Consider the following 115343-nt stretch of genomic DNA (forward strand, 5'->3'; position numbering starts at 1 on the left):
GTGCGCGGCGAGAGCTGTGGCACGACTCGTGACGGGGCCCCGCCCGGAGCGCTGTTTCAAGCGTTAGGACGCCTCGGCTTCGCCGTCGGGTCGCCTCGCCTGCGGCATCGGGCTTGAGGAGCGCGGGGCGCTGGGGTGCGGGGGCCGCTTGGCGCAGGGGGTGTGCCGGTGGTCGTCTGTGCCCCGAATGAGGGGTGGGGGTTGGTCCTGGTCGTGGGAAAGTTGCTCCGATCGAGCGAGTAAAGGGTGTAACACTGCGAGATGGCTATACCCCCGTTGGGGCGAATGCCGTCGCGCATTGGGACGGTGTGGTTTGCTGGCGGTAGGCTTCCGCACCGTTGCTCGCCGAGCAGGTCAGGTGGATCGATTGCCGAGCCAGGACGACGCGAGATCGTTGCGCCCGCTGGGACGTGACGAGCTGGCGCGCGACTGGGCGGTCAAGGTCAACGGGACTGCGTACGTGCCGTTGTCGGCTGCTCGGTTGACCGCGGAGTTGCGCGAGCTGCTCGATGTGGTGGCTGAGGCTGTTGCCCAGGATCCTGGTGCTGCCTCCCAGGTTGGGGTGCGCCTGGTCGAGTTGCACTGCGTTGGTGCGGAGAGCTTGCGGAAGTCGGTTGAGATTCTTGCGCGTTTTGTAGCGCAGGAAGGGGCTGACGCTGAGCGAGCCGCGTTGGTCATCGGGATGGTGTCGGCGGCGTACACCGGGGCTATTCAGGCGTTTGTGCTGGAACAGCAGGAGAGCGTCAGCCAGGCTTTGTTGAGGGCGAACCGGGCTGTTCAGCTGGACTTGCAGGCCAGCGAGGAGCGGTTCGAGGACATTTTCGCTCACTCGTCCACGGGCATTGCGATGGTGAGCCTTGGTGGAGAGTTGGAGCGGGCCAACGAGGCGTTCTGCAACATCCTGCGGCGTGAGGATGTTGCCGGGATGACGCTCACCGATTTGATTGCGCCTGCGGATTTGCCGCTCATCACTGACGCGCTGGCGAGTCTGGAGCACGGGCGGATGCGGCGGGTCGAGGAACGGCCTCGGTTGATCGACCGGGATGGTGAGCACTTCCGGGTGTTGCTCGCGGCGACCGTGCAGAAGGACGCTGAGGACAACCCCAAGCACTTTGTCGTGATGATTGATGACGACAGCCAGCTCACGTTGCTCGGTGGGCGGTTGCAGTACCAGTCGTTGCATGATGCGTTGACCGGATTGCCGAATCGGCAGTACCTCACCACGCGGCTGGAATCGTTGTTGCACAGCGACATTGAGCACGGCGTGACGTTGTACCACCTCGATTTGGACGCGTTCGCGGTGATCACGGACGGGCTGGGGCGCGAGGTCGGCGACAAGGTGCTGAAGCTCGTTGCCGAGCGGTTGTCGACGGTGTTCGCGAGTGAGAAGGCCATGGTCGCCCGGCTCGAGGGTGACGAGTTCGCGGTGTTGATCGAGAACGGGCCGGAGACTCCGGACGTGGACACGACGATCCGGACCATCGAGCGCGAGCTGGCTGAGCCGGTTTACTTCGACGGGCACGGGGTTGCGGTGTCCGCGTCGATCGGGGTGTTGCCCCGGCTGCATCCTGGTGGCAGTCCGGCGGAGGTTTTACGGGCGTCGGACATGACGTTGCGGCGGGCCAAGCGCAGTGGTCCTCGGCAGTGGGGGTTGCACGACGCCACGCTGGACAAGCGGGAGCAGGAGGAGTTCGCGCTCGCCGCGGTGATGCCGGGTGCTTGGGAGAGCGGCGAGATCGAGGTCGTGTTCAACCCCGTCATGCGGCTCGACGGGGTGGCGCGGGTGTGCGTCGAGGCCGAGTTGAACTGGCGGCATCGGGATGTCGGGCTGATCGCGCACGAGAAGTGCGTGTCGATGGCCGAGCACACCGGGTTGATGTTGCCGCTCGGTGAGTGGATGTTGCGCACGGCTGCCGAGACCGCGTGCCGGCACGACGAGATGCTCGCGGTGTGTCTGACCGAGAGCATGGCCAACAGTCCGGACCTGATCCGGGACGTGCGGCGGGTGCTGGCGGACACCGGGTTGCAGGCGGAGAGGCTGTTGCTGGGCTTCCCGGTGCACGTGCTCGCGTCCGAGGACAGCGAGGCGGCCGACAACCTCGATCTGTTGTCCGACATGGGTGTGCACATCGGCGCGCGGGACTTCAAGGGGTCCACCGCGGAGATCGAGCTGGTTCGCGCGATGGGTGTCAAGGCCGTGCGGGTCAAGGGGCGCGCTCAGAAGCCGGACCAGCTGGTGTCGCACGTGCTCAGCGACCTCGTCGTGTTCGTGCACGAGGCCGGCGGTCTCGTGGTGATCGACGCGATCGAGGACGCTGAGCAGCGGGAGTGGTGGAGTGAGCTGGGCGCCGACGCGGGTGTCGGGCCGGTGTTCTGCCGGGAGCCGACTACTGCGTGGCCCGACGTGGACTGAGGTGCACGAGGATCAGCGCGAAGCCCGCGATGGTCACCATGCGCAGGGCGGCGGTGATGCCGTTCCAGTCCTTCGACTGCCACATGGCGAACCACTCGCCGCCGACGGTGATGAACCCGCCGAGGAACAGCGCCACGATCATCAGCAGACCGGCGGACGCGAACTTGCGCGCGCTGTCCTCCCGGTCGCGGATGTAGGCGATGGTGCCGGCGGTCAGCAGGACCGCGGAGATCGCCTCCCACAGGATGATCGCGACGTAGACGATCGTGACGATCGCGGGACTGGTGATGGCCCGCCACTTCAGGCCCTGTCCGAACGTGGTGTCCATGGCGAGCACGTGCTGCACGAACGCTTCGTTCGTGCCGTAGTCCGTGACGTTGCCGAGCACCACGAGAAGCATGTTGAGAGCGATGAAACCAACGGTCACCGCGACGACCGCGCGCAAGCTGCCGACCCGAGCAAGAAGACGCATGGAGCGGACAGTAATCGATGGGGTGCTGCCGGTAGGCGCGGTTGGGCGGACTCCCACGGGCTGAGCCTGGTCAGCAGGGGTTCTTGAACGTCACCTGGGGCAGCCGGGCCTGCCACAGCTCCTCGGTGAGCGCTCCGCGGCTGGTCGTGCAGATGCGCTCGGCCTCGTGTGCGACGTCGAGGTCCCACAGGCGCAGCACGCCGTCACTCGCGCCGACCATCAGCGCGCGGCTGTTCGGTCGGAAGTGGACGAACGGCTCGGCCCCGGAGGCGAGCGCCATCGGCTGGCCCAGTGCGGTCGCCTCGGCGGGATTGCCGATGTCCCACAGGCGGAACGTCTTGTCCGAGCTGCCGCTCGCGAGCATCTTCCCGTCCTGCGTCACCGAGAGCGAGCTGACCTGCTGGGTCTGCCCGGTGAGCACGCTGAGCGCCACCGGCTTCTCCCGGTCGCGCACGTCGAAGATCCGGATCGCCTTGTCGGTCCCTCCGGTGATCAACGTGCGACCGTCCGGGGTGTAGACGACGCGCTGCACGGGCTCGTGGTGGTCCTCCACCGGCTTGCCCAGCAGCCGTGGTTTCGCGACGTCGGTCATGTCCCACAGCCGGAACGTGCGGTCGCTGCTGGCCGTCACCATGGTCTTGCCGTCCGGGCTGAACGTCACGTCGTTGATGTACCCGTCGTGTCCCGTCAACGGATCGCCGAGCTGGACCGGGTGCGCGGGATCGCTGACGTTCCACAGCCGCACCGACTTGTCGTCGTTGCCGGTCACCATGGTCCTGCCGTCGGGCGAGAACGCGAGCGGGTTGGTGAACCGGGTGGGGATCATGATCGGTGGTCCGAACGGCACGATGTGCGCGGGATCGCTGGTGTTCCACAGCCGCACCGTCCCCTCGCCGGAGGCGGTGCCGAGCACCTTGTCGTCCTGCGTGAGCTTCGCCTTGACGCCTGACCGGTCCGGGCCGACCTGCACCGATCCGACGGGCTTGAGAGCGAACGGATCCGTGCTGTCCCACAGCTGCACCGTCTTGCCGCCGTTGCCGCTCACGAGCAGCTTGCCGTCCGCGCTGAACGCGGGAGGCCCCACGTTCGTGGGGGCGATCGGCACCATGTTCGGCGGCAACGACCACAGCCGCACCGAGTTCTCGCCCGCCCCGGTCGCGAGGCTGCGACCGTCCGGGCTGAAGCCGACCGCGAACACGCCGCCGCTGGGTGCCGCGAGCGGTTTGCCGATCTGGTTCGCGTTGGGCGGGTCGGTGACGTTCCACAACCGGGCGGTGGCGTCCGACGCGCCGCTCGCCAGCACATGGCCGTCAGGGCTGAACTTGACCGACCACACGCCGCCGGTGTGGCCGATGAGCGCGTCCCCGACCGGATTCTGCGTGGCCGGGTCCCACAGCCGCACGGTGTTGTCGTCGCTGCCGGACGCCAGGAGTTTGCCGTCGGGGCTGAACGTCACCGAGTGCACGCCGTTGGTGTGGCCGGTCAGCGGCTTGCCGATCATGGTTCTGGTCGCGACGTCCCAGAGCCGGATGTTCTGGTCGTCGCCGGACGTGGCGAGCGTCCTGCCGTCAGGGGTGAAGGCGAGGGTCCTGACCGCCGCGGTGGCGCCCCGCAGCGGTTCGCCGAGCGGTTGCGGGTTCGCGGGATCGCTGACGTTCCACAGCCGTGCGGTCTTGTCCTCGTTCGCCGCCGCGAGCGTCTTGCCGTCGGGGCTGAACTCCAGCAGGTAACTGGTGCCGTTGCCGGTCTGGACGGTCTTGAGGTGCTTCGGGTTCACCCGGTCGGTGATGTCCCAGAGCCTGATCGTCTTGTCGTTGCCGGTGGTGGCGAGCACCTTGTCGTCCGGGGAGAACACCGCGGAGGTGAGCCAGTCGGTGTGGCCGGTGATCACCGCGAGCGGCTTCGGGTTCGAGCGGTCCCGCACGTCCCACAGGCGTGCGGTGCGGTCGTAGCTGGCGGTCGCGAGGACCGTGCCGTCCTTGGTGAACGACGTCAGGTACACCGCGCCGGTGTGCCCCTTCAGCGGCACGGCCAGCGGTGTCTGCTGGGTCGCGATCAGTTTGGACGCCACGTCCTGGTCGTCGGGCCGCGTCCGGTGCGCGGCGAGCAGCATCTGGGCGGCCAGCGACGGGTCGGTCTCGGTGATCCGGTCCGCCTCGGCCACGACCTGGCGGAACACCGCGTCGTTGCGCTGCCGCACGGCGATCACCGCGGCACTGACCGCGATCAGCGCGAACACCACCACGAGCGAGACGGCGCCGCGGCGCAGCCAGACGCTCTTGCGGTGCTGGTGTTCGGAGGCCTGCACGAACTCCTTCGCGAGCGTGGTGACCTGCTGCTGTCGCGCGCCTTCCAGCCGTGCGCCGCGGTAGAGCAGCGACGAGTCGCGTTCGCTCGAGGCCCACGTCGCCGCGTCCTCCTCCAGCCGCTGCCGGGCGAGGTTGCCCGCGCGGTCCTCATCGATCCAGCTGCGCAGCCGGGGCCAGGCGTGCAGCAACGCCTCGTGGGTGATCTCGACGCTGCCGGCGTCGACCGTGATCAGCCGGGCGCGGGTGAGGACCTCGAGCGCGCGTTCGGTGGCGGGCAGGTTCGTGCTCGCTTCGAGCAGGCTGTGGCGACTGGACCTTCGGCGGGTGTCCTGGGTGTCGTCGCCGACCCGGACCAGGCGCAGGAGCAGTTGTTTCGCGGCGGCGCGCGCCGGTTCGTCGAGGTCGGACCAGGCACGTTCGGCCGTGGTGGCGACGGCGCCCTGGATGCCGCCGGCCGCCCGGTAGCCGGTGATCGTGAGGCGGCCAGCCTGCCTGCGTTGCCACGTGACCAGCAGTGCGTGGCTGAGCAACGGGAGCGCGCCCGCGTCGTAGGCGTCCTTGCCGCGGCGGTTCTGCGCGCCGAGGTCGCGCAGCAGGAGGTCGACCAGGCCGGGTTCGAGCTGCAGGCCCGCGGCCTTGGCCGGGTTCGTCACCGCGTCGCGCACCTCGGCCGCCGACATCGCGCCGAGCACCATCTGCCTGTTCTGCAACGCCTCGGCGAGTTCGGGGAAGTCGAGGCAGCGCGCGTAGAAGTCGGCCCGCACACCCAGCACGACCGCGGTCTTCTCCGCCGCCGCGTGCAGCGCCTGCACGAAGACCCGCAGCCGGTTCTCGTCGCCGCCGAGCGTGAACGCCTCCTCGAACTGGTCGACGACCACCACCCGGCTGCCGACCGCGATCTGCACCTCGTGCGCGAACTCGGTCAGCACGTCGGAGTCGACCGCCGACTCCAGCGTGAGGATCAGGTCAGGCACCTGGAGCGCGAACTCCTTCAGCGGATCCGTGCCGGGGGAAATGACGATGGCGTCTTTGCTGAGGCGGGGCAGGACGCCCGCTTTCATCAAACTCGACTTGCCGGCACCGGACGCGCCGACCAGCATTGTGATGCCGTTTTCGGTCAATCGGGCGAGCAGGGCGTTCGTCGCTTTTTCCCGGCCGAAGAACCAATTCGTGTCCTGCGGCCCGAACGCGCTCAGGCCCATGTACGGACAGACCGCGCCCTCTTCCTGAGGGGGTGTGTCCGTGTCGGTGACCGGGCTGGCGAGGGCCTCCTCCCAGAGCACGCGCCAGCCGTCCAGGTCGTACAGGCCGTCGATCGCGGGCTGGGGCTTGCGCTTGCGGGCCTCACCGACGAGGACCTCGAGGACCGCGCTCAACCCGCTGAACTTCGCGGGCACGTTCCGGCCGCGCCGCCAGTCGCTGACGCGTTGGGCGGGGACGCGGACCGGTCTGCCCTGTTCGTCCGTTCGGCGGGCACGGGTGACCGACTCCGTGACCCTCTTCAGAGGAGGGTCGCCTGCCTCCGCGTAGAGCAGCGCGAAGCGCTCCGCGAAGACGCCACGGGGTCCCAAGCGGCCTCCACCTCATCCGGACCGGAAAACGTGGACCACCCGTCTGAGCTGCGGCGCACGCACCGGAGAGGCGGTCTGGGACCCACCCTAACGAGGTGGTCTGACAACCTCGACCCCACGTCCTTCACAAGACCGGGAGACCGTCACAGTGGCAGTGACCGACTGGGGTAGAACTTCCACGGCTGAGGAGTGCTGGGGGTCTCCTCAGCCGTGGCCCATCGGCTCTCCCCTCAGCGAATGGCAAGGGGCGGCCTGTTAGCAGATCAGGCGGCCTGCCAGAGCGCATCCGCTTCTGGTTGCTTGGGCTGAACCCGGTTGGGATCCGGCAGGTAGGACTCGGTCGGCAGCGTCACGTAGGTGATGCTCTCCGGTTTCAACGCGGTGAGTTTGCCCGCGAGGTCCGCCAATTTCGCTATCGACCCGAGTTCGGTGTCCGTGACGATGGACTTCGTCAGGACGTCGGCGAGTTCGAGTGTTTTCTGCGGGCTGGCGAGCCAGTTCTCGTTCGCGAGTTTTTCGCTCAGCGCCCGCATGAACAGCTGCTGGTTCTTGATTCGGTTGAGGTCGCTGCCGTCACCGATGCTGTAGCGCGTGCGCACGAATGCGAGCGCCTGCGTTCCGTCGAGCTTCGTCGGCCCCGCCGGCACGTGCAGCCCGCTCTTGTCGTCGTCGATCGCCTCGGGCATCGTGACGTCGATGCCGCCGAGCCGGTCGATGACGTCGCGGAAGCCGTTGAAGTCGATCTGCACGAAGTGGTCGATCCTGATGCCGCTCATCTGCTCGACCGTCGCCACCGTGCACGCCGCGCCGCCGGTGGAGAAGGCGCTGTTGAACATGGCGATGGCCGCGGGCGGGTTGGTCCCGCACTGAGGCCTCGGAACCATCGTGTCGCGCGGGATGCTGACCACCCGCGCCTGGTCGCCGCTCGCGTTGAGCTGCACGACCATGGCGGTGTCGGACCGGCCGTCGTCCTTGCCGATCAGGAGGATGTTGAACGGGCGGCCAGGCGTCGACGGAGGCCTGGGGTGGGTGATCTCCTCGGCGAGATCGACGGTCTTGAGATTGCTCTCAAGCTTCCAGTAGGAGCCCCCGGCCACGACGCCCGCCGTGATGACCACGGCGGCCCCCGAGACCGCGAGCCATCGTTTCAAGTGGACGTTCATACCTCTGACGGTCCCGGTCGTTTGTCCGGATCCCGTCGGGGGTTTGTCAGGGTTGTGTCACAGCGCGCCTCAGCTGGTCGAGGAAGACGCCGTTCTGCGCCGTGACGGCGTACTTGGCCTTCGCGCGTTCGGTGGCGATGTCCCGGTCGAACGGACTGCCTTCCGCCAGGAACCGCAGGTCGGCGACCAGCGCGCCACGCGTGTACCGGCCGGTGAGCTCGATCGCGAACCGGTCCTCGTGGTAGGTCGCCAGTTCGGGCTGGAGCAGGATCGCCGCCGCGAGCGGGTCGTGCGGCACGAACCCGGGCTTGCCCAGGTAGCTCTCGTAGAAGTCCGCGTAGAACCCGAGGAACTGCCGCGCGTAGTTGTCGTGTGGGAGCGCTTCCAACCACTCGCCCGGCGCGTGGTTCGCCATCGTGACGTCGAGGCCGACGATGGTCAGGTCCTCGAAGCCGGCGCCGAGCACGAGGTCCGCGGCCTCCGGGTCGTGCCAGAAGTTGGCCTCGGCGTACGAGGTGATGTTGCCGGGCACGTTGAGCGCGCCGCCCATCACCACGACCTTGCCGAGCAGCAGCGGCAGCCGTGGCTCGATCTGCAACGCCAGCGCGACGTTGGTGAGCGGGCCGATGGCCAGCAGGTTCAGCTCTCCGGGGTGCGCCCTGGCCAGGCGGGCGATCTGCTCGGCCGCGCTCTCGTCGGTGCAGGTCGTCGTGGGGACGTCGCCGGCGAACCCGCCCAGCCCGTCCTCGCCGTGCACGTTCTCCGCGGTCATGAGGGGCTGTGCCAGCGGTTTCGCGGCGCCCATGGCCACCGGCGCCTTGATGCCCAGGCGCTCGGTGAGCCGGAGGGCGTTGGCGGTGGCCTGCTCGACCGGCACGTTGCCGTGCACCGTGCCGATGGCGACTATTTCGGTGTCCTGCTGCGCGCGCAGGTAGTACAAAGCAAGGGCATCATCGATGCCTGGGTCCGCGTCGACGATGATCCGCATGTGTCCGATCATGCCATTGGGGGATGACATGACAGTCCGGCTCGCAGTCGTTTCAGACGCTGCCGCGGTGGCCGCCGTGCACGTGCGGACCTGGCAGGCCGCGTATCGGGGCCTGGTCCCGGATTCCGTGCTGGACAACCTCTCGGTGGAAGAGCGCACGTCGATGTGGGAACGCAGCATCCCGCACGGCGGAGTGTGGGTGGGTGTCGTCGACGATGCCGTCGTCGGATTCGCGGCCGCCGGCCCGTCTCGTGAGCCTGATGCCGATCACCAGCTGTACGCGATCTACGTGCTGCCCTCCGCGTGGGGCACCCCGGTGGGTTTCGAGCTGGCTGAGGCTGCTGTCGGAGAGTCGCCGGACGTGATCGTCTGGGTGTTCGACGAGAACCCTCGGGCCCGGCGTTTCTACGAACGGTTCGGCTTCCGCGCCGACGGCCTCTCGAAGACGGAGACCATCGGCGGGGCCACGTTGAACGAGATCCGCTATCGCCGGGTCACGACCGCTGAACGGTGATCTCGTAGACGCGGTGGTGCGCGTTGAGCACCCCGATCGGCGCGCCGAAGGCCCGGAAATCAGGAAACCCCTGTTCACTAAAGTCAATGACCGTTGGGGCACAGCTCCCTGAACCACCTACCATCGAGTCACCCAACGTCAGGTGGGGAGCTGCCATGGTGTTCCGCCGCAACCTGGAGTCACGCGAAGCCGAGATCGCCCGCGAGGTGTTCGGCGACGCCTTGGACATCAGCGCCCTCCGCTTGGCAGAAGGCGGCCTGCTGGGCAGCTTCGGCGTGGCCCGCACGTTGCCGAGGCTGGTCACCTTCCCCAAAGGAGTCCTGACCGAGCCACAACACCAGGCGCGCTACGAGCGCTGGCTGGTTCACGAACTGACCCACGCCTACCAGTACCAGCACGGCCGCAGCGTCCTCAGCCTGCTGCCCACCGCGATGGCCGGTTTCTTCGTCAAGGGCCTCTACGACTACGGCGGCGCGGAAGGTCTGCGCGGGAAGACGTTCGCCGACTTCAACACCGAGCAGCAGGCGAACATCGTGGCCGATTACTACTACCTGAGCACCTACGAGCCGCACCGCGACCTGTCGGCCTACGAGCCGTACATCAACCACGTGCGGTCAGGCGCCTGACACCGCACCGCGCCTTGAGCTGAAAGGCGCGGTGCGGCCGGTCTGGGTCAGCTGAGCAGATAGGTCATGGACCTGGCCATCACCTCGTTGCGGATCGCGACGTCGCTGATGCCCTCGAAGCCGAACCCGAAGTACAGGGTGTCGGCGGTCTTCACCACGGCGCCCTCCGGGAATCCGGCGGCGGTGGTGCGGACGAAGTTGTTGCCGTTCGGCGCACTGCCCGGAGGCGGACCCGTGACGGCCCAACCGTCCATACCGGACTCGAACGACGTCGAGCCCTCGCCGGTCGTCACGACGACGTCGTCGACGAACACGCCGAGACCCTGCGCGGACCAGTCGCTCGCGTAGGCGATGGACACCTCGACCTGGGTGCCCACGTAGGCGGACAGGTCGACGTTCCACTGCTGCCAGCCACCGGAGCCCGCGGACGCCGCGTTCCAGGCGCCGGTCGTGCCGGTGGGCGAGCAGGTGCCGTCGGCGTTGAGGGTCTGGTAGTGGTCAAGCTGCGGGTGCAGGTCCCGCCAGCCCTCCGGGCAGCTCTGCCCGGTGCTGGGCGTCGTGTGGCCGTTGATGTCGGGCAGCGTCGTCCAGTTGTCGCCACCCGCGGTGCGGGCCTCGACGAACAGGTGGTCCCACTCGGGTTCGGTGTCGTAGGACGTCCAGAACGACAGCTGGGCACCACTTGTGGGGACGCTGATCGTGCGCGTCAGCCGCTTGTACGACACGTCACTGATCTGCGAGTACATGTACATCTCGCCGGAGTGCGGTGCGAACGGCCCGCCCGGACGGTCCCACGCCGCGGAGACGTTGCTGGCGAACTGCGGATACTGGTCGACCGGGAGCAGGCCACTCGTCGTCAGGAAGGACGCGGTGTGGTCCTGGTTCTGCGCGCTGTCGAGGCCGTTCAGCCCCCACGCGAGCCCGGTGTGAGGATCCGCGACGCCCTTGACGTCGAAGGTGTCGCCGTTCTCGTCCTGACCGGCACCCTCGTTGATGATCGACGCGCCGAACCAGTACTCGATGACGTCGTTCACGTTGTCGCCAGACCCCGCGAGCGGACGACACCGCAGCGCGGCGTCGGGCAGCGTGCTGCATTGCGCGTTCTCGAACGGGTCGTAGAGCTGCGTGCCGTGCCCGGACGCGTACTGGTGTCCCGCGTACTTGCCGGTGTAGAGCACCTTTCCGCCCTCGTTGAGGTAGTCGCGGACCTCGAACAGCTCGGTCTGCGCCAGGCTGGACGCGTTGCCGGGGCCCCAGCCAGGTTCCCGGGTGATGACGTCGTCGCCGGTGTACCAGATGACGGCCCGGTAGTGGCTGAGCACGCCGAGCGCATCGGGTGCCTTGCGGCCGTTGGCGTCGACGTCGTAAACGTCGTGGCCCAGGCCTGCCGCGGTGAGGGCGTCCGTGTAGTAGGACAGGTACTTCGGTGCCGTCACGCCAGGCATCGCGGGCGAAGCGCCGGTGTAATCCTCAGCGGCGAGGACGAGCACGTCGTCGCCCGTCTCGGAAACGGCGCGGTAGGTGAACGAACCGCTTGTCTGGCCGCCACCCTCGAACCACACCTTGACCTGGTCACCGGGACTCGTCCCGCTCACAACACCGCGGACGACGTGGTAGTAGTTCGCGTTGCCGGCGCCATAACGTTCGCCGCCGGTCCACTCGCTCGTCGGTGCGCTCTGCACCGGCCCGTTGCCGATCTGCCACTTCGCGGTGACGGCGCCGAGCGACTTCTTGGCCAGCACCCGGACTTCCTGCGGATCGCCGTACGACACGTCGAACGTGAAGTCCAACATGGACAGTGGCGTGTTCTCCACGTCGGCGTCGGCCTGGTCGAGGTAGAACGGCTGGACACCGATGCCGACCGCGGACTTCGGGTTGGCCGGGTCGACCGCGGACTGCGCGAGCGACATCGAGAACGGCAGCGTCTTCTGGAACTCAGCCTCGACGAGCGCCTCGTCGTCGGGGAAGACGAACCCGCAACCGTCACACCCTTCGCTGAGCTCGGGCGTGAACGACACGGTCCCGTTGCGAGCGTCGGCGTAGTCGGTGGTCTCCCCGTTCGTCACGTACAGCTCGTCGGAGCTGATGCCGGGGTCGAACCCGGCGATCGCGGGCTTGGCGTCAGTGCCGGCCAGCGCGACGTAGATCGGATTGTCGGCCTCGGGTGATCCGGTCTGCCACCCCTGCGGGTAGAGGATCCACTCACCGGCGGAGTGCCAGTTGGACTGGAACTTCGGCTTGATCCGGTCCAGCAACCCCTGCATCGCCTTGGTCTCCGGCTCGGAAGCCTTCGACGGCCCGCGATAGGTGTCGCTCGCCGCCGTGCTCGACGAACCTTCGTTGTCGTAGTTGAAGTGCTCGTCGAAGTTGCGGTTGGGGTCGACACCATCGCCAACGGTGATCACGCCGTTGCCGTCGTTGTCGCGCAGGTTCTTGCGCCACAAGCGCTCCGCGTCGAACGAGTACTCGTAGCCATCCGGGTTGGCGACGAGCACGAACCACAACTCCGTGCTCTTGAGGAGATCCTTGATCTGCTGATCGCCGGCCTTGAACCGGTTCACGAAGTGGTACAACAACCGCCGGTTCACCTCGGTGCTGATCCACTCCCGAGCGTGCTGCGTGGACGAGTAAAGGACCGCAGGCCTGCTCCCGTCCACCTGACCGTTGGCCCCCTGCGTCACCTTGACCGCGATGAGCTCACGTCCCTGCCCGGTCTTGCCGAGCACCTCGAGCTTGACGAGGTTGCGATTCTCCCGCGCCAACGCATAAAGCTGGTCGCGAATCCCACCAACCTCGTCGAAGGACCGCCAGACGCTGAACCCGTCCACAGCCTGCTCAGCAGCGAGCTGCCGGGCACTCTTGCCGTCCTTGTTCTTCTTGAGCTTCGCGTCGACCCCACGCTTCGCGAGCTCCTTCTGCTGGCTGGCAGCGAGCACCAGCTCCACCTCGACCTCGTCACCGACCGCCCGGCCGGCCGTGACGTCATAGCCTTGCCGGGAAAGCTCACCGGCCTGTTCCCCAGTCACCTGGGCGACGTAAACGTCCATCGGATCGTCGCCCGGCACAGCCGCGGCGGGCGACACCACCACCCCGCCGAGGACGAGCACCAACGCGGACAGAACTTTCGCGGACCGCTTCATTGCGTTCCTCCGGCACGTGCGTGGTCGACGCAAAGACCCGCCGACGCTACGCCGATCAGCCGTTACAGCGACAGGCCTTTCGGCCCTACTCGTTGCCCTGAAAGGACTTGCGCGCTGTAGCCAATTGGACGCACTGCGTAGCCGGCCGATCTTGTCGGTGCCGCTCGCCACACTGGAACCGCCCCAGAGGGCGACCCCACGTACCGCGGCGTCCCAGGAGGGCGACCCGTACTGGGCACGCCCGCTCAGGCCCCGGCAAGCCGACAATCTTGATCACCCGCGCCTCAGTCCGGCTGTACCCGTCTGGCTTCTCGGAGGCTCCCGTGAGGGGGAGCGACGGCGAACAAGCGCGACTGGCGGCGGTGCCGAAATAGATCAAGCCTTGACCGCGTAGTCGCAGGTCAAGGCTTGATTTCACCCGGCGAAAGGTGGTGCCCCAGGCAGGATTCGAACCTGCGACACACGGTTTAGGAAACCGATGCTCTATCCCCTGAGCTACTAGGGCTGGCGACAGCAGTCTACCGGGGTGCCGCCACCGAGTTGACCAGTGCCCCCGGCTAGGGAGGAGCCGGGTGTCGCTCACGCTCGGTGAGGGGCCGGCGGAGACGACTGCGGCCGTTGGAGGGAAGTGAGGCAGGCCACCTTCTGCCGGGCACAAACGTCAGGTACGCAGGGCGTGTGAGCAGACCTTGGCCCGACTTCCGTCCTGGACCGCTTGGCGCCCTCAAGGCTTGGTGGCGGCGGCGGGTGCCGCGGCGTGCCGACGACATCACGTTCGTGCCGCCGGTCAGCAGCCATCAGCACGAGTTCGAGACGCCGTTGCCCAGTGCGGTGTACGGGTTGGACTTTCAGGTGAAGCTGGTTGTTGTGTGGCGGCTTGATCTGGCTACGGGGCTTCGGCACAACTCGCCCAAGAATGCTGCTGTGCACCATGTGTTGCAGCGGGCGAAGGAGATCAGCGGCAAGGCGATGTTGGTGCACCACGCGGCTTTGCAGGTGCAGTTGGGGGATGAGCTCGCCACTGAGCGGCAGGTGCCTGGGACGCATGTGTGGGCTCGGGCTGAGCAGGTGAAGATCAGCACTGACGAGGGCGATCTTGAGATGGCTCGTAAGCACATCGAGCTGTTGAGGAACTCCACGTTCAAGTTGGCTGAGCGGGATGTTGAGCGGGCCGAGATCCGGTACCTGCGGGACGAGGTGTTGACGGACGTCGGCACGGCCACGATCTGGTGGTTGCAGCGCAACGGGTATCAGGTTGAGGAGGCCGTCAGGTTGTCGGCTCACCTGGCTGAGCTGGTGCAGATCGCGCAGCTCGAGCCGACGCGGCATTGGGCCGAGTCGCTGGTCAGCAGTGTTGAGCGGGCCCTGCCTGAGCTCGAGGATCAGCATCGGAAGGACTTGCGGCAGCACCTGGCCAAGGCGTTGAGCGTGTACGGGGGGTCGCGGGTGGCTGCCGAGTTCGCTGATCAGGTCGGGTTGCCTGCGGGCGAACAGCACACGAACGGGCACGTCTAGGCTGGTTCGGGTGTTGACCGAACTTCGCAGTGCCGCGGTGGTTGCCGGGTTGCGGGCGCTGGCCCGGCTCACGCCTTATGCCGAGGCGGAGCTCCTTGGGCTCCGTAAGATCATCAAGCCTGGGGACGTCTGCGTCGACGTCGGTGCGGCTTTGGGGTTGTACACGGTCACGATGTCCAGACTTGTTGGTCCACAAGGGACTGTGCACAGCGTGGAGCCGTTGGTGTTCGCGCATCCGGCGTTGTCGTATGCGCTGCGGCCTCGGGAGGGGCGCAACATCCAGCGGCACTCGGTGGCGTTGGGGAACAGCCAGGGGCGCGAGGTCATGAGCGTGCCGGTGCGGCACGGGAGTCCTGTCACCGGGCGGTCGTTCCTGACGGTGGGGGCCAAGGGGCTGGGGTCCAACGAGGAGTTCGACCAGCACCTGGACGTGTTGGTCAAGACGGACACGCTCGACCACTTCGTCGAGGAGCACGGGATCGGCAAGCTCGACTTCGTCAAGGCGGATGTCGAGGGTGCCGAGCTGCGGGTGCTCGAGGGTGCCGCGGGGACCATCGAGCGGCTCAAGCCGGCGTTCCTGCTGGAGATCGAGGAACGGCACGTCGAACGGTTCGGGTACCACGCGAAGGACGTCGCGGAGTTCCTCACCGAGCGCGGGTACCGGATGAGCACCTGGCACGGGAGCGAGTGGGTGCCGACGCACAACATCGGCGACGAGACGCGGAACTACCTGTTCAGGGCCTGAAAAAGTAGAGGACGCCGACCCCTGGGGGTGGATCGGCGTCCTCATCTCGAAGGCCTACGAAACGTAGACCTCAAGCTCGTACAGGGAGTATCCGTACTGACCGGCCCGTTGGGTACCCGTCATTCGGAGGTATCTCGCGTCCTGTGGCGTGAACGCTACGACATCATCGCCGCCATCGCCACCACTTGTGGAGAAAACGTTCCGCCAGTTCGTGCCGTCATTGGAAACCTCGATGCGGTAGCCCTTGCCGAAGGCCGATTCCCAACGCAACACAGCGCGACCGATCCGTTGCACTGAGCCAAGGTCCACCTGGATCCATTGGTTGTCGTTCCAGTCGCTGGCCCAGCGCGACAACGGGTTGCCGTCGAGCACGTTGGACGGCGGGAGGTTGTTCCAGCCCGTTTCGTGGGACGACGCGGAAGCGGCTCCACCGGCTGCCAGGTTGGTGATGTTCTGGCTGCGGCGGGACGGGAACTGCACGACCTGCTGGTAGGTCGGGCGGTTCTGCCAGTGGATCTTGTCCTGGGTGACGCCGCCCATGGCGCGGTGGATGATCGTGTCCGCGCACCACTGGTCGCCTGCCGCGCAGTCCGCGTCACCGGGGTAGACCTGGTTGGCGGGCTTGGCGACGGCCGCGGTCAGGGAGTCGACCAGTGCGGTTCGGCAGCCTGTCAACGTGCCGCCGCCGCAGTAGGTCTGCGGGAAGGCGCCCTGGACGGGGTCGTCCAGGACCTTGCGCAGGTCCTTGTCCACGTAGCCCCACCAGCCGTACTGGAACGAGGAACCCTTGTGCGGTGCGGCGCCGTGGGCGTCGGACGGGGCCTCGTCGACCTGGATGGCGCCGACGATGGCGTTGTACAGCTCGGAACCCAGCGAGGACTGGAACTGGGCCTGCACCAGCAGCGGCCACCAGGCATCCAGAACTCGAATGGCCTCGGCGTGGGCGTAGGTCTTGCTGCCCTTCGCGGTCTCCTTGCGCAGCGAACCGGAACGCTGCCAGTCCTTCAGCTTCTGCACGACCGGAGCCAGGGCCGGGTCGACCGCGGAAGACTCGACGACGCGCAGCAGTTCGGGCAGCACCTGCTCGGCGCGCAGGTCGGCCACCGCGGCCTCGGCCATCGCCTTGGTCAACGACGCACGCGTGACCTTCTGGCCGGACGAGATCAGCGCCCGGACCCGGCCGTCGAGCAGGTCACCGCGGTGCACGGCGCTGTGGCCGAAGCCGCCGAACGTGAAGTCGCGGGCCTGCTTGTTGTTCCAGGAGATGTAGTAGTCCTGGTTGATGGAGTTCGGGTGCCCGGCGAACGGCATGTAGGAGGCGACGTTCTCGTTGCCGTCCCAGCCGACCCACTCGTACTCGGCCCGGCCCCACGTCGGCAGGTTCGGATCCACAGTGGACCGGCGCACCGGGTTCAGGCCCGAGTTGTAGTACGCCGTGTCACGGGAGTCCGCGTAGAACCAGTTGAACGCGTACCCGATCTTGCTCGCCGCGCGCTGGAAGTCGGACGCCGAACGGATAGCCCCCGGGTCGTTGAGCTCCTGGAACCCGATGATCGAGTCGACCTCGTGCATGTACGTCGAACGCAAGGTCGTGTACGCCACGACCTTGCCGCCAACGGTCGCACGGCTCGTCACCAGGCCGTACTTCGTTCGCCACATCACCAACGTGTAGGAGCCGGCGGGCGTGCCGTCGGCAACCGTCGGCTTCCAGGCGTTCTTGCGCTCCAGGCGTTCCATCGGCAGGCACTGGCCGTGGAACAGGTAGGACGAAGAGGCCTTCGTGGGAGCGGAACCGTCCGGGTTGCACAGCTCGACGGCGTACGTGTCGACGATGTCCTGGCCAGAGGAGGTCGCGCTCCACGAGTAGTCGACGCCACGGCCGAGCTGCACGTACATCGAGACACCCGCGAACGAGACACCGCGCGAACGGACGCCTGGCCCGTTCAGCTCCTGCAGCATCAGCAGCTGCGGTGCGAAGTAACCGGTCTGCGGACCCCACACGGCGATCGGGTTCCCGCTGTCCGTGTGCGCACCGGACACCGCCAGCGCGTTGGACATGCCGTGCTTCTTGTTCAGCAGATCAGCAGGTAGGACACCATCGGCGAAGATCCCGCGAGCCTTGGCGACGTCGTCCGGAGCCGGCACGGAGACAGCGGCTCCCGTGCCGCCCACCTCGTCGTAGTTCATGCGCTCCGGCGTGATGCTGCCGGCGTCCGGCAGGGCCACGCCCTGGGGCGAAGCGGGAGAGGCGCCGTACGGGAACGACTGTCCGTTGTGGAGGGTCAGGACGGCCTCGGGGTCGTTCTGCGCCCGGAACGCCTTCCACACCTGCTCGCCGACGGTGGCGCCGTACTTGTTCTGCGCCGCCAGCTTCACCAGGGCGGACTGCACCTCGCCGCCACCGCCCGCGCCGAACAGGCCGCCGACGACGGAGGCGATCGCCACCATGTCGGTCGCCTTGAACGGCTGGATGTCGTTCCAGTTCGTGATCGCGTCCGCGTGCCCGGTCAGCACGTACTCACCGGGGAAGTTGCGCGCGCCGACGGACTGCGTGATGTAGGCGTTGATCCCGCTGATGTAGTCGTTGACGTCGGCCACCGCCTGCCGCCCGCGCTCACCGCCGTTCGCCGCCGCGGTCTCGATCTGCTTCTGCAGGTCCGCCTCGGTGTACGGGATCTGGTTGTAGAAGCTCTGCTCCAGCACCCGGTTCGAGGGCGAGCCGCCGGCGAACCCGGACAGCTGCCCGCGGCCGAGGTGGCGGAACAGGTCCATCAACCACAACCGGTCCTGACCGGCCGCGAAACCGGCGCCGAACATCGTGCCGGACCGCGTGGTGCCGGTGATGTGAGGCATGCCGATCTTCTTGTCGCGCACGATCGTCACGTCGGCGCGCGGCTTGATCGTGCTCTCGACCTGGTCGGACGGCACCCCGAACGACGCGTCGTTGAAGAAGTTCGTGAGCTGGTCGTTCGTCAGGCCGCTGTAGCCGTTGACCAGGGCGTCGTACTTGCCGAGCTGGTCGGCGGAGTGCGCGGGCCTGGTGCCGAACGCCTTGTGGGTCAGGATCTCGGCGAGCGTCGCGTTGCCGTTGTTGCCGGGCGGCACGATGTCGCCGCACTGCCCGAGGCAGTAGTCGTCGGCGGCGAACGCGGCGGCGCGCGGTTCCTCGGCTTGGGCTGACGGGACGAGAACGAGGGAGGCGGTGACGGCGGCGATGGCCAGCAGGGACGTCACCGGATTGGCTCTCCGCATGGCGCGAAGCTCCTCTCCGTGCAGGGCAGGGCTGTTGTGACGCACGTTACTTTCCGGTAGGGCTATTGCGAAAGACCTTCGCGTTTACAGGTTGGTCACGGCGGGCTGTATCGATTCCGAAGCGGGCTGACCGATTTCCGGCGTTGTATCCGTGTTTCTGGTACGACATTCCACTGAGTGGGATTTTCGTGTTTGGTCACTCAGCGTTCTGATGACACCGCTCAGTCCCTGGTGGCATGCCTACGCAGCGAAGTCATCGCGCAATTCCGGTAACTGTGAACGCGGCTCCCGTTCTCGAAAATCCGTTACCACATGATGAGATAACTGAGAATTAACGTGACCTTCGGCGTGCGTACGCGAAGATCACGAACATGAGGGAGCACGGAACGCCAATGCGGGAGGCGTCGTGATCAAGGTTCTGCTGGCCGACGACGAGGACCTCGTCCGTTCAGGCCTTCGCATGATCCTGAGCAGCGTCGGGGACATCGAAGTCGTCGCGGAATGCGATGACGGACACCTGGTGGCCGACCTGGCCCGCCAGCACCGTCCTCACGTGGTCCTGCTCGACATCCGGATGCGCACGTCTGACGGTCTGGTGGCACTGCGGAGATTGCGTTCCATGCCGGACGCACCGCGGGTCTGCATTCTGACGACGTTCGACGTCGACGAATACGTTTCCGAAGCTCTGCGTCTGGGTGCGTCGGGCTTCCTTCTCAAGGACACCGAACCAGAACAGCTAGTCAAAGCGGTGCGTGACCTCGCGCGCGGGGGCGCTGTTCTCGACCCAGGTGTGGCGGCACGGGTTCTTGCGGCCGTCGCGGACGGCGAGCGCATGGCCGAACCGGCGCGCAGGCTGCTCCAGAGCCTGTCCGAACGCGAGCGCGAGGTGCTCGTGCTGATCGGCCAGGGCATGTCCAACGCGGAGATCGGCGGCACCCTGCACCTGTCGGAGGCGACGGTGAAGGGCTACGTCTCGTCCGTGCTCGGCAAGATCGGCGCGGTCAACCGCGTGCAGGCCGCGCTGGTGGCCTATCGCGGTGGCCTGATCGCCTAAAACCCCACAAGGCCAGTAGAGCCCGAGAACATCAGTTCCCCGAGACGATCTCGGGGACCTCGTCGACCGACGGTTCGACCTCGACCCTGTTCCGGCCGTGCCGCTTGGCGCGGTACAGCGCCATGTCCGCGGCCGCGAACAGCTGGTCCAGCTTGGCCGGTCCCGCCGCGACCCCGATGCTGACGGTGGGCCGGCGGACCGCGCCGAGCACCATCGTCCAGTCGTGGCCGTCGACGGCCGCGCGGATCCGCTCGGCCACGTTCGGGCCGACGTCCATGTTCGGCCCGGTGTCCCCGAGCAGCACCACGAACTCGTCACCGGCCCAGCGCGCCACCAGGTCGTCCGACCGGCACTCGCGCCGCAGCAGCGCCGCGATCTCGCGCAACGCCGCGTCGCCGGTCGCGTGCCCGGCGTCGTCGTTGACGTTCTTGAACCAGTCCACGTCGACCAGCACCAGCCACGGCACCCTGCCGCGCGCCGCCGTCGACTCCAGCAACGCCGCGGCCGCGCGTTCCAGCCCGAGCCGGTTCGCCAGGCCCGTCAACGGGTCGCGCGCGGCGGCTTCCTGCGCCGCGACCGCGAGTCGTTGCGCCTGCACGGCCACCCGGCGCTGTTCCAACGCCTGGCCGAGGCCTTCCTGCAACGTTTCCCGTGCCGTTCGCGACGCCGTCATCGACCTGCGCAACGCCTCGGCCTCGCCCACCGCGTCACCCAGCGCGTGGCAGATGTCCGCCAGCTCCGTGGAGAACCGCAGCAGCAGCGAGATGTCGTTGATGCGTTCGGCGTGTGTCACCGCACGGGACGCGAACGTGCGCGCCTCGTCGAGATCGTCCTGCTCGCGGCGCACCACGGCGAGAACCCAGTTCCCGACCGAGATGCCCCACATGTCCGTGGCGTCCGACGCGAGTCGCAACGTCTCCTGGCCGGTCTCCTCGGCCTTCTCCAACTGCCCGACACCGGCCAGCGAACGGCCCAGGGCGCCCATCAGCGCCCGGCGCATGACCTCGTCCTTGGCCAGCGAGAGGCCCTCGTCGAGGTACGCCAGCGCTTCCTCGAAGATCGCCGGCGCGGCCGCGGGCGGCCCGGAGCAGGCGCGGAAGTTCAACGACCCGCCGAGGCGCTGCAGGCAGTGGGCCAACGTGTCGGTGTTGCCCGCACGGCGCGCGACCTGAACCGACAGCCGCAGCATGTCCAGCGCGGCCCGACGGTTGCCGATGCCCTCCATCAGATAGCCGAGCGAGCCCATCGTCTGGGCCACGGCCGGGCTGTCCGAGCGGTCGGCGTCGAGGTCCGTCCACCCCTCCGCCGCCAATTCCAGGGCGAGCGGAATACGGCCGAGGCGCCAGGCCATCACTGCCCGGTTGACCAGCACCGCTGACCGAACCCAGCGGTCGGCGCCGGGGGACACCTTGGTGACCACCTCGTCGAAAAGACTGTTCGCCTCCGGCAAGCGGCCAGCGTTGAGCAACGCGCGGACCTCTCGGTCCAACCGCGGAATCTGGCCCGCTACCAGCGGATCGCGCTGCTCCACTCGTTCATCGACTCCGTTCCGACTCGCCGAGCGGCCAGCACAGGCTACCGGGCCGGTTGCGTGCACATGTGGCGCAGTGCCTGGGCTCGATCGACGATCATTCCGTAGCGCAGCTTCTTGTCAACGGGGTCGTTGTGCGCGTTCCCCGCCGTCACCTGCACCCCGTGCTTCCGGTAGAGCATGCTCGGCGTCGCGATGAAGTACCCGGCCGAGACCGTCTGCAGTGCCATCAGCAGTCCGGTGTCCTCGGATCGGGGCAACGCCATCCATCCGCCCAGTGCGAGCAGCAGATCTCGCCGAACGCACATCGTGCCCGGCACGACCGGCAGCCGCCATTCGTTGCTGATGAAGACGTCGAGCGTCCAGCCAGGTTCCAGCACCCCCTCGCCGGGATCGTCGGACGCCCAGGAGACGACTTCCCCGTCCGGCAGGAGGTCATGCGCGGCGGAGGTCACCCAGCCGACGTGCGCGTGCCCCACCAGAACGTCGATGTCCCGCTGCAGCGCGCCGTCCATCAGCAGGTCGTCGGCGTCCAGATTGCGCACGAACTCACCTGAGGACCGGGCGAGGGCCATGTTCCGCGCGCACGCCGCACCTGCCGCAGGAGACGCCGAGAACGTGACGCGCGGGTCGTCGAAGGACAGTTCCGCCGCTGTCTCGCCGTCGTGCTGGATCAACCACTCCCAGCGCCACCCCTGTGGCAGCTCTTGCGCGCGCAGAGACTCATACGCCTCCGGGAGGAAACGCATGTGAGCTGGGTGAACGGGGGTGATGACAGAGACGGTTCGCATCAGTTTCGTCGGCCGTACGAGTCGTAGTGGAGCACGTCGTCCAGGGGGAGCCGGTTGCGCCAGCCGTGCCGTTCCAGATCGGGCGTGTCGGGCAGGGATCGCACCGGTCCGACGCACAGCCACGCCACCGGACGGACCCTCGTGGGGATGTCCAGCAGCCGGCGCAGCACATCTTCTCGGTAGAAGCTCACCCACCCGACACCGAGGCCCTCTTCCGTCGCCGCGAGCCACAGGTTCTGGATGGCGAGGCACACGGAGTACAGGCCGGCGTCCGCGATCGCGTGCCTGCCGAGCACCGCGGGCGAGCCCCGGTCGGGGTCGTAGGTGACGACGACGCCGAGCGAGGACTCCATGACGCCCTCGACCTTGATGCGGGAGAAGACCTCCGCGCGTTCCTCGTCGAGCCCCGCCGAGAAGACACTGCGCTCCGCCTGGACGTGATCCCGGAACGAGCGCCGAATCGATTCATCACGCACCAGCACGAAGTCCCACGGCTGGGAAAGGCCGACGCTCGGCGCCGCGTGCGCCGCGGTCAGGACCCTCCGCAGCACGTCAGCCGGGATTTCCTCGCCGGTGAACTCGGCGCGGGTGTCCCTGCGCCGATGCACTACTTCGTACAGGTTCATTCGTGCGATCGTGCCTCACTCGAAAGCACCAACTTCACGCTGGAGAGGTGGCGCTGATCTCATCTGAGGCGATAGACCGATCGGATGCGAAGAATGAAAGGTGGTTATGGCTCCGCGCTCGGATTCGGCGGCGGAGTCGGCGTGACCACGTTCACCGGTGCCTGGCCGATGGTCGCTCTCGTCCTGCTCGCGGCGGTCGTCGTGATCATCTCCCTGCGCACGACCATCTTCGGCGCCGGGCTGGCCGCACTGCAGTGCTGGGGCCTCTACGCGACCTTCCTGGTCGGTGTTCGTGGCGATCTGACGGTCGACGAACACACGACCTGGGTGCTCGCGTTGCTGGTGCAGCTCGCCGTGCTGGCGTTCGTGGCCAGCACGGCGATCCGCCTCATCGCCCTTGTGACGGGTACGGCAACAAGGCCATCTCCCGTGCGTTTTTGACAGCCGTGGCGACCTGACGCTGCTGTTGCGGCGTCAGTCCGGTCACCCGGCGGGACCGGATCTTGCCCCGGTCCGAGATGAACTTGCGCAGCAGCGTGACGTCCTTCCAGTCGACGACCGTCACGCCCTCCTTCGCGAGCAGGTTCACCCTGCGCTTGAGCGGCCTCTTCTCGCGCATCACCAGCTCGCCTTCGACACGCCGGGAAGCTCGCCGCGGTGGGCCATCTCCCGCAGCCGGATGCGCGACAACCCGAACGCCCGGTTGTAGGCGCGCGGCCGTCCGTCCACGACGTCCCGGTTCCGCAACCGGGTCGGCGACGCGTCGCGCGGCAGCTTCTGCAGGCCCCGCAACGCTTCTTCGCGCGTCTCCGGATGGCGCAGCATCTCCTTGAGTCGCGCACGTCGTTCCGCGTAACGCGCAACGACCTCCCGCCGCCGCAGGTCCGCGGCGATCTTCGACTTCTTCGCCACGTCAGCGCTCCTCTTTGAACTCGACGTGCTTGCGCGCCACGGGGTCGTACTTGCGCAGCACCAGCCGGTTCGGGTCGTTGCGGCGGTTCTTGCGGGTCACGTAGGTGAACCCGGTGCCGGCGGTCGACCTCATCTTGATGATCGGCCGGATGTCGGTGCTCTTGGCCATCAGACCTTCACCCCCTGGGCGCGCAGCCGGGCCACGACGGCCTCGATGCCGAGCTTGTCGACGGTCTTGATGCCCTTGGCCGACAGCGTCAGCGTGACGTTCCTGTTCAGCGACGGCACCCAGTACCGCTTGCTCTGGACGTTCGGGTTCCACCTGCGCCGCGTCTTGCGCTGCGAGTGCGAGACGCGGTTGCCGAAGCCCGGTTCGCGGCCGGTCAGCTGGCAGTGCATGCCCACCAGGCACCTCCTAGAAGTCGAACACAGATTGAAACGACATTCGTTTTCAACTAGGGTACCTCAACATGGAAACCGTTGTCGTTATGGTGGCGGGGCTGGTGGACCACGACGTCGCTGTGCGGGTGTGGCGGGACCGGCCCGGTTCGGTGCTCGTGCGGCACGTAGCTGCGGAAACGTGCGTGCGGCGGTGGGTCGACGGCATCGCGACCGACGTCGAACTGCTGCACGGCTGCATGTCCTGCACCGTGCGGGAGGACCTGCGCGAGCTGCTCGGGACGTTCGCCGGTCACACGGTCGTGCTGCACCTGGACCCGCTGCTGGAACCGGACGCGGTGCGCCGCAACCTCGGCATCGACGTCGAATGCGTGATCACCGTCCTCGACGCGTCGACCTGGCTGGACGACGCCCTGGGCGACGCCTCGATGGTCAGCGATCAACGCACGGTGGCGCAGGTCGTCGTCGCGCAGGCCGAGGCCGCGGATGTGCTGGTGCTGCAAGGAGATGCGGACGAACGCACGCTCGCCGTGCTCGACCGGCTGGCTCCAGGCGCACACCGCTGCACGCCCGACGCGATCGTGGTGCGCAAGAGCACGCGGCCTCGGTTGGTGCCTTTGACGCCCGAATGCGGTGTCTCGACAGCGGTTTTCACGGCCGACCGGCCGTTCCACCCCGCGCGCCTGAACGAGGCGCTCGACTCGTTGCTCGACGGAACGGTCGTGCGCTCGCGCGGCCGGCTGTGGGTCGCGGACGAGCCGGACGTCGCACTGCACCTGGAATCCGCGGGTTGCGGGATGCACGTCGCCGAGGGCGGGCCGCGCGGGGACAGGACCACTCAGATCGTGGCGATCACCTTGGGCGAGCCGGACGACATCACCGCGGCGTTCACAGGCGCGCTGCTCACCGACGACGAACTGTCCTTCGTGGACTCGATCCGAAAGCTGGCGATATGAAGCCCGGAATCCACCCCGACTACCACCCGGTCGTCTTCCAGGACGCGTCCACCGGCAAGACGTTCCTGACCCGCTCGACGGCCACGTCGAGCCGGACCGTCGAGTGGGAGGACGGCAACTCCTACCCGCTGCTGGTCGTCGACATCACCGCCGACTCGCACCCGTTCTGGACCGGCACGCAACGACTCGTGGACACCGCGGGCCGGGTCGAGAAGTTCAACCGCCGCTACGGAAAGCGAGAGCGCTGATGGCCGTTCCCAAGCGCAAGACATCCCGCTCGAACACACGTCACCGGCGCTCGCAGTGGAAGGCCACGGCGCCGGACCTCGTGCGCGTCAGGACGTTGGACGGCAAGGAGCTTCTCGTTCCGCGCCGGCTCGTGGCCGCCTACAAGCGCGGGCTCATCTAGGCCGGGTGCTGGACCGTTCCGTCCGGTGAGTCGCGCCACTGGTCGAAGGGGCGGTCCAGCCTCCACCCGGAGCCGTCGTGGTCGAGCACGCGGTTCTCGCAGGTGTCCACGTTGGACAGCGACTCGAACAGATCGATGCTCCACCCGAACAACCTGCGGCACAGCAACCTGATCGTCAGACCGTGCGACACCACCAGCACGGTCTTGGGATGCGTCTCGTCCTTGTGCATCCGGACTTCCAGCCCGTCGAGGAACGCCGCCACCCGGTCGTCCACGTCCGCGCCGGACTCGCCGTTGGGCAGCCGGAAGAAGAAGTGCCCGAACGCGTGCCGCTGGTGCTTGAGCACCTCCTGCTGCACCGGGTCCTGGAGGTTGCCCCAGTCCTGCTCGCGCACCCGCGGTTCGGTGACGATCCGCTCCGCCTCGATGCCGAGCAGGTCGAACGTCCTGTGCGTGCGCTGGTACGGCGAGACGTAGGCCGCGACCGGGCCGTCGCCGACCAGGCCCTTGATCGTCGGGCCGGCGGCGCGCGCCTGGTCCTCGCCGGTGGCGGTGAGCGGGAGGGCGTGGTCGGGGATGCGGCAGTAGGCGAGCTCGTCGACGTTGCCGAGACTCTGTCCGTGGCGCAGCAGGATGATCCGCACCTCACCATCGTGCCTCAGCCCCGCGGGTGCTCCGGGCGTTACAGTGCTCGGCGAGTCGAGGAGGACGGTGTCACATGATCAAGTACATCGCGCTGTACAAGAAGCCCGCGGACCCCGAGGGCTTCGACCAGAAGTACTTCGAAACGCACCTGCCGATCGTCGGCTCGGTGCCGGGACTCGTGCGCGCCGAGGTCGCCAAGGTGCAGCGGGTGTTCCTGGCCGGGTTCCTGGGTGAGACCGAGCCGCACCTGATCGCGGAGATGTACTTCGACTCCGAGGAGTCGTTCAAGGCGGCCATCCAGACGCCGGAGTGGGCCACGTCCGGCGCGAACCTCGCCGAGATCGGTGGGATGGAGCTGGTCGCGATGTTCAGCGCCGAGGTCGTGTCGTGAAGGCTGTCGTCATCGGCGGCGGCACGATGGGCGCGGGCATCGTCCACGTCCTGCTCGCGCACGGTCACGAGGTCACGCTGTCGGAAGCCGACGCCGAGCGCGTCGAACAGGGCAGGCTCGCCGTCAAGCGCTCGCTCGACAAGGCGCGGGAGAAGGGCAAGCTCGCCGACGCGGAAGCGGCGTTCGCGAACCTCAGCACCGGTGAGCTGCCCGCGGACGCGGAGCTCGTGGTCGAGGCCGTGCCGGAGAACGTGCCGCTGAAGCAGAAGGTGCTCGGTTTCGCGGCCGAACGGTGCCCGCGGGCGATCCTCGCGTCCAACACGTCGTCGCTGTCGATCGCGGAGATCGCCGCCGGGCTGCCCGGCGAACGCGTGCTGGGCATGCACTTCTTCAACCCCGTCCCGGTGCAGCAGCTCGTCGAGCTCGTGCACCACGAGGGTGTCGACCCCGCGAACGTGACCAAGGCGCGAACCTGGGCCGAACAAATGGGTAAAACCGTCATCGAAGTGCGCGACTCGCCGGGCTTCGCCACGTCTCGGCTGGGCGTCGCCGTTGGCATGGAAGCGATTCGCATGCTGGAGGAAGGCGTCGCCTCCGCCGCGGACATCGACACCGGCATGAAGCTGGGTTACCGCTGGCCGATGGGCCCGCTGGAGCTCACCGACCTGGTCGGACTCGACGTCCGGCTGGCGATCGCCGAGCACCTGGCCGCGCAACTGGGTTCCCGGTTCGATCCCCCGCAGTTGTTGCGGGACAAGGTCGAACGCAATGAGCTGGGAAAGAAGACAGGTCAGGGCTTCTTTTCCTGGTAGATAGTTGTCCGTGCACATCAGGGAGTACACCGAGGACGACCTCGACGCGGTGTTCCGGCTCCGCAGGCTCGCGTTCAACTCGACCGAGCGGCCGGAACGGCTGGTGAAGCCGGGTTCGCGCGGACTGGTCGCGGAGCTCGGCGGACGGGTCGCCGGCGTGCTCGGCATCGGTGAGTACGCGCAGTTCTACGGCGGCGCCGCGGTCCCGATGGGCGGGATCGGCGGCGTCGCCGTCGACGGAGCCACGCGAGGCCGTGGCGTCGCCGGCGCGCTGCTCGACGCCGCCCTGCCCATCATGCGGGAACACGGTCAGCCCCTGTCGGTCCTCTACGCGACCGTTCCGACCCTGTACCGGGGAAGGGGATGGGAACGCGCCGGCCTGCTCGAACAGGTCGAGGTGCCGATGGACAGGTTGCTCTCAGCGCAGCGGCCCACCGAGCTGATACCTTCGCGCCCGGCGGATGGGAGCGATCTCACCGCGCTGCACGACTGCTATCTCGAGGTGGCGCGGACGATCGACGGCATGGCCGACCGCCGCCCGCCGAGGATCGACCTCGACAAGGTGCTCGAGATGGACCTGGTGAGCGTGCTGCCCGGCCCGAACGGCCTGCGCGGGTACCTGACGGCGCAACGCGAGCCCGGCGGGGACATGGGCCGGCTCAAGGTCCACGACCTCATCGGCGTCGACGTCGAGGCCCAGCTGAACCTCCTCGCCTCGCTGGCGTCCTGGGCGGGCACGCTCGAAGCGATCGACCTGCGGATCACCGACCCGGCGACGCTGAACTTCCTCGGCGCCACCCCGCTGCGCTACTCGGTGTGGACCTCCACCTGGATGCTGCGCGTCGTCGACCTGCCCGCCGCGGTGGCCGCCAGAGGCTGGCCGCGCCTGGCGAACGCCGCCGTGGACCTGGAGATCGTCGACGACCACGCGCCGTGGCACGCGGGCCTTCAGCGGATCGTCGCCGAGGACGGCGTCGTGCGTGTAGAGCCCGGCGGTACCGGTGCGGTGCGGATGCACGCACGGGCGCTCGGTCCGTGGTTCTCCGGCGCACAGAACACGCATGCCTTGCGGCGCGCCGGTTTGCTGGAAGGCGACCCGGCGGACGCGGTGGTGCTGGACCAGCTCGTCGGCGCGTCCGGCGTCCCCAGGCTGGCGGACTTCTTCTGATGACCGACGTCTACCACGAGGTCATGCGCACGATCTGGGACCACAACCTGCACTTCGGTCTCTGGACCTCCGTCGAGGACGAATCTCCCAACCGCGTCGCCGCCGAACGCATGACGGCCCTGCACATCGACAAGCTCGGCGCCCGCCACGGCTGGCGCGTGCTCGACCTGGGCCGCCGCGTCGGCACGTCCGCGTTCCGGCTGGCCGAGGCCTCGCACGCGGACATCGTGTCGGTGTCACCCTGCGTCGAACACGTCGAACGCGCCAACACCCGCGCCGAGGCCCTGTTCGTCGACGACCAGGTCCGCTTCGTGCACGGTGATCCGCACGCGCTGCCGTTCGCCGACGACACGTTCGACGCGGCGTGGGCCGTGGAAACGTTGCCGCACTTGGGGGACAGGGTCAGCGTCCTGCGGGAGCTGGCGCGGGTGGTCAAGCGGCCGGGCGTTGTGGTGGTGTCGGACTTCGTGCAACGCAGGCCGGTGCCGCAGAGTCTGCTGGACGAGCTGGAACCGATCCTGACCACTTACGACATCGAGGAGCTGCCGACGTTCGGCGGCTACCCGAAGTTGTTGGCGTCGGCCGGTTTGCGCGTCGTCGAGCTGCTGGACCTGAGCACCGAGACCCGCAAGACCGTGCCGCGCATGCAGGACGGTGCCCGGCGGCACTACGACGCTCTCGTTGCGGCGCATGGAGATGAGGCACGGCAGTATCTCGACCGGATCCTGTCACCGTTGGCGATACAACCTTCGTTGGGCTATTTGCTGGCCGTCGCGCGCGTGTCAACTACTCCGCTCTGAAAAAACTGAGTCCAATCTTCTGGAGCGTTGTTTGCGTTCCTCGTCCACGGCTGGCTGCGCGTGTGCGGGCCGCATCTACCGATGGCTGTTCACACAGCTTTCGGATCGGGCACGTTGACGTGTACCCACACCGACCGTGCCCGGTTTCGGACGTTCACGGCGGCGACGACGTCGGCGGGTCCAGCAAGACCGCACCGGCGACAGCAGAATTGATCTCTGGTAGGACGGTTCCTGCGTTCGGTGTGCCGGCACCGCGGGCACATCTGGCTTGTGTAGTGCGCATCGATGAGCAGCACTGGTACACCGACGCGTTTCGCCTTGTAGCGAATATGTTGTTCGAGTTGGTGGAACGGCCAGGTGGTGAGTGTGGCTCGCTGGTGCCGGGAAACCGTGACCCGGTCACGGATACCGCCCAAGTCTTCGAGGGCGATACCGCGACCGGTGCGTTCGGCAACAGCCACAACCTGCTTGGCGACTCGATGGTTCACTTGTGCCGCATGCCGGGCCTCACGTTTGGAGCGGCGCTTCAACCGGCGCCGTGACGACTTTGTCCGCTTTGCCTGCAGTTCGGCTCGTATTCGAGCATGCCATCGCCGATAGCGCTGCAGGCGACGCCCTTGGAAGTTGTCCAGGTCGCTGGTGGTCGCCACGTTCACGATGCCCCGATCGACGCCGATCCAGTCGACGGGCTCGATCTCGGGTTTCTCGCTGATATCGCAAGTAGCGATGAGGAACCACTTGCCGTTCCGGTGCACCAGGTCAGACTCGCCACACCGATGCGTACGCAACGTCGTGAGCTGATTTGCCGAACCTGTGAACCTCAGGTTCTTCATCCGGCCCGCAACGGTCCAGATCGACACAGTGCCCACGTCGTGTTGCCATGACAAGCAGCGATCATCGAACGGCTGCGCCGCGTCGTACCGGAACCCGATCGGTTTCGACTCCGCTTTCACCCGACGCTTGGCGCCCATCGGGCCGAGGTTGCCGCTCCGGATGGTGGCCTGCAACGTGGCGTAGGCATCCGCGACTTTCTTGATCACGTGCTGGGCGGCCTGCGCGCCCAAGCCGCGCGCTTTCAACGCGAGGTATGTGGGCTTGCGCAGCGCGTACTCACGAAACACGCCCGTCTCGAACGCCACTCGCGACACGTCGGCGGCAGCGTCATTGCACGCGTGCAGAGTCGACCGCAACGCTGCCGCCTGCTCGGCAGTCGGCAGCAGCTTGACCTGCACGACGAGCCTCATCCGCGCAACTTTACCGAACGCCCGTTCGAGGCGGTGTCCGGATTTGGACACGTCAGATCCCGACTTTCAGTCTTCCTGCGACAGCTTGGCGAATTCGTCCGGACCGCCTCGCCACGTAAGAATGAACGTGTGGTTGGGGACCAGGACGAGGTAAGGCATGCCTACGGCGACAACATGGGTTGGCGCCTGAAGGGCTATGCGAAGCGGCGCAGCGGCCCACCGGTCAGCGTGCGGGAGGTCTCCCGTGCGCAGTTCCTGGCGATCCGGCCGCTCTTCGACGCCGAGGACAACCCGTGGCTCGTCGACATGCACGAGGTCGGCGGAGAGATCCGGCCGCGCGTCGAACAGGTGCTCGGCGCGCTGGACCCCGAGCAGGACTACTACGTCACCGGATACCAGCTGGACTGGGACAAGGACCCGGTGCAGGTCGCCCGTGACCTGCTGGACGTCCGGTTCCCGCTGGCGACGGCGGCGTTCCTCGGCGGCAGCGTGGCCGCCGGCACGTACACGGCGAACTCGGACCTGGACATGGTCGTGATCGTCGACGACCTGGCCCACGCGTTCCGCGAGACGCTGGAGCACCGCGGCTGGCCGGTCGAGCTGTTCTGCCACACGATCGAGTCGTTTCAGGACTTCGTCGTGCGTGACACAAAGGACCGGCGACCTCCGTTGCTGCACATGTGCGCGGAGGGGTTCCTCATGCTCGACGCGGACGGCACGGGTGCACGCATGAGGGCTGAGGCGCGCGCTCTGCTGGACGCCGGCCCTCCACTCGCGAACGTCACCGAGCTGGAAGACCGCCGGTACGGGACCACCGACCTGCTCGAAGACCTCATCGGGGCACGGGACGAGGACGAGCGGTTGTTCGTCGCGGCACGGCTGCTGACCTGCGTGGGAGAGCTGGCGCTGGTCGTGGAGAACCGGTGGCTCGGGCACGGCAAGTGGTTGTTGCGGCGGCTGCGCGACGCCAAGGAGGACGAGCTCGTGGACTCCTACCGCGCGCTGGTGCGGGGCGAGGGCGCTGAGCGGTTCATCGCGGTCGTGGAGCACGTTCTGGCGTCCGCGGGCGGGCGGCTGGAGGCCGGTTACCGCCGGGCAGCGCCACCGCGCTGACCAGGTAGTGCCGTGACCGCCAACCTTCACCGCGTCTTCCGGCGCTCAGCAGGGCACCTCGCGGCACCGGCCCCGCGCCCCCATATGACCGATATGGGGACGCGGGGCCGGCACCACGATGCACCCGTCTGAACGACGAAATACGGGGCAAAGGTTGGCGGTCACGGCACTATTCTCTCCGTTCGTGCTGCTCATCGTCCTGGAGCTGATCGGGATCGCCGTGTTCGCCGCCTCCGGGGCGGTGGCCGCGGTCCGTGCTCGCCTCGACGTGTTCGGGGTGACGATCCTGGCGCTCACCACGGCGTTGGGCGGCGGCATCATCCGCGACGTGCTGCTGGGCGTGCACCCGCCGACCAGCCTGCGGAACTGGCCGTACCTGCTGGTCGCCGGCGGCACGGGGCTGATCGTCTTCTGGTTCCACCCGCAGGTCGCCAAGCTGCGTCGCTCGGTGTTGCTGCTGGACGCCGTGGGGCTGGGTCTGTTCGTCACGTCGGGCACCACCACCGCGCTGGCTCTCGGTGCGACGCCTTACGCGGCGTGCCTGATCGGGATGACGACGGGTATCGGTGGTGGCGCGCTCCGCGATCTCCTCCTCCGAGAGATCCCGTTGGTCCTGAGGAGAGAGATCTACGCCGTTGCCGCGCTCGCCGGTGCGGTGGTCGTGGCGGTGGGTGAGTGGGCCAGGTTGCCGAAAGGCCTGGTCGCGCTGACTGGTGCGTCAATAATCATCACCATCAGGCTTATTGCCCTCTGGCGGAAGTGGAACGCGCCTGTCGCGCGTGGCCTCGAGGGCTAACGCCGAACTCACACCCGCAGTTAGGGCCCTTCTCAGGCGGCTCTCAGATCCCTCGGCAAGACTGCCCCCATGCGCATCCTCGTTGTCGATGACGACCGGGCGGTCAGGGAGTCACTCCGCCGCTCGCTCCAGTTCAACGGCTACCAGGTCGAGACTGCCGGCGACGGCATGCAGGCCCTGGAGTCGGTGACTGCCGCCAGGCCGGACGCCATGGTGCTCGACGTGATGATGCCGCGGCTGGACGGTCTCGAGGTGTGCCGCAGGTTGCGCAGCACCGGTGACGACCTGCCGATCCTCGTGCTCACCGCGCGTGACGCCGTGAGCGACCGGGTGTCCGGGCTGGACGCCGGTGCCGACGACTACCTCCCCAAGCCGTTCGCGCTGGAAGAGTTGCTGGCCAGGCTGCGCGCTCTGCTGCGCCGTGCCGCCCACGACGACGACGCCGCCCAGCAGTCCGCCGCCGTGCTCAAGTTCGCCGACCTGGAGCTGGACCCGTCCACCAGGGACGTCCGCCGCGGCGAACGCGCCATCAGCCTCACCCGCACCGAGTTCGCGCTGCTCGAGCTCCTGCTGGCGCACCCGCGCCAGGTGCTGACTCGCAGCCGCATTCTGGAGGACGTGTGGGGATACGACTTCCCGACCTCGGGCAACGCACTCGAGGTCTACGTCGGCTACCTGCGCCGCAAGACGGAGCTGGATGGCGAGCCGAGGCTGATCCACACGGTGCGGGGGGTGGGCTACGTCCTGCGGGAGACGCCTCCGTGATCTTCGAACCCCAGGGGCGGCTGCAGAAGGCGTCGCTGCGGGCTCGGGTCACCTGGCTCGCGGCCTTCTGCGTAGCCGGAGCCGTCGCGTTGGTGTCGTTCGGCGCGTACATGATCGTTCGCAAGAGCGTGTACGACGCGCTGGACGAGAGCCTGCGTTCGCGCGCCGCCACGGTGGCGACCGGCGGCAAGGTGACCACTCCGGACGAGGTCGAGAACTTCCCGGCGGCGTTCCTCGCGGCCGGTGACGTGAAGATGGGCCTGCTGCAGGCGAACACCGGGCAGATCCTCTTCCCGAAGGGGTCCGACCGGCCGCCGACCGTCGACGAGGCCTGGGACGTCGCGCAGGGCGAGCGCCCCGACTACCTGTGGACCGACCACAAGACCGAGTCGCGGGTGATCGCCGTCAAGTACGCGCCCGGCCAGGCGGTGATCATCGCCCAGTCGATGTCGCCGCAACGGACGACCTTGGCCAAGCTCAGCGTGGTTCTGCTGCTCATCGGCGGTGCCGGCGTGCTGCTCGCGGCCATCGCGGGCACGGCTGTCGCGCGCACGGGTCTGCGTCCGGTGCAACGGCTGACAGAGGCCACCGAACGTGTCGCGAACACGGGTGACCTGACACCGATACCGGTGTCGGGCGACGACGAGCTGGCCCGGTTGACGCACAGCTTCAACGCCATGCTCGGAGCGGTCGCGGAGTCGCAGGAACGACAACGCCGCCTGGTCGCCGACGCGGGCCACGAGCTGCGCACACCGTTGACGTCGATGCGCACCAACCTGGAGTTGCTGCTCGCCTCGGAACGTCCGAATTCGCCCACTCTGTCCGAAGAGGACAAGCGGGAGATCCAGTCGGACGTGCGCGCCCAGCTCGACGAACTGACCACGCTGATCGGTGACCTGGTCGAACTGGCCCGTGAGGACGCACCTCAGGTCGTGCACGAACCCGTCGACCTGCACGAGGTGGTAGAACGGTCCCTGGACCGCGCGCGCCGACGGGCGTCGAACGTCACGTTCGACGTGCAGATGCAACCGTGGACACTTCTGGGTGATTCAAGTGCTCTCGAGCGCGCGGTGCTGAACCTTCTCGACAACGCGGTGAAGTTCAGCCCCTCGGGCTCAGCGGTGCGGCTGCACCTCCGTCAGGTGGGCGACGGCAGCGCCGTGGTGGAGGTGGCGGACGCGGGCCCAGGTATCGCGGATGCCGATCTACCTCACGTTTTCGAGCGGTTCTACCGATCGTCCGAGGCGAGGACCCTGCCGGGTTCCGGCCTGGGACTCGCCATCGTGAAGCAGGTGGCACAACGGCACGGCGGCACGGCCACGGCGGGCAGAGCTCCCGAAGGTGGTGCCCTGTTCACGTTGCGCCTACCCGGACGTCCGTAAGGTGGGGCGTGTGAGTCATCGCGTGAACGACGATTCTTCGTCGACCTGGGAGACGACGCCTCCCTCCGGGGACGGCCCTGAGCCCACGTCGCGTTTCTCGACGTCCTCTACGCCCGCTTCGTCCTACGGCTCCTCGTACGAGGACGAAGACCCGGCACCCAGGTTCTCCAAGAAGAAGGCGAAGAAGAAGCAGCCCTTCTGGAAAGAGCTGCTGGTCATCTTCAGCGTGGCGCTGCTGCTGACCGTCGTCATCCAGACGTTCGTCGCGCGCGTGTTCGTCATCCCGTCGGCCTCGATGGAGACGACGCTGCACGGCTGCACGGGCTGCGTGAACGACAAGGTGCTGGTCGAGAAGATCACGTACCTGTTCGCCGACCCGCGCCCCGGCGACGTCGTCGTGTTCCGCGGCCCGCCGAACTGGACGGGCGGCAAGGAGCCCCCGGACTTCTTCGTCGGCACGCTGCAGGACCTCGGTTCCATGGTGAACCTGTCGGAGCCCAGCGGCACGGACTTCATCAAGCGCGTCATCGCCGTCGGCGGCCAGACCGTCGAGTGCTGCGACGACCAGGGCCGCGTGCTCGTGGACGGCAAGCCGCTGGACGAGCCGTACCTGAACTTCGGCGGCGGCCCGCGCCAGCAGGACTCGTTCGAGAAGGTCACCGTCCCCGCGGGCAAGCTGTGGGTGATGGGCGACAACCGCAACAACTCGGCGGACTCGCGCAAGCACGGCGACCCGACGCCGGCCGATGGTGCGATCCCGGTCGAGAACGTCGTGGGCAAGGCTCGCGTGATCGTGATCCCGGTGGGGCGTTGGGGTTCGATCTCGGACTACAACCCGCAGACCGGCGGCAAGTAGCCGCCGCAAGTCAGACGCAGACTCGTGAGGGGGCGAGGGGCCGGGAAATCGGCACCTCGCCCCTTTCGCGTTCCGGCAACGCGCTCGGGGCAGGGGTGATGCCGCCCTTCGCCCCTTCGTTGTTCGTGGCAACGCGCTTGGGCGGGGGCGATGCCGCGATGGGTGCGCCCGAGGCCGTGCGATTGGGCGGGCGTGGCGATGCGAAGCGAGCCGTCTTTTCAATGCCGCGATGGGCGGCGGCCCCAAGGTGACCACCGCGCGATTGGGGCTTGACTTTGGGTTCGAGGCGCTACCGTGTTCGGATCGGCCGGGCTCCTCATGCCCGGCTTTTGAAGGCCGATGAGTGCCTCGAAAGGGCCCCGAAGTCAAGCCCCAATCGCATCGCGGCGTCAGCCGCGACACGTGACCACGGCCGTCATCGGTCCACGCGCCAACGAAAGCGCCCCCGACCGGCCGGCTCGGGGGCGCTTCACGTGAGGTGGCGAGGGTCAGCCCTTCGTGGCGCCCAGCGTGAGTCCGCCGACGAAGTGCCGCTGCAGCACGAAGAACACGACCAGCGTGGGCAGCGCGACGAGCAGCGATCCCGCCGCGATCAGGTTGTTGTCGGTGAAGAACGTGCCCTTGAGGTTCTGCAACGCCGAGGTGACCGGCATCTTGTCGCCGTCCTGGATCAGCACCAACGCCCACAGGAAGTCGTTGTAGATCCAGGTGAACTCCAAAGTGGCCAGCGCGGCCAGCACCGGGCGGCACAGCGGCAACGTCAGCTGCCAGTACTGCCGCAGCACCGACGCGCCGTCCACGCGGGCGGCCTCGGTCAGCTCGTACGGGATCGTCTTCATGTAGTTCGACAGCACGAACGTGCAGAAGCCGGACTGGAAGGCGATGTGGATGAGCACGACGCCGATCGGTGAGTCGATCAGCGACCCGCTCGCGCTGATCCACTCCGGGACCTCGATCAACCGGTACAGCCGCCACAACGGCGTCACGATCACCTGCTGCGGCAACAGGTTGCCCGCGGTGAAGACCATGAGCAGCAGGAGGTTGAACTTGAAGCTGAACCGGGACACGCCGAACGCGATCATCGAGCTGAGCAGCAGGGTGATGATCAGGGCCGGGACCGTGATGAGGAACGTGTTCCAGTAGAAGTGCGGCAGCTGGCCGACTTCCCACGCCTTCGCGAAGTTCTCGAGCGTCAGTGACTTCGCGACGGAGAAGTAGCCGTTGATCGACGTGTCCTCGTACGTGCGCAGCGATGCGTAGACCGCCCACAGCAGGGGCGCCAGCGTCATGAGGCACGTCAGGATCAGGAAGGTGTGCAGGGCGACCCGCGCCGGGGTCACCGTCCGCTTCTTCTCGGCCGGCACCGTAGGCCGTTCCAGCGTGGCCGTCACGTCCGGTTCTCCTTGCTGAACACCTGGTACAGGTACGGAATGATGACGCCGAGCGAGATCGTCAGCAGGATCACCGCGACCGCGGAGCCGCGGCCGATGCGCGAAGCCTCACCGATGATGTTGTCGGTCACCAGCACCGACAACAGCTCCAAACCGTTGCGCCCCTTGTTGATGACGTACACGATGTCGAACGCGCGCAGCGCCTCGATCACCGTCACGACGGCCACCACGATGTTGACCGGCTTCATGACCGGGAAGGTGACGCGGAAGAACGTCTGCGTCGCCGAGGCGCCGTCCAGTGCCGCCGCTTCCTTCAGCGCCGGGTCGACCGACTTCAGGCCCGCCAAGTACAGCAGCATGATGTAGCCGGTGTGCCGCCACGCCGCCGCGATGAGCACGGCGTAGAGGTTGATGTCCGAGTCGCCGATCCAGTCGACCGGGTTGTCGTTGAGGCCCAGCACCGAGTTCAGCAGGCCGCCGTCCGGCGTGTAGATCAGCTGCCAGATGAAGCCGACCAGCGCGAGCGACAGCACCATCGGCATGTACAGCGCGCTCTGGTAGATCCGGCTGAACCTGATCTCGCGGTCGAGCAGCACGGCGAGCAGCAGACCCGCCGCCGTGGGCACGATGAGCAGGAACGCCAGCCAGATCAGGTTGTGCTGCACCGCCGGCCAGAACCGCGGGTACTCGGTGAAGATCTCGACGTAGTTCCCGACACCGATCCACTCGATGTCCTCGAAGCCGCCGATGCCGTTCCACCTGCTGAACGACAACGCGACCGAGCCCAGCGTCGGGATCCACACGAACAACACGTGCACGATCGTGGGAATGCCGAGCATGAGCGCCAGCACGAGCTTGTCCGTGCCGGCGAGGGCGGTGGCACGTTTTCCACGCCGACGAGGCGGCGGCCCGATGGGGGCCACCGCCTTCGGCTTCTCCTGCAATGCGGTCACTTGAAGATGTTCTTCGCCTGATCAGCCATGCCCTTGAGCACGGAGTCGATGTCGTCGGGGTTCTTGATGAACGCGATGAGGCCGTTCGTCGCCGCCTCGCTCGCGAAACCGGGGTCGGTGTCGCGGTCGAGGAACTGCGTGATGTGCTTGGCGTTCTTGATGACCTCGGCCGCCTTCTTCTGCAGGCTGTTGTAGCCGGAGGTGTCCGCCTTCTGGTTGGTCGCGACCGCGGTCGGGTCGGCCTTGAGGTAGGCGAGCTGCGGCTCGGGGCTGGCCAGGTACTCCAGCAGCTTGATCGCGCCTTCGGGGTTGGCGGGCTTCTTCGCCATCATGTAACCGTCGATCGGCGCCTCGACCGTGTCCGTGCCGTGCTCGGGGTTGATCTCCGGGAACGGGAAGAAGTCGAGGTCGTCCTTCTCCGCGTCCGGGAACTGCTGACCCACGAACGCGCCCAGCAGGTACATGCCGGACTTCTTCTGCTGCAACGTCTGCGCGGCTTCCTGCCACTCGCGGCCGAGCGCGTTCTCCTGGTGGAACGGCAGCAGCCGCTTCCAGGTGTCGAAGACGTCCTTGACCTTCTTGTCCTGCCAGTTCTCCTTGCCCGCCAGCAGGTCGACGTGGAACTGGTAGCCGTTGATGCGGAAGTTCAGCTGGTCGAACGTGCCCATGCCGGGCCAGCCCTGCTTCTGCGCGAAGGCGATCGGGATCAGGCCGTCGGCCTTCATCTTCGTCGCGAGCGCGACGAGCTCGTCGAGCGTCTTCGGGATCGCGTAGCCGCGCTCCTGCCACACGCTCTTGCGGTAGAACATGCCCCACGGGTACTGGGTGAACGGCACGAAGTACTGCTTCTTGTCCGAGCCCGTGGACGCCTGCTTGAGCGCGTCGGAGTAGTTGCCGCCGATCTTGCCCCACAGGTCGGTCAGGTCGCCGGTGAGGCCCTGGTCGGCGAAGAACCGCATGCGGTAACCCGCGAACCAGGCGAGCACGTCGTCCGGCTTGCCCTGCAGGTAGTTGTTGATCTGCTCCTGGTACTGCTCGTGCTGCTTGGTGTTGATCGTGACCGTCAGCCCGCCCGAGTTCGCCTCGAACGCCTTCACGGCGGCCGTGATCGCGTCCTTCGGCACCTGGTCGGACAGGTTGTTGCCGAACGTGACCAGCTTGGACTCGGTGCCCGAGCTCGAGCCACCGCTGCCGCACGCCGCGAGACCACCGGTCGCGGCCACACCCGCGCCGGCCAGCATGATCCGCAACAGGGTCCGCCGGTCGAGGTGAGGTAACGGAGAGGAACCAGGCGTGTACCGAACCATCATCGCTCCTACAGGTGACACTCGCTCGTGCGAACCGAACAGGACTCAAACAAAGTTGCGCACAATGTGGTCCCAGTCATACATCCTGTCAAGTCTCGTTACGCAGCTGTTAAACCCGTGCACAGCCGGTGGATGCCACCGTTTGGGCGCTTTCCCGGTCCAAGTCCCGGTCAACCGCCGAACAGACCTAAACGTGAAGTTGTGTTTGCTTGTGTTGACGTTGGGGGTTGTTGTCGGCCACGCTTGCCGCCGTGACGACATGGCCGACGGGTGTGCAGGGGCTCGCCTGGGGTGCGGACTACAACCCCGAACAGTGGCCTGAGCACGTCTGGGCCGAGGACGTCGAGCTCATGCGGCGGGCCGGCGTGAACATGGTCAGCGTGGGGATCTTCAGCTGGGCGAAGATCGAGGCCAGCTCGGGTGAGTACCGGTTCGACTGGCTCGACCGGGTGCTCGACCTGCTGCACGCCGGTGGCATCCGGGCCGACCTCGCGACCGCGACCGCCGCGCCGCCGCCGTGGTTGACCGCCCAGTACCCCGAGATGCTGCCCGTCCGCGCGGACGGTGTGCGGCTCTCACACGGCTCAAGGCAGGCTTACTGCCCGTCGTCGCCGATCTACCGCGACCGCGCGACTGCGCTCGCGGCCGAGATGGCCACGCACTACCGCGACCACCCGGCGCTCGCCGCGTGGCACGTCGGCAACGAGTACGGATGCCACGTGTCGCGCTGCTACTGCGACACGTGCGCCGAGTCGTTCCGCGAGTGGCTGTCCGCCCGCTACACGCTCGACCAGCTCAACGACGCGTGGTCGACCGCGTTCTGGAGCCAGGGCTACACGGACTTCTCGCAGATCCTGCCTCCGCGCGCCACGCCCACGTTCGCGAATCCGGGGCAGGTGCTCGACTTCGACCGGTTCAGCGACGAGGCGTTGCTGGAGCAGTACAAGGCCGAGCGCGACGTGCTGCGGATGATCACGCCGGACGTGCCGGTCACCACGAACTTCATGGTCACCTGGACGATGGAGGCGCTGGACTACTGGAAGTGGGCCCGTGAGGTCGACTTCGTGTCCAACGACCACTACACCGAGGCGCAGTCCCCTGATCGGCACGTCGAGCTCGCGATGTCCGCGGACCTCACCCGCGGCCTCGCGGGCGGTCAGCCGTGGCTGCTGATGGAGCAGTCGACGTCGGCGGTGAACTGGCAGCAACGCAACATCGCCAAGCTGCCGGGCGAGATGCGGCGGAACTCGTTCCAGCACATCGCCCGCGGCGCGGACGGCACGTTGTTCTTCCAGTGGCGGCAGTCGCGCGGTGGTGGCGAGCGCTTCCACTCGGCGATGGTTCCGCACGCGGGCACCGACACGAAGGTGTACCGCGAGGTGTGTCAGGTCGGAGCCGAGTACGCGGCGTTGTCCGAGGTTGCCGGATCCACTGTGGACGCTCCGGTGGCGATCCTGTTCGACTGGCAGTCCGGCTGGGCGTTGCGGCAGAACACGCATCCGACCGCGGACTTCGAGTACCGCAAGCACGTCTTCGGCTACTACAAAGCGTTGTGGCAGGCCGGTGTGACGGTCGACTTCGTGGCGCCGGGCAGGAACCTGTCGGCGTACTCGATGGTGGTTGTGCCGGCTTTCTACCCGGTGTCCGACGCGCACGCCGCGGTGATCGCCGACTACGTGGCGGGCGGCGGTCATGCCGTTGTCACGTATCTGTCCGGTGTTGCCGACGAGCACACGCGAGTGCGACTGGGCGGGTACCCCGGTGCGTTCCGGGACGTCCTGGGCGTGTGGTCGGAGGAGTTCCACCCGCTGCGGCAGGACGAAACCGTTTCGTTGACCGACGGGTCAACGGCCTCGCTGTGGACCGAGCACCTGCACGTGCGCGGCGCTGAGGTCGTTGCCTCCTATGCGGACGGGCCGTTGCCCGGCGTACCTGCGGTGACACGCAACGCGTTCGGCAACGGTGTTGCCTGGTACGTGGCGTGTGATCTTGACGAGGGCGGTCTCGGCCGAACGGTGGAAAACGCGCTTTCCAGTGCGGGCGTGGCGGTGTCGCGTTCGCCGATTGAGCTTGTGAGGCGCAAGGGCGACGTATCGTGGCTCTTCGCCGTCAACCACACCGACACCGACGCGCAGATCGAGGCGTCCGGTGTCGACGTGTTGTCCGGCGAGCAGGTCTCCGGACGCCTCACCGTGCGAGCCGGGGACGTCGTGGTCCTCAGGGAAGAGGTGTGAGGTGCTGGCACGTCAACGGCAAGCGGTGATCATCGAGGAAGTCCGGCGGACCGGCGCGGTGCGCGTGAGCGACCTGGTCGTCCGGCTCGGCGTCTCGGACATGACCGTGCGCCGCGACCTCGACGTGCTCGCTTCGCGCGGCCTGGTGGAGAAGGTCTACGGCGGCGCGACGTCCGTCGTCGGGCGGTCCACCGACGAGCCCGGTTTCGAGGCCAAGTCGGTCCGGCAGCTTCCGGAGAAGGAAGCGATCGCGGCGCTGGCCGCGAACCTCGTGCGCCCCGGCACGGCCATCGGTCTGTCCGCCGGCACCACGACCTGGACGTTGGCGCGCTTCCTGGACGACATCCCGGACCTGACCGTCGTCACGAACTCCATCCGCGTCGCGGACGTGCTGCAACAGAGCGGGCGCACCGATCGCACGGTCGTGCTGACCGGTGGCGTGCGCACGCCGTCCGACGCGTTGGTCGGGCCTGTCGCCGTGCAGGCGTTGCGATCCCTGCACCTGGACGTGGTGTTCCTGGGCGTGCACGGCATGGCCGAGCGTTCCGGCTTCACCACCCCGAACCTCAACGAGAGCGAAACGGACCGGGCGCTCGTCGACGCCGCCGGGCGCGTGGTCGTGGTCGCGGACCACACGAAGTGGGGCACCGTGGGCATTTCCACGATCGCCGACCTCGACGAAGCACACGTGCTGGTGACCGACGAAGGTCTGCCGGACGACGCACGCGCGGTCCTCACCGAGCAGGTCGGCGAGTTGGTGTTGGCACATGTACCAGGAAGTGGCGAGGAGTTGGCGTGAGGCGTACCGCGGGGAAGCTGGCGGACGGCCGGGAGATCATCTACTTCGACGACAGCGCTGAGGCGCCACCGCGAGTCGCGGTGGACACCCGGGATCTGCCCGAGTCGCAGCCGATGTCCGAAGTCCGGCTGGACCCGTTGACCCGCGAGTGGGTCGCCATGGCGGCACATCGCCAGACACGCACTTACAAACCGCCGGCGGACCTCTGCCCGCTGTGCCCGTCGACGCCCGGCCGGCCCACGGAGATTCCCGAGGCCGACTACGACGTCGTGGTGTTCGAGAACCGGTTCCCCTCGCTGGCGCAGAACGTGCCGGACGTGCCGTCCACTGTGGATGGTGAGGAGCTGTTCGTGCGCGCGCCGGGACGTGGGCGCTGCGAGGTCGTGTGCTTCACGTCGGACCACAACACGTCGTTCGGCGAGCTTTCCGCGTCGCGGGTGCGGACCGTTGTCGATGCCTGGGCGGACCGGGTTGCCTTCTTGTCAACGTTGCCAGGGGTCGAACAGGTCTTCCCGTTCGAGAACCGCGGCGAAGAAATCGGTGTGACGCTGTCACACCCGCACGGCCAGATCTACGCGTACCCGTTCGTGACGCCGCGGACCGAACGGATGCTGGAAGCCGCTCTGGAGTACTACGCGGCGCACGGGCGTCCGTTGTTCGGCGACCTGCTGGAGGCCGAGCTGCGCGCGGGCGCGCGCGTGGTGGAAGAGTCCCCGCACTGGGTGGCCTTCGTGCCCGCCGCCGCGCGCTGGCCTGTGGAGGTCCTGCTGGCGCCACGTCGTCAGGTCGCGGACCTCGCCGGTCTGTCCTCTGTGGAGCGTGATGACTTCGCGTCGTTGTACCTGAAGGTGTTGCATCGCCTGGACGCTCTGTACGACCGCCCGCTGCCGTACATCGCGGCGTGGCACCAGGCGCCGGTGAACGTCGGGCGTGATGAGCTCTGGCTGCACCTCCAGGTCTTCTCGGTGCTGAGGACCAAGGACAAGCTGAAGTACCTCGCCGGCTCCGAGTCGGGCGAGGCCGTGTGGATCAACGACGTGACGCCGGAACAGATCGCGGAGCGTCTTCGGGCGTCCCTGGGAACGCACAACTGACTCCCAGGCTGGTTTAAGGGTTCTCTCAGGACGGGCCGAGAGACTATGGCCATGACCGAGAGCAACCAGCCAGCGCAGCAGCCGGAAGAGCCCAACTCCGTGCCGACCGCCGGTCAGACAGACTCCGGCGCGCGGGAGCAGGGCCCGTCGCTGCCGGAACCCGGCCAGCCGGATCCTTTGCAGGGGGGATCCGGCCAGGCTGGGGCCAACAGCACTCCCGCGGGCCTCGGCGACGTGCCCGCCTCGTTCTCTTCGGCCCAGCCGCAGGTGCCCTCACCTGACGCGGGCCAGGCGCAGCTCGGCGGGTCCGGACCCGGCCAGCAGCTTCCTCCTCCTGGGTCCGGCCAACTTCCCCCAGGCCACCCCCTCGGCCTGGGGGCCACCACCTCCCAGTTCGGCGCAGAAGGACCCTCAGGGCCTCCGCCGACCGGTCAGTACTACCTCCCGCCCGGTTACCAGCCCCCGCCCGTCCCACCGCGTCCCAGGGGCCGTGGGAAGGTCGTGGCGGGCGTCGCGGCGCTCGTGCTGATGGTGGGCGGCCTCTCCGGTGGCCTCGGTGGCTACCTGGGCTACACGTTCGCCAACGAATCGTCCTCGGTCAGCTCGCTCGACTCGCCCCGCCCGGCCTCGCAGACCAGCAACGCTCCCGCGGGCTCGGTTGAGGAAGTGGCGAACAAGATGCTGCCGTCCGTCGTCCAGATCCAGGTCGTGACGCGGACCGGCGCCGGTGAGGGCTCTGGCTTCATCATCTCCGGCAACGGCCAGATCGTCACGAACAACCACGTCATCGAAGGCGCGGCGGCCGGCGGCGGCGAGATCAAGGTCGTCTTCCAGGACGGCAAGACCGCCACCGCCAAGGTCCTCGGCCGCGACCCCAGCTCGGACATCGCCGTCATCCAGGCGGACGGCGTCTCCAACCTGCCGGTCGTGCAGCTCGGCAACTCCGGTGACATGAAGATCGGCCAGGGCGTGGTCGCGATCGGCTCGCCGTTCGAACTGTCCGGCACCGTGACCTCAGGCATCGTCAGCTCGCTGAACCGCCCGGTCTCCGCCGGTGGCGACGCCCGCAACTCGCAGGCGACCGTCCTGAACGCGATCCAGACCGACGCCGCGATCAACCCCGGCAACTCCGGTGGTCCGCTGGTGAACATGCAGGGCCAGGTCGTGGGCATCAACTCCGCGATCTACAGCCCGAACTCCTCCGGTGGCCAGGCGGGCTCGGTCGGCATCGGCTTCGCGATCCCGATGGACCAGGCGCGCCGCACGATCGACGAGATCGTGAAGACCGGCAAGCCCAAGCAGACGGTGCTCGGCGTCGAGGTGAAGGAGGCCCCCGACGGCGGCGCGGTGATCAGCAAGATCACCGCGGGTGGTGCCGCGGAGAAGGCCGGCCTGAAGGAGAACGACGTGATCACCAAGTTCGGTGACCGACGCATCGACAGCTCGGACACCCTCGTCGCGGCCGTCCGCTCCAAGGCGCCCGGCGACAAGGTGACCATCACGCTGTCCGACAACCGGACCGTGGAAGCCACCCTCGGCGGTGTCGAGGTGGGATAGGTGGGGGACGCGCCTGGTTCTGGCATCCGCCGCCCGCCAGAACCAGGCGTGACGACCCGCGAGACCGGCCCCCGCGCACCTGCCCCGCGCGGGGGTCGGTCTCTTTTCGTTTTATTACGGATGTGAGCCGGGGCGGTGTTCGTGGCTTAGCGTTGATGACGTGGTGGAACGGGTGTTGGTCGTCGACGACGACACGACGGTGCGGGACGTGGTGCGCCGCTACCTCGAACACGCCGGGTACGAGGTCGAACTCGCCGGGGACGGGGAGCAGGCGCTGCGGTTGATGGCCTCGCACGAGCCGGACATCGTCGTGCTGGACCTGATGCTGCCCGGCATCGACGGGCTCGAGGTGTGCCGGCGGATCCGGGAACGCGGCAGCACACCGGTGGTGATGCTGACGGCGCTGGGCGAGGAAGAAGACCGCATCGCCGGGTTGCAGATCGGGGCCGACGACTACGTCACGAAGCCGTTCAGCCCGCGTGAGCTGGCGTTGCGAGTGTCGTCGGTGTTGCGGCGCGCCAGCAAGGCCTACGAGCCGCGGGTGGTGCGCGACGGCGACTTGGTGCTCGACGTGGCCGCGCACACGGCGACGTTGGACGGCATGGCGTTGCAGCTGACCACTCGCGAGTTCGACCTGCTGGCGTTCTTCATCGCGAACGCGGGCAGGGCGTTCGGGCGCACGGAGTTGCTGGAGCGGGTGTGGGGCTGGCAGTTCGGCGACCAGTCGACCGTGACCGTCCACGTGCGACGGTTGCGGGAGAAGATCGAGAAGGACCCGGCCAAGCCGATGCGGCTCAGCACCGTGTGGGGCGTGGGCTACCGGTACGACAGAAGCTCGCTGTGAACATCTTCGACCGGCTGAGCCGGGTGTCGCTCACGACCGCGATGACCGTCATGGTGATCGTGCCGGTGGTGGCGACCATCAGCGGAGTGCTCGCGGTCAGCGGCTTCATGTTCACGCCGATGCTCACGGCCGCCCTGACGGTGTGCGCGGTGGTCGGCGTGATCACCGTGCCGTTCTCGATCATGCTGGGACGCGCGATCGCGCGGCGCAGCGTGTGGGAGCGCGAGGCGGAGGCGGCGCGGCGGCAGCTGGTGGCGTGGATCAGTCACGACCTGCGGACGCCGCTGGCCGGTATCCGGGCGATGACCGAGGCGCTGGAGGACGGCGTCGTCTCCGAACCGGGCGAGGTCGCCGTCTACGCGAAGCAGATCGCCCAGGAGGCCGACCACCTGTCGAAGCTGGTCGACGATCTGTTCCAGCTGTCCCGGATCACCGCCGGCGCGCTGAAGCTGACGTTGCACGACGTGCGGCTGGCGGACGTCGTGAGCGACGTGGTCGCCGCATCCCGCCCGGTCGCTCAACTCAAGGGCGTGCAGCTGCGCGCGGACGCTCGCGAATGGCCGGTCGTGCGGGGCTCCGATCCGGAACTGATGCGTGTCGTGCGCAACCTTGTGTCCAACGCCATTCGGCACACGCCCGAGGGCGGCACGGTGGCCGTCCAGGTCGATGTGGACGGAGCCGAGGCCGTGGTGCGGGTGGACGACGCGTGCGGCGGCATACCCGATGACGTGCTGCCACAGGTGTTCGACGTGGGATTCCGCGGTTCGACGAGCCGCAATCCCTCGGGCGCCGGACTGGGCCTGGCCATCGCGCGCGGCCTCGTCGACGCACACCTCGGACGAATCGGCGCGCACAACCACGGTCCTGGCTGCCGCTTCGAAGTCCGACTCCCGCTACGGTGATCGCATGGAACGCAGCGCGCAGCGCCTTGGCCGCGCTTTGGTCGTGATCGTGGACGACCGGGTGGCGCACGGCGAGCAGGACGACAACTCCGGCCCTCTCGTCACCGAACTTCTGGAAGAAGCGGGCTTCATCGTCGACGGCACCGTCGCGGTCGAGGGTGAGGTGGTCGACATCCGGGCCGCACTCAACACGGCCGTGATCGGTGGCGTCGACCTCGTGGTCACCGTGGGCGGCACAGGCGTGTCACCCCGCGACGTGACCCCCGACGCCACACAAGGCGTGCTGGACCGCCCCATCCACGGCATCGCCGAGGCACTCCGCGCCTCCGGCCTCGCCGCGGGCGCGGTGGACGCGGGCATCTCCCGCGGCCTCGTAGGCGTCTCCGGCAGCACTCTGGTCGTGAACCTCGCGGGCTCGCGCTCCGCGGTCCGCGACGGCATGGCAACGCTGTCGGCTCTGGTGCCCTACGTGATCGAGCAGCTGAGCGGTCTTGACGAAGAGTAGTGATTCATCGAAGCCGGCCGACGACGACGCCGTAGCGCGTCGTCGCCGGTTGGCTGAGGTGTTCGGGGACGTGCTGCCGGAGACCACGTCGGATGAGCGTGGGTCGGCGTCTGGTGACGGTTCTGGGGACCGTGAGGCCTGGTACCGGGAGAACAGGCCGCCGCACCACGGGGGCTGAGCCGATGTGATGGCTGTGCGGCGCGGGCTGGTTGGGCCGACGCCGGGTTCGTGGGGCGGGTCGCCTTGCGTTGGTGAGCGGCGGTTGGCGTCGCATCGGTCGGCTTGCGGGCGAGCGGTCGTCCCCTCAAGGTAAAGCCCCAATCGCTTGGCGTGGGGGTGCACCGCTACCCATCCGCGCGTCGACCAGGGGTTCACTCGGCGCCGCATCGCACCTCGGCGTGCCCGTCGCCGCATCGGGGAGGCGATGTGCCTGCCGCGGCAACACCACGTGGCGTGCCCATCTCGGCAGCGCCACGCGGTGGTGCCCATTGCGGCAGTGCCCTGTCCCGGCCCGGTTCGCATCGCTGCGCCGGGTACCTCGCGCTGGTGTTGGCCGGGGCTGGCGGCAGGTGGCGCGGGACTAGATCTTCGGGCCGCGCACGTCGGTGGTCGTGGTCGCCGGCGGCTGCTGGCCCTGCTGAGCCGCGAGCAGGTCGCGGATCTCGATCAGCAGCTCGACGTTCGTGGGCTCGGACGGGCCCGCCTCTTCGCCGCGCTTGCGGCGTTCCTGGATCTTCTGGATCGGCAGGACGAGCACGAAGTACACGACTGCCGCGACGATCACGAAGTTGATCGCCGCGTTGATCACGTTGCTGAAGTCGATGTACGTGTCCTCCTTACCTTCCCGGAGTTGGATGCCGAGACCCTTCGTCTCGGTGCTGCCGAGCGAAGCGATGAGCGGCTTGATGAGGCTCGTGGTGAACGCGGTGACGATCGCGGTGAACGCCGTGCCGATGACCACGGCCACAGCCAGGTCGACGACGTTTCCGCGCATCAAAAAGTCCTTGAAACCCTTCAGCATCAGCGGAGAGTAACGGCTAACGCATGCTCCAGTGACATCGCGGCCACACGAGTTGCATTAAGTCTCGGCAACGTGAGCACGACGACTTGTCCCCGTGTCTCACGCACGGATGCGTTCTCCGCGAGCACTTCTGCCGATGGCGACACGACGTCGACGCGGTCGCCCATCCGCACCACGTCGGCCAGGCCCTGGTCAGCCACTCGCACGGCCACCGAGACCTGATCTCCTGACGTGGGAGCAAGATCGAAGTCTGTCAGCGGGGCACCCTCACGTGCCGCGTCGCGCAGGGGGCGGCCCACCACGGCGTCGACTTCTGGGAAAGAACCGGAAATCGGCGCGGCCAGCGACACCAGGCGGATGTCGGCTGCCGACAGCGGCACGCCGGCCGGCAGGTCGCGGGAGGCGACGACGGCGGGATGGCCCACGTCGGGCCAGAAGGCCGTTGACGCGGCTGTCAGGGCCAGGCCCAGAGCCAGGAACCGGCGCCACGCAACGGAAGGACGGCGGTGCGCAAGTGAGCGGAGTCGGTCGAGGGCGGTGGCGGAAAGGGTCATGCCTCCGACGGTAGGACCATCGGAGGCATGTCAAAGGGGGCTCAGCCGCAAGTTGTGGACAACTCGCGATCTTCAGCTGGCGGCAGCCGCGGGAGCACTGGCCGCGGGCTTCGAGTCCGAAGACGACTTCTTGTCCGAGGACTTCGTCTCCGAAGTGGACGAGGACGTCGTGGACGTGGCAGCCGTGCTCTTGGACGAGCCGGAGCGGCTGTCCGTGCGGTAGAAACCGCTGCCCTTGAAAACGACACCGACGGCGCCGAAGAGCTTGCGCAGCTTGCCCGAGCACTCGGGGCACTCGGTGAGGGAGGCGTCGCTGAACGACTGCACAGCCTCGAACCGGTGCTCACACGCGGTGCAGGCGTACTGGTACGTAGGCACTGGGTTCGCTCCTAGATCTGGCACTCGGGCGTTGTGAGTGCCAACACGATTTTCGCTCAGGACCTTCCCGGAGCGCAAACACAGCGGGTCAAAGTCACAACCATCGCAGGCCCACCGAGGGTGTCAAAACGCCGTTCATGCGCACGTCGTGGGGCTCCGCAGGCACGTCGGAAAGCACCTCCGCGTCCCGGACCACGGCGATCAAAGGTGCCTTGACCAGCGGCAACGATCGATCGTAGTGCCCCTGCCCCTTTCCGAGCCGCACCCCGGACACCGAGACCGCCAGCGCGGGCACCAGCACCAGCGAGGCTCCAGCGATCGCCGAGGCTCCGAGCCGGGGGCCGGTGGGCTCCAGCAACCGGAACGCGGCCGGAGCGAGCCCGCCCGATCCGGTGTGGACCGCCCAGTCGAGCGGCGAGTCGCCCGTCACGATCGGTAGCAGGACCCGGCAGCGCAGGCCGTCGAGCCAAGACGCGTCACCGGGCTCTGAACCGACGGGGAGAAACGCGCACACCGTCTGATCAGGCCGAACGTCCAAAGCAGCCACGTGCGCCGCCAACGCCGCGGCCTCCACGGCGCGATCCTCGGCGGAAACCGCCCGCCGCGCGGCCAACAACCGTGAACGCAGTGTGGCCTTCCGGTCACGAAGATCGGACGTCATGACGGGTACCCCTCGGTATGTCGTTAGCATCGCTGCCCATGAGCAGCGCCTTCCACACCGCTATCGTGCCCGCGGCCGGTCTGGGCACCCGTTTCCTCCCCACGACCAAGGCCGTGCCGAAGGAGTTGCTGCCGCTGGTCGACACCCCGGCCATCGAGTACGTGGCCAGGGAAGCGGCGGAGGCCGGCGCGACGAAGCTGGTCATCGTCACCTCGCCCACGAAGGCGTCGGTCGCCGACTACTTCGACGCCAACCCCGAGCTCGAGGAGTCGCTGGCCGCGCGCGGCAAGGCCGACCTGGTCGAGAAGATCCAGCGGGCGCCGAAGCTGATCAAGGCAGAGACCGCGATCCAGGCCGAAGCTCTGGGGCTCGGCCACGCCGTCGGCTGCGCTGAGGGCAACCTGACCGGCGACGACGAGGCCGTCGCGGTGCTGCTGCCGGACGACATCATCCTGCCGGCCGACGCGCTCAAGAAGATGGCGAAGGTCCGCGAGGAGAAGGGCGGCAGCGTCCTGCTGGCGTTCGACATCCCGCGCGAGCAGATCTCCGCGTACGGCGTGTTCGACGTCCGCGACACCGGCAACGACGACGTCAAGCAGGTCGTCGGCATGGTCGAGAAGCCCAAGCCGGAGGACGCGCCGTCGACGTTCGCCGCCGCCGGGCGCTACCTGCTCGACCGCGCGATCTTCGACGCCCTCAAGCGCATCACGCCTGGTGCGGGCGGCGAACTGCAGCTCACCGACGCCATCGCGCTGCTCATCGCGGAGGGTCACCCCGTGCACGTCGTCGTCCACCGCGGCGGGCGACACGATCTCGGCAATCCCGCCGGATTCCTGCGGGCTGCGGTTGACTTCGCACTCAAGACCCCTGAGTACGGACCCGATCTGCGCGAGTGGTTGCGGGAACGCCTCGACAACTCCTGAGCGCGAGGAACAAGCACATGAGGTCAGTTGACGAGCAGCTCGCTCGGGTGATCGCGGCCGCGGTGCGGCCCGCACCCGTGCGCGTGGCGATCTCGGAGTCGCAGGGCCTGCTCTGCGCCGAGGAGGTCGTCGCGGAACGCGCGTTGCCCGGCTTCGACCAGGCCGCGGTGGACGGCTACGCGGTGCGCAGCGTCGACGTGTCCGGTGCGAACGCGGGCCCCGTGCAGCTGCCGGTCGTGGGCGAGATCCCCGCCGGCTCCCGGCAGCCGCGCCGGCTCCAGCCCGGCCAGGCGGTGCGGGTCGCGACGGGTGCGCCGCTGCCCACGCTGGCCGACGCCGTCGTGCCGCTCGGCTACACCGACGGTCACCACGCCAAGGTCACGGTGAACCGCAGCGTGCCGTCCGCCGGGTTCGTCCGCCGCACCGGCGAGGACGTGCAGACGGGCGACGTCGCCGTTCGCCGCGGCGCGTCCATCGGTGCTGCTCAGGTGGGGTTGCTGGCCGCCGTCGGACGCAACAAGGTGCTCGTGCACCCACGTCCGCGCGTGTCCGTCATCTCGCTCGGTGAAGAGCTCGTCGACGTCGACCGCACGCCCGGTCAGGGCCAGGTCTACGACGTGAACTCGTACGCGCTGTCCGCCGCCGCACGGGACGCGGGGGCCGAGGTCAGCCGGGTCGGCATCATGTCCGCCGACCCGCGCCGGCTGCGCGAGGTGGTCGAGGGACGGCTGCTGCTCTCGGAGATCGTCGTCATCGCCGGTGGCGTGGGCGGCGCGATCGGCGACGAGGTCAAGGCGGCGATCGCGGACCTCGGCGACATGGACGTCACCCGCATCGGCATGCACCCCGGCTCGGCGCAGGGCTTCGGGCGGCTCGGTCCGGACGCCGTGCCGACGTTCCTGCTGCCGGCGAACCCGATGAGCGCGCTCGTGGTGTTCGAAGTGCTGGTCAGGCCCCTGATCAGGGCCGCGCTCGGCAAGAAGAACCCGTACCGCCGCGCCGTGTCGGCCCGGCTGTTGTCGCCGCTGTCGTCGACGAAGGGCCGCCGCGGCTTCCTGCGCGGCCAGCTGCTGCGCGACGCGGACAACGGCGAGTACCTGGTGCAGCCGCTCGGCACGTCCGGGTCGCACCTGCTCGCGTCGCTGGCCGAGGCCAACTGCCTGATCATGGTCGAGGAGGACGTCACCGAGGTGTCGGTCGGCGAAGAGGTGCTCGTCAGCTTCCTGGCTCAACGCGGCTGATGAACGGCGGGGGATGAGCGCTTTCTCCGACCTGGGACGCCACCCCGGCTGGCCGGTCCGGCTGGGGCCTGTCGAGGTGCGCGCGGGAACCGTGACCCTGCGCGGACCCAGGCTGTTCGACGGCGGCAAGTGGTCCCGGCTGCGCATCCGCGACCGCGACTACCTGGAGCGCTGGGAACCCACGGCCCAAGAGGGCTGGAACGAGCGCAACGCGACGCTCTCGTGGCCCGCCCAGTGGTCGTCGCTGCGCGCCATGGCCCGGCGCGGCAGCACGCTGCCGTTCATGATCCTGGTGGACGGCGAGGTCGCCGGTCAGATCACCGTCGGCAACATCGTGCGCGGCTCACTGCTGTCCGCATGGATCGGCTACTGGGTAGCCGCTGATCGGGCGGGCGGCGGCGTCGCAACGGCCGCCGTGGCGTTGCTCACCGATCACGCTTTCCGCGACGCTGGTCTGCACCGCCTAGAAGCCACCGTGCGACCCGAGAACGGCGCCTCGATCCGCGTGCTCACGAAATCCGGATATCGCGAGGAAGGCCTCTTCAAGCGTTATCTGGATGTTGCCGGACAGTGGCGCGACCACCTCTGCTTCGCGCTCACCTCCGAAGAGGTCCCGGATGGCCTAGTGCGCCGTTTGGTCGCACGCGGAGAGGCCCGTCTTCCCTGACGTTTGCGTCCGTTTGTTCTAATCGCTTCACCCAAAAGTGGGTGATACACCACACTTTGGTACGCACCGAGTTCGGCGAGCCTCCGACACAGGTGTGACTGTTGTGACTAGCGTGGTGAAAGCACCACGCGTGGGCCGGGGGAGGTGAACGGGGAATGCCGAGTTCGCTGATCATCGTTGCGCTGGTCGTCGCATGGCTGGTGGTCCTCGTCCCCATGATGGCCCGCAAGCGCCAGGAGAGTGCGCGCAGCGTGGGGGAGGAGTACGACGCCATGCCCGACGCCGAGTACGACGACATCCACGACATCGACGACGACTACTTCGACGAGGAGGAGTACGTCGAACGCCCCTTCCGGCGTGGCCGTGGTGGCTACGACCCGGAAAGCGCGGCCCTGGTCGCCCAGGCCAAGTACGCGTTCCGACGCAGAGTCGTCGCGTTCCTGCTGGTCGCCGCAGTGGCATCGGCCGTCGTGGCAGGCGTGTTCTACACGCCGCTCTGGTACGGCCACGCCGCACTCGACCTGCTGATCGTGGGCTACCTGACGTACCTGCGCCGGCAGGTGCGGATCGAGGAGGAGATCCGCGCACGCCGGCTCGCCCGCCTGCAGCAGGTCCGCCGCCGCCGAGCGACGGGTCCGCAACCTCAGCAGGCCGAGGACACGCCCGCGTCCGTGCCGGCACAGGCCGCGGCGGCCGACGTCGAGACGACCCAGGTCGAGGTCGTCGAGGACAGGCCGGCGCTGCCACCGTTGCCGCGCTTCGAACACCACGTGCGACCGGGCACCATTCCGGTCGACTCCGACGACGAGGACCCGGTCTTCGTCGAGTTAGAGGGACTGGAGTCGCTGCGGTACCGAGGTGCCGTCGGGGCGTAGGAGGGGGTGGTGAAACACCCCTTCCGGCCCTGCTATAGTTCTCTCGTAACAACGCAAGGGGCTGTAGCACAGTTGGTAGCGCGTCTCGTTCGCATCGAGAAGGTCAGGGGTTCGATTCCCCTCAGCTCCACGTAACGAAGAGGACCGGCGGTCATGACGACCGCCGGTCCTCTTCGTTTTGTCGATCTGTCCGATGTGGATGTACTGCGTTGGAACGCATCGGCAGGTGAATGCGCCGTCCGAGTGACGCCGGTAACACTGTGCGGGAGGCGCTGCGATGCACCGGCCATGACCGCCCACAAGCGTGTGATTGCCGCGATGTCTCTGCTCATGGTGTCCGCGATCAGCGCGTGTGGCACGGAAGCGCCTACGCGTCTCGCTGCTTCCGCGTCCTCGACCGCGACGACAACGACGACAACCACCACGACGACTCCGCCGCCGGTGACGGTGGCGTCGATCGTGGACGGTCGCACGGTGATCCTGTCCAACGGCACCAAGGTTCTGCTGTCCGGGCTCGCTCAACCGGGCGCGTGCTGGGCTGCGGCATCAGTCGAGTTCGCGACGAAGACGTTGGTGGGCAAGGCGGTCAAGGTCGCGGGCGCGCAACTGCTGCTGGCCGACGGTCAGAACTACGCGGTTCTCGCTGTGGGACAAGGTGTTGCGCGGGCGGTGGCCGGGGCGGACGCGGCGATCTCGCTGGCGGAGGCGACCGCCAAGCAGGCGTCGCTCGGGTTCTGGGGTCCGTCGTGCGGCGGGCTCGACGTTAAGCCGGTGCCTGTGGTGCCTCAGCCGCAACCCGTTGTGCCGCAACCGCAGCCGCAACCTGAGCCCGCGCCCGCACCGCCGGCGCCCGCTCCCGCGTATTACGCGAATTGTGCGGCGGCGAAGGCGGCCGGTGCTGCGCCGTTGTACCGCGGTCAGCCGGGTTACAGGTCCGCGCTCGACCGCGACAACGACGGTGTCGCCTGCGAATAGGGTTTGTCGCCGCCGGATATCTTTGGCGCGTGAACAACCTTGGGGGATTCAAAGCGGTATTCGCGGTGGCGGTGGCATTGGTCGCCGTCAGTTGCGCGTCAGCGGGGGATCAGCAGTCGTCCGCGCAGGAGAAGTACTTCGACGTGACGGGTTGGGGAAAGTTGAAGCCCGGCATGTCCAAGCAGGAAGCGCTTGCCACCGGTGATCTCGCCGCGACGGGGGCGGGGAAGTTCAGCACGTGCGAGGACTACCGGTACCAGGGCGCGCCGACGCCGGATGCGACGCAACTCGCGGCGGAGGCTGAGGCCGAGAAGCAGTACGAGGCCGCGCAGAAGGCCGCGGACGACGCTGAGGCCGCGGTGGCGCCGGCGCCGGGGGCCAACGCGGGTGCCGCGGAGTACGCCGCGCACGCGGAGAAGCTCGCTGCTTCCGCTGAGGTGGGCGCCAAGGCGGCTCAGTTGACTGCGGAGTCCACGGAGCGCATTGCCAAGCGCGCTGAGGCGCGGGAGGCCAACGGTGGTGTGTTGTTCGCCGGGGACCAGATTCGGATGATCGTGCCGCCTCCGGGTGTCGCGGCGGCCAAGGGTGTGGGCAAGGGGGCCACGATCGACCAGGTCAAGGCGGCCTACCCGAACGCCACCGGGAAGGACGACAAGTCCTTGGAGGTGCCGGTGCCCGGCCAGCAGGGCACGGTGCTGAGCTTCCACTTCACCGACGGGAAGCTCGGGACGTTCCTGTTGTTCAACGGCGAGGCCAAGTGCAGCTGACCTGATCGGGCCGTCCGCCGTAATGCGGGCGGCCCTTTCGTCTATACATGGGCCGTAAGCCACCGCTTCCGAAAGGCTGTGCCCATGAGCGACGCGCCGCAGGACAAAGTGACGGTCCTGTCCGCTGAGGCCCTTGCCCAGTTGAAGTCGTTTCCGCTGCACGGCGACGAGCGGCTGCAGAACAAGCTGCTGTGGAAGTCCCCCAACGGTGACACGATCGTCGGCCTCATTCAGATGGCACCGGGTGCGCGCGACGTCGGCCACAACCACCCGTCGGCGACGCAGCACACGTGGGTCATCAACGGCACGGTGAGCATCGGTGGTGTTGAGGCCGGCGAGGGCTCTTATGCGTTCGTGCCGCCGGGTGTCGACCACGAGACCGTTGCGGGTGATGAGCCGGTGACGATGTTCTACATCTACCAGCCGTTCGGGCCGGAGCACGACCACGATCACCACGACCACTGACAGGTGCCGGCCAGGTGCCCAACGGGACTCGAAGTCCGGTCCAGGCCGGAAGTCCAGGGGAATTCCCAGTTGCCCGGACTGGATCTGTCATGCTGTGAACAACTGAGCACGGTCGGTGACCATCGGCGTCGCCATCATCGGCCCATGCAGTTCTTGCGCAGGGCAGTGGCGTTGGTGGCGGCCGGGGCGTTCCTGGGGAGCGGCGTCGCGCACGCGGACTCCCCGTTCTTCGAGGTCCAGAGTCTTGACGGGCGCGGCAACAACCGCGCCCACCCCGAGTGGGGGATCGTCGGCGAGGGGTACTCCCGGCTCGCTCCGCCGAGGTACGCGGACGGGGCCGGGCAGCCGGTGGCCGGGCCGAACGCGCGCTACGTCAGCAACCGGATCTTCGCGGAGGGCGGGGAGCGGTACCTCTCCGAACGGCACGTCAGCCAGTGGGCGCAGGTGTGGGCGCAGTTCATGGACCACACGTTCGGGCTGCGCGAGGACACCAACGTCGACGCCTCGATCCCGTGGGACAACGAGGCGCTGCTGGAGACCGTGCGCAACGACCTGCTGTCCACGCCCATGCGGCGCAGCGGCGAGGTGCCGGGGTCGAACCCGCGCGAGCAGAAGAACATCGTCAGCTCCTACCTCGACGGCTGGGCGGTCTACGGCGGCACCGAGGAACGGCTCGCGTGGCTGCGCGACGGTGCGAAGCTGTTGCTGCCCAACAACCTGCTGCCACGTCGTGACGCCCGCGGCAACTCGGAGACCGCGCCGCCGATGACCGGTCCGTTCGGCGCGATCACCAGCGGCCCCGGTGTCGTCACCGGTGACATGCGCGGCATGGAGAACGGCACCATCACCGCCGTGCAGACGCTGTTCGCCCGCGAGCACAACAGGATCGTCGACAGGCTGCCCGCGCACCTGTCCGACGAGGAGAAGTTCCAGATCGCGCGCAAGGTCGTGAGCGCCGAGCAGCAGTGGATCACCTACCAGGAGTTCCTGCCGGCGATGGGCGTGCGGCTCGCGCCCTACCGCGGCTACAACTCGTCCGTGCGAACGAGTCTGGCGAACGAGTTCGCGACCATCGGCTACCGCTCACACAGCATGGTGCGCGGTGACCTGTCCGTCGTCACGCAGGCGGCTCGCTACTCCGAAGCGCAGCTGAAGACGTTGCGCGACAAGGGGTTCACCGTGACGATCACCGGCGCGCAGGCGGAGATCAAGGTGCCGCCGCAGCTGCTGCCGTTCAACCCGGACCTGGTCGACGACGTGCAGCTCGGCCCGCTGTTGCAGAGCTTCGGCCGGCAGGACGAGGGCCTCAACGACGAGCTGATCGACGAGACCACGTTGCGCAGCATCGTCTTCGTCATCCCCGGCTGCCAGCCGCGCTGCCTGACCGCGGTGATCGACGTGTCCGCGCTGGACGTGCAACGCGGCCGCGACCACGGCATCGCCTCGTACAACGACGTGCGCCGTGCGTACGGGCTGGCGCCGAAGCCGTCGTTCAGGGCGATCTCCGGCGAGGCCACCGAGTCGTTCCCCGCCGACCCGGAACTCACGCCCGGCGCCGAGATCGACGACCCCGACAGCCTCGACTGGCTCAGCCCCGGCCAGCGGCGCACGACCCTCGCGGCCAGGATGAAGGCGATCTACGGCGACATCGGCGGCCTGGACGCGATCGTCGGCATGATGGCGGAGCCGCGCCTGCCCGGCAGCGAGTTCGGCGAGCTCCAGCAGGCCATCTGGAAGAAGCAGTTCGAGGCACTGCGCGACGGCGACCGCTTCTTCCACGCCAACGACCCGGCGCTGCGGACGATCAAGGCGCGCTACGGCATCGACCACCGCCGGACCCTCGGCGACATCATCGCGGCGAACACCGACGTGCGCCGCGGCGACCTGGCGTACAACGTGTTTCGCACTCACCCATCTGTGGGGTGAAGTTGGGTGAGGAACGCGGCGACCACACATAACTTTTCGGCATGAGATCTGTGGTCGCCGCGTTATTACTCGTGGCCGTCACCTCCGGTGGAGCAGCGGCGTCGGCCGTGCCCCCAACCGCGAGGTGCGCGGCCGCCCGCCCCGTCGTCTCCACCACGGAGACAGCTGTAGAAGCACGCGTTCTCACCGGCTGCACGGCCGGTGAGCTCGTCGTCTTCCGCGCCACCTTCGTCGCCCGCGCTTACGGCACCTCCTGCACCGCGGTCTCCTCGGAACTGGAAGCGGACCCCGCGGACGTCCCGCAGTGGATCCGCGCCCGCCTGGAACTGGCCTGCGCACCCGGCGAGAAGGGCCTGCTCGGCTCGCAGATCACGGTCGAGATGTACGACGCCAAGGACGCCCGCGTCGGCGCGTACAGCCTCGGTGACTCCGTCAAGGAGAAGAACCCGGCCGCGCGGCACCTGTGGACCGTCGACTTCCTCGCGGGCCTCGGTGACCTGCCGGTGGCGGCGGACCCGGCGGTGAAGTCGTCGAGCGGGTCGGCGGGCGAGGGCAGCTCGCGGGCGCAGGCGGACCACGAGGTCTACGACGGCTGAACCCGTCTCGCCACGCGGAAGATCCGGCGGATGCCCGATCGCAGGTACGGATACCGCCGGCACAGCCTCCTCACGGCCGCACGCCTTCGCCACCAGCCGAGCTCCGGGCTGATCAACAGAGCGAACCGCACCAGCTCCGCGGCGTCGGAGGTGTCCCAGGTCGCCGACGTCGCCAGGTCTGCCAGGTGACGGAGCAGGTGTGGGCCGAACACGTCGTCTTCCAGCACGTGGTCCAGGAGCACCGCCACCATGCCGGGATGCTCGGCGCTGAGCGTCACGGACAGCCTGCGAGACTGCTCGTAGAACCCGGTGACCCAGAGCCCGAGTCCCAGCGCGACCCGATGCAGCCCGGTCCTGCGGTACTTCCCCGACGTCCACGACGTCACGGTGTCGAGTGTCATCTCGCGCGTGGCGGGATCCAGAAGCAGCGGCAGCACGCCTGCCACGACCGCGTTCTGGGGCGTGATCTTCGGCGACTTCCCGATCCTGGTGAACATCTCCAGCACGACGCGCGGTGGCCGGTGCGGTGCCGGGGTCGCGTAGACGATGGCGACGGTCCACAGCCGGTAGGCCCGGCCTTCTTCGACCCACTCCCTCATTGCCTGTTCGGCAGGACCCCGCATCCTGGCGTTTTCCGTCAAGCGCACTAGCGCCTGGGCGGCAACCGTCCGGCGACCCAGGTTCTGCTCGGACGCGAGATGTTCGACGAGCGCGAGAGGTTCGCGCGCGGGGACTGTCGTCACGATCGCGTAGATCGCCCGGACGAACGAGTCCCGTGCCTCCTCCGAGGTGTCATCACACATCCAGTCGCGCAGGATGTCCCTCGCGGCCGGGTATTGCTGCCACACGTGGGTGAAGACGGCGGGTGACCAGTCCTGCCGCTCGAAGCGGATCGTCTCCTCCGTCTGGCCGTGGATCGTGGGATGTTCGCGAATCTCCGTGGTCGCGGCGATGTCGCGCAACAGCTTGATCTTCGGTTGTTCCAGCAGGCCACGCGGTCGAAGGTGCTTGTCGATGGGAAGTCCTGCTTCGCGGATCCGTTCGTCCAACTCCCATCCGCGGCGCAGTACGTGCTCGTACGGGTGGTTTTCCAGCAATGCCACCGCGAACGAGTAGGCGTGCCCTCGGACGTCGAGGTTTTCGAACCAACGCGCAACCGCGTCAGTGGCTTCCTCCTGCAGCTGGGTGAGAGCGTCTGCCAGATCGATCTTCTTCTGGTGCACCTGAACCGCGAGGCGAGCGGCGAACATCGCCTTGTCGGGAGTCGCACCCTCCAGGGCCGCGGCGAGGTCGGTTTTCACCATGTGCAACAGCGCTTCGTCCACGTCGTCACGGAGGCGCAATGCGGCCTGCGCCACCTCGACGGGTGCAGGTGCCTCCAGGACGACGGCATGGCTTGCTGCCGCGATCGGTGCGCGGTCCCGGTGGTCCAGCAGAATCACGAGCAGGCATCCGGCTTGTCGCATCACCTGCACGCCGTGGTCGAAGGCCCAGTCCGTGATCGGCCGGTCGTTCGTGCCGCTCACGTCCAGCAAATATCCGGCACCTACGTCCAACTCGGCCCGGCGCAGACGGTCGAGCGGCCGGGCGCGGTTCAGGTACGAGAAGGTGGTGAGGCCGAGTTCGTGATTGAGCAACCGGCGCGCGGCGTGCGTTCGGCCGGTGCCCTTTCCGCACAACACGACCACGTTGCCCGCCCGCAGCGACGCGAGCGCCGAAGCGAAGCCACCCGGCGTGATGAAGTGCTCCTTCGCCTCCCTGATCTCTTCCGGTGAGGCATATCGAGTCCGGAGCTCGGCTTCTGGTTCGGCCTTGGAGCTGCCGTAGAAATGTGCGCCGCCGTTGACCTCTTTGGTCTGCAGGCCGCAGTTGTTGCCGTGGATGACGTTGGGGCCTGGGATGTAGACCGGCTCGTTCGGTGACAGCGGCGCAGCGTCCGTGTCGTTGCTCATGGCCGACTACCTCCGTAGAAGGTCAGGCCGCCGTTGATCGTGTCTGCCTGGATGCCGTTCATGTGGCCGTGCACGATGTTCTGAGTGCGCGCTACAGGATCCGGGGCGGCGGCGCCGCCGGTGAGCGCGGCCAGGCTGCGCGGGTCGAAGCCAGGTACCCGGACCCACGCGTTGTGCCGGTACTCCTTGTGCGAGACGGCGAGTGATGCGAAGTCGCTGCGCCGCGCCACCTGCGTGTGGTCGCCGCTGAACGCCGTGTCCAGTGCTTCGGAAGAGACGATCAACGCGGTGTTCGCGGTGTCCTGGTCACCCTCGTCGTGGCAACGTTTCAGGAGGTTCTTGAACTCCGGGGCGTCGAGCAGCCGGGTGTGGGTGATGCGAGCGCGGTGGAAGCCGTCGTCGCCGACCGGGCCCACGTGCACGGCCACCCGCAGCCGCACTTCAGGCTTGTGCCAGCGGTTGTGATCGATGATGAGCTGGTCGAGGCGCACCGCCGCGTCCAGCACGGCGCCGAGTTGCCCGCTCGGCAGCACCAGCAACGCGCCGTCGCCCGGTGACTCGAGGGAGAGCACGTCGTCCGCCTCGATCCCGCTCTGCGTCAGCGCGGTACCGACCAGCTTCGAGATCGTGCCGGGAACGGCGTTCATCAGGTAGCCGGGCAGTTGGGCCGAACCGATGACGTCGACGCCGAGCAACGTGCGGTGCTCCGGAACGGGATTCACTCGCTGCCTCCATTTTCACCGGGGGACAGCGAGTGTGGTGGCTGGAGCGCGGGTGCTCACCCGGAAAACAGGGGTAAGAAGTGGTCAGTTCATGCCACCCGCGTTGGCAATGAAATGGCCAACGCGGTCCGGGTCAGGCAGCCGATAGCGGAGCCTGCCGGTCTGGAGGAGGCCTTGTTCGCGCAGCGCGTGCAGGAACGGCTCGATGGTCTTCACCGACATCGCGACGGCGTGCGCCAGGTCCTGCTGGCTCACTCCGCGCAGCTCGAGACCGGAGTCGAGCCGCGTGCCGAACTCGCGGGCCCACGACAGCAGGCACATCGCCACCCGTGCGGCACCTGTCCGCATCTGCCGCAACTGGTTCTCGTCGGCGTTGCGCTGCCGTTTGCGCCAGGTCTCGTCGATCAGCCTCCGGACGTCCGGGTCGCCGTCGCGCAGCGACAGGAAGTGGCTGCCCGCGACGTGCCACGCGGCTCCGGCGACGAGCGCGATCACGTGTGCGCTGCGCGGGGCGCTGTTCGTGACACCGATCTCGCCGAGCAGATCGCCCGGCCCGTACAGGCCGGTGATGGGCTCGCGGACCGCGCCGGTCGGCAGCACGACCTTGACCAGGCCCGACTCGATCAACAGCACCTCGTCGCTCGGGGCGCCCGCGGTGATCAGGTGTTCGCCGCGCCGGAACGGGCGCGGCCTCCTGGCGCCGCGTAACACGGCGCGTCCCCGATTGGCCGCCAAGTCATCCATTGGTGCGGACCACGCCGTTGCGCGTGACGCTTCCGGGCCGCGGACCGACATCAATGGAGGTGGCGGTCAACAGGACCGGGCACGGGAACGTTGTAGTGGTCGACAGGGCAACGATCCTCATGGACCTACACCCTGGCAGAGCTGATCACGCTCCGACCAGGGGTGATGAGGGTGAGACGGAGGTGCAACGCGGTGATCATGCAACAGGTTGCTGTGGCGTCAACCGCATACCAATTACGCACCGTAGGCTGTCGGGACGCCTAGGCTGGGGGTGATCGCGGAAGGGGTGGTGTGGGTCGTGGGGCTCGCGGAGTCCTTGCTCACGTGGCTGCACGGCTTCGTGGGCGCGAGTGTCTGCCCCGGTGACTGGGTGTGGACCACCACAGCGCTCGGCGCGGTGCTCGGGTTGTTCCCCACGATCGGGGCGCTGCTGTCCATCGCGGTGCGCCGGATCGTCGGCAACTCCTACGGCGCGGTGACGGGTGCCATCTTCGCCGTGCTCGGCGTGGCGAGCTGCCTCGTGCTGCCCTGGCTGATCATGCGCGGCACCGTGCAGGGGCTGTCCCGGCGCAGCATCCCCGGGTCGGCTTCGCTGGACGAGGTCACGTGCTTCGGTCAGCTGCAGCAGGGCGACTACCTGGTGGACGGCACGCCGTCGATCATCGGTGTGGTCCAGCGTCCTGGTGGCGTGTCGCCCGTGTTCCTGGTCGTCGCCGCCATCACCGTGGTGCTGGCTCTGCTGTGCCTGCTGTTCGTGATGCTGCAGTCGGGGTCGGCGTTCCGGCTCGGGCCCAACTGGCCGCGCCGCGTGTTCTGGCTGCCGTTCCTGGTGCTGCTCGCAGCGACGTCGGCACAGCCAGTGACGCTGGTGGGCCATGTGCTCCTCGGGTTTCTGCCAATTGCGGTAATCGGCTCAATCGTCGTGCGGATTTTCGGGTTGACTACCGCCATGCTCAACCGCCCCGGCCGCGACCGGTCCCAGGACCGGAACTCGCAGAACCCGCCGCCACCGCAGCCGGTGGCGCGCACGCCGCAGTCTCAGGTGCCGCAGAACCACACACCTCAGAAGAAGGCGCCGACCAAGCCGATCACCGCGGCCCAGCACCAGCCTCCTCCGCAGAACCCGCCGCCGTACCAGCCCGCGCAGGTGCCGAAGTACCAGCCGGCGCCGATGAACCGGCCGATGCGCCCGGTCAACCAGCCGCCGCCCCAGTACCCGCCGACCCGCGTCGCCGAGGTCCTGCCACAGCCCAAGCCGCCGCAGCCGTCCCAGCCTGCCGTCCTCGCCGACACGCCGGGCCCGCTGCCGTTCGGACCGGGTGCCGCGAACGCCGAGTCGCCCGCGCCGGTGCAGAAGTCGGGCAAGGTCTGGAACCCCGGCAACGGCAGGTTCCGCCGCGTCCGCCAGCTCGGTTCCGGCGGCTTCGGCACGGTCTGGCTGGCCGTCGACGAACAGCTCGACCGCACGGTGGCCGTGAAGCTCGCGCACGCCCCGGACAACGAGACCGAGGCGCGCATGCTCCGCGAGGCCCGCGCGCTGGCCGCGGTCCGGCACCCCAACTGCGTGCGGGTGTTCGACATCGTCCAGGACCCGGATGGCCTGGCCCTGGTCATGGAGTACATCGAGGGCGCCTCGCTGTCCGAGACGGTCCTGAAGAACGGCCTGATCGACGACAAACTGGCCGCCCGTCTCTGGCTGAACATGGCCGACGCGCTGGCCGCCGCCCACGACCGCGGTGTCCTGCACCGCGACGTGAAGCCGTCCAACGTGATCGTCGACGGCCAGGGCACCGCCCACCTGATCGACTTCGGCATCGCCCGCTCCAAGGGCGACAGCACCCTCACGGCCACCGGCATGATGGTCGGCACCCCGGACTTCCTCGCCCCGGAAACAGCCCGCGGCGAAACGGCGTCCCCGGCGTCCGACTCCTGGCAGCTGGCCGCGACGGTCTCCTACGCGCTGACCGGCCACCCGCCGCGCGGCTCGCGGGAGAACCCGATCTCGTCGCTGATGGCCGCCGCACAGGGCGAGCCGATCACCAAGCTGCCGCAGAACAGCCAGCACGCCAGGCTTCTGCTCGCGGCGATGGACCCGGAACCGGGCCGCCGCCCGACGCTCGCCCAGGTGCGCGGGCAGCTGTCGCAGTACCTCGACCAGGCCGGGATGAGCAAGGAAGGCCCGGTCACGAAGATGATCACCAAGCCGACGCCGCCTCCCACGAGGCACATGCCGATGTAGGCGATCCGGGTGAACACCTCGCACGGCGGTAACGGTTGTTCAGAGTTCAACGACGACAGCGTTGATTCCTGAACGCCAAGCCGCTTTGCGAGGCATCTATGACCGCTGAAGAGAGTTGGCATGCCGCACGCCTGATTCCGACTTCGGGCATCAACGGTGCTGAAGAACAAGAACGACGGGCGACATCGGCATTGCTGGCTGTCATGTCAGCGGTGCGTGAGTTCGGGCGGACGTTGACCCAACCATTGGGAGCGCCCGCCTCCGCGGTGCAGACCTTCATCGAGGTCCCGTTCGAACTCGACGGACGCAAGCTCATTCCGGACGGGTTGATTCGGGTCACCCGCGGGCAGAAGTCGTGGACGGCGTTGGTCGAGGTGAAGACCGGGTCCAACGAACTCCAGGCGGAGCAACTGGAGAACTATCTCGACATAGCGCGAGAGTTCGGCTACGACGCGGTCATCACGATCTCGAACGAGATCTCGCCACTGCCGGGTCAGCACCCGACCTCGGTCGACCGGAAGAAGCTCAAGAAGGTCGCGCTGCATCACTGGTCGTGGAGTGAAGTGCTCTGCGAAGCCGTGATGCAGAAGGAACATCGAGGGGTGGCTGATCCCGAGCAGGCCTGGATCCTCGGCGAGCTGATCAGGTACCTCGAACATCCCAGATCCGGCGCAATGGCGTTCGAGGACATGGGGCAGTCGTGGGTGCCGCTGCGCGAGGCCGTGCAGGCGCGCACCTTGCGGGCCAACGACAAGATCGCACCTGACGTCGTGCTGCGCTTCGAAGCCCTGCTGCGGTTCGCCGGACTGCAGCTCGGCCGACGCCTCGGCACGGAGGTCACTCCTGCCCTGTCGCGCAAGGAACTCACCGAACCGCAGATCCGCCTCTCCCGACAGCTCACGCAGTTGGTGGCCGACGGCAAGCTGTCCGGCGGCATTCGCATTCCTGACACGGTCGGAACGCTGCACATCATGGCCGACCTGCGGGCGAGCAGGGTGATCTGCGGTGTGGACTTGGAAGGGCCCAAGGAAGGGCGTCCGCTGACTCGGATCAACTGGTTGATCCGGCAGTTGAAGAACGCCCCCGATTCGGTTCGGCTTGAGGCCTTCGTCGCGCACGGCAGGGGAGCGGGCGCCTCGGAGTTGCTTGGCGCTGTTCGAGCGAATCCGGCTGTACTGATCGCTGATCCGCAGAAGGAGATTCGCGGATTCCGTGTCGAGATCTCCGTGCCCATGGGTGCGAAGCGCGGTACCGGGCGCGGTTCGTTCATCGACTCGGTCCTGAGTGCGGTCTCGTCGTTCTACGAAGAGATCATGCAGAACCTCAAGCCGTGGGCTGCGATGCCACCGAAGATCAGGGCAGAGGCAGCGTTCGTACCGCCTGCTGACGTTCCGGTGGCGCTCGTGTCGACAGCGCCTTCTTCGCAGGACGGACCAGAACTCGAGGCGCCCGCAGCAGTTCCGGCACAGGAGTTTTCCGCTGACGCGGCGCCGCTGATCTCACACGAGATTCCGGTCGACGCGTAGGCGATCCGGGTGAACGACCGGCAGGGACGTAACGGTGGTCGAGCCGTCGACGACCTAAGCCGTGGTTCACCCGAAAGCCTCGGCATCGCAGGGATGCCTCGCGAGGGGTGGTGAGGCGGTTTCCGCCGATCGCCTCACCACTTCGTCTTCCGCGCAAAGGGTCGCAACCGCTTGCGCAGCAGCACGAACAGCCCGGCCGCGCCCACCACCACGAGCCCGACGAGCCACACTGGCACCGGCTCGGACTCTGGCTCCGCGGGTGTCACCGCGGCTGCGGGCGCAGGCGTCGCGACGGCCGGTTTGGCGAGTGGCGGTGCGATCTCCTGCCACGGCGACGGGCCCTCCACGGTTCCCTGGACCATCTGCGGGTCCGGCGGCTTGGTCAGGAACGTGCCCGGCACGGTCAGCGACCCCAGCGAGTGGTCCTGGAACATGCCCTGCACGCCGAACACCTCGTAGGAGCCGGCCGGCAGCGTGAACGTCACGGCGTAGTGCGCGGGCTGGCCGAGCGGCACGCCGACGAAGATCCGATCGTCGGAACCGGTGCGGAACCGCAGTCCGGTCTTGCCGAGATCGCCGGAGAACGGGTGGGTGCCGTGCTGGAGCACCCAGTAGCCGACCGTGTGGGTCGTGGAGGCCTGGATCGACGGCACCGGGTCGAGGTACGTGACCGCCCAGCCGCCCGCCACCGCGGAGGGTGCGCTGATCAGCAGGAACGCGCATGCCAAGGCGAGAATTCTCATGGCACGGATACACCGGGAACCGAAGTGAGGTTCCCGGTGTAGGAAAGGCATCACGGACGAAGCGGTGGCACGGGCGATCGCAGGTGACCAGGCGGCCTACGGCGAGCTGGTCGCCCGGTACACCGCGCTCGCGCACCGGACGGCCTACCTGCTCGGCGCGGGTGCGGACGCCGGCGACGTGGTGCAGGAGGCGTTCGTGAAGGCGTATCGGAAGCTCGACACGTTCAGGACAGACGCCGACTTCAAGCCGTGGTTGCTCAAGATCGTGGCCAACGAGACCAAGAACCTGCACCGCGGCAGACGGCGTCGCAACCTGATGGAGCTCAAGCTCGCCACCATCACGGAGACCGTCGACCACAACGACCCGGGCACGCTCGTGGACGACTCCCGCGCCAAGCTCCTGAAAGCCGTGCAAAGCCTTCCTGAGCACGACCGCCAGATAGTCACGTGCCGGTACCTGCTGGACCTGAGCGAGGCCGAGACCGCGCAGACCCTGAACCTGGCCAAGGGAACCGTGAAGTCACGGCTGTCCCGCGCGCTGGCGAAACTGCGTCCGATGCTGGAGGAGGTGGCCCATGATCGATGACCAGACCGAGGCCGCCCTCCGCGACCTCGGCCGGCAGATCCACGTACCGGAGCCGCCGGACCTCACCGCGAGTGTGCTGACCCGGATCAACGCTCCGCGCCGCGGAAACCGTTGGCTGGCAGCGCTGGTAGCGGCCGTCACGGCGTTCGCGATCGCCTTCGCGGTGTCCCCGGCGGTGCGGGCGGGCGTCCAGAACCTGCTGGAGTTCGCCGGCGTCGAGTTCCGCACCGAGGCACCGCAGAGCATCGCGCATCCGTTGCCCAGCCAGGAGGTCTCGCTCGACGAAGCGAAGAAGCAGATGCCGTTCGAGATCCACCTGCCGGCAGAACTCGGCGAACCGGACAAGATCACCGTCCACGAAGGACGGTTCGTCACGCTGCACTACGGCAGCCTGAGGCTCGACCAGTTCGACGGCACGATCCAGTCGACGGTCGGCAAGCTCGTCCACAGCGAGGGCGTCGAGCAGATCAACGACAAGATCTGGATCCCGTACCCGCACGTGTTCTTCTACATCGACCGCAACGGCCAGTGGCACACCGAGGAACCACGCGGCCAAGCCGGGCAAACCCTGCTCTGGCAACGAGATCAGGTCACCATGCGGCTCGAGGGCGAACTCACGAAGGAAAGAGCGCTGAAGATCAGCGAGAGCTGAGCGCCTTCTCGACCATCGGCGTCAGCGTGCGGCTGTAGTCGCTGTTGACGTGGTCACCGTCGTAGTAGACCGCCACGTTCCCGATCACGCCGTAGCAGAGCTTCTCGTCGCAGAAGTAGTCGGTGAGATCGATCAGCGACACCCGAGGGTTGCGCGTCGACTTCACCACCTCGCCCAACGGGTCCGGTGGCTGCGCCCGGCCACGGGGAATCGCGCACGCCTGCGGGTTCGACCGGTTCAGCAGCACGCAACTGGTCGACCGGACGTCCCGGTTGTACGGCGGGTCCGCGAACACGAACACGCGCGTGCCCGCCTCGGTCCACTTCTGCCACCACGGTTCGATGCCCTCGCGGTACTGCTCGGTCTGGGTGCGGCCGCTGCCGTCGTCCACGAACTCCTGGCGGGAGAAGAACGACATCAGCACCATCGACGGCTTGTCGTTGGTGATGGCGGGGAACATCTGCGTCGTCCAGTCCCGGCAGCGCAGGATGTCGCGCGGGCCCGCCGCGCTGCGGTAGCCGGTGAACTTGACGTCGGCGAACGGGCAGCCGCCCAGGATGCCGATCTTGAGCAGCCACTTCTCCTTGCGCGCGATCTCGAACACCGGCGTCTGCCACTGCTCGGCGTGCGAGTCGCCGAGCAGCCACACGGTCTGGGTGGGCTCGGCGTCGCCGCTGAAGTCGCACACCTTGACCGTGGCCTTGTTGTCGACCTTGAAGTAGTCGGTCTCCTCGCACTCCGGCGCGAGCCGCCAGTACTCGTTCGCCGGGCCCATCTCGGGGACGCGGGCAGGGCCGAACGGGTCGGGGCAGCCGTTGGAGCCGACCATCGCGCCGGCGCCGTGGCAGGCGTCGCCCTTGCCCTGCTGGACGTTCTGCTCGGCCAGCGCGACCTGCTTGTAGTAGTTCGCCTGCAGGCCGCCCGCGAGCAGCTCGACGACCAGCAGGCCGGCGATCATCGCCCCGAACGTCAGCTTCGTGTTGCGGACCAGCGGCGCGAACGTGCGAGCGCGGTCCTCGACGAGCACCTTCGTCAGCCAGGCCAACGCGAACGACAGCGCCAGCAGCCACAGCAACCACGCCGTGGTGAGCTCGCCCTTGTCCAGCGCGCCGCCCAGTGCGAACGGCGCGAGGATCACGATCGGCCAGTGCCACAGGTACAGCGAATAACTGATGTTGCCCACGAACTGCACGGGCTGAGAGGCCGTCACGACGGTGTGCCACTGAGGACCGGGACGCAGGCCGGAGGCGATCACCAGCGCCGTGCCGACGGTCGGGATCAGCGCGAGGGAGCCGGGGAACGGCGTGGTGTGGTCGAAGACGAACGCCGGCACCAGGATCATTGCGAAGCCCAGGCCCGACGCCACCTCGGCCGCCACCCGCGGCAGCACCAGCTTCGACGCGGTCAGCGCCACGAACGCACCGAGCGCGAACTCCCACACCCTGACGAAGGTGTTGAAGTACGCCGCGCTGGGGGACAGCGCCGTGAAGACGACGCTGAAGATCAGCGACAGCACGCCGACCCCCGCGACACCCGGCACCAGCCAGCGCCGGTTGCCGCCCAACGCGACCAGGCCGATCAGCAGCAACGGCCAGAACAGGTAGAACTGCTCCTCGACCGACAACGACCAGTAGTGCTGGACCACGCTCGCGGCCTCGTTCGCCGCGGAGTAGTTCACCGACTTGGCCGCGAGCAGCCAGTTCTCCCAGTAGAACGCGGAGGCGAACGTCTCCCACGCGGTGGCCGTCCAGCGCGGGTACGGCAGCAGCGCGCCAGCCACCAGAACCGTCACGGCGAGCACGAGGAACGCCGCGGGCAGCAGCCGCCGGATGCGCCGCGCGTAGAACGTGCCGAGCCGGACCTTGCCGGTCCTGGCGATCTCACGGCCCAGGTGCGAGGTGATCAGGTAGCCGGAGATGACGAAGAAGACGTCGACCCCGATGTAACCGCCGGTCATCGCGTTCGGCCAGAAGTGGTTCACCACCACGGCGAGCACCGCGATCGCCCGCAGGGCCTGGACGTCCGGGCGGAAACCAGGGGATCTGGGGGTCCGACTCCTCGCCGCGAACAGTCGTTTGGCCTGCTCGACGCGTGACTGGACGGTAGTGCTCATGCTTCGGTCGATCCCCCCGTCAGGACGGGGGAATCGTAACTCAGCGCGTCCGCCAAATGGCCTGATGTGGTGAAGGCTGCGTCACCACCCAGGCCATCACGCAGGTCAGCGCCAGCTGGGCAACCAGAGCTGCTGCTGCCACATCTCCGGCGTGATCGGGTTGCCGTTCAGGATCGGCCAGAGCCACACGAAGTTCGCCACGACGATGCCGACGTACAGCGACACGACCAGCAGTCCGGTGCCGCGGCGTTCGGAGCCCGCGGTCCGGCGGCCCAGGATCTCGCCCAGCGCCAGCACGATCATCAGCACCAGGAACGGCGCCATCGGCGTGACGTAGAAGAAGTACATCTGCCGGTCGAGGTTGAGGAACCACGGCAGCAAGCCCGCCAGGTACGCGACCAGGACGCCGGCGTAGCGCCAGTCCAGCCGGCCGATCGAGCGCCAGACCGCCCAGCCGATCACCGGGAACGCGAGCCACCACAGCGCGGGGGTGCCGATCAGCATGATCGCGCCGAGGCACGACGCCGCGCCGCAGCCCGTCACGCCGCTGTCGTAGTAGTAGAGCATCGGACGCAGGCCCATCGGCCACGTCCAGGGCTTCGACTCCCACGGGTGCCGGTTGGTCTCCGAGGTGACCAGCTCGACGTGGAACTTGTAGACGTTCTTCGCGTTGTACCAAAGCGACTGCAGGACGTCCGGGATGTACGAGATGTCCTGGACCTTGCCGCCGACGACGTGCCGGTCGATGCCGGTCTCGCTGGCCATCCACGGGAACCAGGTCGTGATGTACACCAGCACGGGGATCGCGACCAGGCCGCCGAGCGACGGCAGGACGTCCTTGGCGATCGCGCCGAGCCACGGCTCCTCGACCCCGGCCGCGCGCCGGTCCAGCGCGGTCCAGATGACCGTCAGCAGGCCGAACGCGCCGATGTACCAGATGCCCGACCACTTGATGCCGCACGCCAGACCGAGCGACACGCCCGCACCGAAGCGCCACCAGCGGAAGCCCAGCCACGGCCCGAACGCCGAGTTGTTGATGAAGCCCTCGCGCACGGCAACAGCTAGTCGTGCGCGCACCTGTTCGCGGTCGACGACCAGACAACCGAACGCGGCGACGACGAAGAACGCCAGGAAGATGTCGAGCATGCCCATCCGCGACTGGACGTGCGAGACGCCGTCCGCGATGAGCAGCACGCCGGCCAGCGCGCCCAGCAGGTCCGAGCGGGTCAGGCGGCGGGCGATCCGGACGATCAGCAGGATCGTGATCGCGCCCGCGAGTGCGGAGGCGAACCGCCAGCCGATGCCGTCGTAGCCGAAGAGCTCCTGGCCGATCGCCATCAGCTGCTTGGCCAGCGGCGGGTGGACGATCAGCTCGTAACCGGGGTTGTCCTCGTAGCCGCCGTTGCGCAGCACCTGTGCCGTCTGCGGCACGTAGTGCTTCTCGTCGAAGATCGGCGTGCCCTTGTCCGTCGGATACCCGAGGTTCCAGAAGCGGACGAAGGCGCCGACGAGCGTCACGACGATCGTGACGAGCCACCCGCGCATGCGGTCTCCGGACGGCGGCGGGTCGAGTGCCGCGGCACGATCCGTGCGTGGCTCCTCGACGACGACGGGCGCCTCTCCTGGCTGCACGAGGACTGTCACGCCGCCGATCGTAGGGTGAAGCTTGTGAGTCCTGTATCCGGTTCAGGCCGTCTGGTCCTGGCAGCTACCCCTCTCGGGGACATCCGCGACGCTTCCGCGCGCCTGATCGAGGCACTGGAGACCGCCGACGTGATCGCCGCCGAGGACACCCGGCGGTTGCACAGCCTGGCGAACGCGTTGCAGGTCAAACCGTCCGGGCGGGTGATCAGCTTCTACGACCAGAACGAGATCGGCCGCCTGCCGGGACTCCTCGAATCGCTGCACAACGGCCAGACCGTGCTGCTCGTGACGGACGCCGGCATGCCGAGCGTGTCCGACCCCGGCTACCGGCTCGTCGCCGCGTGTGTCGAGCAGGACCTCAAGGTCACCTGCCTGCCCGGCCCGTCCGCCGTGACGACCGCGCTCGCGCTGTCCGGCCTGCCGAGCGACCGGTTCGCGTTCGACGGCTTCCCGCCGCGCAAGTCGGGTGAGCGCAAGCGCTGGTTCGCACCTTTGGCCACCGAACAACGGACGGTCGTCTTCTTCGAGGCACCTCACCGGCTCGCGGAGACGCTCGCGGACGCCGTCGAGGTGCTCGGGCCGGACCGCGGCGCCGCCGTGTGCCGTGAGCTGACCAAGAAGTACGAAGAGGTCGTGCGCGGCACGTTGGCGGAACTCGCCGAGTGGGCCGTGGAGGGCGCACGCGGCGAGATCACCGTCGTCCTCGGTCCCGCACCAGTTCAGGACACGCCGGACCTCGACACGCTGGTCGCCGAGGTGAAGCAGCGCGTCGCCGACGGGGAGCGGATGAAGTCGGCCGCCGCCGAGGTCGCGGAGGCGGCCGGCATCAGCAAGAAGACCCTCTACGACGCCGCGATCAAATCAAGCTGATTCGCGGTTGAACGTGCGGACGCCGTAGAACACGCCGACCAGCACCAGGGCGGACACCGAGACCAGGCCGAGCACCAGCGAACCCGTGTTGAAGATCGACCGCTCGGCGTCGACGACGTGCGCCAGCGGGTTGATCCGCGACAGCCAGTAGAGCCACTGCGGGCCGTTCGACATCGGCAGCAGCACGCCGGAGAGCAGCATCACCGGCACGATCGTCGACGACAGCACGGACGCGAAGACGTACTCCAGCTTCACCTTCAACGCGATCGCGTACGACAGCGAGCCGATGGCGACGCCCAGCAACGCCACCAGCCCGAGCCCGAGCAGGATCTCGCCCGGCGACGCGCGGAACCCGAACAGCATCGCGGCCAGCACGATCAGCAGGCTCTGCACGACGAGCAGCACCACGTCCTTGCCGACCCTGCCGACGAGCAGCGCGACCCGGCTGACCGGCGTGACCCGCAGCCGTTCCATCACGCCCGTCCGCACCTCCGGCAGCAGTGAGAAGCCCGCGTAGGCCGTGCCGAACAACGCCATCTGCACCAGCAGGCCCGGCACGAACCACTGCCAGCCGGTGTCGCCGAGCAACGGGCCGAACAGGCCGAGGTAGAGCAACGGCTGGGCGAGCCCGAACACGATCGCGACCGGGTTGCGCAGCACCGGGAGCATTACCCGGACGAAGACGAGCCAGGTGTCACGCAGCATTGGACTCCTCCCGGAGTGAGCGGCCGGTCATGGTCAGGAAGACGTCGTCCAGCGTCGGCCGGTGGACCTGCACCGAGTGCAGCTCGACGCCGACGTTGTCGAGATCGCGGAGCAGTCCCGGCAGCGCGCGGTCGCCGTTCGGGATCCGGAAGCTGACCTTCTCTTCCTCGACCACGGCGTTCTCGAACTTGCCGGCGACCAGCGAGGCCTGCGGCGTGCCGAGCACGACCAGGTCGCCGGAGACGCGGTGCTTCAGGTCGTCCGGTGAGCCCTCGCCCACGATCGAGCCGTGGTCGATCACCAGCAGCCGGTCGCTGAGGAAGTCGGCCTCGTCCAGGTAGTGCGTGGTCAGGAAGACCGTGACGCCGTCGGCCTTGAGCTGCTTGATGTGGTCCCACAGGTTGCGGCGGCTCTGCGGGTCGAGCGCGGTCGACGGTTCGTCCAGGAACAGCAGCCGCGGGTCGTGCAGCATGCCCATCGCGATGTCGAGCCGGCGCTGCTGGCCTCCCGACAGCGTGACGACTCCGCGCTTCTCGAGGCCTTGCAGATCGAACCGTGCGAGCAGGTCGCCGATCTTCTTGCGGGCGTCGTGTTTGGACAGGCCGTAGAAGCGGGCCTGGAACTCCAGCTCGTCGCCGACCCGCTGGTCGGCGCCCGCGCCGTTCTTCTGGCCGACGTAGCCGATGTTCCTGCGCACTCCGGCCGGGTCGGTGAGCAGGTCGTGCCCGGCGACGATCGCCTCGCCCGCCGTCGGCTGGAGCAGCGTCGTGAGCATGCGCAACGTCGTGGACTTGCCTGCGCCGTTCGGGCCGAGAAACCCGACCAGTTCCCCCTCGGCAACGTCGATGTCGACCCCGCGTACCGCTTCCACCGGGCCTGACCTCGTCGTGAACCGGCGCGCGAGGCCGCGTGCCTTGATCATGACTGAATCCCCTCTAGTCAAGTTTGACTAGAGGCTAGCGGGACTAATCAAGTTTGACTAGTCGGTTAGTTCGTAGGCACCGGCCTCTAGACGTTCGATCAGCTCCCGAGTCCAGCGCACCTGGCCTTCGAGATGGACGAGCCACAGTCGAAAGAGCTCGCTGACGTGCGCGGGCTTGCCCATCTCCGGCATCGACTCGATGCCGTGCCGCGTCGGCGTGAGCTGGCCTTCGAGGCCGGCCAGCCGGCTCTTCAGCATCACGATCGCCTGCTTGCGGGGGACCAGGTTGAGCATCGCCACGCCCGCGGAGACCTCGTCGTTGCCGGCGGCCGGGTCGGCCAGCGCGTGCGCGAGCAGGTCCCGCAGCTCGTGCTCACCGGCCGCGGTGATCTTGTAGGTGGTCCGGGCAGGGCCTTCCTCGGACTCCACGGTGCCCACCGGCTCCAGCAGGCCGTCCTTGGCCAGCGACTTCAGCGCGTGGTAGATCGAGCCCGGTTGCACGTTCGCCCAGGCGTCCGCCGACCACGACTTCAGCTCGCGGCGCACCACGTAACCGTGTGCCTCGCCGACGAGCTTGACCACGCCGAGCACCAGCATCCTGGTCGCGGACAAACCGACCTCCCACTCGGTGAAAACACCCTGGCACCGCCTCCGTAGGCTATGTGCATGAGTGCCTCCGTACTGACCGCGGTGGCCTGGCCTTACGCCAACGGCCCCAGGCACATCGGTCACGTCTCCGGTTTCGGTGTCCCGTCCGACGTCTTCTCCCGCTACATGCGAATGTCCGGACACCGGGTGCTCATGGTCAGCGGCACGGACGAGCACGGCACACCGATCCAGGTGCAGGCCGAGAAGGAAGGGCTCACGGCTCGTGAGCTCGCCGACAAGTACAACCGTGTGATCGCGTCTGACCTGCAGGGCCTCGGCCTCTCCTACGACCTCTTCACCCGCACCACCACCGGCAACCACTACCAGGTGGTGCAGGACCTCTTCGCCGCGCTGTGGAAGAACGGCTACGTCGTTCCCAAGACGGAGATGGGCGCCATCAGCCCGTCGACCGGCCGCACGCTGCCCGACCGCTACATCGAGGGCACCTGCCCGATCTGCGGTTACGAGGGCGCGCGCGGCGACCAGTGCGACAACTGCGGCAACCAGCTCGACCCGTCGGAACTGATCAACCCGCGTTCGAAGATCAACGGCGAGACGCCGAAGTTCGTCGAGACCGAGCACCTGTTCCTCGACCTGTCCGCGTTCATCGACTCGCTGGGCAGCTGGATGGGCACGCGTTCGGACTGGCGTCCGAACGTGCTCAAGTTCTCGCAGAACCTGATCAAGGACCTGCGGCCGCGCGCGATCACCCGCGACCTCGACTGGGGTGTGCCGATCCCGCTCGACGGGTGGAGCGACCAGCCGATGAAGCGGTTCTACGTGTGGTTCGACGCGGTGATCGGCTACCTGAGCGCCTCCGTCGAGTGGGCGCGGCGCACGGGGAACCCTGATGCCTGGAAGGAGTTCTGGACGGGTGACGCCCAGGGCTACTACTTCATGGGCAAGGACAACATCGTCTTCCACTCGCTCATCTGGCCGTCGCTGCTGCTCGGGCAGAACGGCGCGGGCGACAAGGGCGGCGAGCCCGGCCGGTTCGGCACGCTGAACCTGCCCACCGAGGTCGTGTCGTCGGAGTACCTGACGATGAGCGGCTCGAAGTTCTCGACCTCGCGCGGCACCGTGATCTACGTCGGTGACTTCCTCAAGGAGTTCGGGCCGGACGCGCTGCGGTACTTCATCTCCGTCGCGGGTCCCGAGAACCAGGACACCGACTTCACCTGGGAGGAGTTCGTCCGCCGGACGAACTTCGAGCTGGCGAACGAGTGGGGCAACCTGGTCAACCGCTCGATCTCGATGGCGCACAAGAACGTCGGCGCGATCCCGAAGGCCACGGCGCTGACCCCTGCCGACCACGAGCTGCTCGCGCAGTCCAAGGCGGCGTTCGACACGGTCGGCGCGCACCTGCGTCGCTCGCGGTTCAAGCAGGCGTCCGGCGAGGCCATGCGCGTGATCTCCGCGGCGAACAAGTACCTGTCCGACCAGGAGCCGTGGAAGCTCAAGGACGACCCGGACCGCCGTGACTCGGTGCTGCACACCGCGCTGCAGGTGGTTCAGGACGCCAACACGCTGATGACGCCGTTCCTGCCGCACTCGGCGCAGAAGGTGCACGAGGCGTTGGGTGGCACGGGCGTGTGGGCCGCACAGCCTCAGGTGACCGAGGTTGAGGACCTGGACGTGCCTGACCGCTCCTACCCGGTGCTGACCGGTGACTACGCCGGTGAGCAGGCTCGCTGGGAGTCGACGCCGATCGAGGCGGGCCGGCCGCTGGGCAAGCCGTCGCCGTTGTTCGCGAAGCTCGACCCGGAGCTGGGCGAGACCGGGCCTGAGTGGGCTCCGATCGTCAAGTGACCGACACGCGTGAACGACCACCGGTGCCGGAAGCTCTTCCGGCACCGGTGATCGACGCTCACACCCATCTCGACGCGTGTGGCGCCGTCGACGCCGCTGACGTGGCCGCGTTGCTGGACCGGGCCGAGGCCGCCGGTGTCTCGCACGTGGTCACCGTGGCGGACGACCTGAAGGCCGCGCGGTGGGCTGCCGAGGCGTCCACTTGGGACCCTCGGGTCTACGCGGCGGTGGCCGTGCACCCGACGCGCACCTCTTCGTTCGGCGATGTCGAGAAGGCCGAACTGGAACGGCTGGCCGTGCTCCCTCGCGTGGTCGCGATCGGCGAGACCGGTCTGGACTACTACTGGGACTACTCGCCGCCGGCCGCCCAGCACGAGGCTTTCCGTTGGCACATCGACCTTTCCAAGCGCGTCGGGAAGCCGTTGATGATCCACGACCGGGACGCGCACGAGGACATCCTCAAGGTGCTCGACGCCGAGGGCGCACCGTCCACTGTGGTGTTCCACTGCTTCTCCGGCGACGCGGACTTCGCCCGGCGGTGTGTCGACGCGGGGTACGTGCTGTCGTTCGCGGGGCCGGTGACGTTCAAGAACGCCCGCGCGCTGCGGGAAGCGGCCCAGCTGGTGCCGCAAGATCAGCTTCTGGTCGAGACGGACGCGCCGTTCCTGACGCCTCATCCGTACCGGGGGCGGCCGAATGAACCCTATTGTGTGAATTACACAGTTCGAGATCTGGCCACGCTCCGTGGCGAAGATCTTTCTGAACTCTGCTCCGCCGTCACCCGTAATGCTCAACGAGTGTTCGGGCTTGGCTACTGAAATGCGTTGTAAGACGAACGGAGCAAAGGGTTACTACCCCCATGGGGTGACTGAGGTCACAACATTGGCGGGGGTGTTTGCGCAACGTCCGCGACCCCGTTACTGTCCCGTGACCGTGCCACCTGGACCGACCCAGTCGGTTCGGAGCACGCCCGCAGTCGGGGCGGGACCCAAGCCAGAAGCGCGAAAAAGCGAGACCACGTAGGAGGAGTTGCCGGGAACCTTCGAGCTCCAACTCGAATGATCTTGTCAACGCCAACTGTGCGGTGGCCTCGGCGCTTCCGCAATGGAGGTATCGACCCTGTGTCTGGAAGCGACAGAAGTGCCGCTCCGTACGACTTCAACGACGACACCGACTGGTTCACGCCGGTCGGCACTACCGCGGTAGGCGTCGCCGATCCCCACCCGAGCTTCCCCGCCGGTGCGCTGACGATCTCGCCCGCGGACGTGCTCGAGGTGCTGGGCCCGGACGCCGACGAGCTGCTCGCCACCGCGAACGTCGACGTCGACGAGCTGATCCGGCTCATCAACGCCGAGACGACGATCATGCCGCCCCTCGTCCTCCCGTCGGAGGAAGAGGAGAAGCAGGACCCGCAGCTGCTCGTCACGGCCGCCACGTCCTGGAAGCGCCGCTTCCTCAAGGGCGCGGTCGCCGCGGTGCTGGTGTCGATCTCCGGCGGCGGCGTGACCGCGATGGCGATGGACAAGTCGCTGACCGTCGAGGTCGACGGTGCACTGCAGACCGTCCACTCCTACGAGGGCACGGTCGGCGAGGTCCTGGCGGAGGAAGGCATCGTCGTCGGTGAGCACGACGCCCTGTCGCCCTCGCTGAACGCCCCGGTCTCCGACGGCGGCAAGATCAGCCTCGACCGCGGCCGCCTGCTGAAGATGAGCGTCGACGGCCAGGCTCGCGAGGACTGGGTCCGCTCGGTCACCGTCGAGGAAGCCGCCAAGCAGATGGGCGTGCCGCTCGAAGGCGCCTGGATGTCGGCCCCCGGCTCGCAGGACGTGCCTCTCGAAGGCATGAACGTCGAGGTCAAGACCCGCAAGAACATCAAGCTCTTCGACGGCGCGAACCCGGTCCGCGAGGTCCAGACGACCGCCCTCACCGTCGACGAACTGCTCAAGGGCGAGAACCTCACCCTCGGCCCCGAGGACGCCGTCGCGTCCGGCATGGACGTCAAGCTCGCCACCGGCGCCGAGGTCTACATCTCCCGCACCGGCGTCACGGTCATCAACGTGAACGAGCCGGTCGCCCCGCCCGTCGAGAAGACCAACGACCCCAACATGACCGTGGGTCAGCAGACCGTCACCGACCCCGGCGTGCCGGGCGAGCAGACCTCCACGTACCGCGTGACGGTGAAGAACGGCAAGGAGATCAGCCGCGAGAAGATCGGCGGCAAGGTCACCAAGGAGCCGAAGCCCAAGAAGATCACCGTCGGCACCAAGCCGCTGCCCGACAGCGAAGTCTGGGACCGCCTCGCCAAGTGCGAGGCCGGCGGCAACTGGGCCATCAACACCGGTAACGGGTACTACGGCGGCCTCCAGTTCTCGGCCAGCACGTGGGCCTCCAACGGTGGCACCGCCTTTGCGCAGCTTCCGCACCAGGCGACCCGTGAGCAGCAGATCGCGATCGCGACGAAGCTGCGTGATCGGTCTGGTGGCACGTACGGGGCGTGGCCGGGTTGCCGGGCCAAGCTGGGTCTGCCGTAGACCCGCAGCTTCCGCTGCTGGCATTGGTTCGCTGAGGCCGCTCCTGGTTCGCCGGGGGCGGCCTTTGCCGTGGCGCCCGTCAACGCAGCCCGACCCGCACGGCCCCCACGCATGGCGACCACCCGCCCTCTGAACCCACCTGCGAGAATGCTCCGGTGAGCCTGCTGGGACCTGTCGAAGTTCGCCGTCTAGCTGAAGAGCTGGGCATTCGCCCGACCAAGAAGCTCGGCCAGAACTTCGTGCACGACCCCAACACGGTCCGCAAGATCGTTGCCGCCGCCGACCTCACCGAGGACGACGTGGTCCTGGAGGTTGGGCCGGGCCTGGGATCCCTGACGCTCGCCCTCCTCCCCGCCGCCAGGCAGGTCGTGGCCGTGGAGATCGACCCGCCGCTGGCCGAGCGGCTGCCGCAGACCGTTGGTGAGATGGATCCGGGGAACGCCGGGAAGCTTCATGTGGTCCTCATGGACGCGATGAAGGTGACTGCGGCGGATCTGCCCGTTCAGCCCACCGCGATCGTTGCCAACCTGCCGTACAACGTCGCGGTGCCGGTGGTGCTGCACCTGTTGAGCGAGCTGCCCACCCTGGAGAAGGGGCTCGTGATGGTGCAGGCCGAGGTGGCGGACCGGATGGCGGCCAAGCCCGGCAACAAGATCTACGGCGTGCCCAGTGTGAAGCTCGCCTGGTACGCGGAGGCGCGGAAGGCCGGCGCGATCGGCAAGAACGTGTTCTGGCCTGCGCCCAACGTCGATTCTGGGCTGGTTGCCTTTCAGCGGCGGGAAAAGCCGTTGTCCACTGTGGATCGGAAGCGGTTGTTCGGGGTTGTCGACGCGGCGTTCGCGCAGCGGCGGAAGACGCTCAGGGCTGCGCTCAAGGGGTGGGCCGGCAACACGCAGAACATCGACGAGCTGCTTCAGAAGGCCGGGGTTGATCCTCAGGCTCGGGGTGAGCAGTTGAGCGTGATCGACTTCATCCGGATTGCCGAGGCCTAGGCCGGGGATCCTTCGGCCATCAGTGTGATCTGTCGAACGAATCGGAATCTGGCTTGCGCAACCGGACGTCTGTCCGGTTGACTGCTAAGTGCCATCCGGAGCGACTGAGAGACCTGGCTCTACGACGTCGCAGCAACCACCCGCTGGATGCGGGCAGGTGCTAACGCCAGGACCGATGGAGGATCACATGGGTACCACGCGAATGCTGACGCGCCGTCGAGTTGTCGACCAGTGCCGTCGCACCGCTTCTGCATGTCGTCGCCACCTCGTCTAAGGCGCCTTCTAAAAGTCCTTTGACGCGCACTCAGTCACCGAGTGGCGCACACCTGAGCAGACCCCGACAGCGCACGTCCGTCAAAAACGGGCTGTGTGTCGTCGCGCGCAGCCGTGGAGCAGATGTGATCACTGTCGAAAACCTCACCAAGTCCTTCCAGGGTGTCAACGCCCTGAACGGCGTGACCCTCGACGTCGAAGCGGGCACCGTGCTCGGCGTCGTCGGCCCGAGCGGGGCCGGCAAGTCGACGCTCGCGCGCTGCGTTGCGCTGCTGGAGCGTCCCGACTCGGGGGCGATCCGCGTCGACGGCACGGACATCACCAGCCTCGACGGGTCGGCTCTCCGGGCCGCTCGTCGGCAGATCGGCGTTGTGCCGCAAGGGGATTCGCTCCTCCGGCAGCGCACGGCCGCGGGCAACATCGCGTTGCCGCTCGAAAGTGCGGGCGTGCCCGGACCGCAGCGCCGCACCCGTGTGGGCGAGCTGCTGGACCTCGTCGGGCTGACCGACAAGGCCGCCTCCTACCCCGACCAGCTGTCCGGTGGGCAGCGTCAGCGCATCGCTGTGGCGCGTGCGCTCGCCGCGAACCCGTCGGTGCTGCTCGCTGACGAGCCCACGTCCGCGTTGGACCCGGAGACCACCGGTTCCGTGTTGACGGTGCTCGACCGTGCGCGCGCTGAGCTGGGTGTGACCGTTCTCGTCGTCACGCACGACATGGGCGTGGTCCGCAAGATCTGCGATGACGTCGCTGTGCTGGAGCAGGGCCGCGTCGTCGAGCACGGCAAGGTTCTCGACCTGGTCAACGACGCCGCGAGCCGCACGAGCAGTGCGCTGCTGCCCGCCGTCGACCTGAACCCGATCAACGAGAGCAGCTACGACCGCGTCGCGGACGTCGTGCTCGTCGGGTTCGCCGCGGTCGGCGCGTTGCTGCCCGAGGCCGCGCACCGGTTCGGTGTCGAGCTGAACATCGTCGGCGGTGGCCTCACGCGGCTGGGCGAGACCCCGGTCGCGCGGTTCCGCCTCGGCCTGAACGGCGAGCGCTCGGACTCCGCTCTGGAGTGGATCGGCGAGGCCGGCGGCTCGGTGCAGAGGTCCCTGAAGGGCCCGCAGGGAGTAGCTGCGTGAGGTCTGCAACACCCTGGTCCGACGTCGTCAGCTTCCTCGTCGAGGCCACTGGGGAAACGCTGTACATGGTCGGCGTTTCCACTGTTATCGCCACTGTTTTCGGAGTTCCCGTAGGAGTCTGGCTGCAGCTCACCGCCAAAGGTGGGCTGCGGCCGAACGTCGCGGTGCACCGCGTTCTGAGCTTCGTCACCGATCTGGGCCGCTCGATGCCGTTCATCGTGCTGCTCGTCGCGCTCACGTCCGTCACCCGCCTGCTCGTCGGCGGCTCCATCGGCAGCACGGCGGTCATCGTGCCGCTGGCCGTGGGCGCCATCCCGTTCGTGGGGCGGCTCGTGCAGAACATCCTGTCCGAGGTGCACGTGACCGTGGTCGAGGCCGCGATCACCACCGGCGCCTCGACGCTCAGGATCGTGCGCAGCGTGCTCATCCGCGAGTCGTTGCCCGCGCTGATCAACGCGATCGGCGTCACCGTGATCGCCCTGATCGGGTACTCGGCGATGGCGGGCGTGATCGGTGGTGGCGGCCTCGGTGACCTCGCGATCCGCGAGGGCTACCAGCGCTTCAACGACCGGATCCTGTGGAGCACCGTGGCGTGGCTCGCCGTGCTCACCACCGTGATCCAGCTCGGTTTCACCCGTGCCGCCCGTGCGTCCGACCGGCGCCGGCACGCCTCCGTCTGACCCGTAGCAATTTCTCAAAGGAACGTAATGCGTATTCGTGCTGCCCTGATCGCAGTCGCTTTGTCCGCTGTGACCGCTTTGTCCGCCTGCTCGTCCGGTGGCGCGTCCGCCTCGGACACGCTCAAGGTCGGCGTCTCGCCGGTCCCGCACGCCCAGATCCTCAAGTACGTGGCCGACAACCTCGCCGCGCAGAAGGGTCTGAAGATCGAGGTCGTCGAGTTCACCGACTACGTGCAGCCGAACACCGCGCTGGTCGACGGTTCGCTCGACGCCAACTACTTCCAGACCGTCCCGTACCTGGCGACGTTCACGAAGGAGAGCGGCGCCAAGGTCGAGTGGGTCCAGCCGGTCCACGTCGAGCCGCTGGGTCTGTACTCGAAGAAGGCCAAGAAGCTCGACGAGCTGCCTTCCGGGGCCAAGATCGCGGTGGCCAACGACGCCACGAACGAGGCACGTGGCCTGAAGCTGCTGGAGGCGAACGGCCTGATCAAGCTCAAGGCCGTGGACCAGCCGACCGTCCGCGACATCGCGGAGAACCCCAAGAACCTGCAGTTCGTGCCGCTGGAGGCCGCTCAGCTGCCGCGGTCGCTGGAGGACACCGACGCGTCGGTGATCAACGGCAACTACGCGATCGACGCCGGTCTCAAGCCGGCGACCGACTCGCTCGCGCTGGAGAAGGCCGAGGGCAACCCGAACGCGAACGGCCTGGTCACCCGCACGGAGCTCAAGGGTGACAAGCGCGTCCGCGACCTGGCGGAGCTGCTCGGATCGCAGCAGGTCAAGGACTACATCAAGCAGACGTTCAACGGTTCCGTCATCCCGGTGTGACGTCCGCGGTGACCGGGGGAGGAGTCCGGGACTCCAGAACGCCCGTAGGCTGACATGGTGCTCGCAGTCGTTCCACCCCCGGTCACAGTTCGCGTCCCGGCCAAGGTCAACCTGCACCTGGCCGTCGGAGACGTGCGCCCGGACGGCTACCACGACCTGGTGACCATCTTCCAGGCGCTCTCGCTGGTCGACGAGGTCACCGTCGCGGTGGCCGACGAACCCGGCGTCGAGGTCCACGGCGAGGGCGCCGACCAGGTGCCCACCGGAGCCTCGAACCTGGCCTGGCGCGCCGTCCGGCTGCTGGCCACGCACGTCGGCAAGGACCCGGACGACCCGAAGGTCCGCGTCGTCATCCGCAAGGCCATCCCCGTCGCGGGCGGCATGGCGGGCGGCAGCGCGGACGCGGCGGCGGCGCTCGTGGGCCTGTCGTCGTTGTGGCGGCTGGAGATCACCCGCGACGAGCTGGCCGAACTGGCCGGGAAGCTCGGCGCCGACGTCCCCTTCGCCCTGTACGGCGCGACCGCCTTGGGCACCGGCCGCGGCGAGCGGATCGTGCCGGTGCTGGGCCGCCACCAGTTCCACTGGGTGCTGGCGTTCGACCGGCGTGGACTGTCCACTCCGGACGTGTTCGACGAGCTGGATCGCTTGCGCGGCGACGGTGATCCGCCGCGGGTGGGTCCGGTCGAGGCTGTGCTGGAGGGTCTGTCCTCCGGTGACCCCCGACAGCTCGCTCTGCTGCTGGGCAACGACCTCCAGGCCGCGGCGGTTTCCTTGCGCCCGAACCTGCGCCGCACATTGCGCGCTGGTGTCGACGCGGGCGCGCTGGCCGGTATCGTGTCCGGTTCCGGCCCCACGACGGCGTTCCTGTGCGAGGACGCCGACACGGCGGTCCGCGTGGCCGCTGAGCTGGCCGGTGCGGGAGTGTGCCGGACGGTGCGGGTGGCGCACGGGCCGGTGCCTGGAGCTCGTGTGATCGCGACTGAAGAGCCCAAGCCGACGCCCCCCGAGGTGCACGCGTAGCCGAGGGCTTCGGTCCTGCTGGGTAGCCTGCATCGGGCAGTTTCTTACTAGTCGTGAGGTTTTGATGGCCAACCTGGTCAACCTGGAGTCCGTGCAGAAGTCGTTCGGCGTCCGGCCGCTGCTCGACGGCGTGTCGCTCGGCGTGAACGAGGGCGACCGGATCGGTGTCGTCGGCCTGAACGGTGGCGGCAAGACGACGCTGCTCGAGGTGCTGGCCGGGGTGGAACCCGCGGACGACGGCCGGGTGTCGCGGTCGCGCGATCTGCGGATGGCCGTCGTGACGCAGCGGACCGAGCTGCCCCACGGCTCGACAGTGCGCAACGCGGTGATCGACCCGCTCGGGTTCGACGCCGAGCACGAGTGGGCGGCCGACGCCAGGGTCCGGTCCATTTTGGACGGACTCGGGATCACGGCGCTGGGACTGGACTCCGTGGTCTCCACGATGTCGGGTGGTGAGCGGCGCCGCGTGGTGCTGGCGGCCGCGCTGATCCAGGACCTCGAGCTGATCGTGCTGGACGAGCCGACGAACCACCTGGACGTCGAGGGTGTGCGGTGGCTCGCGGAGCACCTGCTGGCCCGCAAGTGCGCGCTCGTGGTCGTGACACACGACCGGTGGTTTCTCGACACCGTCTGCAACCGCACGTGGGAAGTGGTGCAGGGCAAGGTCGAGCAGTACGAGGGCGGCTACGCCGACTGGATCTACGCCCGCGCCGAGCGGACCCGGCTGGCGGACGTGCTGGAGGAGAAGCGGCAGAACCTGGCGCGCAAGGAACTCGCGTGGCTGCGCCGTGGCGCGCCCGCGCGGACCTCGAAGCCGCGCTACCGGATCGAGGCCGCCGAGGCGTTGATCGCGGACGTGCCGCCGTTGCGGGACAACGTCGAGCTGCTCGCGTTCGCCAAGAAGCGGCTGGGCCGCACGGTGATCGAGATCGAGGACGCCACACTGTCCATTCCGGACCGGGTGCTGGTCCGCGATCTGACGTGGCGGATCGGTCCTGGCGAGCGGATCGGTCTGGTCGGCGTCAACGGGTCGGGCAAGACGACGTTGCTCAAACTGCTGGCCGGGGAACGCGAACCCGAGACGGGCAAGCGGATCCAGGGCCAGACGGTGAAGATCGCGCACCTCTCGCAGGAGCTGCTCGACCTCGACGGGTCGATGCGCGTGCTGGAGGCGATCGAGGAGATCGCGCGGCGGGTCGTGCTGGGCAAGTACGAGATGTCGGCCTCGCAGCTGGGCGAGCGGTTCGGGTTCTCGTCGCAGAAGCAGTGGACGCCGGTCTCGGACCTCTCCGGTGGTGAGCGGCGGCGGTTGCAGCTGTGCCGGTTGCTGATGGCCGAGCCGAACGTGCTGCTGCTCGACGAACCGACGAACGACCTGGACATCGACACCTTGCAGCAGCTGGAAGACCTGCTCGACTCGTGGGCGGGCACGCTCGTCGTGATCTCGCACGACCGGTACCTCGTCGAGCGCGTGTGCGACAAGGTCGTGGCGTTGTTCGGCGACGGCGGGCTGACCGAGCTGCCCGGTGGCATCGAGGAGTACCTCAGGCGCCGGGACTCGTTGCGCGACAGGGAGAACGCCGCCGCCCCCGCCGCCGGCAAGGCGCCTTCGAACGCCGCCGACCAGCGCGCCGCCCGCAAGGAGCTGGCGCGGCTGGAGCGACGCCTCGAGGTGCTGCACAAGAAGGAAGCCGAGCTGCACGCCGCGCTGGCCGAGGCCGCGACCGATCCCGACCGGCTGCTGAAGCTCGACGCCGAGCTCCGTGCCGTCCTGGCGGAGGAGACCGAGGTCGAAGCGGCCTGGATGGTCGCAGCGGAGGTTGTGGAGGGCTGAGAGGGTCTGAGGGCCTCCAACGGGCCTCTAGCGACCCCTGCGGCGCAGTTCGTTCGCGAGCTGGGGCAGCAGCTCGTCGATGAACGACGTGTCGTAGCCCTGGCCGGAGAGCAGCGCGTAGCTGAAACGCGCCTTGAGGACCTCTTCCGAGCTCGCCCCGAGCATGCCGTCGAGCGCGACGCCGATCTCCTCCAGCATCCGGTCGACCTGCGCGGTGCGGTAGCCGCGCTGGCCGGCCGCTGCCTGCGGGATCCGCAGCTGCCTGAGGTCCTTCCACGACCTGACCTGCGGCATGCTGCGCATCGGTCCGGCGAGCTGCTGTTCGATCTGGCCGAGGAACGCGTCCACCTCGGTCTCGTCGTAGCCGCGCCGGCCGATCAGCGGGCGCGAGAACCGGACGTCCCGGATGTCCTTGCCGGTCAGGTTGTCCTGGCCGAGCAGGGTTGCCTCGATCCGGTCGAGGAACGCGTCCACCTGGGACTCCTGGTACCCGCGGCGGCCGCGGGGAGGGCGGTGGAACGCGATCTTGCGGATGTCCGCGGCGGTGATCTTCGGCTCGTCGACGGACTTGGGCGTCGCGGGCTGCTGCACCGGCTGCTGTTGCTGCTGCCGCTGAGGGCGCTGCGGCGGTTGCGGGCTGCGCTGCTGGGGCCGTTGCTGCTGCTGCGGCAGCTGCGTCGTCGGCGGCAGGGGCCTGACCGGCGGCGGCGCGGTTTCGAACATCAGCACGACGAGGTCGAGGAACGTGTCGACGTCCTCTTCGTCGTACCCGAACGTGCCGGGTGCGGTCTCGCCGAACACCGCGTCCTGGACCTGTTGCGCGGTCAGGTTGTCCCTGCCGCGCAGGGTGTTCTCGATGCGGTCGAGGAAAGCGTCGATCTGGCCTTCGTGATACCCGCGGGTCCCCGGTCTTGGCTTGTGGAAGCGCACCGCGGCAACGTCGTCAGGGGACAGTCGTACGGCCGGTCTGAGTGCCTGCGACGTGGCGTGCGCGCCCTGCGCGGGTGCGGCGGCCTGTTGCCGTTGCGGAGTGGACCGCAACGTGTCGGCGACGAGCTCCATGAAAACGTTGACCTCGTTCACGTCATAGCCCGGATCCCGGGTCGCATTGCTGAATTTGATGCCCAGCACGTCCTCGCGCGTCAGGATGTCCCTGCTGCGCATGGTGTCCTCGACGCGGTCGAGAAATGCGTCCACCTCAGCCGCGTCGTACCCCCGGTGTCCCTTGGGGGGACGGTGGAACGCGACCAGAGCCACGTCCTGTGCGGAGAGCAGAGGTGCCGGATGCGCGGGCAGACGATGCTGCGCTCCGGGGCCGCCCCGATCCACCAATGACCTCCTCCTGCGTACCTGTACTGGGGAGTATCGCGTTTCGCGTGGCATAACGTTTCGTCCTGATGGACCAAACGGCGCCACTACGATCGCGAACATGAGTCAGTTCGTGGATGTGATGCTGGCGACGGCGGCAAACGGCGGGGACAGGGGCATGACGACGGGTGAACCCGCCGAGCCCGTCCGCCGGACGTGGGCCGAGGTGCACGAACGCGCCCGGCGGATGGCCGGTGCGCTCGATCTGGCGCCGGGCACCGCGGTGGCCGTGCTCGCCGCCGAACCTGCCGTGATCGCTCCAGCCGTGCAGGCAGCCTGGCTGTGTGGTGGCAGCGTCACGATGTTGCATCAACCCACACCTCGCACCGACCTGGCCGAATGGGCCGAGGACACGTTGCGGGTGCTCGCCATGATCGACTCTCGTCTGGTCCTGCTCGGCAGCCCATTCGACGCCTTGGCTCCCGTGCTGGACCAACACGGAGTTCCGTACCGGAAGCTCTCCGAACTCGACGCTGAGCCGATCGCTGCTCCTGTTCCCACCCCCGAGGATGCCACGGCACTGCTGCAGTTGACGAGTGGATCCACCGCCGATCCGAAAGCGGTGCGAATCACGCACCGCAATCTGATGGCCAACGCCGAGGGCATGCGCATCGCCGCCGCGCTGGATCCGTCGTCCGACGTCATGATTTCGTGGCTGCCGCTGTTCCACGACATGGGGATGGTCGGGTTCCTGACCGTGCCGATGCTGTTCGGCCTGGAATTGGTGAAGGTCACTCCTGTCGACTTCCTGTCGCGCCCGACCCTGTGGGCAGACCTGATCACCCGCTACCGCGGCACGATCACCGCCGCGCCGAACTTCGCCTACGCGATCGTGGCGCGCCGGCTGGCTTCGTCCTCCGATTCGTTCGACCTGTCTACTTTGAGGCTGGCTTTGAACGGCGCCGAGCCGATCGACCCGGCAGCTGTTCAGGCCTTTGTCGACGCTGGTGCCCGCTTCGGGCTGCGGCCGGAGTCGATCCTGGCCGCGTACGGCATGGCGGAGACCACGCTGGGTGTCGCCTTCGCGCCGCTGTTCACCGGCCTGTCGGTGGACGTGGTGGACGCGGACGCCGTCGAAGCGGACAAGAAGGCGGTGCCGGCTTCGGACGGGCGTGCGTTCCCGTTGCTGGGGCCGCCGCTGCCGGGGCTGGAGCTCCGGGTCGTCGACGACGAGGGCAAGGTGCTCGGGACTCGGGACGTTGGTGAGCTCCAGATCCGCGGCGAGGCCGTGACACCTGGCTACCTGACGGTGAACGGCCCTCTGGCCACTCAGGACGCCGAGGGGTGGCTGTCCACTGGGGACCTCGGTTACGTCGTCGAGGACGGTCAGGTCGTCGTCTGCGGGCGGCGCAAGGACGTCATCATCATGGGCGGGCGGAACATCTATCCGACCGATGTGGAGCGTGCCGCCTGCTCGGTGGACGGGGTGCGGGCCGGTAACGCCGTCGCGGTGCGGCTGGACGCCGGGACCCAGCGGGAGCGGTTCGCCGTGGTGGTCGAGTCGAAGCTGGCCGGGGACGCCGAGGCGGAGAAGTCACTGGTCAAGGAAGTGACGGCGCGGGTGGTGGACGCGGTCGGGTTGCGGCCGTTCGCGGTGGTGGTGCAGCCGCCGGGGACTCTGCCGAAGACGCCGTCCGGGAAGCTGCGCCGGTCTGCGGCGGCCGCGCTGGTCTAAGGGCCTGCATCGAAGTCGGCGCCAAGCCTGATGGCGTGTGCAAGTACCGCCAACTCAACATCAACAAGCATCTTTCTACTACCAACAGGCCTCTGGCCTCCGACGGACGCGGGCCGTGGTTCGAGGGGGTCGAACAGGTTGGGTGTAGTCAGCGGCTTTTCGACCAAGAGTTGGTGGTACTTGCACACGCCGGTCAGTCATCACGCCGGACTTTGACGCAGGCCCTTGTAGCGGGCGTCCAGCGTTAGTGGAAGGCGTTTTGCGCGGCTTCGAGGCCCTTGGTGACGAGGGCCTCGGCCGCGTCCGCCGCCCGGTCGATCTCCAGCGCGAGTTGCTTGCGTTCGACGGTGGAGAAGTCCTTCAGGACGTAGTCGGCGGGGTCCTGGCGGCCCGACGGGCGGTCGACGCCGAAGCGGACGCGGTGGTAGTCCTTGGTGCCCAATGACTTCGTGATGGAGCGGAGTCCGTTGTGGCCGTTGTCGCCGCCGCCCAGCTTCATGCGGATCGCGGCGAAGGGGAGGTCCAGCTCGTCGTGGATCACGACGATGGTGGTGGGCTTGAAGAACTTCACGGCGCTCGCTACCGGGCCGCCGGAGAGGTTCATGAAGCTGCGCGGCTTGGCCAGGACGACGCGGTGGCCGGAGAGGCGGCCTTCGACGATCTCGGCGCCGGACTTGTGGGCCTTGAACTTGCCGCCGGTGCGGGCTGCCAGTTCGTCGAGGACCAGGAAGCCGATGTTGTGGCGGTTGCCTTCGTACTTCGGGCCCGGGTTGCCCAGGCCGACAATGAGGGCGAGGTCATCGTCCACGGAAGCGCAACTCCTGCTCGAGATCGTCCAGCAACGCGTCCACGGCCTGCACCTGGTACCCCTTGCCCAGCAGGCCGGACGTGGTGCTGAACCGGGTGTTGCGGACCTCGGTGGAGGTCATGCCACCCCGGCCGTCCAGGTTGGCCGCGGCGCGGGCGATGAAGGCGTCGACTTCGGCGCGATCGTATCCGGTGCCGGACTTCGGCAGCTTGCGCGCGTGCAGGTCCTCGCCGGAGGCCAGGCCCGTCGGCGGCACGATGCCGTTGCGGACCTGGAACTCCAGCAGGTGCAGGACGCCGTCGACGCTGAGCGGGTCGTAGCCGTTGGGGACCGTGGCGAACCTGACGGTGCGCACGTGGTCCGGGTCCAGGCGGAGACGGCCTGCCAGTGCGTCGGCGATGATCAGCAGGAACTCGTTGACCTGCTCCGGGTTGTAGCCCTGCCGCTTGCGGCGGAAGGTCTTGGCCCGGATCTCGGCCGGTCCCAGGTACGGCAACGGCGCGCCTCCCCCCTCGTGAGGGGGTGGCGCGCCGTCTGTCCTGCCCGACGTGATGGGGCTCAGCTTTCCTCGGTGGCCTCGGCCGGAGCTGCGGCCTCGTCACCCTCGAGCTGCGCGGCGGACGGTGCCTCGTTGACGGCGACGACGAGCGCGTCGGCGTCACCGGCGAGCGTGGCGCCCTCCGGGAGGGTCAGGTCGCTGGCGTGGATCTGGGTGCCGGCGGCAACGCCCGCGATCGACAGCTCGATCTGGTCGGGGATGTTCAGCGCGTCGGCCTCGATGGTGATGGTGCTGAGGTCCTGCGTGACCAGCGTGCCGGAGGCGGGCTCGCCGGAGATGACCAGCGGCACCTCGACGGTGACCTTCTCGCCGCGCTGGACGAGCAGCAGGTCGACGTGCTCGATGTAGTTCTTGATGGGGTGGGTGGTGACGGTCTTGGTCAGAGCCAGCTCACTCGCGCCGTCGAGGGCGAGGGTGAGGACTGCGTTCTGACCGTGCTCACGGACGACACGGGCGAACTCGAGCGCCGGCAGGGCCAGGTGCTTCGGGTCGGAACCGTGGCCGTAGAGCACCGCGGGGATCTTGCCGGCGCGACGGGTACGGCGGGCGGCGCCCTTGCCGAATTCAGTGCGCTGCTCAGCGGCGAGACGGACCTCGGACACGGTGGGGTACTCCTTACAAGTCTGGCCTTGTACGTCGGGGCGGTGCACAAGTATCAGGCGTTGGATCTAGCTCTGGGGTGGTGGCCTGCGGCGGCGAGCAGCACGCGGATAACGTCAACACGCGCGGCATCAAGCCACCGCGTCGATCACGCCGGACCGTGGAAGGCCCGCCCTCGCCGAGGCAACCCGACCAGTGTAGGTGAGGGGGCGGTGGGGGTGCTAATCGGGGGGTGGTGTTGGGGGCTTTGCGGATTCCGATGGCTGGGTGGGTGGTCGGATTGCGGGTTCCGGGGGCTTTGGGGGTGGTCACCTTGGAGGGTGGCCACTTCTGCGGGGCGCGAGCTTTGAGGGTGGTCACCTTTGCGGGTCGCTGGCTTTGAGGGTGGTCACCTTGCGGGCGGCGAGTCCTGTTGCGTGCTTCCCCTGGGGGGCGCTGCCCCTGGGGGGCGCTGCCCCCAGATCTGATCAGGGGGTACCACGCCACGCGTGGGTTGATGGCACGCTTGTTGCGTTGGGCGGAGTTGCGTAGCGCACTGAAAAGCAAAACCCAGCGGGGGCCTCCTCGCGGCCCTGGAACCGGGCTGCGGAAGGCCCCCGCTGGGGCTGGCTGGTGTTGTCAGGCGTTGCCGTCGAACAGCGAGGTGACGGAGCCGTCCTCGAACACTTCCTGGATCACGCGGGCCAGGAGTGGTGCGATGGACAGGACGGTCATGTTCGCGAAACGCTTCTCCGCCGGGATGGGGAGCGTGTCGGTGAAGACGACCTCGCGCGCGCCTGAGTCTTGGAGGCGCTGGGTGGCTGGGCCGGAGAGGATGCCGTGCGTGGCGGCGATCACCACGTCGGCCGCGCCCTCGTTGAGGAGTTGCTTCACGGCGCCTGCGATGGTGCCGCCGGTGTCGACCATGTCGTCGATCACGATGCAGAGGCGGCCCTCCACCTTGCCGACCACGCGGTTCGAGACCACCTCGTTGGGGCGGAGGGGGTCGCGGGTCTTGTGGATGAACGCGATCGGCGTGCCGCCGAGGGTGTCGGCCCACTTCTCGGCCAGTTTGGTGCGGCCCGAGTCGGGGGAGACGACGGTGATGTCGTGGCCCGCGTACTTGCTGCGGATGTGGTCTGCCAGCAGGGGCATGGCCCACAGGTGGTCCACCGGGCCGTCGAAGAAGCCCTGGATCTGGGCGGTGTGCAGGTCGACGGACACCAGGCGGTCGGCGCCGGCGGTCTTGAAGAGGTCAGCCACCAGGCGGGCGGAGATGGGCTCGCGGCCGCGGTGCTTCTTGTCCTGGCGGCTGTACGGGTAGAACGGCATGATCACGGTGATGCGCTTGGCCGAGGCGCGCTTGAGGGCGTCGACCATGATCAGCTGTTCCATCAGCCACTGGTTGATGGGGGCGGTGTGGGACTGGATGACGAAGGCGTCGCAACCGCGTACGGACTCCTCGAAGCGGACGAAGATCTCGCCGTTGGCGAAGTCGTAGGCCTGCTGCGGGGTCACCGTGACGTTGAGGTGCTTCGCGATCTCTTCCGTCAGCTCCGGGTAGGCACGCCCGCCGAAGAGCATCAGGTTCTTCTTCGGTGTGCCGGGCATCTGCGGGTTCACGCTCAGCGACCCTCCTCTGTCTTCTCGTCATTCTGCTTCGCGATGGCTGCCTCCGCTGCCTGAGCGGCGGCGGTGCCTGCCCGGCGGCTGACTACCCAGCCCTCCAGGTTGCGTTGAGGGCCTCCGGACACGGCCAGCGCGCCCGGTGGGACGTTGCGGCGCAGGACGGTGCCCGCGCCGGTGTAGGCGCCGTCGCCCACGGTCACCGGTGCTACGAACATGTTGTCGGAGCCGGTGCGGCAGTGGGATCCGACGATCGTGCGGTGCTTGTTCACCCCGTCGTAGTTGACCGTTACCGAAGCCGCGCCGATGTTGCTGTGATCGCCGATCGTCGCGTCGCCGATGTACGACAGGTGGGGGACCTTCGAGCCTTCGCCGATCTGCGAGTTCTTGGTCTCCACGAACGTGCCGATCTTGCCCTTCGTGCCCAGCGAGGTGCCGGGGCGGAGGTAGGCGAACGGGCCTACGGAGGCCTTGTCGCCGATCACCGAGTCGCTGCCGTGCGTGCGCACGACCGAGGCGCCGGCGCCGACCTTCACGCCGGACAGCGTGGTGTCCGGGCCGACGACGCTTCCCGCGCCGATCACGGTGCCCGCGCGGAGCTGCACGTTCGGCTCGATCAGCGCGTCCTGGCCGACCTGCACGTCCGCGTCCACCCAGACCGAGGCCGGGTCGACGACGGTCACGCCGGAGCGCATCAGGCCCTCGACGATGCGGCGGTTCATCTCCGCGCCGACGGCGGCGAGCTGCACGCGGTCGTTGATGCCCTCGACCAGCCAGGGGTCGGACGCGATCAGCGCGCCCACCCGGAGGCCGTCGCCGCGGGCGATGCCCAGCACGTCGGTCAGGTAGAGCTCGCCCTGCGCGTTGTCGGTCGACAACCGCGACAGGCCGTCACGCAGCACCGCGGCGTCGAACGCGTACACGCCGGAGTTGATCTCGTTGATCAGCTGCTCGGCGGCGGAGGCGTCCTTCTGCTCGACGATCCGCTGCACGGTGCCGTCGGCGTCGCGCACGATCCGGCCGTACCCGGTGGGGGTGTCCACCACGGCCGTCAGCACGGTGACCGCGTTGCCTGCCGACGAGTGCTCGGCGAGCAGTGCGGAGAAGGTCTGGGTGTCGAGCAGCGGCACGTCGCCGTAGCTCACGATCACGGTGCCGGCCAGGTCGTGCGGTAGCTCGGCCAGGCCGCACGAGACGGCGTGCCCGGTGCCCTTCTGCTCGGCCTGCACCGCGACGGTGACCTTGCGTCCCAGAGCACCGGAGAGGTTCTCGAGATGCTCGGTGACGGCTTCACGGCCGTGGCCGACGACCACGGCCAGGTGGTCGGGGTCTGTACCGGCTGCCGCGCGCACCGCGTGTTCCACGAGTGAGCGTCCGGCGATCCGGTGCAGCACCTTGGGCGTGGACGACCGCATGCGGGTGCCTTCCCCGGCGGCGAGCACGACCGTGCTGACAGGGCCCTCGAGCATCGATGCTCTCCCTAACAGGCTGGGTGGTTCGAAGTCCGCGGACCAGCCTAAGCCTCCGTCGATGGCTCCCCTGCCACGGCCGCGACCTGGCACCCGCCCTGGCGCTTGGCCACGTACATCGCCGAGTCGGCCCGAGACAGGGCCTGATTGGCGGATTCGCGGGGGCGCAGCGAGATGACGCCGACCGACAGCGTCACCCCTCTGGAGAGGTCGATTGGCAGGCCTGCCACCGCATCCACGGCCCGGCCGAGTGCTGCTTCGGCGGCGCTCAGAGGTGCTCCTGGCAGCAGCACCACGAACTCGTCGCCGCCGTAGCGGGCCACCATGTCGTCGCCGCGCAGGGCCTGCCGGAGTGTGCTGGCAATCACCCGGAGAACATCATCACCGTCGGCGTGCGAGTGCCGGTCGTTCACGCCCTTGAACCCGTCGAGGTCCACCAGTGCGATGGAGAACGGGTCGACCTGACCGGAGATGAGCTCGCTCATCTTGTCGTCGAGCGCCCGCCGGTTCGGCAGCCCGGTCAGCGGGTCCTGCAACGCCTGCTGCGCGATCGCACCGTGTGCGCGCGTCAGCCGTTCGTGTTCTCGTCGCGTCATCAACGTGGCGACGCGGGACTCGCGCATCTGCCACAGCTCGAGCTCCAGCGCGGAGTTGTAGGCCTCCAGCGCGGACATCGTGTGCGGGCCGCAGAGGTGCGCGTACTCGCGTTCCAGCGACAGCACCAGCGACGGTTCCGACGTGTCGTGCTCCATCTGCGTGCGCGTGTCGCCGAGGACCTTCAGCGCGTCGTCCAGCCGGTTCGCCTCGACCAGGCACCTGGCCAGCGCGATCGCGACGATGATCAGTTCCCGCGCGTACATCGACAGGCCGCGCAACGACCACAGCCGGTCGAGGTGGTCCTCGCTCGGGTGCGTCAACGCGTGCGCGGCGCCGAGGATCGGCACCTGCTCGGCGGCGGCGAGGTCGCGCCTGCCGGGGTGCAGCGACTGGCGGAACGGCACCTCGGCGGCCTCCGCGAGCCCGGCGGCCACGTTGAACTGCTCGTGCGCCGCGTCGTGCAGGCTGACCCGCTCGAGCCGCAGGCCCCAGCCGATCCGCAGCCGGGCCCGGTTGACCAGGTGCACGTAGATCTGGTGCGGCTGCCCGCTCTCCCGCAGCGCGTTGTTCGCGCCGGCCAGCACGTCGTCGGCCATCTCGTAGACGCCCAGCTGGGTCAGCACGAGTGCGATGTCCTGCAGCGTCGTGGCCAGCAGCTGGTCCCACGTCCGCTTGTCGAACACCGGGTCGGTCTCAGGTTCCTCGTCGAGCATCATCGCGAGCGCCGACGCGATCTCGGTCAGCGCCTTGTCCTCGGCGTTGCCCAGCAGGAACCGGCGTCCGCGCAACGCCCGCGCGTCGGCCTCCAGCACGATCAGGCCGTGGCGGCGGCAGTGGGTGAGCATCTCGTCGAGCTGCGGGTCGGACATGTCGACCAGCCCTGGAGTCACCAGGCGGACCACGGCCGCGGCTCTGAGCAGCTGCGCGACGATGCGGGGCTCACCGCGGCCCTGCGCCTCGGCGAGGATGTGGTCGATCTCGGAGGCAGCGTCGAGCTGTGCCGCGAGGTGACTGCTCTGGGCCACGGCGACAAGCTCGCTCGCGCGGCCCACCAGCCACGCATCGGACATCTCGTGGTGGCGATGGCCCACGTTGCCCTGCTCGTCGACCGTTTCCTCGGGCAGCTTCGCACCTCCCAAAGACACCATGACCCGGGCGTTAGGGCCCCTGCTCCGCCACCAGGATTCGAACCTGGACCATCTGAACCAAAATCAGAGGTGCTGCCTTTACACCATGGCGGAATGGGCGAACTCGCGTGCGCCCTGCGCACATGTTGTCACGAGACGTCCTCCTCTTGTCCAACCACCACTCGTCCGGCTCATTTGATGATCACGTTTTCACGCCGATTGACCTGGTCAGAAAGTCCGCGAGGGCGTCCCGGTACGTGTCCGTCGCCACATTCCACCCGGAGGTGTGGTCCGCGCCGGGGATCTCGACGTACTGCAGCGGCCACCCGAGCCCGCCCGCCGCGGTCGCGAGATCGCGCGACGACTGGGCCGGCACGGTGCCGTCCGCGGAGCCGTGGAACAGCAGCGTCGGCGGCTTCAGCGCGGGCGGGTTGCGCACCAGGTCGAACCGGTCGAAGTCGATGCCGGCGCGCCAGCCGGACACGAGCTCGGCGATCGGCGTGAGCCACGTCGGCACGCCGCGGTTCTCCGCCTGGAGGTTCAGCGTCTGCGTCCAGTTCGTGACGGGGGAGTCGAGCACCACGCCGGAGACGGCCGCCGCGACGCTGGAGCGGGCCAGCGTCTGGCCGACGATCGCGCCGCCCATCGACCAGCCGTAGAGCACGACCTTCCGCGCGCCCTGGGCCTGGGCGTACTTGATGCCCGCCTCGACGTCACGCCATTCGGTGTCGCCGAGGTGGTACAGGCCGTCCGGGGACGCGGGCGCGCCGACGTCGTTGCGGTAGGTGATCAGCAGAACGGGCAATCCGGCACCGTGCAACTGCGGAACCACGCGCAGCGCCTCTTCGCGAGACGCGCCCCGCCCGTGCACGGTGATGACCCACGTGTCCTTGTTCGTGGCCGGCACGAACCACGCGGGCATCTCGCCGAGTTCGGACGGCACCCTGACCTCGCTGTAGACCAGACCCAGCGTGGTCTTGGGGTTGCCCTCGTAGACGTCGGTCTCGATGCGGACCTTGGTGCCCTCCGGCGGCGCGGTGCCGTCGAGGAGCGGGCGTTCGACGCGGCCGTCCTTGGTCGTGGCGATGTCACCGACCTTCGCGGCACCGCCGGGCCAGACGAGGCCGAACGTGCCGCGCTGCGTCGTGAGCTTCGATTCGGCGAGCACGACGTTCTTGTCGTCCACGCCGAGCGAGGTCTCCGGGTAGCGCTGCGGCAGCGCTTCCTCCGGTTCGAGCAGCTCGCCGCTGTAGTACCAGCCGATGCCGCCCAGAGCCGCCGTGACCAGTACGAGCACGACTAGCAACGAGGTCACGGTGATCCGGATGATCTTGCGTCTGGCCATCTGTCGATGATGCCGCGTCCAGGTCTCGATTCCAGGCGACACAGCGCGGCGAACCTGAGAACTGTCAGTGAGTTTCCACGCGAGTCTGGCGTAGTAGGCAGCCCTAACCTACGCTTCCGTAAGTTACGGTTGCGTAGGTACGCCGACCCCTCACCCCCCAGAGGTATCCGTATGACCACGACGATGGATCCGTCCACCGACCAGGGCCCGAAACCGTTGTTCGACGGGCGGCGCAGTCATGCCGAGCAGTCCGGCGTGTACGTGTTCGTCATCGTTCCCTTCATCGCCTTGCTGGCCGCCATCCCCTTCGCGTGGGGCTGGGGCCTCGGCTGGGTCGATGTGGCGCTCTTCGTCGCCTTCTACTACCTGTCCGGCCTCGGCGTGACGATCGGTTACCACCGCTACTTCACCCACGGCTCGTTCAAGGCCAACCGCGCGCTGAAGATCGGTCTCGCGATCGCGGGCTCGATGGCGCTGCAGGGCCCGGTCATCGACTGGGTCGCCGACCACCGCCGCCACCACGCGTTCTCCGACCGCGAGGGCGACCCGCACTCGCCGTGGCTGTTCGGCACGGGTCCCGCCGCGCTGGCGAAGGGCTTCTGGCACGCCCACATGGGCTGGCTGTTCGACCGCGACAAGACCAACCACAAGCGCTTCGCCCCCGACCTGATGGCCGACAAGGACCTCGTCTGGGTCGACAAGCACTTCGTGACGTGGACGACGATCTCGCTGGCCGCGCCCGGCATCCTGGGCGGCCTGATCACGTGGTCCTTCTGGGGCGGCGTGACGGCGTTCTTCTGGGCGGGCCTGGTCCGCGTCGCGTTCCTGCACCACGTCACGTGGTCGGTCAACTCGATCTGCCACATGGTCGGCGACCGCCCGTTCGCCGCGCGCGACCGCTCCGCCAACGTCTGGGCGCTGGCGATCCTGAGCTTCGGCGAGTCGTGGCACAACCTGCACCACGCCGACCCGACCTCCGCGCGGCACGGCGTGAAGCGCGGCCAGATCGACACCTCGGCTCGTCTGATCTGGCTGTTCGAGAAGTTCGGCTGGGCCACGAACGTGCGCTGGCCGAGCGAGCAGCGGCTGGCCAGGATCAGTGTCAAGAAGTAACACCCGTAGGCTGACTCGATGACCAGGGTCAGGATGACGGGCAAGGAACGCCGAGAGCAGCTCCTGGACGTCTCCCGCGCCCTGTTCGCCGAGAAGGGCTTCGAAGCCACCTCCATCGAGGAGATAGCGCACCGCGCAAGCGTGTCGAAGCCCGTTGTCTACGAACACTTCGGCGGCAAGGAAGGCATCTACGCCGTCGTCGTCGACCGTGAGATGCAGCGTTTGATGGACCAGATCGTCGAGGCGCTGGACGGCGGCAGCCACCCACGTGAGCTGCTGGAACACGCCGCCTGCGCGCTGCTCGACTACATCGAGGGCTCGACGGACGGGTTCCGCATCCTGGTGCGGGACTCGCCCGTCGCCTCGTCTTCCGGCACTTTCTCGTCGCTGCTGAACGACATCGCCTCGCAGGTCGAGCACATCCTCGGCGTGCACTTCGCCAAGCAGGGCTACGACCGCAAGCTGGCCGCGCTGTACGCGCAGGCGCTGGTCGGGATGGTCGCGCTGACCGGGCAGTGGTGGCTGGAGGCGCGCAAGCCGAAGAAGGACGAGGTGGCCGCGCACCTGGTCAACCTGGCCTGGAACGGCCTCTCGGCGATGGAGCACAAGCCCAAGCTGCGCATGCGCGCCTGACCGGCCCCTGTGCACTTGCACGGAACACGGCCTTTTCCTTTGTGCACGGCGTCAACGTCCTACGACCGTTGAAACGGTCCGGGCGCTCTGCAGCGATGTCTCCAGACGGACGGAGTTCCTGCGTCCGCGTCGCTGTCGGAGCCGTTCGTCGAGGGGTCGAACGGCACGATGGTGATCGCCTCACACCGTTCCGGTGAGCCTCAGCAGCTTGTCGTTGTTGCCGTTCGACGTCGTGACGTAGAGCGAGCCGTCGGGTCCGGTGCGGGCAGCGCGCAGGCGGCCGTACTTGTCGTTGAGCTCCTCGGGGATGCTGACGTTCTGCACCTTGCCCGCGGCGTCGAGCGTGAACAGCAGCAGCTTCGAGCCTTTGAGAGCGGTGATGGCGAGCTTGCCGTTCCAGAACGCCGCCTGGCAGATCGCCTCGGTCGACGAACCGGACGACCACAGCGCCGGCACCGCGTCCGGGAAGCGTTGCTGGTCGGTCATGGGCACGCTCTCGTCGTAGCGGCTCGTCGTGCCGCCCTTGGACGGGTCCCAGCCGTAGTTCGCACCCGCGCGCAGCAGGTTGACCTCGTCGTCGACGTCAGGGCCGTGCTCGCTGGAGAACGCCTGCTCGCTGCCGGGCCGGAAAACCACGCCCTGCACGTTGCGGTGGCCGTAGCTGAAGATCCGCCGCTCGTTGGCGTTCCCGGAACTGATGAACGGGTTCCCGGTCGCACCCTCGCCGGTCTCGGGGTCGATCCGCAGCACCTTGCCGCCGAGGCTGGTGCGGTCCTGCGGGTTGCGGGCCTGCGCGATGTCACCGGTGGCGACGTACATCGACCCGTCCGGCGCGAGCGTCGGGCGGCAGCCGGAGTGGCGTCCGCTCGAGTTCGACGGCATGCCGGTGACCAGGTCCTTCACCTTGGTGGCCTTGGTGCCGTCGAGCCTGAAGGTCACCAGCCGCACGTCCTTCGACGTGTTGTGGCAGACGGTGAACCGCTGGTTGTCCGGGTGGATCACCAGGCCCATCAGACCGCCCTCGCCGCGCGCCTGCACGTCGCCCAGGTCGACGTCGACGGGGGTGACCTGGCCGCCTCGCACCAGCTTGATCGTCCCCGGACGTTCGGTGACCAGCATCGAGCCGTCGGGCAGGAAGCCGAGGTCCCAGGCGTGCTGGAAGCCGCCGGCGACCTCTTCGACCTTGAGGCCGGTTGGCGCGGGTGCCTTCGACGGCGCGTTGCCGCCTGGTTCTGGAGTGGAGCAGGCCGCGACCAACAGCACCGACACAGCAACAAGTGCGCGCATGTCGTAACTATGCGTTTTGTGCCGTGGAGGTTCCGTAAGGCCGTTCGACGGGCAGCAACGCACGTGCTCCGTCCAGGTCCTGCGCGCGAACTCTCTCGTGGATCTGCCGCGCCAACGCGGTCACGTCGGTGATGCTGACCGTCCACTCGTGCACGTACTTCTCGACGGCCTCACGCGTGAGGCCGATCTGGATGGACCGGTGCTCCAGCGCCTCGTGGTTCAGCCCGCGTTCGGGATCCCACTGCACCCGCACCGAGGGCTTGCCGGAAATGTTGCTCTCGACGGCCTGAGACACCGCCCAGTCGAACCCCTCACGGGTGATCCGCACGGCCAGCACGCGTTCCTGGCCTTCCTTGAGCGTGTATCCGCAGCGGTACATCATCCAGAGGAACGACGGCTTGATCCACGTCATCCGCTCCATCTTGAACGGCGGCACGAACCGTTGCGCTGCCACCGCCGGATCCGCGATGGCAGCCGAATACGCCTGGTAGACCACGATGGACTGATCGTCGTAGTCAGCCCTGATCTCTCTCTTCCGCACGCCGACAGGGTGACCGGGCGGAAGCATGAGTGCCACCGAAATTCGCTGTGCCGCCGCCGGACCGCGGTGCTAGACAGCGCGCGTGCACAACGCTCCGCAGTTCCCCGATCTGCTCCGGCTGATCGACGACCGGTCCACCGCCTTCCGCGCCGCCGTCGCCGCCGCGCCCAGCCTGGACGCGAAAGTGCCGGCCTGCCCCGAGTGGACCCTCGCGGACCTGGCCTGGCACATCGGCGAGCGCCGCCAGATCTGGGCCGCCACCGTCGCCGCGGGCTCTGCCGACACCAGGGCCACACCGAAGGTCGAGCCCATGCCGCAGGAGCGCGAAGCCGTGCTGGCCTGGCTGGAGGATTCGACGAAACAGCTCCTGGACGCGCTCGCCGAAGCCGGCCCGGACAGCGAGTGCTGGGTCGGCTGGACCGACTCGCAGTCGGCTCCCACCACCGGTGCGGTGGCCCGGCACCAGGTCCAGGAGATCGCGGTGCACACCTACGACGCCCAGCTCACCATCGGCGAACCGCGGCCGTTGCCGGAAGAGGTGGCGCTCGACGGCGTCGAGGAGTTCCTGCTCACCTGCAACGCGACGACGTCCCCGTGGCCGCACGAGCCCGCCGTGCTCGGGTACACCGCCACCGAGGGCCGCTCGTGGGCGCTCCGGCTCTCCGAGAAGGGCGCACGGGCCGAACGGCTGTCCGGGCCTTTTGAGGCCGACCTCGTCGCCGTCGGTACGGCGAGCGACATCGTCCTGACCATGTACGGCCGTGTCGACCTCGACGTGTTGAAGTTCGAGGGCGACGTGGTCGTGCTCGAGCGGCTGGTGGACTGGGTGCCTGCTTGAGGCGCGCTCGAAGCCACCCGATAAGGGGTCGCGCGACGAGCTAAGGTGGGTGGTGAGACCCCTCGTCCCAGGCAGGGGTCTGTCTGGCGTCTCCCACTCGACCGGGGTTTCTCACATGCCGCTGCTCGGCCTGCTCGATGGTGTCCTGCCCGACAAAGCCCTCCGCACGTTGATCGACTCCGCCGGCGTGCCCGAGCTGGCGCTCGACGGCCCGCTGGCCGCCCGCCCGCTCGTGGTCGCGGCGCTGTCCACCGCGAAGCCCGTCCTCGCCGTCACCGCCACCGGGCGTGAGGCCGAGGAGCTGACGAACGTCCTGAGGGACCTCATCGGCGCGGACAAGGTGGCGTTCTTCCCCAGCTGGGAGACGCTGCCGCACGAACGGTTGTCGCCGCGCGCGGACACCGTCGGTGCACGCCTGCAAGTTCTGCGCAGGTTGAAGCACCCAGAGGGCAACCCGATCAAGGTCCTCGTCACGACGGTCCGCAGCCTGATCCAGCCGATGGCGCCGGACCTCGGCGAGCTGAAGCCCGTTCATCTCAGGACCGGCGAGGAGCAGGACTTCGCGGAGCTGATCACGCAGCTCGCCGAGAACGCCTACACCCGCGTCGACATGGTCGAGAAGCGCGGCGAGTACGCGACCCGCGGCGGCATCCTCGACATCTTCCCGCCGACCGCCGAGCACCCGTACCGCGTCGAGTTCTGGGGCGACGAGGTCAGCGAGATCCGGCCGTTCTCCGTGCAGGACCAGCGATCGCTGCCGGAGGAGGTCTCCGGTTTCGTCGCGCCGCCGTGCCGTGAGCTGCTGCTGACCGACGACGTGAAGCTGCGCGCGGCCGAGCTCGCGGAGGAGCACCAGTCGGACGCCCACCTCGTGGAGATGCTGGAGAAGATCTCCAACGGCATCGCGGTCGAGGGCATGGAGGCGCTCATCCCCGCGCTCTGCCCCGGTGAGCTCCAGCTGCTCACGGACGCCGTTCCCCGCGGCACGCACGTGCTGCTCAACGACCCCGAGAAGATCCGGGCCCGCGCCGCCGACCTCGTCCGCACCGGCCAGGAGTTCCTCGAAGCCTCCTGGATGGCGGCCGCCGGCGGGGGCAAGGCGCCGATCGACCTCGGCCGCAGCGCCTACCAGGGCCTGCGCGAGATCGCCGACCACGCCAAGGCGAACGACCGTCCGTGGTGGACGCTCAGCCAGCTCACCACCGACGCGTCGGACGTGGTGCACCTCGACGTCAAGGCGGTCGAGGCCTACCAGGGCGACGTCGAGCGCGCGTTCGCCGACCTCAAGGCGCACACCGCGACGGGTGGCGCGGCCGTGCTGGTCGTGCCCGGCGCCGGCACCGCGCAACGTGCCGTTGAGCGGCTCAAGGAAGCGGACGTCTCGGCGGTCTGCTTCGAATCCCTCGACGAGGCGCCGAAAGCGGGCACCGTCACGGTCGTGCGCGGCTCGCTCGAAGACGGCTTCGTGCTGCCGGACCTGGGGCTGGTCGTGCTCACCGAGACCGACCTGACCGGCGGTCGCGGTGGAACGTCCACAAAGGACATGCGCAAGATGCCGTCGAAGCGGCGCAACGCGGTGGACCCGCTGGCGCTCAAGGCGGGCGACTTCGTGGTGCACGAGCAGCACGGCATCGGCAAGTACGTGGAGATGGTGCAGCGCACCGTCGCGGGTGCCACCCGCGAGTACCTGGTCCTGGAGTACGCGTCGTCGAAGCGCGGCCAGCCGGGCGACCGGTTGTTCGTCCCGACCGACCAGCTCGACGAGGTCAGCCGGTACGTCGGTGGCGAGCTGCCCACGTTGAACAAGCTCGGCGGCAGCGACTGGAAGAACACGAAGTCCAAGGCGCGCAAGGCGGTCAAGCAGATCGCGGCCGAGCTGGTGCAGCTCTACGCGGCCCGCCAGAGCGCACCTGGTCACGCGTTCGCGGCCGACACGCCGTGGCAGCGCGAGCTGGAGGACGCGTTCGCGTTCACCGAGACGCAGGACCAGATGGCCGCGATCGACGAGGTCAAGGCCGACATGGAACGGTCCGTGCCGATGGACCGCGTCATCTGCGGTGACGTCGGCTACGGCAAGACGGAGATCGCGGTCCGCGCGGCGTTCAAGGCGGTGCAGGACGGCAAGCAGGTCGTCGTGCTGGTGCCGACGACGCTGCTCGCCCAGCAGCACCTCAACACGTTCGCCGAGCGCATGCGACAGTTCCCGGTGAACGTCAGGGGACTGAGCCGCTTCACCGACCCGCAGGAGTCCGCGCAGACCATCGCGGGCCTCGCGGACGGCGAGGTCGACATCGTGATCGGCACGCACCGGTTGCTGCAGAAGACCGTGCGCTACAAGGACCTCGGCCTCGTGATCGTCGACGAGGAGCAGCGGTTCGGGGTGGAGCACAAGGAACACATCAAGGCGCTCCGCACGCACGTCGACGTGCTGACCATGTCCGCGACGCCGATCCCGCGCACGCTGGAGATGTCGCTCGCGGGCATCCGCGAGATGTCGACGATCCTGACACCGCCGGAGGAACGCCACCCGATCCTCACCTACGTCGGCGCGTACGACGACAAGCAGGTCGGTGCCGCGATCCGGCGGGAGCTGATGCGCGACGGCCAGGTCTTCTACGTGCACAACCGGGTCTCGACGATCGAGAAGGCCGCGAAGCGCATCCGCGAGCTGGTGCCCGAGGCCAGGGTCGTGACGGGGCACGGCCAGATGAACGAGGACAAGCTCGAACACCTCATCCAGGGCTTCTGGGAACGCGAGTACGACGTCCTCGTCTGCACCACGATCGTCGAGACGGGCCTGGACATCTCCAACGCCAACACGCTGATCGTCGAGCGCGGCGACCTGCTCGGCCTGGCCCAGCTGCACCAGTTGCGCGGCCGCGTCGGCCGTGGCCGCGAGCGCGGGTACTCGTACTTCCTGTACCCGCCGGAGACCCCGCTGACCGAGCACGCGCACGACCGGCTCGCGACGATCGCGCAGAACACCGAGCTGGGCGCGGGCATGGCCGTGGCGATGAAGGACCTGGAGATCCGCGGCGCCGGCAACATCCTCGGCGCCGAGCAGTCCGGGCACATCGCGGGCGTCGGCTTCGACCTGTACATCCGGCTGGTGGGCGAGGCCGTCGAGGCGTTCCGCAGGCACGCGGGTGCGGACGGGCCCGAGGTCGAGGAGGATCTCGCCGAGGTCCGCGTCGATCTCCCGGTGGACGCGCACATCCCGCACGAGTACGTGCCGGGCGAGCGCCTTCGCCTGGAGGCCTACCGCAAGATCGCGGCCGCCTCGGACGAGCCGGCGCTGCAGGCCGTGTGGGACGAGCTCAAGGACCGCTACGGCACGCCGCCGGAGCCGGTCGAGCGCCTGCTCAGCGTGGCCCGGCTGCGGCACACCTGCCGCCGGCACGGGGTCACCGAGGTGATCGCGATGGGGCAGAACATCCGGTTCGCGAGGCTGGAGCTGCTCGACTCGCAGCTGGTCAGGTTGCGCCGGTTGTTCCCGAAGGCCCTCTACAAGCAGGCACTGGGCACGATCACCGTGCCTAGGCCGACAGAGGGAGCGGCGGGCGGCCGGATGGGCGCACCGCAGCTGCGCGACCAGGAGCTGTTGAACTGGTGCGGTGCGTTCCTCGACTCACTCGCGGGGACTCCCGTGACCCCGGTCACCAAGGCGTGAGAGGGTAGATCCTCGTGAGCACTGTTCTGAAGCGTTTCTCGCTGGTCGGTGTTGCCGTGGCGCTGTTCGCCACCGGTTGTGGCACCGGGCCCGCGAAGGCCAGTTCGGCCGCGATCGTCGGGGGTCAGTCGATCGGCCTGGGCACCGTCCAGGAACGCACCGTGAAGGTGCTCAAGAAGGAGCCCGCTGCCCAGCAGATGCAGGACCAGGGCAAGCTCGACCAGGTCTCGCGGCTGGTGCTGGCCGACGAGATCACCCACAAGATCGCCGAGCACGCGGCGCAGCGCGAGAACATCACGGTCGACGAGACCAAGGTGTACGACGCGGTGCAGGAGAAGGGCGGGCCCGAGGCGGCCGCCAAGCAGAGCGAGCAGGACGAGACCACGATCTACCGTCGCCAGCGCGACGTGCTGGTCATGGGCGAGCTCGCCAAGCGCAATCTCTCCACGCTCGAGGTCGTGATCGACTTCTTCCAGGTCAAGGACCCGAAGGAAGCCAAGGAGAAGGCCGCTGAAGTCACGGCCGACCCCTCGAAGATGTCGCGGTTCGTGCAGGAGGCTCCGCGCACCACGGGCGGCCAGCAGGCCTCGGCGTCGAACCAGAAGGTCCGCGTCACCGAGAACCCGTCGCTGGTGCACACGATGCTGTGGGGCGTGCAGCCCGGCACCATCGTCGCCTTCCCGGCCGACGAGCAGCAGTCCAGCTGGATGGTCGCGCTGGTCAAGGAGCGCAACAAGGTCTCCCCGGTTCCGGGTGAGGACGACCTGACCGAGCGGATCGACCCCCGCCTGCTCGCCGCGTTCGGCCTGCGGATCGCCCAGTTCCTGGCGGCGGACCAGCAGATCGAGGTCAACCCGCGCTACGGCGTGTGGGACCCGACCGACGCGACCGTGGTGCCCTCCGCCGGTGAGAAGGCAGGGTTCGTCGGCGTGCCCGCGGCCAAGAACAAGTCTTGATCACCGTCATCGTCCTGAGCGAGCGGCTCGACGCCGTGCTGCCCGCTGCCGCCCTGCCCGCGTTGCGCACGGCCAAGGCCGTCTACGCGGGCGAGGGTGTCGCTGCGGAGTTCTGGTCCACGCTGGGTGTCGACGGGCCGGCGCCCGCGGTCGTCGAGGACGGCGCCGTGGTGATCGCGACCTCGGCCGAGGCGTATCCCGGTGCCGTAGTGATCACGACGCCGGAGCCGATGGGTGCCGCGTTGCTCGACGCGGCCGCGGTGATGCACCGGCTGCGTTCGCCGGGCGGATGTCCGTGGGACGCGGAGCAGGATCACCAGTCGCTGCGCCAGTACCTGGTCGAGGAGACCTTCGAACTGCTGGAGGCGATCGAGGACGGCGACCGCGCGGCGATGCGCGAGGAGCTGGGTGACGTGCTCCTGCAGGTGCTGTTCCACGCTCGGGTCGCGGCCGAGGATCCGAGTGATCCGTTCGACATCGATGCGGTTGCGTCGGAACTGGTGGCCAAGCTCGTCGGCCGTCACCCGCACGTCTTCGAAGGGCACGATCCGGCGGTGCACGACGCGACCTCGCAGCAGCACCGGTGGGAAGAGCTGAAGCAGGTCGAGAAGCGCCGAGAGTCCAGTGTGGACGGTGTCGCGCTGGGTCAGCCGGCCGTCGCGCTGGCCGCGAAGCTGGTGCAGCGCACCAAACGCGCGGGTCTTCCCGTCGATCTGCTGCCGGAGGACGACGACACGGGCACGACGTTGTTCGCCGTGACCGCTCTCGCGAAGATCGCGGGCGAGGACCCGGAGACAGAGCTCCGCCAGGTCTGCCGCCGTTTCGCCGCGAACGTCCGCGAAGCGGAAGCCAAGGCGCGGGCCGAAGGTGCAGATTCTCTGACAGCAGAGGACTGGCGGCGTTTTTGGCCCTCCTGAAACGGTGAACGTGGGCTAACGTCGATCTCGTGACTTACCTGCGGTATCCGCACCTGAGCGGTGACTTGGTGACGTTCGTGGCGGAGAACGACGTGTGGCTCGCGCCCGTCGGTGGGGGAAGGGCCTGGCGGGCGTCCGCCGATCAGGTATCCGCCCGCTCGCCACGATTCTCCCCTGACGGCACGCATCTCGCGTGGGCCAGCGCGATCGACGGCGCACCGGAAGTGCGGGTGGCGCCTGTGGACGGTGGCCCCGCACGCCGATTGACGCACTGGGGTGTGAGCCGCACGGCGGTGTCCGGGTGGACGCCGGACGGGCGAGTGCTGGCCGTGTCGACCACCGGGCAGATGTCGAGGCACCGCAAGCAGGCGCACGCCGTTGGGCTGGACGGCGGACCGGCCGAGGTGCTGCCGTTCGGGTGGGTCAACGACGTCTCGTTCGGTCCGGACGGGCAGATCGTCACGTCGTCGAGCTACATGCAGGAACCCGCGAACTGGAAGCGTTATCGGGGCGGCACCGCCGGCAAGCTGTGGGTGGATCTCGCTGGTGACGGCGAGTTCTCCCGGATCCTGGGCGACCTGAAGTCGTCGCTGACGAACCCGATGTGGGTGGACGGCCGGATCGCGTTCCTGTCGGACCACGAGGGTGTCGGCAGTGTGTACTCGGTGCTGCCGGACGGCACCGACCTGCGTCGCCACACGACCGGGGAGTTCTACGCGCGCAACGCTTCCAGCGACGGCGAGCGGGTCATCTTCCACCAGGCCGGCGAGCTGTGGCTGCTGGAGGGCCTGTCGGACCTGCGCAAGCTCGACATCAAGCTCGGCGGCCCGCGCACCGGCCTGCAACCGCTCCACATCAAGGCTTCCGGCAACATCGAGTCGTTCAGCGTCGACCACACCGGCCGCGCGTCGGCCGTCGAGGTCCGCGGTTCCGTGCACTGGGTGACGCATCGCGACGGCCCCGTGCGGGTGCTGGCCGACCGCTCGGACGTCCGCGCACGGCTGCCGAAGGTGCTCGGCGAGACGAACCACGTGGTGTGGGTGACGGACGTCGAGGGCGAGGAAGCCCTGGAGATCGCGCCCGTCGGTGGCGTCGAGCCGGGCAACACCGCGCGCCGCATCGCTTCCGGCGTGCTGGGCCGGGTCATGTCGCTGGCTGCCGCACCGGATGGTTCGCGCGTGGCCGTGGCGACGCACGACGGCCGGTTGTTGTTGGTGGACATCGCTTCCGGCGAGGTCCGCGAGGTCGTGTCGGGCGCCAACGCGCACATCACGAACCTCGCGTTCTCGCCGGACTCCGCGTGGCTGGCGTGGTCGCATCCCGGCCCGATCCCGTTGCGGCACATCAAGATGGTGAACGCGACCGATCTGTCCGTCGTGGACGTGACGCCACTGCGCTTCGCCGACTTCGCGCCGACCTTCACCGAGGACGGCAAGTACCTGGCGTTCCTGTCGATCCGCACGTTCGACCCGGTCTACGACGCGCACGTCTTCGACCTGTCGTTCCCGACCGGTTGCCGGCCCCACCTCGTGCCGCTGGCCGCCACCACGCCGTCGCCGTTCGCGCCGATGCACGGTGGCCGCCCGGTCGGCGACGAGGACAAGGACTCCGACGACGAGGACGAGAAGACCGCGGTCACGAAGGTCGACATCGAGGGCATCTCCGATCGCGTCGTGCCGGTGCCGGTCGCGGCTGCCGAATACGTGGGTCTCAAGGCCGCCAAGGGCGGGTTGTTGTGGCTGCGCCGGCCGTTGCTCGGGGTGCTGGGCGACAACCTGGCTTCGCCGGAGGCCCGGCCGCCGCGCACGGTGCTGGAGCGCTTCGACCTCGCGAAGTCGAAGACCGAGTGCCTGGCGGACAGCGCGGAAGCGTTTGCGGTGTCCGGTGACGGCAAGCGGATGGTCGTCGAGGACCGCGGTGACCTGCGGGTGGTGCCGACCGACAGCAAGGCCGACGAGGACTCCGCCGACTACGTGGAGATCGACCTGGCTCGGGTGCGGGTCGTGGTCGATCCCGCGCTGGAGTGGGCGCAGATGTACGCCGAGAACGGGCGGCTCATGCGCGACCACTTCTGGCGCACCGACATGGGCGGCGTCGACTGGCAGGGCGAGCTCGACCGGTACCGGCCGCTGGTGGCCGAGCTGGGCAGCCACGACGACCTGGTCGACCTGCTGTGGGAGGTGCAGGGCGAACTCGGCACCTCGCACGCCTACGTCTGGGGCGAGTCGCCGCGCGTGCCCGCGTCCCGTCGTCAGGGTCTGCTGGGAGCGGACCTGGTTCGTGAGGGCGATGACTGGGTCGTTCAGCGCGTGATCCCCGGTGAGACGTCTGACCCGCACGCCCGTTCGCCGCTGGCTGCCCCTGGGGTGGCCGTGCGCGCGGGCGACGTGCTGGTGGCCGTTGACGGCCGTCCGGTTGGTCTGGCCGGCCCTGGAGCGTTGCTGGTGGGCACCGCGGGCAAGCCCGTGGAGCTGACCGTGCGGCCGAGTGGTGGTGGAGAGCTGCGTCGGGTCGTTGTCGTGCCTCTGGCTGACGAAGAGCCGCTGCGCTACCACGACTGGGTGGCGAACAGGCGTGCGTTCACACACCAGGTCTCGGGCGGTCGTGTGGGCTATCTGCACGTGCCGGACATGATGGGCGCCGGCTGGGCCCAGCTGCACCGCGACCTGCGGGTGGAGCTGGCGCGCGAGGCGTTGGTGCTGGACGTCCGTGAGAACGGCGGCGGTCACACGTCCCAGCTGGTGATCGAGAAGCTCGGCCGCAAGGTCATCGGGTGGTCGGTGGCGCGCGGCTACACGGCGTCGGAGTCGTACCCGCAGGACGCGCCGCGCGGACCGGTCGTGGCGGTGGCCGACGAGTACGCAGGATCCGACGGCGACATCGTCAACGTGGCCATCAAGGAACTCGGGATCGGACCCGTCATCGGGGTCCGGACCTGGGGCGGCGTCATCGGCATCGACATGCTCTACACGCTGGTAGACGGCACCATGGTCACCCAACCGAGGTACGCGTCCTGGTTCAAGGGCCATGGGTGGGACGTGGAGAACTACGGTGTCGACCCGGACATCGAGGTGGTCATGTCGCCCTCCGACCGTGTTTCCGGGCGCGACCCGCAGCTGGAGAAGGCCGTTTCGTTGGCTCTGGAAAGCCTTTCATCTTCGCCTGCTGCTCACGCTCCGGAGTTGCCGCCGTTGGCGTGAACACCCCATCGTGTGACTAAAGAACTGTGACGGACTGTTCCATGTGGACGATCAACCAGATGGAACAGTTGTCACCGTTCGGGGGTGTGCTGGAGATGAGTCACCGTGATGAGCCGCGCAGCGGTCGCGGATGTTTTGGTGCCGTGGTCGTCGTGCCGTTCCTGGCGCTGGGCGGCATGTTCGCGTTGATCGCCCTGACGGGGTCGCCGGACGAGGCGCCGTTGGCGGCGCCTCCGCCTGCTCGGCCTACTTCGCAGTGGTGGACCGAACCCTTCGAGACCGGGGTTTCGATGTCCACGGTGACGGAGACCGTGGTGGTGGAGGGGCGGGCTCGGGAGGTCGCGGCGGCTCGGTTGGCCACGGCCACGCAGACTCGGGTGGCCACTGTTACCGAGACTGTGCGGGTCAGTACTACGAAGCCTGCGGCTGTTGGGCGGAATGAGCCTGAGCCTGGCGAGGAAGAGCCTGGCGGGCCGGTGGTCACGTCCTCTTCGGACAGTGCTTCGCCGCCGGTGGTGACCACGTCGAGTGTGGTTGGGCCTCCTCCTGCTGCTCCTCCGGTGTTGGAGCCGCCGGTTTCCAGTGCTCCTGCGGAGCCGACTGTGCCGCCTGTCTCGCCGCCTGCGGAGGTGCCGCCTTCCACGCCTCGGGCTGAGGATCCGGTTCCGCCGTCCACGCCGACCGTGCCCACTACTCCGGTTGAGCCTCCGTGTGATCGATCCGAGCCGGCGCCATCGGAGCCTGTTGAGCAGCCTTCCGTTGAGGTGTCGGTGGAGTTGGCATCCCCTGTTGAGGATTTGGCCACGTCCTCCGCGCCCTTGGCAGGGGTCTGAGAGAGGGGGCCGGGGCCTTCATCCGCCAGGTCCCGGCTTCCTTCGGATGCTGTTAGAACGCACAGATTGCTTGTGCAGTGCGGGGTTGGGTGTTTGCCCTTGGGCTGGTCGCCCCGACTGACCGGCTCCTTCTGTTGGGTCGCCTGGCCTGCGGGGCAGCGGTTCTTCCGCTGCCCCGTTTCTGCGTGTGGTCGCCTTTCCTGGGGGCTGGGACCTCGCCTGCGGCATCGGTGGCTAGGTCACGCTTGCCCTTGCGTAGGCGTCGGCGCCGCTGAACACGTTTTGGCCGTACTCCACGGAGTTGTTGTAGGTCATCACTGCTGCCCACCAACCCTGGCCTGTGCCCAGGTCTCGTGCTCCGCCTCCGCAGAGGTAGCGCGCTGCTGTCAGGGCTGCGTCGTCGATGTTCTGCGGGTCTGCTGGGAGGCCGTCTGCCGCTGCTCGCTTGGCCCAGCGGTTCCAGGTGCCTGGGATGAACTGCATTGGGCCTACGGCCCGGTCCCAGGAGGTGTCGCCGTCCAGGCGGCCGCCGTCGGTGTCCGGGATGGCTTTTACGCCTGGGCCGCCGTCCAGCGGGATGCCGATGATGGGGCGGCTGGGGAGGCCGTTGTCCTGGAGGCGGGAGCCGTTGATGTTGCCGTGGTGCGATTCGACTCTGCCGATGCCTGCCAGGGTGGCCCAGGAGATGCGGCAGGCGGGGGCTTCGCGCTGCATGGTGAGGTCGGCTGCGGCGTAGGCGTGCAGGGCGCGGGTGGGGATGTCGGTTTTTGAGGCGACTCTCGTTGCCCACTCGGTCAGGGGGTTGGCGTCTGCTGTTGTGGTGTTGCCCGGGGTGGCTGCGCTGCCTGGGGCTGCTGCGCCTGGTTGTACTTCCTGGATGGGGACCAGGAACGGGGGTGGGCCTGGTGGGGCGGCGTCCTTGCGGTTCAGGGCGCCCAGGCCCCAGGCGCCGGCGGCTACTACGACTATCAGCAGCAGCACCAGGACGATGCGGCCGAAGATGTTGCCTGAGCGGGTGCGGCGGGCGGGGGAATCCTTCAGCGGCGGCGGGACCACGTAGCCAGGCTACGTGGTCGGCCGGGGTGGTGGCCGGGTCAAGCGTGATGAAACCGGCACTGATGGCGGCTGGACAATCAGGTTAGGCTTACCTTAAATAAGGCCGACCTAATTTGCGGAGGCCGCGGGATGTTGTTCGCCAATGGCTTGATCGGGCTGCGGGAGGGGCTTGAGGCCGCGCTCGTGGTGAGCATCTTGATCGCATTTCTCGTGAAGACGGGCAGAACGCATGCGCTCAAGTGGGTTTGGGTCGGTGTTGTCACTGCTCTCACACTGTCCGTAGCGGCCGGGGCGATCATCACGTTCAGTGCTGCCGGCATGACGTTTGAGCAGCAGGAAGCGTTCGGCGGGATCATGTCGGTCATTGCCGTCGCGTTCGTCACCGGAATGATCTTCTGGATGCGCAGGGCCGCCAAGACGATCGCGACTGAGTTGCGCGGCAAAATGGACGAAGCGTTGCAAATCGGACCTATCGCCATTGTTGGTCTTGCCCTTTTGTCCGTTGGCCGGGAAGGGCTGGAGACGGCCGTCTTCTTCTATTCCAGTGTGCAGGCTGCCGGCGGGGGTACGACGGAGCCGCTCATCGGGTTCTTGCTGGGGATCGCGGTGGCTGTGGTGATCGCCGCGCTGCTGTACCAGGGGGCGATCCGGTTCGATCTTGGGAAGTTCTTCACGGTCACGGGCGTGCTGCTCGTGTTCGTGGCGGCGGGGGTGCTCAGTTACGGCATCCACGACCTGCAAGAGGCGGCGATTCTGCCCGGGTTGAACACGCTGGCGTTCGACATCAGCGACACCGTGCCGGAGGACTCCTGGTACGGGGCGTTGCTCAAGGGGTTCTTCAACTACTCGCAGCGGACGTCCGTGCTGCAGGCCATCGCGTGGGTCGCCTACGTGGTGGTGGTTCTGTCCCTGTTCCTCATCCGGCCGCGCCGCCGCGCCGCCGTGGCCAACTGATCAATGGAGTGACCGTGCGCAAGGCAGTAGTGATTCTCGGCTCGCTCGCGGTGCTGGCGGCGTGTAGCGGCAACGGCGGCACGAGTGGTGCGAGTGGCAACATCGCTGTTGAGGCGACCGATGACGCGTGCAAGGTTGCCAAGACTGACGCGAGCACCGGCAACGTCACGTTCGAGGTGACCAACAAGGGCACCAAGGTGACCGAGTTCTACCTCTACGCGGAGGGCGACCGGATTCTCGGCGAGGTCGAGAACATCGGGCCGGGGTTGTCGCGGAAGCTGATCGTCGAGGTGACGGAGTCCGGCAAGTTCCAGACGGCGTGCAAGCCCGGCATGAAGGGCGACGGCATCCGTGGCGACTTCACGGTCACCGGTGACGCCAAGAAGTCCACTGACAGCAACGCGTTGCTCGCTGAGGCGACCAAGAGCTACCAGCGTTACGTCAACTCGCAGGCCGACCAGCTGCTGGTGAAGACCGAGGAGTTCGTCAACGCAGTCAAGGGCAAGAAGGTCGACGACGCGAAGGCGCTCTTCCCCGTGTCGCGGCTGTACTGGGAGCGCATCGAGCCCGTCGCGGAGAGCTTCGGTGATCTGGACCCCAAGATCGACGGCCGTGAGGACGTGATCGACGAGGGCATGGAGTTCACCGGCTTCCACCGCCTCGAGAAGGACCTGTGGGTGTCCGGGCCGCAGGCCGACTCCGACAAGATCGCGGACCAGTTGCTGGTCGACGTCAAGGAGATCGTGGCCAAGGCGAAGGCGGTCGAACTGACGCCGTTGCAGCTGGCCAACGGTGCCAAGGAGCTGCTCGACGAGGTCGCCACCGGCAAGATCACCGGTGAGGAGGACCGCTACTCGCACACCGACCTGTGGGACTTCCGCGCCAACGTGGACGGCTCGCAGGCCGCGATCGCCGCGCTGCGCCCGGTCGTCGAGCAGAAGGACGGGGAACTCGTGTCCACTTTGGACGCCAAGTTCAAGGCGCTCGACGAGGCGCTGGAGAAGCATCGCAAGGGTGACGGCTTCAAGCTCTACACCGAGCTGACGCAGGACGAGATCAAGGCGCTGGCCGAGGCCGTGGACGCGCTGGGCGAGCCGGTCAGCAAGGTGGCGGAAGTGGTGTCGGCCAAGTGACCGGGGTTCCCCGTCGCAGGCTGCTCGGGTTCGCGGGCGCCGGTGTGGCGCTCGCGGGCGCGGGCGCCGCCGCCGGTGTGTTCGCCACCAAGACGTCGCCGGAGGTCGAGAACGTCGCCGCGGCGAAGGTGCCGTTCTACGGTGACATCCAGGCGGGCATCACCACGCCCGCGCAGGACCACATGCACTTCGTCGCGCTGGACGTGAAGACGAAGAGCCGCGACGAGCTGATCGACCTGCTCAAGCAGTGGACCGTTGCCGCGGAACGGATGACCGCCGGCCAGGAGGCCGCGGAGAACGGCGCGGTCGGTGGCAACGCCGAGGCGCCGCCCAAGGACACCGGCGAGGCGCTCGACCTGCCCGCGTCCGCGCTGACGATCACGATCGGCTTCGGGCCGTCGTTGTTCGACGACAGGTTCGGGTTGAAGGACCGCCGGCCGGAACGGCTGATCGACCTGCCGCGCTTCCCGCAGGACGACCTGGATCCCGCGCGCAGCAACGGTGACATCTGCATCCAGGCGTGCGCGAACGACCCGCAGGTCGCCGTGCACGCGATCCGCAACCTGGTGCGCATCGGTTTCGGCCGGGTCGCGGTCCGCTGGTCGCAGCTCGGGTTCGGCCGCACCTCGTCGACCACCCGCGACCAGGCGACGCCGCGCAACATGTTCGGGTTCAAGGACGGCACGCGCAACATCAAGGCCGAGGACACCGAGCACCTCCGCAACCACGTCTGGGTCTCGAAGGAGGACGGTCCCGACTGGCTCGTCGGCGGCACGTACCTGGTGTCGCGCCGGATCCGCATGCACATCGAGATCTGGGACCGCACGTCGCTGGTCGAGCAGGAGCAGATCGTCGGCCGCACCAAGGGCGAGGGCGCGCCGCTGGGTCAGCAGAAGGAGTTCGACGAACCCGACCTGCACGTCAAGGGCGCGGGCGGGATCCCGCTGATCAACGACATCGCGCACATCCGGCTCGCCTCGCCGGAGTCGTTGAACGGGGCCAGGATCCTGCGCCGCGGCTACAACTTCACCGACGGCTCCGACGGGCTCGGGCACCTCGACGCGGGCCTGTTCTTCGTGGCGTTCAACCGCGACTCGCGCACGCAGTTCGTGCCGATGCAGCACGCGTTGTCCACAAAGGACGACATGATGGAGTACATCGAGCACACGGGTTCCGGTCACTTCGCAGTGCCGCCGGGTGTGCAACCCGGCGGCTACTGGGGCGAAACCCTGTTCAGGGGCTGAGCATCAGGAGACGGTCTTGATCCGGGCGTCCAGGTGGCGCAGCTGCTTGGTGATGTCCGGGAAGAGGATCTTCTGCGAGCACTGACGCCCGACGCCCGCCGGCACTCCGCTGCACTGGCGGATGTCGGCGGACTTGGTCGAGATCGCGGTCAGGGTGCCGCGGGCGACGAGCTTGTCGCCGGGCTGCCGCACCGAGAAGACCGGACCGCCGCTGTCGCCGTTCCCACCGGCGCTGTACCCGCCGGTGTGCACGGCCTCCACCAGGTCGAAGACCATGCCGAAGCCTTCGAACCAGGCCTGGAGGCCGGTCTGGACGGCGCGGATCTCGCAGATCGTGCCGGAGAACGCGCCGGAGGTGCACAGCCAGTCGCCGGGAAGCGTCTCGTCGGCGCCGACGACGTCGAGGCCGTATTGGTTGGCCTCGTTCTGGATGGAGTCGCCGATCCACACCTTGGGCTCGCCGCTGGCGGAGATGACCGCGCCGTCTGACTGGGCGGTGACGGTGCCGACCGTGCCGATGAGCTGACCGGCGCCGTTGTTGTACGTGGTGGACAGCCAGCCGCAGTGCGCCGCCGTCAGCAGCCCTTCCGTGTTCGAAGGATTGCTGACCACGGCGAAACCGGAGCTGCACGACTGCTGCCAGTCGACGTTCCTGATGAACGCGC

At 68.1% G+C, this 115343-nt stretch carries 105 protein-coding genes, 3 tRNA genes and 1 riboswitch (1 of these 109 running past the window's edge); of the genes, 62 read left to right on the forward strand and 46 right to left on the reverse strand.

What is annotated here, in order from left to right; all coding sequences use genetic code 11:
• The first annotated feature begins 358 nt into the window (after nt 1–358).
• On the forward strand, nt 359–2413 hold the full coding sequence (locus tag SK803_RS31110; RefSeq protein WP_319969709.1) for a diguanylate cyclase domain-containing protein: 2055 nt from the start codon (nt 359–361) through the stop codon (nt 2411–2413).
• Here SK803_RS31110 and SK803_RS31115 read toward each other — a convergent pair.
• From SK803_RS31115 to SK803_RS31130, 4 genes are all read right to left on the reverse strand, one after another.
• Nucleotides 2388–2885 (reverse strand): DUF2165 domain-containing protein, encoded by a 498-nt coding sequence (locus SK803_RS31115; protein ID WP_319969710.1) that lies wholly within the window; start codon nt 2883–2885, stop codon nt 2388–2390. The genes SK803_RS31110 and SK803_RS31115 overlap by 26 nt on opposite strands.
• A gap of 70 nt (nt 2886–2955) precedes the next feature.
• Nucleotides 2956–6765 carry an nSTAND1 domain-containing NTPase gene (locus SK803_RS31120; RefSeq protein ID WP_319969711.1) on the reverse strand — a complete coding sequence of 1270 codons (3810 nt, stop codon included), beginning with the start codon at nt 6763–6765 and terminating at the stop codon, nt 2956–2958.
• A gap of 263 nt (nt 6766–7028) precedes the next feature.
• Entirely contained in the window at nt 7029–7928 is a 900-nt protein-coding gene (locus SK803_RS31125) for an LCP family protein (protein WP_319969712.1), read from the reverse strand.
• 46 nt (nt 7929–7974) lie between these two features.
• Nucleotides 7975–8916, reverse strand: a complete 942-nt coding sequence (locus tag SK803_RS31130; RefSeq protein WP_319969713.1) for a nucleoside hydrolase — start codon at nt 8914–8916, stop codon at nt 7975–7977.
• 28 nt (nt 8917–8944) lie between these two features.
• Here SK803_RS31130 and SK803_RS31135 point away from each other — a divergent pair, with 28 nt between their 5' ends.
• Together SK803_RS31135 and SK803_RS31140 are read left to right on the forward strand one after the other, a co-directional pair.
• Nucleotides 8945–9430, forward strand: coding sequence for a GNAT family N-acetyltransferase (locus SK803_RS31135; protein WP_319969714.1), 486 nt, complete (start codon nt 8945–8947; stop codon nt 9428–9430).
• A 155-nt stretch (nt 9431–9585) separates the two neighbouring features.
• Nucleotides 9586–10056: a hypothetical protein gene (locus tag SK803_RS31140; RefSeq protein WP_319969715.1), complete on the forward strand. Its 471-nt coding sequence runs from the start codon at nt 9586–9588 to the stop codon at nt 10054–10056.
• 47 nt (nt 10057–10103) lie between these two features.
• On the opposite strand, the gene SK803_RS31145 is transcribed toward SK803_RS31140, so the two are convergent.
• Both SK803_RS31145 and SK803_RS31150 read right to left on the reverse strand, forming a co-directional pair.
• A complete protein-coding gene (locus SK803_RS31145) occupies nt 10104–13196 on the reverse strand; it encodes a M14 family metallopeptidase (protein ID WP_319969716.1) in 3093 nt (1030 codons plus the stop codon).
• A gap of 429 nt (nt 13197–13625) precedes the next feature.
• Nucleotides 13626–13701 (reverse strand) — tRNA-Arg (locus SK803_RS31150).
• A 173-nt stretch (nt 13702–13874) separates the two neighbouring features.
• Here SK803_RS31150 and SK803_RS31155 point away from each other — a divergent pair.
• A complete protein-coding gene (locus SK803_RS31155; protein ID WP_319969717.1) occupies nt 13875–14711 on the forward strand; it encodes a hypothetical protein in 837 nt (278 codons plus the stop codon).
• Between the two features lie 10 nt (nt 14712–14721).
• Nucleotides 14722–15456 (forward strand): FkbM family methyltransferase, encoded by a 735-nt coding sequence (locus SK803_RS31160; protein ID WP_319969718.1) that lies wholly within the window; start codon nt 14722–14724, stop codon nt 15454–15456.
• A gap of 54 nt (nt 15457–15510) precedes the next feature.
• Here the strand turns inward: SK803_RS31160 and SK803_RS31165 are convergent, their stop codons facing one another.
• Nucleotides 15511–18708 (reverse strand): penicillin acylase family protein, encoded by a 3198-nt coding sequence (locus SK803_RS31165; RefSeq protein ID WP_319969719.1) that lies wholly within the window; start codon nt 18706–18708, stop codon nt 15511–15513.
• Between the two features lie 406 nt (nt 18709–19114).
• Here SK803_RS31165 and SK803_RS31170 point away from each other — a divergent pair, with 406 nt between their 5' ends.
• Nucleotides 19115–19762 carry a response regulator transcription factor gene (locus SK803_RS31170; protein WP_319969720.1) on the forward strand — a complete coding sequence of 216 codons (648 nt, stop codon included), beginning with the start codon at nt 19115–19117 and terminating at the stop codon, nt 19760–19762.
• Nucleotides 19763–19793: 31 nt separating this feature from the next.
• On the opposite strand, the gene SK803_RS31175 is transcribed toward SK803_RS31170, so the two are convergent.
• Genes SK803_RS31175 through bluB form a run of 3 tightly spaced genes read right to left on the reverse strand, consistent with a single transcriptional unit; the run spans nt 19794 to nt 22710 of the window.
• A complete protein-coding gene (locus SK803_RS31175) occupies nt 19794–21293 on the reverse strand; it encodes a GGDEF domain-containing protein (protein ID WP_319969721.1) in 1500 nt (499 codons plus the stop codon).
• A gap of 44 nt (nt 21294–21337) precedes the next feature.
• Entirely contained in the window at nt 21338–22084 is a 747-nt protein-coding gene (locus SK803_RS31180) for a glycosyltransferase family 2 protein (RefSeq protein WP_319969722.1), read from the reverse strand.
• The gene (bluB, locus tag SK803_RS31185) at nt 22084–22710 is read right to left on the reverse strand and encodes a 5,6-dimethylbenzimidazole synthase (RefSeq protein ID WP_319969723.1); all 627 of its coding nucleotides are present in this window, start codon (nt 22708–22710) and stop codon (nt 22084–22086) included. The genes SK803_RS31180 and bluB overlap by 1 nt, the downstream gene beginning before the upstream one ends.
• 84 nt (nt 22711–22794) lie before the next feature.
• Between bluB and SK803_RS31190 the strand changes: the two genes are divergently transcribed.
• Nucleotides 22795–23151, forward strand: a complete 357-nt coding sequence (locus SK803_RS31190; protein WP_319969724.1) for a hypothetical protein — start codon at nt 22795–22797, stop codon at nt 23149–23151.
• Here SK803_RS31190 and rpsR read toward each other — a convergent pair.
• Genes rpsR through rpmB form a run of 4 tightly spaced genes read right to left on the reverse strand, consistent with a single transcriptional unit; the run spans nt 23099 to nt 24021 of the window.
• The gene (rpsR, locus tag SK803_RS31195) at nt 23099–23329 is read right to left on the reverse strand and encodes a 30S ribosomal protein S18 (RefSeq protein ID WP_319969725.1); all 231 of its coding nucleotides are present in this window, start codon (nt 23327–23329) and stop codon (nt 23099–23101) included. The genes SK803_RS31190 and rpsR overlap by 53 nt on opposite strands.
• Entirely contained in the window at nt 23329–23622 is a 294-nt protein-coding gene (gene rpsN / locus SK803_RS31200) for a 30S ribosomal protein S14 (RefSeq protein ID WP_319969726.1), read from the reverse strand. Before rpsN ends, rpsR begins: the two co-directional genes overlap by 1 nt.
• A 1-nt stretch (nt 23623) precedes the next feature.
• Complete coding sequence (gene rpmG, locus SK803_RS31205) at nt 23624–23791, reverse strand: 50S ribosomal protein L33 (RefSeq protein ID WP_319969727.1); 168 nt, start codon at nt 23789–23791, stop codon at nt 23624–23626.
• On the reverse strand, nt 23791–24021 hold the full coding sequence (gene rpmB, locus SK803_RS31210; protein ID WP_406601612.1) for a 50S ribosomal protein L28: 231 nt from the start codon (nt 24019–24021) through the stop codon (nt 23791–23793). The genes rpmG and rpmB overlap by 1 nt, the downstream gene beginning before the upstream one ends.
• A 71-nt stretch (nt 24022–24092) precedes the next feature.
• On the opposite strand from rpmB, the gene SK803_RS31215 reads away from it, so the two are divergent.
• Genes SK803_RS31215 through rpmF form a run of 3 tightly spaced genes read left to right on the forward strand, consistent with a single transcriptional unit; the run spans nt 24093 to nt 25386 of the window.
• Nucleotides 24093–24977, forward strand: a complete 885-nt coding sequence (locus tag SK803_RS31215) for a GTP-binding protein (protein ID WP_319969729.1) — start codon at nt 24093–24095, stop codon at nt 24975–24977.
• On the forward strand, nt 24974–25225 hold the full coding sequence (locus tag SK803_RS31220; RefSeq protein WP_089949824.1) for a type B 50S ribosomal protein L31: 252 nt from the start codon (nt 24974–24976) through the stop codon (nt 25223–25225). The genes SK803_RS31215 and SK803_RS31220 overlap by 4 nt, the downstream gene beginning before the upstream one ends.
• On the forward strand, nt 25225–25386 hold the full coding sequence (gene rpmF, locus SK803_RS31225; RefSeq protein WP_030481357.1) for a 50S ribosomal protein L32: 162 nt from the start codon (nt 25225–25227) through the stop codon (nt 25384–25386). The genes SK803_RS31220 and rpmF overlap by 1 nt, the downstream gene beginning before the upstream one ends.
• Here rpmF and SK803_RS31230 read toward each other — a convergent pair.
• Nucleotides 25383–26030 (reverse strand): histidine phosphatase family protein, encoded by a 648-nt coding sequence (locus tag SK803_RS31230; protein ID WP_319969730.1) that lies wholly within the window; start codon nt 26028–26030, stop codon nt 25383–25385. The genes rpmF and SK803_RS31230 overlap by 4 nt on opposite strands.
• Before the next feature lie 74 nt (nt 26031–26104).
• On the opposite strand from SK803_RS31230, the gene SK803_RS31235 reads away from it, so the two are divergent.
• Genes SK803_RS31235 through SK803_RS31250 form a run of 4 tightly spaced genes read left to right on the forward strand, consistent with a single transcriptional unit; the run spans nt 26105 to nt 29202 of the window.
• Nucleotides 26105–26422, forward strand: a complete 318-nt coding sequence (locus SK803_RS31235; RefSeq protein ID WP_319969731.1) for an EthD family reductase — start codon at nt 26105–26107, stop codon at nt 26420–26422.
• Nucleotides 26419–27234, forward strand: coding sequence for a 3-hydroxyacyl-CoA dehydrogenase family protein (locus SK803_RS31240; protein WP_319969732.1), 816 nt, complete (start codon nt 26419–26421; stop codon nt 27232–27234). The genes SK803_RS31235 and SK803_RS31240 overlap by 4 nt, the downstream gene beginning before the upstream one ends.
• A 10-nt stretch (nt 27235–27244) precedes the next feature.
• Nucleotides 27245–28402 (forward strand): GNAT family N-acetyltransferase, encoded by a 1158-nt coding sequence (locus tag SK803_RS31245; protein ID WP_319969733.1) that lies wholly within the window; start codon nt 27245–27247, stop codon nt 28400–28402.
• A complete protein-coding gene (locus SK803_RS31250; protein WP_319969734.1) occupies nt 28402–29202 on the forward strand; it encodes an SAM-dependent methyltransferase in 801 nt (266 codons plus the stop codon). Before SK803_RS31245 ends, SK803_RS31250 begins: the two co-directional genes overlap by 1 nt.
• An 89-nt stretch (nt 29203–29291) precedes the next feature.
• On the opposite strand, the gene SK803_RS31255 is transcribed toward SK803_RS31250, so the two are convergent.
• Nucleotides 29292–30446: an RNA-guided endonuclease InsQ/TnpB family protein gene (locus SK803_RS31255; protein ID WP_319969735.1), complete on the reverse strand. Its 1155-nt coding sequence runs from the start codon at nt 30444–30446 to the stop codon at nt 29292–29294.
• 174 nt (nt 30447–30620) lie between these two features.
• Between SK803_RS31255 and SK803_RS31260 the strand changes: the two genes are divergently transcribed.
• From SK803_RS31260 to lepB, 5 genes are all read left to right on the forward strand, one after another.
• Nucleotides 30621–31559 carry a nucleotidyltransferase domain-containing protein gene (locus SK803_RS31260; RefSeq protein ID WP_319969736.1) on the forward strand — a complete coding sequence of 313 codons (939 nt, stop codon included), beginning with the start codon at nt 30621–30623 and terminating at the stop codon, nt 31557–31559.
• Nucleotides 31560–31743: 184 nt separating this feature from the next.
• Complete coding sequence (locus SK803_RS31265) at nt 31744–32355, forward strand: trimeric intracellular cation channel family protein (RefSeq protein ID WP_319969737.1); 612 nt, start codon at nt 31744–31746, stop codon at nt 32353–32355.
• 69 nt (nt 32356–32424) lie between these two features.
• Nucleotides 32425–33120, forward strand: coding sequence for a response regulator transcription factor (locus SK803_RS31270; RefSeq protein WP_319969738.1), 696 nt, complete (start codon nt 32425–32427; stop codon nt 33118–33120).
• Nucleotides 33117–34502 (forward strand): HAMP domain-containing sensor histidine kinase, encoded by a 1386-nt coding sequence (locus SK803_RS31275; protein WP_406601609.1) that lies wholly within the window; start codon nt 33117–33119, stop codon nt 34500–34502. The genes SK803_RS31270 and SK803_RS31275 overlap by 4 nt, the downstream gene beginning before the upstream one ends.
• Nucleotides 34503–34512: 10 nt before the next feature.
• Nucleotides 34513–35358 carry a signal peptidase I gene (gene lepB, locus SK803_RS31280; RefSeq protein ID WP_319969739.1) on the forward strand — a complete coding sequence of 282 codons (846 nt, stop codon included), beginning with the start codon at nt 34513–34515 and terminating at the stop codon, nt 35356–35358.
• Nucleotides 35359–35846: 488 nt separating this feature from the next.
• Here the strand turns inward: lepB and SK803_RS31285 are convergent, their stop codons facing one another.
• From SK803_RS31285 to SK803_RS31295, 3 genes are read right to left on the reverse strand one after another with little or no spacing between them, the layout of a single operon-like run.
• On the reverse strand, nt 35847–36749 hold the full coding sequence (locus SK803_RS31285) for a carbohydrate ABC transporter permease (RefSeq protein WP_319969740.1): 903 nt from the start codon (nt 36747–36749) through the stop codon (nt 35847–35849).
• Nucleotides 36746–37702 carry a carbohydrate ABC transporter permease gene (locus SK803_RS31290; protein ID WP_319969741.1) on the reverse strand — a complete coding sequence of 319 codons (957 nt, stop codon included), beginning with the start codon at nt 37700–37702 and terminating at the stop codon, nt 36746–36748. The genes SK803_RS31285 and SK803_RS31290 overlap by 4 nt, the downstream gene beginning before the upstream one ends.
• Nucleotides 37699–39012, reverse strand: a complete 1314-nt coding sequence (locus SK803_RS31295; RefSeq protein ID WP_319969742.1) for an ABC transporter substrate-binding protein — start codon at nt 39010–39012, stop codon at nt 37699–37701. Before SK803_RS31295 ends, SK803_RS31290 begins: the two co-directional genes overlap by 4 nt.
• A 248-nt stretch (nt 39013–39260) precedes the next feature.
• Here SK803_RS31295 and SK803_RS31300 point away from each other — a divergent pair, with 248 nt between their 5' ends.
• From SK803_RS31300 to SK803_RS46600, 8 genes are all read left to right on the forward strand, one after another.
• Nucleotides 39261–41243: a beta-galactosidase gene (locus tag SK803_RS31300; protein WP_319969743.1), complete on the forward strand. Its 1983-nt coding sequence runs from the start codon at nt 39261–39263 to the stop codon at nt 41241–41243.
• Nucleotide 41244: 1 nt separating this feature from the next.
• The gene (locus tag SK803_RS31305; RefSeq protein ID WP_319969744.1) at nt 41245–42042 is read left to right on the forward strand and encodes a DeoR/GlpR family DNA-binding transcription regulator; all 798 of its coding nucleotides are present in this window, start codon (nt 41245–41247) and stop codon (nt 42040–42042) included.
• A complete protein-coding gene (gene galT / locus SK803_RS31310) occupies nt 42039–43136 on the forward strand; it encodes a galactose-1-phosphate uridylyltransferase (RefSeq protein ID WP_319969745.1) in 1098 nt (365 codons plus the stop codon). The genes SK803_RS31305 and galT overlap by 4 nt, the downstream gene beginning before the upstream one ends.
• Nucleotides 43137–43187: 51 nt before the next feature.
• Nucleotides 43188–44693 (forward strand): S1C family serine protease, encoded by a 1506-nt coding sequence (locus tag SK803_RS31315; protein WP_319969746.1) that lies wholly within the window; start codon nt 43188–43190, stop codon nt 44691–44693.
• A gap of 160 nt (nt 44694–44853) precedes the next feature.
• Nucleotides 44854–45537, forward strand: a complete 684-nt coding sequence (locus SK803_RS31320; RefSeq protein ID WP_319969747.1) for a response regulator transcription factor — start codon at nt 44854–44856, stop codon at nt 45535–45537.
• A 41-nt stretch (nt 45538–45578) separates the two neighbouring features.
• Nucleotides 45579–46439: a sensor histidine kinase gene (locus SK803_RS31325; RefSeq protein WP_319969822.1), complete on the forward strand. Its 861-nt coding sequence runs from the start codon at nt 45579–45581 to the stop codon at nt 46437–46439.
• A 4-nt stretch (nt 46440–46443) separates the two neighbouring features.
• A complete protein-coding gene (locus SK803_RS31330; protein WP_045311897.1) occupies nt 46444–46944 on the forward strand; it encodes a MogA/MoaB family molybdenum cofactor biosynthesis protein in 501 nt (166 codons plus the stop codon).
• Nucleotides 46931–47122, forward strand: a complete 192-nt coding sequence (locus tag SK803_RS46600; RefSeq protein ID WP_406601610.1) for a hypothetical protein — start codon at nt 46931–46933, stop codon at nt 47120–47122. Before SK803_RS31330 ends, SK803_RS46600 begins: the two co-directional genes overlap by 14 nt.
• A gap of 402 nt (nt 47123–47524) precedes the next feature.
• Here the strand turns inward: SK803_RS46600 and mscL are convergent, their stop codons facing one another.
• The 4 genes from mscL to SK803_RS31350 form a co-directional block, all read right to left on the reverse strand.
• On the reverse strand, nt 47525–47965 hold the full coding sequence (gene mscL / locus SK803_RS31335; protein ID WP_319969748.1) for a large-conductance mechanosensitive channel protein MscL: 441 nt from the start codon (nt 47963–47965) through the stop codon (nt 47525–47527).
• Complete coding sequence (locus tag SK803_RS31340) at nt 47965–48519, reverse strand: SAF domain-containing protein (protein WP_319969749.1); 555 nt, start codon at nt 48517–48519, stop codon at nt 47965–47967. The genes mscL and SK803_RS31340 overlap by 1 nt, the downstream gene beginning before the upstream one ends.
• 72 nt (nt 48520–48591) lie before the next feature.
• A complete protein-coding gene (locus SK803_RS31345; protein ID WP_319969750.1) occupies nt 48592–48897 on the reverse strand; it encodes an FmdB family zinc ribbon protein in 306 nt (101 codons plus the stop codon).
• Between the two features lie 94 nt (nt 48898–48991).
• Nucleotides 48992–49558 carry a 5-formyltetrahydrofolate cyclo-ligase gene (locus SK803_RS31350; protein WP_319969751.1) on the reverse strand — a complete coding sequence of 189 codons (567 nt, stop codon included), beginning with the start codon at nt 49556–49558 and terminating at the stop codon, nt 48992–48994.
• 38 nt (nt 49559–49596) lie between these two features.
• On the opposite strand from SK803_RS31350, the gene SK803_RS31355 reads away from it, so the two are divergent.
• From SK803_RS31355 to SK803_RS31400, 10 genes are all read left to right on the forward strand, one after another.
• Nucleotides 49597–50481: a UTP--glucose-1-phosphate uridylyltransferase gene (locus tag SK803_RS31355; protein WP_319969752.1), complete on the forward strand. Its 885-nt coding sequence runs from the start codon at nt 49597–49599 to the stop codon at nt 50479–50481.
• 17 nt (nt 50482–50498) lie between these two features.
• Nucleotides 50499–51722 (forward strand): molybdotransferase-like divisome protein Glp, encoded by a 1224-nt coding sequence (glp, locus tag SK803_RS31360; protein WP_319969753.1) that lies wholly within the window; start codon nt 50499–50501, stop codon nt 51720–51722.
• Nucleotides 51723–51735: 13 nt separating this feature from the next.
• Nucleotides 51736–52389, forward strand: coding sequence for a GNAT family N-acetyltransferase (locus SK803_RS31365; RefSeq protein ID WP_319969754.1), 654 nt, complete (start codon nt 51736–51738; stop codon nt 52387–52389).
• A gap of 155 nt (nt 52390–52544) precedes the next feature.
• A complete protein-coding gene (gene sepX / locus SK803_RS31370) occupies nt 52545–53264 on the forward strand; it encodes a divisome protein SepX/GlpR (protein WP_319969755.1) in 720 nt (239 codons plus the stop codon).
• 57 nt (nt 53265–53321) lie between these two features.
• Nucleotides 53322–53394, forward strand: a tRNA-Ala gene (locus SK803_RS31375).
• 188 nt (nt 53395–53582) lie between these two features.
• Nucleotides 53583–54239: an excalibur calcium-binding domain-containing protein gene (locus SK803_RS31380; RefSeq protein WP_319969756.1), complete on the forward strand. Its 657-nt coding sequence runs from the start codon at nt 53583–53585 to the stop codon at nt 54237–54239.
• Nucleotides 54240–54268: 29 nt separating this feature from the next.
• On the forward strand, nt 54269–55006 hold the full coding sequence (locus SK803_RS31385) for a hypothetical protein (protein ID WP_319969757.1): 738 nt from the start codon (nt 54269–54271) through the stop codon (nt 55004–55006).
• An 84-nt stretch (nt 55007–55090) separates the two neighbouring features.
• On the forward strand, nt 55091–55471 hold the full coding sequence (locus SK803_RS31390) for a cupin domain-containing protein (protein ID WP_319969758.1): 381 nt from the start codon (nt 55091–55093) through the stop codon (nt 55469–55471).
• 144 nt (nt 55472–55615) lie between these two features.
• Entirely contained in the window at nt 55616–57397 is a 1782-nt protein-coding gene (locus SK803_RS31395; RefSeq protein WP_319969759.1) for a peroxidase family protein, read from the forward strand.
• Nucleotides 57398–57438: 41 nt separating this feature from the next.
• Nucleotides 57439–57993 (forward strand): hypothetical protein, encoded by a 555-nt coding sequence (locus tag SK803_RS31400; protein ID WP_319969760.1) that lies wholly within the window; start codon nt 57439–57441, stop codon nt 57991–57993.
• Here SK803_RS31400 and SK803_RS31405 read toward each other — a convergent pair.
• From SK803_RS31405 to SK803_RS31415, 3 genes are all read right to left on the reverse strand, one after another.
• On the reverse strand, nt 57981–59945 hold the full coding sequence (locus SK803_RS31405) for a hypothetical protein (RefSeq protein WP_319969761.1): 1965 nt from the start codon (nt 59943–59945) through the stop codon (nt 57981–57983). The two genes, SK803_RS31400 and SK803_RS31405, sit on opposite strands and share 13 nt — an antisense overlap.
• Nucleotides 59942–60667: a hypothetical protein gene (locus SK803_RS31410; protein ID WP_319969762.1), complete on the reverse strand. Its 726-nt coding sequence runs from the start codon at nt 60665–60667 to the stop codon at nt 59942–59944. Before SK803_RS31410 ends, SK803_RS31405 begins: the two co-directional genes overlap by 4 nt.
• Nucleotides 60668–60751: 84 nt before the next feature.
• A complete protein-coding gene (locus tag SK803_RS31415; RefSeq protein WP_319969763.1) occupies nt 60752–61411 on the reverse strand; it encodes a Crp/Fnr family transcriptional regulator in 660 nt (219 codons plus the stop codon).
• Nucleotides 61412–61709: 298 nt separating this feature from the next.
• On the opposite strand from SK803_RS31415, the gene SK803_RS31420 reads away from it, so the two are divergent.
• Nucleotides 61710–63650, forward strand: a complete 1941-nt coding sequence (locus SK803_RS31420; protein ID WP_319969764.1) for a serine/threonine-protein kinase — start codon at nt 61710–61712, stop codon at nt 63648–63650.
• Between the two features lie 203 nt (nt 63651–63853).
• Complete coding sequence (locus SK803_RS31425; RefSeq protein ID WP_319969765.1) at nt 63854–65176, forward strand: hypothetical protein; 1323 nt, start codon at nt 63854–63856, stop codon at nt 65174–65176.
• A gap of 134 nt (nt 65177–65310) precedes the next feature.
• Here SK803_RS31425 and SK803_RS31430 read toward each other — a convergent pair whose 3' ends face one another.
• Nucleotides 65311–65919: a hypothetical protein gene (locus SK803_RS31430; RefSeq protein WP_319969766.1), complete on the reverse strand. Its 609-nt coding sequence runs from the start codon at nt 65917–65919 to the stop codon at nt 65311–65313.
• A gap of 64 nt (nt 65920–65983) precedes the next feature.
• On the opposite strand from SK803_RS31430, the gene SK803_RS31435 reads away from it, so the two are divergent.
• Nucleotides 65984–66505: an RNA polymerase sigma factor gene (locus tag SK803_RS31435; RefSeq protein WP_319969767.1), complete on the forward strand. Its 522-nt coding sequence runs from the start codon at nt 65984–65986 to the stop codon at nt 66503–66505.
• The gene (locus SK803_RS31440; RefSeq protein ID WP_319969768.1) at nt 66495–67157 is read left to right on the forward strand and encodes a hypothetical protein; all 663 of its coding nucleotides are present in this window, start codon (nt 66495–66497) and stop codon (nt 67155–67157) included. Before SK803_RS31435 ends, SK803_RS31440 begins: the two co-directional genes overlap by 11 nt.
• Here SK803_RS31440 and SK803_RS31445 read toward each other — a convergent pair.
• Together SK803_RS31445 and SK803_RS31450 are read right to left on the reverse strand one after the other, a co-directional pair.
• Nucleotides 67144–69270: an acyltransferase family protein gene (locus SK803_RS31445; RefSeq protein ID WP_319969769.1), complete on the reverse strand. Its 2127-nt coding sequence runs from the start codon at nt 69268–69270 to the stop codon at nt 67144–67146. The genes SK803_RS31440 and SK803_RS31445 overlap by 14 nt on opposite strands.
• Before the next feature lie 105 nt (nt 69271–69375).
• The gene (locus SK803_RS31450; RefSeq protein ID WP_319969770.1) at nt 69376–70914 is read right to left on the reverse strand and encodes a dolichyl-phosphate-mannose--protein mannosyltransferase; all 1539 of its coding nucleotides are present in this window, start codon (nt 70912–70914) and stop codon (nt 69376–69378) included.
• A 24-nt stretch (nt 70915–70938) separates the two neighbouring features.
• Between SK803_RS31450 and rsmI the strand changes: the two genes are divergently transcribed.
• A complete protein-coding gene (gene rsmI, locus SK803_RS31455; protein ID WP_319969771.1) occupies nt 70939–71784 on the forward strand; it encodes a 16S rRNA (cytidine(1402)-2'-O)-methyltransferase in 846 nt (281 codons plus the stop codon).
• Here the strand turns inward: rsmI and SK803_RS31460 are convergent.
• From SK803_RS31460 to SK803_RS31470, 3 genes are read right to left on the reverse strand one after another with little or no spacing between them, the layout of a single operon-like run.
• Nucleotides 71776–72489, reverse strand: coding sequence for an ABC transporter permease (locus SK803_RS31460; RefSeq protein WP_319969772.1), 714 nt, complete (start codon nt 72487–72489; stop codon nt 71776–71778). The two genes, rsmI and SK803_RS31460, sit on opposite strands and share 9 nt — an antisense overlap.
• Entirely contained in the window at nt 72479–73411 is a 933-nt protein-coding gene (locus SK803_RS31465; RefSeq protein WP_319969773.1) for an ATP-binding cassette domain-containing protein, read from the reverse strand. The genes SK803_RS31460 and SK803_RS31465 overlap by 11 nt, the downstream gene beginning before the upstream one ends.
• Before the next feature lie 57 nt (nt 73412–73468).
• On the reverse strand, nt 73469–74023 hold the full coding sequence (locus tag SK803_RS31470) for a PadR family transcriptional regulator (RefSeq protein ID WP_319969774.1): 555 nt from the start codon (nt 74021–74023) through the stop codon (nt 73469–73471).
• Between the two features lie 54 nt (nt 74024–74077).
• On the opposite strand from SK803_RS31470, the gene metG reads away from it, so the two are divergent.
• From metG to SK803_RS31515, 9 genes are all read left to right on the forward strand, one after another.
• The gene (gene metG, locus SK803_RS31475; protein ID WP_319969775.1) at nt 74078–75868 is read left to right on the forward strand and encodes a methionine--tRNA ligase; all 1791 of its coding nucleotides are present in this window, start codon (nt 74078–74080) and stop codon (nt 75866–75868) included.
• Nucleotides 75865–76686: a TatD family hydrolase gene (locus tag SK803_RS31480; RefSeq protein WP_319969776.1), complete on the forward strand. Its 822-nt coding sequence runs from the start codon at nt 75865–75867 to the stop codon at nt 76684–76686. Before metG ends, SK803_RS31480 begins: the two co-directional genes overlap by 4 nt.
• Nucleotides 76687–76989: 303 nt before the next feature.
• Entirely contained in the window at nt 76990–78399 is a 1410-nt protein-coding gene (locus SK803_RS31485; protein WP_319969777.1) for a transglycosylase family protein, read from the forward strand.
• Nucleotides 78400–78560: 161 nt separating this feature from the next.
• Nucleotides 78561–79391, forward strand: a complete 831-nt coding sequence (gene rsmA, locus SK803_RS31490; protein WP_319969823.1) for a 16S rRNA (adenine(1518)-N(6)/adenine(1519)-N(6))-dimethyltransferase RsmA — start codon at nt 78561–78563, stop codon at nt 79389–79391.
• Nucleotides 79392–79479: 88 nt separating this feature from the next.
• Nucleotides 79480–79573: riboswitch (SAM riboswitch) on the forward strand.
• Nucleotides 79574–79789: 216 nt separating this feature from the next.
• Nucleotides 79790–80788 (forward strand): methionine ABC transporter ATP-binding protein, encoded by a 999-nt coding sequence (locus SK803_RS31495; protein ID WP_319969778.1) that lies wholly within the window; start codon nt 79790–79792, stop codon nt 80786–80788.
• Entirely contained in the window at nt 80785–81468 is a 684-nt protein-coding gene (locus SK803_RS31500; protein ID WP_319969779.1) for a methionine ABC transporter permease, read from the forward strand. The genes SK803_RS31495 and SK803_RS31500 overlap by 4 nt, the downstream gene beginning before the upstream one ends.
• 69 nt (nt 81469–81537) lie before the next feature.
• Nucleotides 81538–82296 (forward strand): MetQ/NlpA family ABC transporter substrate-binding protein, encoded by a 759-nt coding sequence (locus tag SK803_RS31505; RefSeq protein ID WP_319969780.1) that lies wholly within the window; start codon nt 81538–81540, stop codon nt 82294–82296.
• 54 nt (nt 82297–82350) lie between these two features.
• Nucleotides 82351–83316 carry a 4-(cytidine 5'-diphospho)-2-C-methyl-D-erythritol kinase gene (locus SK803_RS31510; RefSeq protein ID WP_319969781.1) on the forward strand — a complete coding sequence of 322 codons (966 nt, stop codon included), beginning with the start codon at nt 82351–82353 and terminating at the stop codon, nt 83314–83316.
• A 64-nt stretch (nt 83317–83380) separates the two neighbouring features.
• Complete coding sequence (locus tag SK803_RS31515) at nt 83381–85150, forward strand: ABC-F family ATP-binding cassette domain-containing protein (protein WP_319969782.1); 1770 nt, start codon at nt 83381–83383, stop codon at nt 85148–85150.
• A gap of 27 nt (nt 85151–85177) precedes the next feature.
• Here the strand turns inward: SK803_RS31515 and SK803_RS31520 are convergent, their stop codons facing one another.
• Nucleotides 85178–86479 (reverse strand): DivIVA domain-containing protein, encoded by a 1302-nt coding sequence (locus tag SK803_RS31520; RefSeq protein ID WP_319969783.1) that lies wholly within the window; start codon nt 86477–86479, stop codon nt 85178–85180.
• 100 nt (nt 86480–86579) lie between these two features.
• On the opposite strand from SK803_RS31520, the gene SK803_RS31525 reads away from it, so the two are divergent.
• Nucleotides 86580–88193 carry a fatty acyl-AMP ligase gene (locus SK803_RS31525; RefSeq protein WP_319969784.1) on the forward strand — a complete coding sequence of 538 codons (1614 nt, stop codon included), beginning with the start codon at nt 86580–86582 and terminating at the stop codon, nt 88191–88193.
• 244 nt (nt 88194–88437) lie between these two features.
• Here the strand turns inward: SK803_RS31525 and pth are convergent, their stop codons facing one another.
• The 8 genes from pth to SK803_RS31565 all read right to left on the reverse strand — a co-directional run bounded on the left by pth (nt 88438) and on the right by SK803_RS31565 (nt 96303).
• Nucleotides 88438–89001 (reverse strand): aminoacyl-tRNA hydrolase, encoded by a 564-nt coding sequence (gene pth / locus SK803_RS31530; protein WP_319969785.1) that lies wholly within the window; start codon nt 88999–89001, stop codon nt 88438–88440.
• The gene (locus SK803_RS31535) at nt 88991–89497 is read right to left on the reverse strand and encodes a DivIVA domain-containing protein (protein ID WP_319969786.1); all 507 of its coding nucleotides are present in this window, start codon (nt 89495–89497) and stop codon (nt 88991–88993) included. The genes pth and SK803_RS31535 overlap by 11 nt, the downstream gene beginning before the upstream one ends.
• A 62-nt stretch (nt 89498–89559) precedes the next feature.
• The gene (locus SK803_RS31540; protein ID WP_319969787.1) at nt 89560–90162 is read right to left on the reverse strand and encodes a 50S ribosomal protein L25/general stress protein Ctc; all 603 of its coding nucleotides are present in this window, start codon (nt 90160–90162) and stop codon (nt 89560–89562) included.
• A gap of 616 nt (nt 90163–90778) precedes the next feature.
• A complete protein-coding gene (locus SK803_RS31545) occupies nt 90779–91750 on the reverse strand; it encodes a ribose-phosphate diphosphokinase (protein WP_319969824.1) in 972 nt (323 codons plus the stop codon).
• A 14-nt stretch (nt 91751–91764) separates the two neighbouring features.
• Complete coding sequence (gene glmU / locus SK803_RS31550) at nt 91765–93234, reverse strand: bifunctional UDP-N-acetylglucosamine diphosphorylase/glucosamine-1-phosphate N-acetyltransferase GlmU (RefSeq protein WP_319969788.1); 1470 nt, start codon at nt 93232–93234, stop codon at nt 91765–91767.
• A 47-nt stretch (nt 93235–93281) separates the two neighbouring features.
• The gene (locus tag SK803_RS31555; RefSeq protein WP_319969789.1) at nt 93282–94979 is read right to left on the reverse strand and encodes a GGDEF domain-containing protein; all 1698 of its coding nucleotides are present in this window, start codon (nt 94977–94979) and stop codon (nt 93282–93284) included.
• 22 nt (nt 94980–95001) lie between these two features.
• A tRNA-Gln gene (locus SK803_RS31560) sits at nt 95002–95072 on the reverse strand.
• 88 nt (nt 95073–95160) lie between these two features.
• On the reverse strand, nt 95161–96303 hold the full coding sequence (locus SK803_RS31565; protein WP_319969790.1) for an alpha/beta hydrolase family protein: 1143 nt from the start codon (nt 96301–96303) through the stop codon (nt 95161–95163).
• A 171-nt stretch (nt 96304–96474) separates the two neighbouring features.
• On the opposite strand from SK803_RS31565, the gene SK803_RS31570 reads away from it, so the two are divergent.
• Both SK803_RS31570 and SK803_RS31575 read left to right on the forward strand, forming a co-directional pair.
• Nucleotides 96475–97416, forward strand: a complete 942-nt coding sequence (locus tag SK803_RS31570; RefSeq protein ID WP_319969791.1) for an acyl-CoA desaturase — start codon at nt 96475–96477, stop codon at nt 97414–97416.
• Nucleotides 97417–97449: 33 nt separating this feature from the next.
• The gene (locus tag SK803_RS31575; RefSeq protein ID WP_319969825.1) at nt 97450–98049 is read left to right on the forward strand and encodes a TetR/AcrR family transcriptional regulator; all 600 of its coding nucleotides are present in this window, start codon (nt 97450–97452) and stop codon (nt 98047–98049) included.
• Nucleotides 98050–98229: 180 nt separating this feature from the next.
• On the opposite strand, the gene SK803_RS31580 is transcribed toward SK803_RS31575, so the two are convergent.
• Together SK803_RS31580 and SK803_RS31585 are read right to left on the reverse strand one after the other, a co-directional pair.
• Nucleotides 98230–99336, reverse strand: coding sequence for a PQQ-dependent sugar dehydrogenase (locus SK803_RS31580; protein WP_319969792.1), 1107 nt, complete (start codon nt 99334–99336; stop codon nt 98230–98232).
• A 7-nt stretch (nt 99337–99343) separates the two neighbouring features.
• Complete coding sequence (locus SK803_RS31585) at nt 99344–99904, reverse strand: DUF4291 domain-containing protein (protein WP_406601611.1); 561 nt, start codon at nt 99902–99904, stop codon at nt 99344–99346.
• A gap of 55 nt (nt 99905–99959) precedes the next feature.
• Here SK803_RS31585 and SK803_RS31590 point away from each other — a divergent pair, with 55 nt between their 5' ends.
• The 5 genes from SK803_RS31590 to SK803_RS31610 all read left to right on the forward strand — a co-directional run bounded on the left by SK803_RS31590 (nt 99960) and on the right by SK803_RS31610 (nt 109458).
• Nucleotides 99960–100715, forward strand: coding sequence for a maleylpyruvate isomerase family mycothiol-dependent enzyme (locus tag SK803_RS31590; protein ID WP_319969794.1), 756 nt, complete (start codon nt 99960–99962; stop codon nt 100713–100715).
• A 115-nt stretch (nt 100716–100830) separates the two neighbouring features.
• Nucleotides 100831–104385 (forward strand): transcription-repair coupling factor, encoded by a 3555-nt coding sequence (mfd, locus tag SK803_RS31595; protein WP_319969795.1) that lies wholly within the window; start codon nt 100831–100833, stop codon nt 104383–104385.
• Between the two features lie 14 nt (nt 104386–104399).
• Nucleotides 104400–105341 (forward strand): hypothetical protein, encoded by a 942-nt coding sequence (locus tag SK803_RS31600; protein WP_319969796.1) that lies wholly within the window; start codon nt 104400–104402, stop codon nt 105339–105341.
• Nucleotides 105338–106258, forward strand: a complete 921-nt coding sequence (locus tag SK803_RS31605; protein WP_319969797.1) for a MazG family protein — start codon at nt 105338–105340, stop codon at nt 106256–106258. Before SK803_RS31600 ends, SK803_RS31605 begins: the two co-directional genes overlap by 4 nt.
• Before the next feature lie 29 nt (nt 106259–106287).
• Nucleotides 106288–109458 carry a S41 family peptidase gene (locus SK803_RS31610; RefSeq protein ID WP_319969798.1) on the forward strand — a complete coding sequence of 1057 codons (3171 nt, stop codon included), beginning with the start codon at nt 106288–106290 and terminating at the stop codon, nt 109456–109458.
• A 100-nt stretch (nt 109459–109558) separates the two neighbouring features.
• Here the strand turns inward: SK803_RS31610 and SK803_RS31615 are convergent, their stop codons facing one another.
• Complete coding sequence (locus tag SK803_RS31615) at nt 109559–109843, reverse strand: hypothetical protein (protein ID WP_319969799.1); 285 nt, start codon at nt 109841–109843, stop codon at nt 109559–109561.
• Nucleotides 109844–110525: 682 nt separating this feature from the next.
• Complete coding sequence (locus SK803_RS31620; RefSeq protein WP_319969800.1) at nt 110526–111347, reverse strand: lysozyme family protein; 822 nt, start codon at nt 111345–111347, stop codon at nt 110526–110528.
• A 129-nt stretch (nt 111348–111476) separates the two neighbouring features.
• Here SK803_RS31620 and efeU point away from each other — a divergent pair, with 129 nt between their 5' ends.
• From efeU to efeB, 3 genes are read left to right on the forward strand one after another with little or no spacing between them, the layout of a single operon-like run.
• Nucleotides 111477–112301: an iron uptake transporter permease EfeU gene (gene efeU, locus SK803_RS31625; RefSeq protein ID WP_319969801.1), complete on the forward strand. Its 825-nt coding sequence runs from the start codon at nt 111477–111479 to the stop codon at nt 112299–112301.
• Nucleotides 112302–112309: 8 nt separating this feature from the next.
• Entirely contained in the window at nt 112310–113434 is a 1125-nt protein-coding gene (gene efeO / locus SK803_RS31630; protein ID WP_319969802.1) for an iron uptake system protein EfeO, read from the forward strand.
• On the forward strand, nt 113431–114678 hold the full coding sequence (gene efeB / locus SK803_RS31635; RefSeq protein WP_319969803.1) for an iron uptake transporter deferrochelatase/peroxidase subunit: 1248 nt from the start codon (nt 113431–113433) through the stop codon (nt 114676–114678). The genes efeO and efeB overlap by 4 nt, the downstream gene beginning before the upstream one ends.
• Nucleotides 114679–114681: 3 nt before the next feature.
• Here the strand turns inward: efeB and SK803_RS31640 are convergent, their stop codons facing one another.
• Nucleotides 114682–115343, reverse strand: partial view of a chymotrypsin family serine protease gene (locus tag SK803_RS31640; RefSeq protein ID WP_319969804.1) — the 3' portion only. The gene runs 538 nt beyond the window's last position; 662 of the gene's 1200 nt are visible here — the last part of the coding sequence; its start codon lies beyond the right edge, outside the window; it ends in the stop codon at nt 114682–114684.

This window comes from Lentzea miocenica (genome assembly GCF_033949945.1).
GTDB classification, from domain to species: domain Bacteria; phylum Actinomycetota; class Actinomycetes; order Mycobacteriales; family Pseudonocardiaceae; genus Lentzea; species Lentzea miocenica.

Excerpts from the sequence above, each read along its gene's own strand:
- glp (WP_319969753.1), top strand. The coding sequence starts at position 50,499 with ATGAGGTCAGTTGACGAGCAGCTCGCTCGGGTGATCGCGGCCGCGGTG.
- SK803_RS31415 (WP_319969763.1), bottom strand. The coding sequence starts at position 61,411 with ATGGATGACTTGGCGGCCAATCGGGGACGCGCCGTGTTACGCGGCGCC.
- SK803_RS31250 (WP_319969734.1), top strand. The coding sequence starts at position 28,402 with ATGACCGACGTCTACCACGAGGTCATGCGCACGATCTGGGACCACAAC.
- SK803_RS31445 (WP_319969769.1), bottom strand. The coding sequence starts at position 69,270 with ATGAGCACTACCGTCCAGTCACGCGTCGAGCAGGCCAAACGACTGTTC.
- SK803_RS31255 (WP_319969735.1), bottom strand. The coding sequence starts at position 30,446 with ATGAGGCTCGTCGTGCAGGTCAAGCTGCTGCCGACTGCCGAGCAGGCG.
- SK803_RS31565 (WP_319969790.1), bottom strand. The coding sequence starts at position 96,303 with ATGGCCAGACGCAAGATCATCCGGATCACCGTGACCTCGTTGCTAGTC.
- SK803_RS31350 (WP_319969751.1), bottom strand. The coding sequence starts at position 49,558 with ATGACGTCCGATCTTCGTGACCGGAAGGCCACACTGCGTTCACGGTTG.
- SK803_RS31515 (WP_319969782.1), top strand. The coding sequence starts at position 83,381 with ATGGCCAACCTGGTCAACCTGGAGTCCGTGCAGAAGTCGTTCGGCGTC.
- SK803_RS31460 (WP_319969772.1), bottom strand. The coding sequence starts at position 72,489 with ATGCTGCGTGACACCTGGCTCGTCTTCGTCCGGGTAATGCTCCCGGTG.
- efeU (WP_319969801.1), top strand. The coding sequence starts at position 111,477 with ATGTTGTTCGCCAATGGCTTGATCGGGCTGCGGGAGGGGCTTGAGGCC.
- SK803_RS31165 (WP_319969719.1), bottom strand. The coding sequence starts at position 18,708 with ATGCGGAGAGCCAATCCGGTGACGTCCCTGCTGGCCATCGCCGCCGTC.
- SK803_RS31270 (WP_319969738.1), top strand. The coding sequence starts at position 32,425 with ATGCGCATCCTCGTTGTCGATGACGACCGGGCGGTCAGGGAGTCACTC.
- SK803_RS31430 (WP_319969766.1), bottom strand. The coding sequence starts at position 65,919 with ATGAGAATTCTCGCCTTGGCATGCGCGTTCCTGCTGATCAGCGCACCC.
- SK803_RS31355 (WP_319969752.1), top strand. The coding sequence starts at position 49,597 with ATGAGCAGCGCCTTCCACACCGCTATCGTGCCCGCGGCCGGTCTGGGC.
- SK803_RS31130 (WP_319969713.1), bottom strand. The coding sequence starts at position 8,916 with ATGCGGATCATCGTCGACGCGGACCCAGGCATCGATGATGCCCTTGCT.
- SK803_RS31315 (WP_319969746.1), top strand. The coding sequence starts at position 43,188 with ATGACCGAGAGCAACCAGCCAGCGCAGCAGCCGGAAGAGCCCAACTCC.
- glmU (WP_319969788.1), bottom strand. The coding sequence starts at position 93,234 with ATGCTCGAGGGCCCTGTCAGCACGGTCGTGCTCGCCGCCGGGGAAGGC.
- SK803_RS31125 (WP_319969712.1), bottom strand. The coding sequence starts at position 7,928 with ATGAACGTCCACTTGAAACGATGGCTCGCGGTCTCGGGGGCCGCCGTG.
- SK803_RS31570 (WP_319969791.1), top strand. The coding sequence starts at position 96,475 with ATGACCACGACGATGGATCCGTCCACCGACCAGGGCCCGAAACCGTTG.
- SK803_RS31575 (WP_319969825.1), top strand. The coding sequence starts at position 97,450 with ATGACGGGCAAGGAACGCCGAGAGCAGCTCCTGGACGTCTCCCGCGCC.
- SK803_RS31220 (WP_089949824.1), top strand. The coding sequence starts at position 24,974 with ATGAAGCCCGGAATCCACCCCGACTACCACCCGGTCGTCTTCCAGGAC.
- mfd (WP_319969795.1), top strand. The coding sequence starts at position 100,831 with ATGCCGCTGCTCGGCCTGCTCGATGGTGTCCTGCCCGACAAAGCCCTC.
- SK803_RS31340 (WP_319969749.1), bottom strand. The coding sequence starts at position 48,519 with ATGACCCTTTCCGCCACCGCCCTCGACCGACTCCGCTCACTTGCGCAC.
- SK803_RS31390 (WP_319969758.1), top strand. The coding sequence starts at position 55,091 with ATGAGCGACGCGCCGCAGGACAAAGTGACGGTCCTGTCCGCTGAGGCC.
- SK803_RS31580 (WP_319969792.1), bottom strand. The coding sequence starts at position 99,336 with ATGCGCGCACTTGTTGCTGTGTCGGTGCTGTTGGTCGCGGCCTGCTCC.
- SK803_RS31295 (WP_319969742.1), bottom strand. The coding sequence starts at position 39,012 with ATGATGGTTCGGTACACGCCTGGTTCCTCTCCGTTACCTCACCTCGAC.
- SK803_RS31425 (WP_319969765.1), top strand. The coding sequence starts at position 63,854 with ATGTCAGCGGTGCGTGAGTTCGGGCGGACGTTGACCCAACCATTGGGA.
- SK803_RS31235 (WP_319969731.1), top strand. The coding sequence starts at position 26,105 with ATGATCAAGTACATCGCGCTGTACAAGAAGCCCGCGGACCCCGAGGGC.
- SK803_RS31260 (WP_319969736.1), top strand. The coding sequence starts at position 30,621 with ATGGGTTGGCGCCTGAAGGGCTATGCGAAGCGGCGCAGCGGCCCACCG.
- rpmF (WP_030481357.1), top strand. The coding sequence starts at position 25,225 with ATGGCCGTTCCCAAGCGCAAGACATCCCGCTCGAACACACGTCACCGG.
- SK803_RS31380 (WP_319969756.1), top strand. The coding sequence starts at position 53,583 with ATGTCTCTGCTCATGGTGTCCGCGATCAGCGCGTGTGGCACGGAAGCG.
- SK803_RS31555 (WP_319969789.1), bottom strand. The coding sequence starts at position 94,979 with ATGGTGTCTTTGGGAGGTGCGAAGCTGCCCGAGGAAACGGTCGACGAG.
- SK803_RS31190 (WP_319969724.1), top strand. The coding sequence starts at position 22,795 with ATGCGAAGAATGAAAGGTGGTTATGGCTCCGCGCTCGGATTCGGCGGC.
- SK803_RS31365 (WP_319969754.1), top strand. The coding sequence starts at position 51,736 with ATGAGCGCTTTCTCCGACCTGGGACGCCACCCCGGCTGGCCGGTCCGG.
- SK803_RS31405 (WP_319969761.1), bottom strand. The coding sequence starts at position 59,945 with ATGAGCAACGACACGGACGCTGCGCCGCTGTCACCGAACGAGCCGGTC.
- SK803_RS31325 (WP_319969822.1), top strand. The coding sequence starts at position 45,579 with ATGACCGTCATGGTGATCGTGCCGGTGGTGGCGACCATCAGCGGAGTG.
- SK803_RS31330 (WP_045311897.1), top strand. The coding sequence starts at position 46,444 with ATGGAACGCAGCGCGCAGCGCCTTGGCCGCGCTTTGGTCGTGATCGTG.
- SK803_RS31510 (WP_319969781.1), top strand. The coding sequence starts at position 82,351 with ATGGTGCTCGCAGTCGTTCCACCCCCGGTCACAGTTCGCGTCCCGGCC.
- SK803_RS31145 (WP_319969716.1), bottom strand. The coding sequence starts at position 13,196 with ATGAAGCGGTCCGCGAAAGTTCTGTCCGCGTTGGTGCTCGTCCTCGGC.
- SK803_RS31215 (WP_319969729.1), top strand. The coding sequence starts at position 24,093 with ATGGAAACCGTTGTCGTTATGGTGGCGGGGCTGGTGGACCACGACGTC.
- SK803_RS31115 (WP_319969710.1), bottom strand. The coding sequence starts at position 2,885 with ATGCGTCTTCTTGCTCGGGTCGGCAGCTTGCGCGCGGTCGTCGCGGTG.
- SK803_RS31545 (WP_319969824.1), bottom strand. The coding sequence starts at position 91,750 with ATGCCCGGCACACCGAAGAAGAACCTGATGCTCTTCGGCGGGCGTGCC.
- SK803_RS31140 (WP_319969715.1), top strand. The coding sequence starts at position 9,586 with ATGGTGTTCCGCCGCAACCTGGAGTCACGCGAAGCCGAGATCGCCCGC.
- rpmB (WP_406601612.1), bottom strand. The coding sequence starts at position 24,021 with ATGCACTGCCAGCTGACCGGCCGCGAACCGGGCTTCGGCAACCGCGTC.
- rpsR (WP_319969725.1), bottom strand. The coding sequence starts at position 23,329 with ATGCGCGAGAAGAGGCCGCTCAAGCGCAGGGTGAACCTGCTCGCGAAG.
- metG (WP_319969775.1), top strand. The coding sequence starts at position 74,078 with ATGAGTGCCTCCGTACTGACCGCGGTGGCCTGGCCTTACGCCAACGGC.
- SK803_RS31135 (WP_319969714.1), top strand. The coding sequence starts at position 8,945 with ATGACAGTCCGGCTCGCAGTCGTTTCAGACGCTGCCGCGGTGGCCGCC.
- SK803_RS31180 (WP_319969722.1), bottom strand. The coding sequence starts at position 22,084 with ATGCGAACCGTCTCTGTCATCACCCCCGTTCACCCAGCTCACATGCGT.
- SK803_RS31440 (WP_319969768.1), top strand. The coding sequence starts at position 66,495 with ATGATCGATGACCAGACCGAGGCCGCCCTCCGCGACCTCGGCCGGCAG.
- SK803_RS31525 (WP_319969784.1), top strand. The coding sequence starts at position 86,580 with ATGAGTCAGTTCGTGGATGTGATGCTGGCGACGGCGGCAAACGGCGGG.
- rpmG (WP_319969727.1), bottom strand. The coding sequence starts at position 23,791 with ATGGCCAAGAGCACCGACATCCGGCCGATCATCAAGATGAGGTCGACC.
- SK803_RS31465 (WP_319969773.1), bottom strand. The coding sequence starts at position 73,411 with ATGATCAAGGCACGCGGCCTCGCGCGCCGGTTCACGACGAGGTCAGGC.
- SK803_RS31400 (WP_319969760.1), top strand. The coding sequence starts at position 57,439 with ATGAGATCTGTGGTCGCCGCGTTATTACTCGTGGCCGTCACCTCCGGT.
- SK803_RS31395 (WP_319969759.1), top strand. The coding sequence starts at position 55,616 with ATGCAGTTCTTGCGCAGGGCAGTGGCGTTGGTGGCGGCCGGGGCGTTC.
- mscL (WP_319969748.1), bottom strand. The coding sequence starts at position 47,965 with ATGCTGAAGGGTTTCAAGGACTTTTTGATGCGCGGAAACGTCGTCGAC.
- bluB (WP_319969723.1), bottom strand. The coding sequence starts at position 22,710 with ATGAACCTGTACGAAGTAGTGCATCGGCGCAGGGACACCCGCGCCGAG.
- SK803_RS31585 (WP_406601611.1), bottom strand. The coding sequence starts at position 99,904 with ATGCTTCCGCCCGGTCACCCTGTCGGCGTGCGGAAGAGAGAGATCAGG.
- sepX (WP_319969755.1), top strand. The coding sequence starts at position 52,545 with ATGCCGAGTTCGCTGATCATCGTTGCGCTGGTCGTCGCATGGCTGGTG.